This is a genomic window from Arachnia propionica (assembly GCF_037055325.1).
GTDB lineage: Bacteria > Actinomycetota > Actinomycetes > Propionibacteriales > Propionibacteriaceae > Arachnia.
In genome coordinates, this window is record NZ_CP146373.1 from 1,663,195 (window position 1) to 1,778,537 (window position 115,343).

Consider the following 115,343-nt stretch of genomic DNA (forward strand, 5'->3'; position numbering starts at 1 on the left):
CGATTCCTCGGACGAGATGCCGACGCTGTCGGCCTCCACGTCGAGACCCCGCTCGGCGGCCATTCCACGGGCCACCCGCTCCGCCATCGGGGAACGGCAGATGTTGCCCCAGCACACAAACACGACCTTTGCCATGGGCAGCAACCCTAAGGGCTCCGCGGACGAACACCGGAACAAACCCGGCCCCGGGTCGCATTTCGCAGACTGATGGACCCTCCCACGTGCACCGCGTTGTACCTCCCCGGGGTAGTTTGCCTGCCGCACCGGTGTTTTTCGTTGGGTTTCAGGTTTTTGATGGCAGGCTTGTGCCATGCAGATCCTGGTGGTGGACGACGACCAGGCCGTGCGTGACTCGCTGGCCCGGTCCCTGAAGTATTCCGGCGACGAGGTGACGACTGCCGCTGACGGCGTCGAGGCGCTGGCGCAATTGGCAGGGCACACCCCGGATGCGGTGATCATGGACGTGATGATGCCTCGTCTCGACGGTCTGGAAACCACCCGCATGCTGCGACAGTCAGGCAATGACGTTCCCATCCTGATCCTCACGGCTCGTGACGCCGTCGGTGACCGGGTGGACGGTCTCGATGCCGGCGCCGACGACTACATGGTCAAACCCTTCGCCCTCGACGAGCTGCTGGCACGGCTGCGGGCCCTGACACGGCGCTCGAAACCGATTCAGGAAACCGACTCGAAGGTCCTCGTGTTCGGCGATGTGACGCTGGATGCACAGCATCGGGAGGTGACCCGCGCGGGAAAACACATTTCCTTGACCCGCACCGAGTTCGCCCTTCTTCAGGCCTTCATGGAAAATCCCCGCCGCGTGATGGAGCGCAACACCCTTCTCAACGAGGTGTGGGGATTCGAATTCCCCGCCACCGCGAACTCTCTCGAGGTCTACATCGGCTACCTGCGTCGTAAGACCGAGGCGGGCGGCCTGCCCCGTCTGATACATACGGTCCGCGGCGTCGGCTACGTGCTGCGTGAAACCGCCCCGTGATCGGTTCGTTTTGGATCCGGTTCCGGCGGGGCATCGAAAGGCTCATCACGGGCCAGTCGCTCCGCTCTCGCCTGGCTTCATTGACCGGGATATCGGTGGCCGCGGCCGTGCTCCTGGTCGGTTCCACGGCCTATTTGTCCACGCGGATCTCACTGCGCGACCAGCTGGATCGCGAATTGTTGTCGGCTGCCCGCACCACCGCCGCGATCATCAACTCCGACATCAGGAATCTTGACAATCTCGGCCCCGGGCTCGGCACCTCCCAGGAATTGTTGGCTGTCACCACATCGACGGGAGAAACCGTCCAGGCTGGGAAGCAATCCTTGGCGCTGGCCCCCGAGGCCGGGGAGGTCGCCGTCGCCCGCATGCAACAAGGGCATCGTGCCCGTTCCGTGAAGCTGGGAGACGGTCAGCAGTATCGCCTCGTATCAGTGCCGGTACGAGCCCGGGATCGCGCCGGCCAGCCGCAAAGCTACGCCATTCTCTACGCACGGCCCCTGACATCGCTGGACACGACGCTGAACTCACTGTGGCTGGTGATCGCGCTGTCCGGGCTGGTGGGGATCCTGACCACGACCCTCACGGCTCTGTGGATGGCGCAGACCGCCCTGATGCCGGTTCGGCGCCTCTCCACCGCCGTGAAGAACGTCACCCAAACCGATCAACTGAACCCGATTCGCATCTATGGCCGCGACGACCTGGGTGAGTTGACGCGCAGTTTCAACCTGATGCTGAAAAGTCTCCAAACCTCACGGGAACAGCAAAGACAGCTGATCGCGGATGCGGGCCACGAACTCCGCACCCCTCTGACGTCGATGCGCACCAACATCGAGCTGCTGGTGGCCGACGACAAGTCCGGAATGTTGCCGGAAGGGGCTCGCTCCGAAATCCTCGACGACGTCTCCGCCCAGCTCGGTGAGTTCTCAGCCCTCGTCGGCGACCTGGTGGCCCTGACCCGCGACGACCATCTCCAGCGTCAGCCGGAGCGGCTCGACCTGTCGGAGGTGGTGGAGGCGGCGCTGGCCCGTGCAGCCCGTCGCGGACCGAACATCACCTTCCACACGACCCTGGAGCCGGTCCCGATCCTGGGAGATGCCCCCACGCTGGAACGCGCCATCACGAACCTGCTGGACAACGCCGTGAAGTTCTCCCCCAGCGACGGCGAGATCTGGGTGGAGTTGACCTCGGCCGGGGTGCTGACGATCGTCGATTCGGGTCCGGGAGTCGCCGACGAGGACCTGCCACACATCTTCGACCGGTTCTACCGCTCCGACCGGGCCCGCAACACCCCGGGTACCGGCCTCGGTCTGGCCATCGTCACCCACATCGTCGAGGCCCATGGTGGCTCGGTCCGGGCAGGGAACCAACCAGGCGCCGGGGCGAAGTTCACCATGCGGCTGCCGGTCCTGGCCGCCCCCGAATCGCCCCTGTCTCCTTGAGGAAACACCGCCTGAGCATGTCCGCTGCTTCCCGGGCCGGGTGTTCCGGGGGCGTCGGGTCTTTGCGGGCGGACCGCGACCACCTGATTCCACAGACTTTTCCACAACCTGGGTAGAACTACACGGCTGTAACTCGGTCGAGTGGTTCAGTTCCTCGAGTCCCTGAAAGACAGGCCAGAGAGACCCGTTTCCCACAGACTTTTCCACAGCTGGGCAAAACTACACGGGTGTAATTCGACCTTGGATGCGCGGTACCCGGTATCGTCAGCCCATGCTCACGCGTCTCTCATTGGCTCGTCTCACCCTGGAGGACCACGGATGGACCCTGGTCCCAGGGCTGCGAGAAAAGCTCCGACGCGGAGCGCCTGGTCTGCGGGAAAAACACCAGGTAGGCGATCCACGCCAACAACGCCACCACCATCAAGGTCACGATCACCCAGGCCCAGGGGCTGCGGCGTTTCGGGGCCTGCCGACCGACTGGCTGTGAGCTGTAGACCGGGACCGCGGATTGATAGGGGGCGCTTGACGGAGGCGGCAGACCGAGCTCGTAGTGCCCGTAGGACGGCGGTGGAACGTACGGCGGGACGGCGGAAGCGGCACCGTGGCCCGAATCAAAGGCCGGGGACGCCGGCACCGCTGGGTCCGGAGGTGGCGGCATGGCTGCGAGAGGATCATGTCCGTGGGGGGCCCAGGGGGTCTGCACGGGAGGAGCCGGCGGAGGCATGGCTGCCAAGGTGGCCGGGGACGGCTCGGGAACCGGAGGCGGCATATGGGGGACCGCGTGACCCGCCGATGACGACGGGATGGCCTGCGCCATCGGATCAGCTGGGGTGCTGGAAAGTGGCTGGTTCGCGGAATACGGGAGCACCGGCTGTGGTGGTTCGACCTTCTCCCCGACCGGAGCCGCATCCTCCCGAAAGATCGACAGGTCCTTGATGGCATCCAGGATCTGGGTGGGCGCCTCGGAATCATCGAAGTTGATCGGAGCGGAAATACGGGTGATCATTTCCGTCTCCTCCGGTTCCGGCACGTCCATTGTCTCCTCGGCCTGGACGGGTTCCTCCGGAGCAGCTTCGGCCTGAGCAGATTCAGCCTGGACAGCTTCCTCCGGAACAGCTTCGGCCTGAACAGGTTCAGCCTGAATAGGTTCAGTTGTGGCCGGTTCAGCCGGTTCCATCAGCGATGTCACCCATGAGGGATCAGCCGAGGGCAGCTCGTCCCAGGATGATGTGATCACGCTTGGTTCGTCCGGCGAGGGCGCAGAAGGCACCATGACGACAACAACCCGGTTCACCGATCCGTCATCATCCGTCTCGGTCGGTGAGAGCGCTGCTTCCGATCGTGATTCGACCTGGGACACCTCCGTTGACCTCTGCCCACGCCGCGAGAGCTCGGCGGTCGGTTTCTGCCCGACCGGCGCCAATGCCGTCGATGTCGACGCCTGTTCGACGGAGGACACCTCAACCGACCACTGCCTGATCGGGACCAGTTCACCCGGAACAGTTTCGGCGGACACCGCGGGCGGTGCGGATGGTACGACCGGAACCACGTGAGTTGCAGGTCCGTCCGCCTCGGGGAACCCCGGGGAGGCAGCCATCACCGGTTCTGGCGGCTCCTCATCCGTCTGAACCTGGGATTTCTTCCGATGGACATCATCCTCGTCAATACGGACGTCCTCCAGACGGGCGGTGCCCTCATCGACCCCGACCTCACCCAGCAGGGCGGTGTCCTCATCAGGGATGAGATCTTCCTCGGGGACGACATCTTCCTCCTCGCCCGGGAGCGAGGGAAAAGAATCGATCGGGGAGGACTGGCTCGTCTGGAACATTTCCCAGGGTCGGGGTCTCGGTTCGACCGGCTTCGAGGAAAGGGGCACAGGAACCTCGTGCCCCTCGTCAGTGAACCCCGGCTGCCCGACCGCTGGAACCAAATCTTTGATCAAGGCGTTCAGGTCCCTCTTGCTCACGGCGAGCACCAACGCTCTGATACGCGTCCGGTACTGCGCAGAATCCAGCTTGTCGGTCGCCAGCGCCTCATCCAGGACGCGGCGGTACCGAAGCAGGTCCTCCGAGGTAAGGGGAAGTGAACTCACCCCGCCAGTCTGTCAGAGACCATCGTCAAGAACCATGACTGTGTCCAACCAATGGCCAGAAGTCACCCCGATTTCGCGGCCACGCGTGTCGGCGGGCTAGGGTTTGGGGGACTCAACTCCAGGAGGCAGCATGCTCGGTTTCGCCGCGGTGGATCGACGTTCTGATGCGGTCGCGATCTGGCTCGTCAGCCGCACCAACACCGCCGAGGCATCCAGCACGAACGCCGTCGTGGTAGGCCTGACCGATGAACACGCCCTGAAGAAAGTGCACTCGCTGACCCGCGAGCGCGTCGTCATCACCACTCCCGGAAGCGACCTTGCCGGCCTGCCGATCAGCAATGGGCACCCGACGACGCTACTCGAGGAGTTCATCGATGCCACCCGCAGCCACCAGCGCGCCATCGTTGAGGCCGTGCGCTCCTACGCAGCCTCCCGCAAGGGCCAGAAGCTGGTGGAGCCCACCTTCCCCACGGAACCGCAGCTCCCAAAGACCTGGCCTGCGACCTGCCAGGATCGCGCCCTGGAGCTGGCCGGGGTGGTGTCGCGAGCCTGGACGAACTGGCTGGTCAGCGACGGCGAGAGACTCCGCCGCACCACCCAGCCACGCACCGGCAAGACCCCGTGGATCATGCCCGGGGAACTCAACCAGCCGGAGCTGCTGGCCCTGCCACCGGCCCTGACAGAGAAACTTCGCCCCGAACCCGTGGGACCCTTCCCCGGTTGAGCGGCCCCGTCCTCAGCTCTGCCCCGCCGGGACCAGCGGAACGTACCACTCGACGTCGGTGAGGAGGATGCGGGTCTCCACGTTTCCTTCCCAGCTGACACCTATGTCGTGTTCCTGGAGGATCGGGATGACCACGGTCTTCATCAGCTTGATGGTCGTGGCATCGTAGAGCTCCTCACGCTGGGAGCTGCTCAAAGCCTTGTACTCCTCCTCGCTGATGTGCGCAGGCCAGAAGATGCCGTAGCTGAGGTAGGTGCTGCCGTCCTCCGCGAGGCTCTCGGTGTCCTGCTGGTGGAAGAACACATACCCCAGGTCGCCCTGGTCGCCCTCGATCTCCGCATGCCCACAGGTGTTGCAGCAGGTGAAATCCTGCTCCGCGACGACATGGGCCCGGCGCAGCGCCTCGAAGGCACGGTCCAGCTTTCCGGCGGGTATATCCCCAAATCCCGCCTGCTGGGTGCGTCGCGCATCGATCAAGTACTGAGCGATGGCGCGGCACTGCGCCTCGGACAGCGTGCCACCCTCGCCCTTCTCATCCTCCACTGCGCAGGCGATCTCGTAGGCATGGTCGTCGATGTCGTCATTTCCCCTCACGAGTTGCGTCCAGATCATGTCGCGGAGGTATTCCTCGAGTTTGGGATCAATCACGCCCCTGAGCAGCTCGTCGGGGATTCTCAAACCGTCGGGCTGGGCGTTCAGTTCAGTCATGGGCGAGACCCTAACAACCGCCACCGACAGAGAAAGGGTTGGGCGGCGCCGCCCAACCCCTCACCGCGGCATCTCACCGCCAAGGGTTCTAACCCTGCTGACCCGGATACCGCTGCTGACCCGGCTGACCAGCCTGGCACGGGTATCCCTGTTACCCGGAGGGCTGCTGGAAATTACCCGGCCCCTGGAATCCACCCTGCGAACCGGGCTGTCCAGGACCGGGGCGAGCGGCCTTCGCCCTGCCGCATTGCACCAGAATGACGGCGACCACAGCGTCGCCCACCACCATGACCCCGAGCACAACCCACAGCCAGGTCAGGTCAGGGGCATTGCTGGCGGTCACTTTCAGGCCCTCGGAACTAGTCAAGTCGGCCGGGCCCTTCCACGTGACAGTGTTGCCGAAGATCTCCCCTGTGCCACTGGTGGTGAGAACTTTGCCCGGGAAGGTCACCTTGACCTCAGAGTCGGTGATCATGCTTGCGCTGATTCCCTGCGAATTACTGCCCGGCCTGTGGAAGCTCCATTGCTTGCTGGACTCGTCGAAGCTGAGATGGCTGATATCGGAGACCTTGCAGCCGATGTACTTGTCGTCCTGGTAGCCCTCCTGTTTGAAGTCGCCTGGAAGTTTCACCGAGCTCATCCCACGCTGGCAGACTGCATCGGAATCCTTGACGCCGCCCGACTGCGATTTCTCCTTCAACACTCCTTAGTCGGCTTTGACCTCGATCTTTTCCCGGCTATTCACGTTGATTTCCTGGCGCATCCGGATGCAGGAGCTGAGCACCAGCACGAGAGGTAGGACCACGGCAACGATGCCGATTCTGCGTAACTTCATCATGCACGGAACATACAACTTTCCCCTCTCCTGCTGCACGGGATCCCCCACTGTGCAGCACACTGATGGATTTCCTGCGAGAAACCCTTCCCGCCTGCAGCGGAACACGGCACCATTGACCCGTGAAACCAGATCGCAACGCCACCGTCGCCGAGATCTACGCACACCCGCTCGGCCGCGACATCATCGACAAGATGCTGCTGCAGACCGGGCGCAGCACCGCCTGGGTGCGCAATCCTCTGATCTCGCGGCTGCGACTGCGGCAGCTCGACACGATCCTGGGACGCGCATTCGGCCCCGGCTTCGTCGATACCCTGGTCGATCTACTGGCCGACTGCCCCGACTCACCTCCCCGCCTCGATGGCCCCATCGCTGCGACGTGGTGGAAACGGGCGGTGTTCTACCAGATCTACCCGCGTTCCTTCGCGGACAGCAACGGCGACGGCATCGGCGATCTGCCCGGCATCCTGGCGAAGGTCCCCTACCTGGACGACCTGGGCGTCGACTGCCTGTGGCTCTCGCCCATCTTCACCTCCCCCAACAAGGACATGGGCTACGACATCGCTGACTACCGGTGCGTCATGGACGAGATGGGCACCATCGACGACCTTCGGCGCCTGATCGCCGCCTGCCACGAACGCGGAATGCGCATCATCCTCGACCTGGTGGTCAACCACACCTCCGACGAGCACCCGTGGTTCAAGGACGCCCTGGCCAATCCGGAGGGCGCACATGGCGACTACTACTTCCTGCGTGACGGCGACCCCGAGACACCACCCAACAACTGGACGTCGTTCTTCTCCGGACCCGCCTGGCGTCGTATCGGCGAGAAGTGGGCGCTGCACCTGTTCACCCCCGAACAGCCAGACCTCAACTGGGACAATCCGGCGGTGCGTCGCGAGGTGGCCGACATTGTGCGTTTCTGGCTTGCCGAAGGCATCGACGGGTTCCGCCTGGATGTGATCAACTACATCTCCAAGCGCAGTGGCCTGCCCGACGGCAACGCCACCGTCGGCCAGGTGATGGGGTTCACGGGCGTGGAACACTACTTCCACGGCCCCCACCTGCACGACCACCTGACGGAGCTGCGCCGCGAGGCTTTCATCCGAAAGAACGTGGAACCGGGCCACGAGGAACCGGGAGCAGACGCCCGACCCATCATGATCGGCGAGACCCCGGGCGCGGGCGTCGAGGTGGCCCGCCTGCTCACCAGCTCCCAGCGAGACGAGCTAGACCTGATCTTCAGTTTCGACCACCTGGAGACCCCGGGGCATGTGCGCTGGGACGAGTACGCCTACGACCTGAATTTCCTGAAGCGCTACTACATCGACTATCAGTCACGGCTGGGCTCCGATGACTGGATGAGTCTGTTCTTCGAGAACCACGACAACCCACGCATGATCTCCAAGGTCAACCCCGACCCCCGGTTCCGCGACCAGCTGGGCAAGGCCCTCGCAACGATCCTGCTGACCATGCGCGGCACCCCGTTCATCTTCCAGGGCCAGGAGATCGGGGCCGTCAATCAGGACTTCCCCGACGAGTCTGCACTGCGCGACGTGGAATCCCTGAACCTCCTGGCTGCCGAAGGCCCCGGGGCCTGGGGAAAGATCATGGCCGGTTCCCGCGACCACGCCCGCGTCCCGATGCGTTGGGACCGCGACGAGCACTGGGGGTTCACGCGCGGAACCCCCTGGATCCGGGCTTTCGACGACTCTGTGGGCTACTCCGTCGCCGCCCAGGAACACAACCCCGACTCAGTGCTGCGCTACTACCGCCGCCTGATCTGGCTGCGCCGCTCTAACCCGACACTGAGCCTGGGTTCGATTCGCTTCATCGACATCGACGTCAGGGATTACTTCGCCTGGTTCCGGGAGCACAACGGCGAGCGCTGGTTCATCGAGGTGAACCTGTCAGGCCATCCCCTGCGGCGACGCCACCGTAACCGGAACCTCGACATCATCACCGGCACCACCACTGACCGCTCGGGCCCCATGGAACCCTACGAGGCCCTCGTCTGCCAGGTGCCCCCGACAACGGACAGGTAGTTTCCGGGCGACCTTTTCCACCACAGGAAAGGTCCCATTCACTCGAGTCGCCCATTCGTTGACGCGAGTGGGCGGCTCGAGCAACCTCGCCCCAATTTCCCTCCTCGACGAACAGAAATTGCACACAATCACGATTTGTGTTCAGTCGCGGAATATTCAGTCCCCCGCACGCACCACGACCTCCCTCCTCGCAGCCACATCACCTCGCCATCCCACGAAGCCGGGATCACCAAAAGTAGAGCATTCAATTAACCAAAGCAGATGGCCTCCCACTAGGGAGATAGCCCGAAACCCGCTTCCTGCAAGACTCCGCTTCCCAAAAGTTGACCCTCGTGGGTTATGCTTCACACAGCACCCCCTTGGGCGGGCAGCAAACCCCCTAACCGGGGGTTGTAAAATCCTAAAGAATTGAGGAAGTTTTATGAAAGCTGCTTCATCGCGCGCCAGGGCGCGGAAGCTCCTGGCATCAGCAGCCGCAACTCTTGCGGCGACCCTTACCCTTGGCACGCCCATGGCGCATGCCGAGGACCACTCGAACAGTTACCCGGAGGGATACCCGAAGGTCGGCACGCACGACGAGCGCGTATCCGGCTTCCAGTTGAACTTTACGAGGCAAGACGGCGCCTCCGGCCACGTCGAGACCAACCTGTTCACCGTGCACACCTCGGCGAGCAAGGAAGGCGCCATCAAGGCCTACTGCATCGAGCTCGACGTCGACATCAAGTACGAATCTGATCTCCGCGTCGGCGACTGGAAGGACTTCCCAGGCACCAACAAGTTCAAGGACAACGCCGAGATACAGTCCAAGGTCGCTTGGATCGCCCAGCGCAGCTACCCCCAGACCGACATGGCTGAGCTCACCAAGGCCAGCGGCATCGCCGGCCTGACCGAGCAGGAGGCCATCACCGCCACCCAGGCGGCCATCTGGCACTTCACCAATGATTACAAGTGGCTGGGCCTGGCGAACGCCGACCAGGCGACGACGACCCGCGTCGAGAAGCTGTTCACCTACCTGACCGGGCAGACCAACACCGGACTGAAGGAGAGCAAGCAGCCGACCGTCGAGGCCGAGACCGGCGGCATCACCTTCACCCGCAGCGAGAACGGCTCCGAGGGCAAGGTCGGTCCGATCCGGTTCAAGTCCAGCCAGGCCACTTTCAAGCTGACCAGCGAACTCAAGTACGAACTGATCAACGCACAGGGCGCCAAGGTTGATCTGAACGCCGTCCCTGCCGACACCGATCTGTACCTCAAGGTTCCAGCCGACATGACCTCGGGCGAGCAGGAGTTCAAGGGCTCTGTCACGGGTAGCGTCTACGCCGGCAAGTTGCTGATCACCAAGGATGCGGTCGCAGGCGGCCCCCACGGCCAGACCATCATCATCGGCTCCAACAAGGAGGTCACCACCGAGATTCAGGGCAAGATCAGCTGGTCCGTCACGCAGCAGACCCCGACCCCGGAGCCCACGCCGACGCCGACCCCACCCGCGACGGAGACAACTCCGCCGAAGGCTGAGACCCCCCCGCCCGGGAACCCCTGCCAGCCCACGCAGCCTGCGAACCCCTGCCAGCCCACGCAGCCTGCGAACCCCTGCCAGCCCACGGGCACGGACGCAAACCAGACCGGTAATGGCAATGCCAACAGCAACGGGAATGGCAACGGCAACGGCCACAACTGCGCCAACAACAGCACGGAAACCACCCAGACCGGTAACGGCCACAACTGCGCCAACAACGGCACGGACGCCAGCCAGACCGGCAACGACCGCGCCGCCAACGGCACGGAGGCCAACCAGACCGGCAACGGCAACAAGTGCGCCAACAACGGCACGGAAACCACCACCCAGACCGGTAACGGCCACAACTGCGCCAACAACGGCACGGACGCCAGCCAGACCGGCAACGACCGTGCTGCCAACGGCACGGAGGCCAACCAGACCGGCAACGGGAATGGAAACGGCAACGGCAACGATCCCGCAGCCAACCAGAACGGGAACGGCAACAACCGTTCCGGCAACGGCAACAACTGCACCCCCAACGGCACGGACGCCAGCCGTCCAACCGCGACCGCCACGACCACTGTGACGGCCCCGGCTCCCGCTAATCCCCCGGCCGCCCACAAGCCGGGCCTGCCGAAGACCGGTAGCAACTAACACCCCCAAATGTGAGAAGGGGCCGGGCTGACGCCCGGCCCCTTCTCACATCCACCACCTGCCCGCCTCACCCAACCCCGAGGGTCAGTTAGTTGAAAATTTTCTGTAGCACTTTCGGCCAAACCCCATAGCCAAGCCCTCGTCACCCCCGACCGCGACACGCCCGAACGTGTGCGATGGGATGCTTCAATTAACCGAGGTAAATGCTTCTGAAGCAGGAACGACGCCCTCCAGGGGGCCTACGTCTCCCCTCCTTCACTAAAGTTCACCAACATGGGTTATAGTTCGCCAAGCGACTCTGTGAGAAGACCGTCAACAACCTGTCCGCAGGCCACGACTTCCCGTTGAGCCGTGAACCCCTAACGAATTGAGGAAGTTAATGAAGGCTGCTTCATCGCGGACCAGGACGCGCAAGTTCCTGGCACTCGCCGCCACGACACTGGCGGCCACCCTCACCTTCGGCACCCCGATGTCAGCACACGCAGACGAGTCGGGCTTCACGTACCCTGAGGGCTACCCGAAGCTCGGAGCCGCCCAGGAGGGTTTCCACGGCTTCAACGTGAAGTCGCGCAACAACAGCAGTATCCCCACTCAGCTGTTCAGCGTCCACACCCGCGAGGACAAGGACGCCACCATCAAGGCCTACTGCGTCGAACTCGACGTCGGCGTCATGTTCAAATCGGACCTGACCGTCGGCAACTGGAAAGACTTCCCGGGCACCAACAACTTCAAGGGCAACGCCGAGGTTCAGGCCAAGGTCGCCTGGATCGCCCAGCGCAGCTACCCGCAGACCGACCTCAAGGTGGTCGCCGAGACCGCAGGTGTGGCCGGTCTGACCGACAAGGAAGCCGTCACCGCAACCCAGTCGGCCATCTGGCACTTCACCAACGATTTCCAGTACACCGGCACCGTCAGCGGCATCGACCAGGCCTCCGCTACCAGGGTCCAGAAGCTCTACGAGTACCTGATCAGCGAGAAGAACGTGGGCTTGAAGGAAACCGCTCGGCCCACCGTCGAGTTCAAGGGAGCGACCAGCACCTCCGTGACGACCGGCGACAAGGTCGGACCGCTTCGCTTCGAGTCCAACCAGACCACCGTCAAGGTGACGAACAAGCTCGACTACGAGCTGGTCGACGCCAATAGCAACAAAGTTGATCTCAACGCCGTTCCCAGCGGCACCGACCTGTATCTCAAGGTTCCTGCTGGCGTGACCTCGGGCGAGCAGAAGTTCGACGTCAGCGCCACCGGTAGCGTCTACGCCGGCAAACTGCTCATCACCAAAAACGCCACCACCGAGCGGCACGGTCAGACCATCATCATCGGTTCCAACACCGAAGTGGCGGTCAGCGGTACCGCTTCCTTCAAGTGGGCAACCACCCCGCCTGCGCCGGCAACCACCCAGCCCGCACCGGCAACCACCCAGCCCGCGCCGGCAACCACCCAGCCCGCGCCGGCAACCACCCAGCCCGCGCCGGCAACCACCCAGCCCGCACCGGCAACCACCCAGCCCGCACCGGCAACCACCCAGCCCGCAGATGATCCTGCGGAACCAATCACCCCGACTTCCACCGTCACTGTGACGGCTCCGGCCCCCCAGCCGAGCACCCCCGCCAAGAAGCCGGGCCTGCCGAAGACCGGCAGCAACTAATACCCCCTAATGGAAAGGGGCCGGGTCGATACCCGGCCCCTTTTCGCACCCCCGGGATACCTGAACATTCAGTCGTATTGACCACATTTCACACCAACGTGACACAGCCACCTTCTTGCGCTAACTTCCTAAAAGTTAAGTTTTCATTGCATCTTCAATCACTTTGAGATGCCGATTCCAACAAGGGGGAAGGGAACACATGGGAAAGCTCTCCACACGAAAGAGCACCTACAGGTTCCGGGCCATCGCTGCGACCCTGCTATCCGCGGTCCTGGCGGTTGGTGCGCCGGCTGCCAGCGCCGACGAACATCAGCCGGGATATCCGAAACTCGGGCAGGATTCCGAACTCGTCTACGGTCATGATCTGTACCGCGACGGGGCACTGGGAACCCAGTTGCTGACCGTTCACACCAATGACAAAGGCGGAAAGATTCTGGCCTATTGCATCGAACTCGACGTCCATTCCGAATGGGGCGGCGAAATGAAGCAGGCCAGCTGGTCAGCCTTCCCAGGTAGCAACGAGTTCGCGAAGAATACCCAGGTGCGGTCCAAGATTTCCTGGATCGCCCACCGCAGCTACCCGCAGGTGAGTATCAGTCAGGTGGCCACGGAGGCAGGCGTACCGGGCCTGACCGAACGGGAGGCCATCACGGCCACCCAGGCAGCCATCTGGCACCTGACCGACAACTTCACTTTCAACGGCCTGCACAGCTGGGAAGAGCCCCGCCACGACACCACATCCGACCGAGCACAACGCGTCACGAAGCTCTACAACTACCTGCTGGGTTCCGCGAACACCGGGTTGCCCGAAACTTCTGGTCCGAAAGTGGAGGTCGCGGTTCCCAGGACTCCCGGCGTCAGCGGCGAACTGGTCGGCCCAATTCGTTTGACCGCTACTCAGCAGACCGTCGCCGTGGCCGCACTCCCCCACCCACTGGTGGACGCCACGGGCAAAGAGGTGGATCTGGCTGCCGTTCCCACCGGAACTGATCTGTTCCTCAAGGTCCCCGCGGACGCACCCGCTGGAAAAGCGAACATCGTTGCCAATCTCACGGGTGACGCCCACACGGATCAGCTTCTGGTCGCACGAAACGGGCGTTGGCAGACCCTCATCATGGTGAAGACCCAGCAGGTCACCGCCACCGGTCAGGGCGAGGTCAGCTGGGCTCCCGTTCAGGCTCCGAGTCCTTCTCCCAGCCCATCGGAATCACCGACCCCCACACCGTCGGAAACCCCCAGCCCGACCCCCACACCGAGTCCTACGCCTTCGGACTCACCGAGCCCCAGCCCGACGCCGACGCCAACCCCCACGGCAAGCACCTCGACACCTTCCCCGGCTCCCTCCACGACTGCCCCCTCGGCCAAGCCGAGCCTTCCAGTCACCAAACCGGGGCTGCCGAGGACCGGCCGCTGAGAGAACCCGCGGCGGGGCCCTGAGCTACTTCTGCCTCCCACCCCCTGGTGGGAGGCAGAAGGCTGTTCATGAACCACACAGGAGGTTGTCCAGGGCCTCCTTGATCGGTTCAGAGGCGGATCTGATGCTCTCCTCGTCGGTCGGGTCCTTCGCGACTGCAGTGGGGACGGCGGTCACGGCAATGGTGACGGCGCCGCCGTCAGGACCCACCGCATTGAGCGTCTGGTGGCCGGGGATGGTGCCGCCGTGCCCCCAGGCGGTGCCACAGCTCAGGGAATACCCGATGAGCCCGAGACCGTAGTCGCTGTGGGTCTCGATGTGGATGGACTTCTGCATCTCCGCGACGCTGTCGGCTGTGATCAGGGTGCCGTCGAGCATCTTCTGCATGAAGATGTTGAGCTCACTGGGAGTGGAGATCATGGCCCCGGCTGCCCATGCCCGGGATGGGTCCTGCTCGGTGATGTTCTCCAGCTCACCGGAAGCAGGATTGCGTTCATACCCCTCCGGGTGTTTGCCATGGATGGTGCGATCCCCCGGCGCGGGCAGGTAGGTGTGCGACAGACCAAGGGGCTGAACGATCCGCTGATCAATCTGCTCACCCAACGTCCGCTTGGTCACTTTCTCGATCAGCAACCCGAGCACGAAGTAATTCGCATTCGTGTAGGCGAATTTCTCACCGGGCTGAAACGCAGCAGGCTTCGCCAAAGCGGTATCGAGAAAATCCCTGGGGGAATGGTACTCATCCCGAACCTCGAAGATGCTCGTGGTGATGGTGTCGGTGTATTCGGGCAGCCCCGAGGTGTGCTGGAGCAACTGCCGCACCGTGATCCCGGATCCATCGATGCCCTCACCTTTCACCAGGCCGGGCAGATAGGTCTCAACCGGCTCATCAAGCCTGACCTTCCCCTCCTCCACCAGCTGCATGATGATGACCGCGACCACGGTCTTGTTGTTCGACCCGATCCGCACCTCGCCATCGATCGGTGGCGCCTCGCCCGTGGACAGATCCCCCTTGCCGACCGCGGCCCCGATCACGTTCCCGGACGCGTCGGTGTGAGCAGCCAGGGCGGCCGGATAGCCCGCGTCCACCAAGGTCTGCATCCGCGATTTCACCACATCCTCCGGAGGCGATGCCACCGCCGGTGCAGCTCCCAGGGCCGCCGCCCCGATACCGAATACCAGCGTTGCCGCCACCACCCGAGTGGACCCGGGCCAGCGCCGATGTCGTGATGTCTTGTTGATCGTTGCACTCATGACATCCAGCCTCCCAAGCGCAGGTGAAGCAGACCATCCGGCCAACTGGCCAAACACACATGCAGAGAGCCCGACAGGGAAAACCCTGGCGAATCCATGACGGTCACGAAGCAGGCATTTCCACGCGGATCAGCAATGCGCACAAAGGGACCCGGTCGATCCCGGGCCCCTTTGCATTGAGTCCACTTCATCCAAGCGGAATCGCAGCCACCGCGACCGGTTGCCCACGAAGCGACTCCGGGACGGGCGCGACACCACCTGCAACCGGTGCCGCACCCACCCCCAACCAGGCCACCGACTCCGCCTGCGCCAGGTCCACGGGCAGTCGCAGTTCCCCAGAAGCGGGGGACAACAGGAATGCATGGACCACCCCGTCGACGACGGTGTAGCGGACTTCCCCATCGGCGGCACGTCTCCACGGCCGCGATCCGAAGATCGCCGGCCCATTGACCTCAAGCCAGGCCCCCAATCCGTCGAGGGCCCGCTGTTGGAGCTGCGGAATCGACCCGTCGGCCCGCGGACCGACGTTGATGAGGAGGTTGCCGTTCTTCGCGACGACATCGACGAAGTAGCGGATCAGCCCGGCGGCATCCAGACTGTGGGTGTCATCCTCCTCGGCGTTGTAGCCGAAGGACAGGCCGAGTCCGCGGGTGGCCTCCCAGACCTGCTCCTGGACTCCGTCGACGTCGCTGTACTCGCGGGTCAGGAACCCGTGCGCGGGCACCCCCCAGCGATCATTGACGACGCCGTCGGGAACCGTCTCCAGGTAGTGCCGCCACAGCGCCGCGACCCCGAATCCGTCGTCTCCCTTGCCGTCGTCGGGCCATTCGATGTCATTCCACAGCACCGACGGTCGGAAACGGTCGATCAGCTCGGTCAGTTGTGCCGCCGCGTAGCGCGCGAAACCCTCGTCGTTGCGGCGCAGCAGGAACAGGTCGCGGTCGGACTGGATGGGTGGCAGGTCCGAGACGTGCCAGTCGAGGGCCCCGGAGAAATACACCCCGAACCGCACCCCGGCGGCCCGGGTCGCGTCGGCGAACTGCCGGATCAGGTCGCGACCCGGACCCCGCCGGGCAGCGTTGAATCCGGTGGTGGTGGTGTCCCACAAGCAGAAACCATCGTGGTGCTTCGTCACGGGCACCACGTAGCGCCCCCCGGAACGCAGCACGGCCCGGATCATGGCATCGGCGTCGAAGCCCTCGGGACGCCACCGGTCGGCGAGGTCCTCGTAGCTGGTGCCCTCCCCGAACCGTGCGATGTGACGTTCACGGCAGGGCGAGGCGGGGATGCGCACGGTGTTGCCGTACCACTCGGCGTAGCGGTGCCGGGCGTAGGCGTCCTCGACGGGCACCCGCCCGTCGTGGGGTTCGGCCCAGGCGGGCAGCGAGAAGATGCCCCAGTGGATGAAGACACCCAGCTTGGCGTCGCGGTACCAGTCGGGGACGGTGACGTCCGGGTAGTCGACGCCGAGGGCGGGACCGGTGCGTTCGTCGAAGTTCAGCATCCGGCACCTCGGCGGGTGATCGACGGGGTCAGGTCCGGGTCGGGATTGGAGCGGTCGAAGGGCCAGGTCCCGGGAACGAGGTTGCGGTGCCCGAGCCGCAGCAGGTCCTGGTCGACGCCTCCCGGGGTGAGGGCCATGATCCACGCCTTCGCCAGGGTGAACAGCTCCGGTTCCAGGTAGCCGATCTTGACCAGTACGACGTCGGCGTCCTCGGGTTCCAGGCCGAGCCGGCGGAAGTCGTCGAGCAGGTGGAAGGGTTTGCGGCGTTCCGTGATGATCACGTGCACCGACCCGCACCTGACCACCGCCTGGCGGCCCGCGACGGGATCTCCCTCGGTCAGGGAGAACACCTCCCCGCGCACCTCGGCGGGTGGCGCGATCTTGTCGACATTCCCGCCGACCTGCACGTCTACAGTCCCTCCGACACCGGCATCGAAGCAGGCCGCGACGGCATCGGGGTCGAAGGTGGAGGCGTGGATCACGACGCGTCCCCCGTCGGACAGCGCCGGGTGGGCCAGCAGCTCACGCACCGTCCACGACACGTCCCCGGCGCCGCCCGCGGTGGGGTTGTCGCCGGAGTCGGAGATCACGAAGGGCCTGGGGGCGTTCTCGGCGAGTGCGGTCGCCAGAGCGCCGTCGAGGGTGTCGGTGGGACCCACGAAACAGAAGTCGTCACGGGCAGCCCACCACGCCTCGGCCAGCTCCGAGGCCCCGGCTGCGACGGCCTCCCGGTCATCGCCGGTGACGACGACAGCGGCCTGGCAGCGGGGTTCGTCGGCCCATGCGTAGCCGACCCACAGGGCCGCGTCGATCACTCCGTCGCGGGCCTCGACCTCCGGTATGCGGGCGTAGATCGACGCCGCGGGTTCCACGCGGGTGGAGGTCTTCTCCCCCGGCAGCAGCAACGGGACGGGCACGAAAGCCTTCCACGGCCGCCTGGCGGCGACGTCCGATCCGACCCCGGAGCGCAGCCGGGCGATCAGGTTCCAGGCCGCGCGTTCCCTGGTGTTCATCACGTCCTCGTGCGGGGCCATGCGGTAGCAGGTGATCAGGTCCACCTGGTCGACGAGGGTCGCGGAGACGTTGCCGTGCAGGTCGAGGGTGGCCGAGACCAGGCAGTCGGGGCCGATCACCTCCCGCAGCGCAGTGGCCAGGTCACCCTCCGCATCGCGCATCCCGACGACGCTCATCGCGCCGTGGATGTCGAGCAGCAGACCGTCGAACGGCCCCTTGGAGGCGGCCAGCTCCAGGATGCGGGCCTTGATGTCCTGGTAGGTCTCCGGGCGGACCGCGCCGCCCGGCAGGGACCGGCCGTGGTGCAGCGGCACCCAGTCGACGACCTCCCGGAGTTCCCTTCCCGCATCGAGGAACGGGTAGTAGGACAGCAGTTCGTCACCCTCACGGCGGGCGAAGGCCTCGTCGCCGCTCAGGTGCGGGGAGAAGATGCTGGACTCGATCGACATGCCGGCGATGGCAATCCTCGGCCGGGCAATCCCCCCGTCGGCGGCGGGCGGCAGGGGCGGGCACCAGATGTCGGCGGCTGTGGTCATGAAACGGTTTCCTTCAGGTCGAGGGCCAAGGCGGCGGCCCCGAGGGCGGGATTGGCGAGGGTGGCGCGATGAACACCGGGGATCGGCACGGTGACCGGCGGATCCGCGACCAGGGCCTCGGTGAGCAGTGATCCAAGCAGATCCCAGGCCGCCGTCACTCCTCCTCCGACCACGACATCGGTCAGGTCGAGCAGGGTGGTGGCCACGACGATGCCCTGCGCCAGGGCCTGCGCGGCGCGGGTGAACACCTCGACGGCGGCGGTGTCCCCTCTTCTGGCGGCGGTCGCTACATCGGCCCCGGTCAGTCCGGTCCGTCCCGTCAGGTCGGCATAGCGCAGAGCGAGGGAACGCCCCGAGGCGAGGGTTTCAAGATGCCCCACTCCACCGCAGGTGCAGCGGTGTCCGGGATAACCGGGGGTGTGCCCGATCTCCCCCGCGCCGCCGCGTGGCCCGTGGTGGGGGCGTCCTCCGATCAGCAGGGCTCCACCAACCCCAGTGCCGAGCATGATGGCCAGGCCGTCGCTGACGCCGCGCAGCGCACCCCAGCGGGCCTCTCCGCACAGGAACGCGTTGACGTCGTTGACCAGTTTCACGGGGCGTCCGGTGCGGTCGGCGATGGCCTCAGCGGGGCGGCGGCCCTGCCAATCGGGGAAGGTCCCGGAGGCGGCCAGCACCTCGCCCGAGTCGGGATCGATCACCCCCGCAGCACCGGCGCCGACAGCCGCGGCCCGCAGCCCGGAGCAGGTCTCGATGCGGGTCACCAAACCTGCGGCGGCATCGATCAACGCCTGACCACCGCACCCCGAGGCGGTGGTGTCGGAGGCCAGGACATTGCCGTCCACGTCCGCCAGCACCGCGGTGACTTTGGTGCCTCCGATGTCGACACCGGCCACCACGGGCCCGTGCAGCACATCATCCGGCGACGGGATCCTGAGCATCAGCGACCACCTAGCCCCGCCAGGGCGATGCCCTTCACGAGGTGCTTCTGCAGCGCAATCACGAGCGCGGTGGTGGGCACCATCGAGATCACAGCAGCGGCGATCTGCAAGTCCCACCGAGTGCCCTGCTGCGTGGAGAACGTCGCCAGCCCCACCGGCAGGGTACCGAGGGTGGAGTAATCGACGGTGACGATCAGCGGCCACAAGTAGGAGTTCCAGAAGCCCAGGAAGGTGAACACGGCCAGCACCGCGATCGCGGAACGCGACAGGGGCAGAATGATATTGAGGTAAATGCGCACCGCCCCCGCACCGTCGACCCGGGCGGCCTCGTCCAGCTCGAAGGGAATGCCCCGGTAAAACTGGCGCAGCAGGAAGGTGCCGAAGGCACTGAACGCGAACGGGATGATCAGGGCCTGATACGTGTTGATCCACCCGAACCAGTCCATCAGGGTGTACATCGGGATCATCACGACCTCCGCAGGCACCATGAGGGTGGCCAGGAACAGCAGGAACACGGCATCGCGTCCCTTCCAACGGAGCCTGGCAAAGGCGAAAGCCGACGTAGAGGAGACGATCAGCACCAGGATCGTCCCGACGACTGAGACGAACAACGAGTTCAGCATGTAGGTGACGAACGGACCGTAGGAGAACACCTCGATGAAGTTCGTCCACTTGATCTGCGACCCGATCAGTCGCGGCGGGGATGTGAACATCTCGTTGTTCGGTTTCATCGCGGAGAACAACGCGTAGATCAGGGGCGACGCGAAGAGCAGGGCGGCGATGTAGATGCTGATGTGGGCGAACACCGAGCGCAGGTCCCCGCCCTTCTTCCTGGTCTCAGTACTCATAGTGCACCCACTTCTTCTGCGCTCGGAACTGCAGAGCCGTCAGGACGATGATGACGGCGAACAGGATCCAGGCGGCTGCGGCTGCCAGACCGAGATCCTGGAACCGGAAGCCGTTGTTGTAGATGAACTGGACGATCGGCTGGGTCGAGTTGCCGGGGCCACCGCCGGTCAGCAACTGGGGTTGAGCGAAGACCTGCAGCGATCCGATCATCGTCATCACGGTGGCGAAGAACACGGCTGGGGAGATCATGGGCAGCGTCACACGGAAGAACAGGCGTGCACCTGTCGCACCGTCGATGCGGGCCGCCTCGATGACACTGTCGGGAAGCTGCTCCAACACCGCCGAGAAGATCAACATGTTGTAGCCGAGACCCTGCCACACCGACATGGTCACCACCATGACCATCGCCCAGAACGGGTCGGCCAGGAAGCTGGGCAGGGTGTGGTTGAACAGTCCCTCACTGATGCCGTTCAGCGCACCCTTGGGTTGCAGCAGCATCTTCCACACCAGGATGTTCGCAACCATCGGGGTGACCACGGGAATGAAGAACAACACCCGCAGCGCCCCACGCCCACGGATACGGGAGTTGAGAGCCACCGCCAAGCCGAGCGACAAGGCGATGTTGATGGGGACGTAGGTGATCGCGAACACAAAGGTATTGCGCATCGCCGGCCAGAAGTCCGGACTGACGGTGAACAACTTGATGTAGTTGCCGAGCCCATTGAAGGTGCGTGCACCGAAAGTGGGCCAGTTGAACAGGCTCATGACGATGGACAGCCCCACCGGAAAGAGCGTGAACAGGCCGAGGCCCAGCAGGGCCGGACTGACGAAGCCCAACGCCTGGCGAGCCTCGGCCCTGCGAAGGGCCCCTTTTCTAGGGGAGGACATTCAGGATCCTTTCCCCGTCACTGCTGGAACTGCTGTTGAGCGGAGTTCAGCACCTCGGGCATCGGTTTGGAGCCGCTGTAGACGCTCACCAGTTCGGGCTGGATGTAGGAGTTGACCTTGGACCAGTTCGGGGAAACGTGCTGCGCCTCGACATTGGCGAAGGCAGCGTCGAAGGCCTGCTTGACCACATCGCGGTACTGCTCATCGATGGACTCGAAGTACAGCGGCTGTGACTCGACGCGGGCCGGGTAGGACCGACCGGAGCTGGCGACGTAGTCCTGGGCCTCCTTGCTGAGCAGGGCTCCCAGCACCTTCAGGGCCGATTCTTTGTCCTTACAGCTCTTGGCGACGCCGTAGCCCGACCCAAGGATCAGTCCGGTCGCCTTGCCGCCAGCAGGTGCAGGCAGGTTCGTCATGCCGACCTTGAAGCCCGCGTCGTTCTTGATGTAGCTGCTGGCGTTCCAGGTTCCGTCGACGGCCATCGCGGCGTTGCCGTTGGAGAACTGATCCTCACCCCAGCCAGCATCGGAGGCCGATCCCACGGGCAGCGCAACCTTCTTGTCGGTGACCAACCCCGCGTACCAGGTGGAGGCCTCGACAAAGGCCGGGTTGGCGATGTCCAGCTTGCCATCGGCCGTCACCGGCTGGGTGCCGGACTTGGAGATCGGCAGGGCCTGCCACTGGAAGTCCCCCATGCCGATGCCGAAGCCCTGTTTGTCGTCCTTGGTAGCCGCAGTGGCGGTGGCCTCGAAGTCGTCGAAGGTCCAGCCGTTCTTGGGCTGAGGTGCGCCCGTGGCGTTGATCATGTCGACGTTGTGGTAGGTGAGCATGGTGGCCATGTCGAAGGGCAGGCCATACATGGTGCCGCCATCACTGAGGATGTCCGTGGCGCGCGGGGCGAAGTCGGTGGACTTAAGCCCTGCGGTGGTGAGGTCAGCCTCGGTGAGCTCCACGAAGCCGGCCTTGTAGTCGGACAGCTTCCCGGAGTTCATGCCCGTCACACAGGCCATGTTGTCGGTGCCCATGTTGGTGGTGAGCTTGGTGAAGAAGTCACCCCAAGGGGCGGTGCGCAGCTCGATCTGGATGTCCGGGAGAGCCTTCTGGGCGATCTCCACCTGCTTCTTGAGGGCTTCGGTGTCCTTCTCACCGCCAGCCCACATGTCGACGACGATCTTCGTCTTGCCATCCGTACCGGTGGTGTCGCTGCCGCCTCCCTTGCTGGAGCAGCCGGTGAACGCCAGCGCGGTGACTGCCGCCAGCGCGACGGCCTTGCGGAAATTGAACTTCATAATTTCTCCTAGATTCCGCACTTTTAATTCGCCTTCGAATTAAATTGAGTGCCTTCTCGGCGGAAGTGAGCATAAGGCAGACCGATCGGATGATGCAAGGAGCCACCCGATCCTGCTGAGCGATTGCACTCGCCCGACCAACCGACGCGGCTCTTCTCGAACTCCCTGCAGGACAGGAGAATCGGCGCCGGAAACCCAGACCGCAGACAGCGCATTCGCAGTCATCCAACAGGATTCGCAACCACCCCCACAGTCCGACCCCGACGCGCATCGAAGATCTTCTCCCTTAATTCGGCATCAGCTAAAGTTACTGCATGACGCACCCACATCCGCGCATCACGGAGTTGCTGGCCGATGGGTCCGCCTCGTCGCGTTCAGACATCGCGCGCCTGCTGGGGATCGCCCCGTCGACCGCCTCGGCCTGGGTCGGACAGCTCATCGACGCGGGGATCGTCGTCGAGGACGGGCTGGTCGCATCCGGAAGCGGACGCCCCCGCCGAAAACTCCGCCTCAACCGTCCTCCCGGTCACCTGCTGGTGGCGGAACTGGGTGGCAACCACGCGCGACTCGGGGTGGCCGACAGGGCGGGACGGTTGCTGCGCTCCACGACCTCGCCCCTGACGGTGGCCGATGGCCCGGATCAGGTACTCCGTTCCCTCACCACACTCCTGCGCAACCAGCGAGCCGAGGGGGAACCGGCGGGAGTGGGGTTGGCACTGCCCGGCCCAGTGCAGCCTGGGGGCACGGTGCGGCTGCCGTCGCGAATGCCGGGCTGGGCGGGATTTCCCGTACAGGAGACCCTCGCGGAGAGCTTCGGGGTGCCTGCCGTGGTGGAAAACGACGCGAACGCGATGGCGCTCGGGGAGCACCGCACCCAGTTCGGGTCCGAGGGCGACTCCATCACGGTGAAAGCGGGCACGGCGATCGGTTCAGGCATCGTGATCGCGGGGCAGCTCTACCGGGGGGCGACCTTCGCCGCCGGGGACGTCACCCACACCGTGGTCCATGCGGCTGGGAACAGACCCTGCACCTGCGGGAAGACCGGCTGCCTGGAGACGGTGGCCTCAGGAGCGGGAATCGTCGCGCGGCTTGTCGAGCAGGGGATCGAGGTCACCAAGACCGCCGATGCCCTGGCCCTGGCCCGCGACGGCAACCCCGAGGCCACGACTATGATCCGCACCGCCGGTTCCCTGCTCGGGGAGGTCCTCAGCTCGGTGGTGAGTTTCTTCAATCCGCAGGCGCTGTTCCTAACCGGCGGGTTGGCGTCGTCGCAGCACTTCGTGACGGCGGTCCGGGCCCGCATCTACGACGGTTGTCACCCTTTGATGACGGAGTCGCTGCGGATCGAGGCGGCGTCGCTGGGAGCCGACGCGGCCCTGGCTGGCACGGCCCTGCTGACCGCGGCTGCTGTCCGCGAAGGGCCCGCCTGAGGCCCCCGCCACCCAGAATGTCGTTATGTCATGTAGAAAGATTTTGTACCGTACACGCCACACAACTTTTCACGACGTCACCACAATCTTCTTCCCTGAGGCCGCCCCTAGGCTGGGACCATGTTGATCGGTGCTCATGTTGACGCGAACTCTGCAATTGCGCAGGCCGTTGCCCTGGGAGCGGACATCGCCCAGGTGACCCTCGGCGACCCGCAGTCATGGAAGAAACCCGCCATCCCCGGCGACGGGGCCGCCTCCTTGGGAGTGCAGGCCACCGACGCCGGGGTTGGTCTCTATGTACACGCCGCGTACGTCATCAACGTCGCATCCACCAACAATCGCATCCGCATCCCGTCGCGGAAACTGCTGCAGCAGACCATCGATGCAGCCGCCGGGATCGGGGCGCGTGGGGTGATCGTCCATGGCGGGCATGTCACTGCCGACGAGGAGCAGCAACAGGGCTACGACAACTGGCGCAAGTGCGTCGACGGCCTCGACGTGAAGGTGCCGGTCCTGATCGAGAACACAGCGGGCGGCAAAAAAGCGATGATGCGGTACCTCGACTCCATCCGCGGCCTGTGGACCACCCTCGAAGGTTCCGCCAATCTGGATGGCATCGGGCTCTGCCTGGACACCTGCCACGCGCATGCCGCCGGCCTGGACCTGACCACCGTGGTGGGGGACGTGCGAGCCATTACGGGGCGCATCGACCTGGTCCACTGCAACGATTCACGCGACGCTCCCGGTTCCGGGCGCGACCGCCACGCCCCGCTGAGAGACGGTCAGCTCAACCCGGAGGTCCTCATTGCCCTGCTGCGCGACGCCGACGCCCCGGTCATGCTGGAAACCCCGCCGGAGAACCACGCCGAGGAGATCGCCTGGCTGCGGGAGCAGCTGGGCTGAGAGCGGCACCGACGGATTTCCCCGATTGCGCAGCACTCAACTCGTTTTCCGGCCCGGAATGGTGCATTTCCGGGTTTGAGTGCTGCGGAACTGGGTTGGGCGTCCTTAGCCCTTTCCCGCGACCTTCTGCTCCCTCGGGTGGGAGAGGTTCTCGAAGGACAGCAGCCGATCCACCGTGGTCTCGTCCAGCAGCCCCCTCTCCAGGACGATGTCGCGCACCGACCTGCCCGACCTGGCGGCCTCCCGGCCCACCTCGTCACCGGCCCGGTGCCCGATGTAGTCGTTGAGGAGGGTCACCACCGAAATCGATTCGCGCACGTAGCGTTCGCAGACGTCCTTGTTGGCAGTGATGCCGTCGATGCAGCGGGTCCGCAACACGTCGCAGCCCGACCTCAGCAGCCGGATCGACTCGAACAGCGCCTGCGCGATCACCGGTTCCATGGCGTTGAGCTGCAACTGCCCAGCCTCAGCGCCGAGCCCGACGGTGAAGTCGTTGCCGCGTACCTTGTAGGTGATCTGGTTGACCACCTCGGGGATGACGGGATTGACTTTGGCGGGCATGATCGAGCTGCCCGCCTGCATCGCGGGCAGGTTGATCTCGTTGAAACCGGTGCGCGGCCCGGAGCTCAGCAACCGCAGGTCATTGCAGATCTTCGACAGCTTCGTCGCCAGGCGTTTGCAGGCCGCGTGGGCCATCACATAGGCACCGGTGTCAGAGGTGGCCTCGATCAGGTCAACCGCGGTGACGAACGGGCGTCCCGTGATCTCGCAGAGGTGTTTCACCGCCAGCTCCCGGTATCCGGGCGGGGCGTTCAGCCCGGTGCCGATCGCCGTCGCGCCCAGGTTGATCTCCAGCAGCAACGAGCGTGCGTACTCGAGGTGACGCAGCTCCTCCTCCAAGTTCACTGCGAAGGCCGTGAACTCCTGCCCCAGTGTCATCGGCACCGCATCCTGCAACTGGGTGCGTCCAAGCTTGAGGATGTTCTCGAACTCCTCACCCTTGTCATAGAAGGAGTCGGAGAGCTCCTCGACCGCATGCGACAGCTCCCCAAACACGTGGTCGAGGGCCACCCGGAAGCCCGTCGGGAAGGTGTCATTGGTGGATTGGCTGTGGTTGACGTGGTCGTTGGGGTCGACGATGTCGTAGCGTCCCTTCGAGAACCCGAGGTGCTCCAGAGCCAGGTTCGCGAGTACCTCGTTGGCGTTCATGTTCACCGACGTCCCCGCGCCACCTTGGAAGACATCGATCGGGAACTGGTCCATGCAGCGTTTTCTCACCAGCACCTCGTCACAGGCCTGGAGGATCGCCCGCGCCACCCAGCCGGGGAGGACGCCGAGTTCGCGATTCGCCAGCGCCGCCGCTTTCTTCACCTGGACCATTCCGCGAATCAACTCGGGAACAGAGTTCACGGTGACACCCGAGATGGGGAAGTTCTCGACGGCTCTCAACGTGTGAATTCCGTACCAGGCGTCATCAGGGACCTGACGATCGCCGAGTAGGTCGGTTTCGGTGCGCGACATTGCTTTCCTTTCGGAGCTATCCTCCCGACGAAACCCCGTGGATGGGGGCGGAAGCAACGCTACCGGAGTCGGTGCGGCTGCGCGCCCCGGACCGCATCTTCTCCGTTCTACGAGACAACCAGTCGGGTCGGCACCGCACGTCCTTTGACGAGTCGCTAGGCTTGGGTCGTGACCAGATGCGTTTACATTGCTTCATCGGAGTGGCAGGTCAGTAAGAGCGCCGTTGCTCTGGGCGTGCTGGAGTTGTTCGCGCGCCAAGTCCGCTCGGTCGGTTTCTTCCGTCCGCTGGTGCAGTCCCTGCAGGAGGACGGCATCACGACGGCGTTGCTGGCCACCGACACCCTGCGTCACCAAAGTCTCGAGGACAGCATTGGTGTCAGCTACGAGGACTGGGCCAATGATCCGGACGCCGCCATCGATACGATCGTCGCGAAGTACTCCGCGCTGGCGGAGCGCTTCGAGGCGATCGTGATCGTCGGTTCCGACTTCGACGACCTCACCTACGGTACCGAGCTGGACCACAACGCCCTCATCGCCGCCAACCTGAACGCGCCAGTGCTGTACGTGTGCCGCGCATCGGAGAGGTCCATCGACGAGGTCTGCCGGATGGCCGAGGAGTCGATCGAGGCCTTCGAGGCCCGCCACAACACCGTCGTCGGGATCATCGCCACCCGCGCGGAACCCGAGATCAGCGAGGAACTCTCCTCGGCGTTGCGTGAGGTGCGCGACGTTCCGGTCTCCGTTTTGTCCGCGAATCCGGTGCTCGACGCCCCGTCGGTCGGCCAGCACTTCGAGGCGGTCGATGCGACGCTGTGGCGCGGCAAACCGGAGAGCCTGAACCGCGAGGCGCTGACGACGATCATCGCGGGCATGAGCCTGCCGAACCTGCTGCCGCGGCTCCAGAAGGAGGCCACGGTCATCGTTCCCGCCGACCGGCTCGATCTGCTGCCCGCACTCATCATGGCGCACCGTTCCGCCACCTACGGTCCTCTGGCGTCGCTGCTGCTGACGGGCGGTTTCGAGATCCCGGAGACGGTTGCGACGCTGCTCAGCGACTCCGAGGTGGACCTGCCCATCGGCATGACGAACGACGACACCTTCCCCACCGCGGTCGCGCTGCGGGAGGTAAGCGGGGTGGCCACCAGCTCACCGCGGAAGGTCGAGCTGGTGCGTGCTCTGTTCGACCGGCACGTCGACGAGGAGGCGTTGCTGACCGCCATTGAGCTGCCGCGCGCCGAGATCCGCACCCCAAGCATGTTCGAGCACCAGCTGATGCAGATGGCCCGCAGGGACGTGAAACGGATTGTGCTGCCCGAATCCAACGACGACCGGGTGCTGACCGCCGCCGACGTGGTGCTGAAACGTCACATCGCCGAGATCACCCTCCTCGGTGATCCGGGTGCCGTCTCCCGCCGCGCCGCGGAGCTGGGTCTCAACCTGACGAACGCCACCGTCGTCGACCCCAAGGACCCGGAACTGCTGGAGAAGTTCGCCGCCGAGTACGCGAAGCTGCGCGCCCACAAGGGGGTCACTCTGGATGCGGCCCGCGAGAAGCTGGCGGACCTGTCCTACTTCGGCACGATGATGGTGCACCTCGGCATGGCCGATGGCATGGTCTCGGGCGCGGTGAACACCACCGCCAACACCATCCGCCCGTCTCTGGAGTTCGTGAAGACCAAGCCGGGCGTCTCCGTGGTCTCCGGTTCCTTCCTGATGGCCATGAGCAACCGCGTGGTGGTTTACGCCGACTGCGCCGTCAACCCCGACCCGACGCCCGCGCAGCTCGCGGATATTGCGATCTCCTCGGCGCAGACCGCCGTCAGCTTCGGCATTGAACCGCGCATCGCGATGCTGTCCTACTCGACGGGCACCTCAGGTTTCGGCGCCGACGTCGACAACGTGCGTGAGGCCACCGACCTCGTCCGCGAGAAGGCGCCCGACCTCAAGGTTGAGGGCCCTATCCAGTTCGACGCGGCCGTCGACGAGGTGGTGGCGGCCAAGAAGATGCCGGGCTCGGAGGTCGCGGGCCGCGCGACGGTGTTCATCTTCCCGGACCTCAACACCGGCAACAACACCTACAAGGCCGTGCAGCGCACCTCCGGTGCGGTGGCCATCGGTCCCGTTCTCCAGGGGCTCCGCAAACCCGTCAACGACCTGTCCCGTGGCGCGCTGGTGGATGACATCGTCTCGACGATCACCATCACCGCCATCCAGGCCCAGACGGACTGAACCCCGGCCCTGAAGTCCTGAACCCTGTCCGAAATCGATCCACCAAGGAAAGTATCCGTGTCCAATCACATCCTGCTGCTCAACTGCGGCTCCTCGTCCATGAAGTATCAGCTCTTCGACCCGGAGACGCAGAGCCCCTTGGCGGTCGGCATCATCGAGCGGATCGGGCAGGACATCGGAAAACTGAAACACGAGGTCGACGGGCAGGAGTTCGTCGAGGAACAGCCCTTCCCCGACCACACCGCCTCGTTCGCCGCCGTCGTCGCAGCCTTCGGGAAGCACGGGCCGTCCCTCGACGGGGTGCGGGCCGTCGGTCACCGCACCGTCCACGGCGGCTCCACTTTCCAGGAGTCAACCCTCATCACCGATGAGGTGATCGCGAAGTTGGTGGAACTGCAGGCCCTGGCGCCGCTGCACAACCCCCCGGGGATCGCGGGCATCGAGGCCGCGATGGCACTGCTGCCCGACGTGCCGCACGTCGCGATCTTCGACACCGCCTTCTTCGCGACGCTGCCCGCCGAGGCCTACACCTACGCCATCGACAAAGAGGTCGCGAAGAAGTACGAATTGCGCCGTTACGGCTTCCACGGCACATCCCACTCGTATGTGTCGAAGAAGGCCGCGGAGGTGCTGGGGCGTCCCGCCGAGGACCTGAAGGTCATCGTCTGCCATCTCGGCAACGGCGCCTCCATCTCGGCGGTCGACGGCGGTCGCGCGGTGGAGACGTCGATGGGTCTGACCCCGCTGCAGGGGCTCGTGATGGGCACCCGCTCCGGCGACATCGACCCGGGCATCTTCAAGTTCCTCTCCGACAAGGGCTACTCCATCGACGAAATCGACACGCTGCTGAACAAGCAGTCCGGCATGGGCGGCATGTGCGGCCACACCGACATGCGCGACGTCGAGGCCCGGATCGACGCAGGCGACGCCGACGCGCGCCTGGCGATGGATGTCTACATCCACCGCCTGATCAGCTACATCGGCGCCTACATCGCGGTGCTGGGCGGGGTGGACGCGGTGGTGTTCACCGCGGGCATCGGCGAAAACGCCTCCCTCGTGCGCGGCGAGGCTTCCAAGAGGCTGCGTCACCTCGGCCTGGTCATCGACGAGGAGAAGAACGAGGTGCGCTCCAAGGAACCGCGCGTGATCTCCACCCCCGACTCCCCCGTCACGATCCTCGTGGTCCCCACCAATGAGGAACTGGCCATGGCCCAGGACACCCTGCGCGTCATAGGGGAGTAAAACACCGACCCTCACGGTGGGCGCCGACCTCATAGGTCGGCGCCCACCGCTGTTCTGCCTGACGGGTGAACCGGGGCCACTATCGACCATCACGGAGGACGCTCACCGGTCACCGAGGTCCGAGGCTTCCCCACGATGCGGTCCTGCTGCCAGGCTCTACGACCACCGCTCCAGCCCTACCCGCGTGAACACCACAGGTGGAGGCCACCAACGACACTCCGGTCTTGTCCGGCGCGGTAACTTTGGAGGGTGTCAGCCTGTATTCTGGCCGACACTTCCCCAATCTTTCGTCAATGGAGGTCCAGGCATGACCTTGCTGACCATCGGCGTGGCGAGCAGCGCGCTGTTCGACCTGACCGAGTCGGAGCGCGTGTTCCGCGAACAAGGCGTTGCCGCCTATCGCGAACACCAGGAGAAGCGCCTCGACCGACCGTTGCCAGCTGGACCCGCGCTACCGTTCATCCGGCGGCTCCTCGGTCTCAACGACGTGCTGGCCGATGCGGTGGATGTGATCGTGCTGTCCCGCAACAGCGCCGAGTCCGGGCTGCGGGTGATGCGTTCCATCAGCTCGGTCGGGCTGCCCATCACCCGGGCCGTCTTCAGGGAGGGACGCCCGGCCTTTGAGTTCATTCCCGCGTTGGAGATGTCGCTGTTCCTGTCGGCCAACCACGACGACGTCTCCGAGGCCTTGGCGAGCGGACACCCGGCGGGCACGGTGCTGCGGGGCAGCACGATGCCCGAGGTGGGCAGGGAACTGCGAATCGCCTTCGATTTCGATGGGGTCCTGGCCGACGACTCCTCAGAACGCATGTTCCGCCAGGAAGGCCTGGGACGCTACGCCCAACACGAGGCCGAACTGGCCGACGTCCCCCTCTCCCCCGGCCCTCTGATGCCCTTCCTGGCCGGTTTGAACCGCCTCCAGGAGGAGGAGACGGCCCTGTCCTCACAAGATCCCAGCTACGAACCCCGGCTGCGCATCTCGCTGGTGACCGCGCGCTCCGCTCCCGCCCACGAACGCGCCGTCAACAGCCTCCACTCCTGGGGCCTCAAGGTCGACGATGCTTTCTTCCTCGGAGGCTTGCCGAAGGCCCCCATCCTGGAGGTTTTGAACCCTCACATGTTCTTCGACGACCAGCGGGACAACCTCGATCGAACCCTGCGTACCCCATCGGTCCATGTGCCCTTCGGCGTGGCCAACGAGGCCAGCACCGGTCCCGCACCACTCACCGAGAACCCGCACCGTGCCCGTCGCGCTGCACCGGAGAAGGTCCTCGACTTCACTGCCTGACCGGCGTCGCGGAACACCACCCCGAGCGAGGAAAACGACAAGACGAATGACCTTCAGTTGTGGGAATCCGACGAGGCTCGTACCGCACTTCTCGGCGTGCCCGTGGCGTATTTTCCACCGCTTGCCCGAGCGGGATAGCGTTGCCCCATGGCACGAGCACTGATCACGGGAGCGACCGCTGGCATAGGCAACGCTTTCGCCAAAGAACTTGCAGCCCGTGGAAACGATCTGGTGCTCGTCGCCCGGGACCGCGATCGTCTCCGCAAGGTCGCCGCGGACCTATCGGAGGTGCACGGGATCGATGTGGAAGTGCTTCCCGCTGACCTGTCCATCCGCGACGAGGTGATGAAGGTGGCGCAACGGCTCGAATCGGAGACCGATCCCGTCGACATGCTCATCAACAATGCCGGATTCGGACTTCACGCCTCGCTGATCGACGCTTCCCAGATCGAACTCCACGAACGCGCCATGGACGTGATGTGCCTGGCGATGCTGATCCTCGGCGGCGCCGCGGGCCGGGCCATGAAGGCGCGGGGACGGGGCCGGATCGTCAACGTCGCGTCCACCTCGGGGGCGATCTTCACCGGCAACTACTCCGCCATCAAGGCGTGGGCACGCACCTGGTCGACGGGCCTGGCCCTGGAGCTCAGCGGCACCGGCGTCACAGTCACGACCCTGCTGCCCGGCTGGGTACGCACCGAGTTCCATCAGCGCGCCGGAATAAGCGCCACAAACCTGCCGTCATTCGTGTGGATCGATGCCGAGGACCTGGTCAGGCAGTGCCTGCGGGACGTCGAGAAGGGACGCATCGAATCGGTACCGACGAAACGCTGGAAGGCGTCGTTGTTCATCGCGGATCACGGACCACGGAAGTTCATCCGTTGGTTCTCCCACAAGCTGTCCGCTAGCAGAAGGAAACGCTGAAGACATGGCGAAAGTCCCGAAACCGGGCAGGCACGCCTCCAAACTGAATGCATCCACCCGCCAGGCCGCGCAGATACTGCTGCTGAAACCGACGATGTGGCGGTTGCTGCGCGTCCACGTCCACGGCAAGGCGAACCTGGAGGGCCTGGAGGCACCCTGCGTGGTGTTCGCCAACCACTCCTCCCACCTGGACACCCCCCTGATCTACGGGGCATTGCCAAACCGGATCTCGAAGTACCTGGCGGCGGGCGCTGCGCGCGACTACTTCTACGACAAGTGGTGGAAAGCCGGGCCGATGTCGCTGTTCTTCAACGGCTACCCCATCGATCGGGGCAAGGACCGGGGCAAGGACAACGACTCGAAGAAACGCAACGTCAGGGGCCTGTCAGCCGCGCTCCTCGACGCCGGGGTGCCGCTGCTGATCTACCCGGAGGGATCGCGTTCCCGCACGGGCGCGATGGGCCCGTTCAAACCGGGCGTGGCAGCCCTGTGCATCTCCCGGCAGATCCCCGCCGTCCCGATAGCCCTGATCGGCGCACACGCCGCCTGGCCGAGTACCCAGAAGCACCTCCCCAAGGGGCGTCCCATCGTGCACGTCGTGATCGGACGGCCAATGATGCCTCTGCCCGGCGAGATCGCCCACGAATTCAACGAACGGATGCGCCGCCAGGTACTCGAACTCCACGACACCACGGCGCGCGCCTACGGCGCCAGGACCCTCGACGAGTACGCCCGCGTCGCCGCTCTCGGGAAGGCGAAGAAGACCGAGGTCACCGCCCTGGCGGAGGACGCCCGGGCTCGCGCCGACCAGTCGGACCACCAGGAAAACCAGGAGGACCAATGATCGAAGGCGTCAAGCAACACAAGTGGTGGGGCTGGGGTGAGGATGGCCGCTCATACCACCACGACGACAAACCGAAGTTCGCCCCCTTCGTGAAGAAACTGGTCGGCGTCGACATCAACACGCCCGTCGCCCCGCTGCCGAAGCTCTCGGACCTGAACGTCCCGCCGTCGCGGCTGGAACCGGGGCTGCGCGACGCGCTGACCGGGATCTCCGGCGCCGAATACGTGCAGTCCGACGACGAGACCCGCGTCGTCCACGGTCTCGGGAAAGGGGTCCGCGACCTGATGCGGGTGCGCGCCGGTGAGTTCGGTCGCCTACCCGACGTGGTGGTCTATCCCGCCAACGAGGACGAGGTGGCGCGGATCGTCGACGCGGTGGTGGCAGCCAATGCGGTCGTGATCCCGTTCGGTGGCGGCTCCAACATCGTCGCCGCTCTGGAGGCCGAACCCGGTGAGCAGCGGCAGGTCGTCTCGGTGAACCTGGGACGGATGAACCGGGTCCTCGCCATCGACGAACGGTCCGGGCTGGCGCACATTCAGGCGGGCGTGTTCGGCCCCGACATGGAAGAGCAGCTCCAGGCCCGCGGTTGGACGATGGGGCACCACCCCGACTCGTTCGTATGGTCGACGCTGGGCGGGTGGATAGCCACCCGCAGCTCCGGCATGCAGTCCGACAAGTACGGCGACATCGCCGACATCTGTCGCGGCCTGCGCATGGTGATGCCCGGCCAGATCCTGTCGCTGCGACCCCTGCCGTCGACGTCCTCCGGCCCGAGCGTGCGCGAGATGGTGCTGGGTTCGGAGGGACGCCTGGGGATCATCACCTCCGCCTGGGTGAACGTGCACCGCATTCCCGAAGTCCGGGAAATCCAGGCCTATTTCTTCCCCACCTACGAGGACGGCCTGCAGGCGTGCGAGCAGATCATCTCCTCCGACGCTTCCGTCATGATGGCCCGCGTATCGGATGCCATCGAGACGCAGTACATCATGGCCAACGGGAAACGCTCCTCGAAGCTGTCGTCGCTACTCAGCAAGGGCATCGAGAAGATCATGCGGGCCAAGGGCTGGGATCTGGAACAGATCGCCATGGCCTTCGTCGGTTTCGAAGGGTCCGCGAACCACGTCACCTACGAGAAGGGGCTCATCAGCAAGATCGTGCGTGCCAACGGCGGACTGGGAGTCGGCAAGGGACCGGGCACCCTCTACGACCAGAAGAAGTACGACACCCCCTACATTCGCGACTTCATGCTGGATCACGGCATGATCTGCGACGTCTCCGAGACCTCCACGCCGTGGCGCTACGCTGCCGAGATTCACACCAGAACCGTCGCCGCTGCCCTGAAGGCCATGGAGGAACGAGGCGTCAGGGGAACGGTGTTTTGCCACCTGTCACACTCCTACCACTCGGGTGCCTGCCAGTACTTCACCTTCGCCATCGCCGACGACTCCGACGACGCCATGGACACCTACGACGCCGTCAAACGGGCTATCCAGCAGTCGTTCATGGATTGCCACGGAACGGTCTCACACCACCACGGGGTCGGTGAGGAGCACTCGCCCTGGATGGACCAGGACATCTCCCCGGCGGGCGTGTTCATCCAGCGAACGCTGTTCGAGGGAGTGGACCCGGGTCGCAACCTGAACCCCGGCAAGATCGTCCACGAGGGCCGGCCCGGCATCTCGTCGAACTCCCGAGACGCCTGAGGTCGCAACCGGTTTCCCCGCTCCTGAGGTCGGTTGCGTCGGCAGGTAGACATCCTGCCATCACACCTGTCGAACCGGGCTACGAGGAGCGAGCTGGTCGTGTCGAAAACCCCGAGCACGGGCATCCGGACACATGCAAGAGTTTTCGCCACAGCCAGCCCGCTCACGCTCGTGGAGCAACTCGCCCTGCTGGGTGATGCTCGCATCTCGGCTCGTTTTGTCACAGCCAGCTCGCTCACGCTCGTGGAGCTCAGCTCAACCGGCTTCGATGGGTGCACCCTCTCACCTCATGTGATGACGTTCGCGAGTCGGTTCAATCGGCAGCCTTCTCGCTCACCCGGACGCGGCCCCGTAACCCTTCGAGCAGCTCCGCAACTCCTCTGGGCGGCGGTTTGACCCGTGGTGGCGGTCTCCCCCGGCATCTCGGGCAGGTGCCCACTCTCCCCTTCCAACCCCGCTGCCGAAGAGCCAACCCCACCTCGTTCGCCACTCGGCAGGGTTCGTTCAGCACGTCGAACCAGCCGTAGCGCAACGTCGTCCATCCGAGGTTGAGCACGGTCCGGTTGTCCCGGAGCCGGTCCTGCGCTGCGTCATGGAACTCCCGACCGTCGAGCTCCACCACCAACCCGTGATCGGGATAGGTGCCATCGAACCGAGTCCCTGCAAGCCGCCGGTCCTGACGAACCATGGCAGGTAACCGGTGCGCCCGTTCGACGTGCCAGAGGTAGCGCCACTCCAGGATGCTCTCGATCCCTTTCCCCGCCGTGGAAGCCAGAAGCAACACAGCGGCACGGTGCCTGACGCGCGCAGGTTCCACGAAGGCCTGGATCACCTCGTCGGATGACAGCAGTCCTCTGGAGATCCCGGTGGCCACGGCGTGAATCAGTTCGTCCTCGGTGGCGTCGCGGGCGTAGTCGACCAAGCTGGTGGCCGGCGGCAGCCGTGGGGGGTTCCCGACCGCAGGACGCTCCCCTACGCGGTACTCAATACTCCATCCCTCGAAGGCGAACCGGACGCGCCGGGATGTTCTCGGCAGCCAGATCACGATACGGCCAGGTTCACGGCGGGTGATGCCATGGAGATGAGTGGCGGCCTCGGCTCCAGCGACGGCGCCAGCACCGCCACGCAGCAACCCGGACCACAGCAGCGACTCCCACGTGGGCCTCCTGAAGCACAGAATGCCATGGGCGATGTGCACCCATCCCCTGCCGGTCAGCCCACGGATAACGGCACGGCTCACCCCAGCTGCGGTGAGCTGGGCGGTCGTGAGAACCCCGGCTTGGGTGCCCGCACGACGACAGAGTGGGTCGGGAAGGATGGTTCTGGAGGTCACATCGTCATCATGGGCGGCGAAATCTGCGATTCGCCAGGCCACATCTCAACTGTGGAAAACACCGGAATTTCTACTACTCGTCGCCATACGTCATTACTACAACTTGTAGTTCTTGACGAAAGTGAAGAACGTCCCGATGAAACTTTGTGCGACATCGCGAAAGATTTTGTACCGTATACGCTACAAAATCTTTCCAAATGACATAATTCGCACCCGATCAGGGGACGGAGGAAGACGAAGACAGCGACTCGACCAGGAGGCGCAGGGCCTCGTCGCGAACCTCGGCGGGCACGTCTCGAAGAAGGTCGGCCATCTCACGGGCCAGGACCACCGACTGCGGATCAGCTGGCTCATAACACCACGCGCGGCCTCGACGCTCGCGTCTGGCAAGGCCTTTCTTCGCGAGCCGGTCCAGCACCGTCATGACGGTGGTGTAGGCCAGGTCCCGGTCACGCGCCAAGAGCTCCTGAACCTCGGCAACGGTCAGCGGCTCACCGGCCCGCCACAGCAGCACCATCACCTGCTGCTCCAGCTCACCCCGGGATACCATGACGACATTCTACGGGCGACCGGTTCCCCTCTCCCACAACGCCGCCCGGAAGTGCCCTGGCCGAAAGTTCACAACAAAGCCACCGAGACATCCTGCCGAGTTCTTGAAACAAGATATTCCTGCGTAGTAGGTTCCGCTTCATGGACCCGGTCGCAATAGCGCGGTGGCAATTTGGGATCACCACCGTCTACCACTTTCTTTTCGTGCCGATCACGATCGCGATGTCGATGCTCGTGGCGGTTCTCCAGACGATCTGGGTGCGCACGGGAGCAGAACAGTACCTGCGACTGACGAAGTTCTTCGGGAAACTTTTCCTCATCAACTTCGCCCTCGGCGTGGTGACGGGCATCGTCCAGGAGTTCCAGTTCGGGATGAACTGGTCGGAGTACTCCCGCTTCGTCGGTGACGTCTTCGGCGCTCCCCTGGCACTGGAGGCCCTGATCGCCTTCTTCCTCGAATCAACCTTCCTGGGGCTGTGGATCTTCGGCTGGGACAAGCTGCCGAAGAAGATCCACCTGGCCTGCATCTACGCCGCGGCCATCGGTACGCTGCTGTCGTCAACCTTCATCCTGGCCGCAAACTCCTGGATGCAGAACCCGGTGGGTACCAGATTCAACGCCGAGCTGGGTCGCGCCGAGATCGCCGGGCTGGACGGGTTCATGGAGATCATGACCAACCCACTGCTGCGCTCCGCGGCCCCCCACATCATCTTCGCCTCCTACATGGTTGCCGGAGGTTTGATCGCGGGCATCTCGGCCTGGCACCTGGCTCGCGCCAACGGCGGCGCCGAGGTTCCCGAGGCGGATGTGAAGGCCTACCGGTGGGCAACGAAGTTCGGCGCGTGGGTCCTGATCGCCGGTTCCGCGCTCACCTTCCTCACGGGCGACGCCCAGGCCAAGGACATCACCAAACTCCAGCCGTCGAAGATCGCCGCGGCAGAAGGGGCCTTCGAGGACACCGGCGATTTCTCGCTGCTGACCATCCCCAACGCCGACCAGACCGGCACCATCATCGACATCAAGGTCCCCGGAGTGCTGTCGTTCATCGCCGGGGTTCCGCAGATCAAAGGAATCGACACCATCCGTGAGCAGTACAGCGACCACGGATACTCGAAGCAAGACGGTTCACAAACCGGGATCCAGACCGAGTACGCGCCTCACCTGGCTGAGAAGTACGCAGGAATCAACCCGATCCCCGACGTGAACGCCACCTACTGGTCGTTCCGATTCATGATGATTTTCGGTGGCGCAGGAATGCTGATCGGCCTGCTCCTGCTGTGGGTGACCCGGAAGGGACGTTCACCGAAACCGTCGAAACTGTGGACGACGCTGATGGCCGCGATGCCGCTGCTTCCGCTGTTCGGGATCTCCTTCGGCTGGATCTTCACCGAGATGGGACGCCAACCCTGGCTGGTGGCGGGCGTCATGCCCACTGAGGCGGGCATCTCCCCCACTGCGAGCGCGGGTGACGTGTTGTTCTCGCTGATCGTCTACACGCTGCTGTACGGCCTGCTGGCGGTGATCGAGGTCGGCCTGTTCCTCCACTACACGGCCAAGGGCCTGCCCGAGGTGACCGAACCGACGGTCTCCGAGGATCCCGACGCCCCCATGTCCTTCGCGTACTGAGCTGGAGAGTTGATCATGCCCCTGCTTGAAACCACTGTTCCGGCGCTCAACATCGTCTGGTTCATGCTGATCGCCGTTTTGTGGATCGGCTTCTTCTTCCTGGAGGGCTTCGATTTCGGAGTCGCCATGCTCCTGCCCGTGCTCAGTCGCGACGACAAGGAACGCCGCGTGATGGTCAACACCATCGGCCCCACCTGGGATGGCAACGAAGTGTGGCTGCTGACCGCGGCGGGCGGAATCTTCGCGGCCTTCCCCGGCTGGTACGCCACCTTGTTCTCCGGTCTCTACCTGCCAATGTTGCTGCTGCTCGTGGGACTGATCCTGCGAGGAGTGGCGTTCGAGTACCGCTCCAAGCATCCCGACGCCAGGTGGCGCGCAACGTTCGATGTGTTCGCCACCTACGGGTCGCTGGCTGTGTCCCTGGTGCTCGGCATCGGGTTCGCAAACTTCGTGATCGGCCTGGCCAACAACGGCAAGTTGTGGAACGGCAGCTTCTTCGGGTTGTTCGGTCCGTTCGCACTGCTGGGCGGGGTGCTGTTCGTCGCCCTGTTCCTGATCCATGGCGCAACCTTCCTGGTGTTGAAGTCGCGCGGCGAGATCCATGACCGGGCCCGCGCATTCGTAGGCACCTGGGGCTGGCCGGTCGTCGGAGCGCTGGCGGTCTTCGTGATCTGCCAGCACGTGTTCTGGCCCGCAGCCTCCGAATTCGGAAACCTCACCGCGATTGGCTGGGGCACAGCCGTGGTCGCCGTGGTCGCGCTAGCAGCCTCGGTGCTCATGACCGTCCGCCGGGAACGAGAGGGCTGGGGTTTCGTGCTGGGCGGGCTGTCCATCGTCGGTGTGGTCTCGGGAATGTTCGTCAAGATGTACGGCAACCTCGGCTTCGCGCAGGACGAGTCACAACCGGTGATGAACCGCCTCAACATCCTCACCGCCGCCAGCTCCGAGACGACCCTGACGATCCTGACCTGGGCGTCCGTGATCTTCGTGCCCATCGTGCTGGCCTACCAGGCATGGAGCTACTGGGTTTTCAGCAAGCGCATCAGCACCAAGAACATCCCCGACAAGATCGTCTACTGATCCTCCACCCACCCCTATCCTTGTCCGCATGCCCGGACCTGTGGAGCCCAGACTCCTGAAACGCGCCGAGGCGACCAAGTACTACCTGGTCGCCTCGGTTTTCGTCGGCATCCTGACCGCGGGGCTGGTGATCGCGCAGGCGTGGTTGCTGGCGCGCGCCGTCGCGATCGTCTTCACCTACCGAGCGCTGCCCGGCGACTGGCTGCCCACCCTGGTGCTGTTGCTCGCGATCTTCGCGGCGCGTGGCCTGCTGGCCTGGGTCAACTCGGTGCTGGCGCACCGCTCCGCGGCGGCTGTGAAATCACGGCTGCGACGCGATGTGCTCGCCGCCCACCTGATCCGCCCGGTGGCCTCCTCGGCGACGCTGACGAAGGTCACCACCACCGGTCTCGACGCGCTGGACGGCTACTTCTCCAAGTATCTGCCGCAGCTCGGTTTGGCGGCGAGCGTGCCCTTCCTGGTGGGCGGGGTGCTGCTGTTGTCCGACTGGCCGAGCGCCCTCATCGTCGCGTTCACGCTGCCGCTGGTGCCCATCTTCATGGCCCTGATCGGCTGGACCACGCAGGCCGCGACCCGCCGCGCCTTCACGCGCGCCGACGCACTGGCCAACCATTTCGCCGACCTCATCCAGGGCCTACCGACCCTCCAGGCCTTCGCGCGCGCCCGGGCCCAGCGCAAGGGCCTGGACATCACGGAGGAGCGGTTCCGTCGCCAAACCATCAAGGTTCTCTACACCGCTTTCTTGTCCTCGTTCGCGTTGGAGCTGCTGGCATCGCTGTCGGTGGCGCTCGTGGCGGTGACCGTGGGGTTCCGGCTCGCCGGCGGCGAGATGCCCTTCGAGACCGCTTTGTTCGTGCTGATCCTCGCCCCCGAGGCCTTCCTGCCGGTACGGCAGGTGGGGGTTCACTTCCACGAATCCGCCGACGGTGTGGCCGCCGCGAACGCCGCCCTCGACCTCATCGAGCTGGGGGACGAAACCGGAGGCGGTGCCCTTCCCTCGGGATCGCGGCTGACCCTGGAGGAGGTCACCTTCACCTGGCCGGGAGCCACCGGGCCCGCCGTCGCCGGATTGTCCCTCGACGTACCGGAGGGTCGCGTGGTGGCCCTGACCGGCGCCTCGGGGGGCGGGAAGTCCACGGCCCTGGGCCTGGTGATGGGCTTCCAGCGCCCCGACTCAGGTCGGGTCCTGGTCGATGGGACCGACCTGACCGACCTCGATCTCACACAGTGGCGGGCCCGCACCGCCTGGGTCGGGCAGATTCCCGGCATGGTGACCGGCACCGTCGGCGACAACGTCGCCCTGGGGCATCCCGGCGTCCCGGATGCGGAACTCACCGCCGCCCTGCGCGACGCCGGGGCCGATTTTCCCCTCGGGAAGACCGTCGGTGACGACGGCGAGGGCCTGTCCGCCGGGGAACGGCGACGAGTGGCACTGGCCCGGGCACTGATTCGGATCCGACGGGGCGGGGCACGACTGCTGATCCTCGACGAACCCACCGCGGGCCTCGATGCGGACGCCGAGGCAGCTGTGATCCGCGCCGTGCGCGACTCGGGGGCGGGTGCGCTGGTGGTCAGCCACCGCGACGCCGTGCTGGCAGCTGCCGACGAGGTGGTGAGGCTGTGAGGGGGCTGCTCACGGACCTGATCCGCGCCATCCCGCTGGGTCGGCTGCGCCTGGGGCTGGCGGTGCTGCTGGCCGTCGCGGCATCGGCGTCGTCGGTGGCGCTGATGGGTATCTCCGCGTGGCTGATCAGTTTCGCGGCCCTGCTGCCTCCCGTGCTGTACCTCCAGGCCCCGGCAGTGGGGGTGCGGACCTTCGCGATCTCACGTGGCGTGTTCCGCTACGTGGAACGTCTCGTCGGGCACGACGTCGCGTTGCGGATGCAGTCGGGGCTGCGGATGCGCACCTACGACTCGCTGGCCCGCACCACCCTGATCGGCGCCCACCGCGGCGACCTGCTGACCCGGGCCGTCTCCGACACCGAGGCCGTCACCGACGTCGTGGTGAGGGTGCTGATTCCCGTCGCTTCAGGGCTGCTGGTGATCACCGGCACCTCGATAGGGATCGCGTTCGTTTCGCCATGGGCGGGGGTGGCGCTGTTCGCCACCACCCTGCTGGCCGGGGTCGTGGTGCCGTTGCTCGCGCAGCGCGCCACCTTCTCCGCCGACCGCGATGCCGCCCCGACCCGCGGAGAACTCGCCGACACCGTCCGCGAGGTGGCCCGCACCGCCCCCGACCTGGTTGCCTACGGCGCCGAGCACGCCTGCCTGGCGAAGCTGCTGGAGGTCGACGACCGGCTGAGGCGCCAGGAGGCACGCAGCGCGTGGGTGCAGGGGGTGGCGGCCTCGGCGCAGGTCCTCGCCGCGGGAGGCGCCGTGGTCGCGGGACTGGCGATCGGCGGACCAGCCGTCGCCTCCGGCGCCATGCCCCCCACCTTCCTGGCCGTCCTGGCGCTGGTGCCACTGGCCCTCCATGAGGTGCTGGCAACATTCGTGGCAGCCGCCCAGACATGGACCCGAACCCGCTCCTCCCTGGCCCGTGTCCGGGAGATCCTCGAGGCCGAACCAGTCGGCACCGGCGACGTCGTCCCGGACGGGCACACCGACCCCGGGCTGGAACTCGACGGCGTGGCCATCGGCTGGCCCGGAGCCCCCGTGCTTCGAAGCAACCTCGACCTGGTGGTGCGGCCCGGAGACAGGGTGGCCTGCACCGGCGCCTCCGGTATCGGCAAAACCACCCTGGCGGTGACCGCGATGGGCCTGATCCCGCCTCGCGCGGGCACGGTACGGCGGGGCGGTCGGATCGGATATCTGGCCCAGGACGCCCACATCTTCGCGACCTCCATCGCCGAGAACGTGCGTATCGGCAACAAGGACGCCACCGACGAACAGATCCGAGACGCCCTGCACCGCGCCGGCCTGCCGCTGGATCCTGACCGGCTCGTCGGCGAGGACGGCGGCACCCTCTCCGGCGGGGAACGCCGCCGCCTGGCCCTGGCGAGGCTGCTGGTGGCCGACCGCGACCTGTGGATCCTCGACGAACCCACCGAACACCTCGACCAGGCCACCGCCGAGGCCCTGATGGACGACGTGTGGCGGGCCTGCGAGGGGCGGGCAGTGCTGGTCATCAGCCACGACCCGGCAGTGGTCGCGGCCTGCGATCGGGAACTGCACCTGGCATGACGGCGGTCCCGGACGCGGGACGTCCGGGACCGGGATCGGCTGGCTGAGGGGTCACAGATCCCCGCGGAACAGCCGCCAGGCGCCGATCGCGCCGGGCAGGACGATCCAGGCCAGCACCGAGGTGCCGAGCTGAGCCCACGCCTGGGCGGAGGAATGGAACAACGAGGCCACCGGCTCGATGTCGATCCAGGCGATGATCTTCTGCGCGACCTCCGAGGACCGTGCGACCAGCATCGAGACGGTGGGCCACACCAGCAGCACGACAATCGGCGCCACAGCGTTGCGGGTGAGCAGCCCGAGGGCCAGCCCCGCCAGGGCCGTGAAGACGAGCCCCCCGAACACCGCGGTGATGCGGCTCACCTCGAGGTCGGGGGAAAGCGTGACACCGGTGAGGGCGGGGGTCAGCAGGTATGCGCATCCGGCGACGATCAGCGCCCAGCAGGCGGCGGCGAGCGCCAACCCCACGGCCACGATGGCTTTCGCGGCCAGCACGCGACCACGGCGCGGGTCGAGGGTGAACGTGATGGCGGCCTCTCGCCGGGTGAACTCGCCACTGATGAGCAGAACCGAGGCCGCCATGACGATCCACGACCCCGGGATGCAGGCGATGGTGGCAATGCGACCGAAAGTGATGTCAGCGGCTGGGAAGAATGCACGACCGAAACCAAAAACCACCATCAGCACCGCGCCAAGGGGCAACACCACCTTGCCGGAGACCGTGTTGGCCACCTTACGGGCCTCGACGGCGACGGCGCGGGTCAGCGCCAGGGGGGACGGGGTGCGGGTCGCGACGGAGAGTTCGGGGGAACGGGTGAGTGTCATGGTGATGCCTTTCGGGCGAGTGTGGGACATGGTGGCGAAGGGACGGGGCAGGGAGGAGTTCAGGCGGCGCGGTCGGTACCGGAGGTCAGGGTGAAGTACTGCTCCTCGAGGTCGGTGCCGTCGCCGGTGGTGTGGTCGGCGAGCAGGCGTCCGCCGCCGATCATCACGACACGATGGGCCAGGCGCGAGACCTCATGGAGCTGGTGGCTGCTCAGCAGCACCGCGCAACCGCGAGCGGCGCGTTCCCGGAGCAGGTTGGAAAGCCACCGCTGGCCCTGCGGGTCGAGGCCGTTGGCTGGTTCATCCAGGATCAGCGCCTGCGGGTCGCCGAGCAGCGCCTGGGCCACCCCGAGTCGCTGCCGCATGCCCAGCGAGTAGGCACCGACGCGGCGCCGGGCCTCCGCGGTCGACAGTCCGACCTCGGCCAGCACCTCCCCCACCCGCTGCCGCGGCAGACCCAGGGTGAGTGCCGCCATCCGCAGGGTCTCCAGGCCGCTGCGTGACGGGTGGAAGCCCTCAGTGCTCAGCAGCGAACCGACGGTCGCAGCCGGATTGGGAAGGTCGGCGTAGCGCACACCACCCACGGTGGCGGCTCCCTCGTCCGGGGTCATCAGCCCGGTCAGGATGCCCAGGCACGTGGATTTGCCGGCCCCGTTCGGGCCGAGGAAACCGACGATCTGGCCGGCAGGGACGGTGAAAGTCACGTCGTCGAGGGCAAGGACGGATCCGAAGCGTTTGGTCACATGAGTCAGTTCGAGCATGGCATCAACTCCACCGGAACCACCCGGGATCCCACATCGGGCAACCGGCCGGTGATCCGGTTCCGTCCGGCCGGTGGTCGCACTGGCCCATCGGCTGAGAAACCTTGGCCCATCGGCTGGGGACGGCGAATGGCCGGGCGTGAAAGGCTGAACGCATGAGTGATTCCACCGACACGGCACGCCCCGGTATCGGCCCGGTGTCCTGGGTAGTGGCCGCGCTCGGTTTCCTGTACTACTGCCAGCTGTTGGCGCTCCCCCTGATCAACCCGTCGCGCCACCTGGATCCCGGACTGGTCGCGATGCTCCTGGGCCCGGGACTGGTCGCGATGCTGCTGCTGGTGTGGTTGCGTCGCGCCCCGATACCGGTCGCGGTTTCCCTGGCCGGGCTGTGGCTGCTGTCTCCCGCGGTGTTCGGCCCCGCGATGGCCGCGCAGGCCCACATCGCCCGGCACCGCAGGGGAATCGACGCGATCGCCGTGGCCTGCACTCTCATCGCGGCCAAGTCGGTCATCATGCTGCGCGACCCCTCGGGCAATTCCGCGACCCGCATCGAGGTGTTCATCTCCGCCACCGGGGTGATCATCGCGCTGCTCGTCGGACTGCTCGATCGCAGCACCACCGACGCCAAGCAGCAGCGAGCGGCGGCGCAGGCAGCCCGGCAGGATGCCTGGGAGGCGCAGCTCAACGAGACCAGGCTGGTCGAGCGCGAACGGATCGCCCGCGAGATGCACGACGTCGTCGCCCACCGGATCTCCCTCATCGCCCTGCACGCGGGCGCGCTGGCGCACCACATGCGCTCCGATGAGGGCGAGGCCGGCGACCTGGCCCGGGCGATCCAGACCAACGCGCAGTCCTCCCTCGACGAGTTGCGCACCATGCTGGCGCGCCTGCGCGGCAACGCGGCGCCACCCGAACCGCCCCAGCCGACTCTCTCGGGGCTCGATGCCCTGCTGGCGGATGCCCGCTCAGCCGGGCAGCAGGTGGCGGCGGAGCTGGACGGGGACCCGGCGGAGGTGCCCGACCGTGTGTCCCGTCACGCTTACCGGATCGTCCAGGAGGGCCTCACCAACGCCCGCAAACACGCCCCCGGCTCCCCGGTGGCCCTGTCGCTGGAAACCACCTCCGACCGTCTCCGGGTGGTCGTGAGGAATCGTCTGGCCGACCTCGCACAGCCCGACCGGTCGGGTTCGGGACTCGGGCTCGTCGGCATCGCCGAACGCATCGATTTGGTCGGCGGCGACCTCTCCCACGGCATCGAGGGGGAAGAATTCATACTGAAAGCAACACTTCCCTACACTCCCGAAGGAACAGCATGATCACCGTCGCCCTGGTCGATGACGACCCGATGGTCCGCACCGGATTGAACTTCATCCTCAAGGGGGAGGACGGCATCGACGTGGCCTGGCAGGCGAGCGACGGCGCCGAGGCGCTCACGACCCTGCGCGACCAGCCCGTCGACGTCGTGCTGCTGGATGTGCGGATGCCCGGTCTCGACGGGCTCGCGACCCTGGAGGAGTTGCGCGGCTGGCAGACGCGACCGCGAGTCATCGTGCTGACCACCTTCAACACCGACGACTACGTGGTGCGGGCCTTGAAGCTCGGCGCGGACGCCTTCCTGCTCAAGGACGCCGACCCGGCCCGGCTGGTCGAGGCCATCCAGCGGGTGGTGGCGGGCGAGAACGTCCTGGCCCCCGACGTGACCCGTACCCTCATCACCGTCGCCACCGACGCACCGATCGCGGGAGACCCGTCGGCCCGGGCCCTGGCCGCCGCCCTCACCGAACGCGAACGTGAGGTCGCGGTCCTGATGACCCAAGGACTGACGAACAACCAGATCGGCACCCGCCTGCACCTGAGCCTCGCCTCGGTCAAATCCCACCTGACCAGCATGTTTATCAAACTGGGCGTCGACAACCGGGTCTCCGCCGCCATGATCATCCGCGACGCGGGCCTGTGAAACCAGCGTGACCCGTGTGATGCGCCGCTGCCTGAAGGCGCCGCACACCCGATGCCACGCCACGCGTCGCTGGGCCACGACGAGGTAGGGTGACCCGGTACGTCAGGAACTGTGAGGTGATGACATGAGCCCCCAAAGCGTTGGTTTCTCTCTGCTGATCCTCAGCGTGGGTTTGCTGATCGGAAAGATGATTCGCGTCAAGGTCCGGTGGGTGCAGCGACTGTTCCTGCCGAGTTCCATCGTCGGTGGAGTCATTCTGCTGATGCTCGGCCCGCAAGTTCTGGGACGCATCCCCGGGCCCTGGGGAGAAACGGGTCTGCTCACGCAGGCCATGGTCACCACCTGGTCCGCGCTGCCCGGCCTGTTGATCAGTGTCGTGTTCGCGACGATGTTCCTCGGCCAGGACCTGCCCAGCCCGAAACGGGCAGCCAAGCTGGTAGGCCCTCAGCTGGCGTTGGGAACGGCGTTCGCGTCTTCACAGTACGTCGTCGGTCTGCTGCTGGCGGCTCTGATTCTCGTGCCGTTCTTCGGGTCGTCGCCCATGACCGGTGGGTTAATCGAGATCGGTTTCGAGGGTGGTCACGGCACCGCCGCCGGTATGCGTGACGTGATGGTCAAACTCGGCTTCACCGACGGTGCGGACCTGGCGGTTGGTATCGCCACGGTCGGCCTGGTCAGCGGCATCATCGTCGGTATTGCGCTCATCAACTGGGGGGTGCGCAACGGCAAAACCGAGATCCTCAAAAACGATGTGCAGCTCTCGATCGACGAACAGCGCGGGCTGTTCCGTAAGGACGAGTACTACTCCGCCGGGAAGCTGACCAGCCGACCCGCCTCTGTCGAGCCTTTGTCCCTGCACATCGCGATCATGGCGTTGGCGATCCTCATCGGCTGGCTGATCCTCGAAGGTCTCCGCTGGATCGAAAGCGTGACCTACGCCTCCGTCATGATCGGCGAGAACACTCCCCTGGAGATTTTCACTTACGTGCCCCTGTTCCCCATGGCACTGATCGGCGGCGCCATCCTCCAGCTGATCGCGAAAGCACTGGGCGTCTCTCACATCATCGATCCGCAGATGATGCTCCGCATCCAGGGCTGGGCGCTCGATTTCCTCGTCATCTCCGCCATCGCCACCGTCTCGATCAAGGCCGTTGGCGAAAACCTCGGGGCGTTCCTCGTTCTTTCGGTGGGAGGCATCGTCGTCAACCTGGTTCTATTCCTGTGGTTGACGCCGCGCGTCATCGGTCGTTTCTGGTTTGAACGCGGCATCGGTGACCTCGGCCAGTCCATGGGGGTCACCGCCACCGGCGTGATCCTCATGCGCATCACCGACCCCAACGCATCATCCCCCGCCTTCGAGGCCTTCGGCTACAAACAGCTCATCTTCGAGCCCTTCTTCGGCGGTGGCCTCGTCACCGCGATGGCCATTCCGATCATCTACCTCACCGGTGTGTGGCCGCTATTCTTCGTGATGCTGACGATCTTCGTGGTCGCGGTCCTGGCCGGGTTGTTCCACTTCGGTCCCAAGGAGCAACGCGACCGTGAGGCCTGGCTCGCCCAACAGATCTAGCAGGACCGGACCCCCTCACCCCGAAGCTCACGGCTCTGCGCCTCCACCGATAGACTTCGGACAGCCGCCACAACGGAGAAGGGGGCGCACGGATGGATTTCTCGATCAAGGAAGCCGCCCGCATGGTCGGCCTCACCCCACGCACCCTGCGCTACTACGAGAGCATCGGCCTCCTGCCCAAAGCGGAGCGAACCTCCGGGAACTACCGCCTGTTCACCGTCATGGACATCATCGATCTGATCCGGATCAAGCGGTTGACGGGACTCGGGTTCAGCCTTCAGCACGTGCGTGACATCATGGACGATCCAACGGGCCCTGACGCTACAGCGGCCTTGGAGGCGCAAAAACAGCTCCTCACCCAGCACATCGACGAACTCCAGGAAAAGCGCACCAAGATCGAGGAGATCCAGAACGCCCGGGCCCCACTCGACGTCGCCATCGAGTTCGCTGATCTGCTGCGCGCCCGCGCCGAGACACACCACGACCTCGAAACCGAAGACCGGTTGAAACTTGAACTCGAACTACTCGCGGCGTTCGCAGATGAGCGCGACCAACTCAAGTACACAACGCTCATCCACGCTTCCATCGAGAAACATGACGACCCGAACTTCCGAGAGCTCCGGGAGCTAGATGCGCGACTGGAAGCCCTGGAGCCCGACGCCTCCCCGGAAGAGATCACGGCACTGATCGACGACTACGTCAGAGTCCTTCGCCCGATCCTCGCGGGGTTTCCACCGATGAGCAAGAAGACAGTCAACCTCAACTCAGCCATGGAGGAATGCGTCTACAACGAGGCCCAGTTCGCTGTGATCACGACCGCCCGGGAGCGGTTGAAGTCGACGGAAGGCGGGACAACTCTCCCCCATGACGCTGACGACTGCTCTCCTGAGAACTCCCACGCGGCACGATGCCCAACGGATCATCCCGTCCGTTACCCACGGTGACGTCACGGGCAACGCGATGGCGGCGCTGAGCTTCCGCATCTCCTGCTGGGAGCGCGGCGATTGACGACCCAGTTCTGATTCCGAATCTTCGTCCGCGGAGCATTCTTGGCGCAGAAACCCGCGCCAGGTGCGGTTCGGCTAGAGTGTCGGGCGTGACCGAAGAGCCTGAGCACTCACCACGTCGCCTGAAGGTTGCGCAGTTCACCGACAACTACGGTCCCGGTAGCAACGGCCTGATGTTCGCCGTCCAGCAGCTGGAAGGCAACCTTCTCGACGCCGGCCACGAGGTCGTGGTCGTGGCACCGAAGGCCAAGGGACCCAACCCTCACCTGGGCCGGGAGGGCCGCATCGAGGTGCGGCTGCCATCGGTGCGGGTACCGAACATGCCCACGCGGGTCGCCAACGGCAGGCATTTTGAACGCACCATCGAGCAGGTCGGCCACCTCGATCCCGACGTGATCCACGTCCACGGTTTGGGAACCGTCGGGGTGCTCGGCACGTGGGCGGCCAAGAGACTGAACAAGCCGATGCTGATGACTTGGCACACCGACTTCGACGCCTATGCCGACCACTACGCCGCGGTCCTGCCGCTGCTGCACGGGGTGGTGCGGGCCTTCGCGAGGCTGACCCACGGGGAGATCCTCAACTCAGACGACCTACGCGATGCGGCGGTGAGGTTCGCCGACCGGGGCCGCTCCACCGCGACCCTGCTGGGGTTGTGCAAGAAGATGCTGGACTCGGCGGACCTGGTGACGTCGCCATCGCCGAAGACCGCCGCCCGGTGCCGTTCCCTGGCGCCGGACGCGAACCTGATCGTGGTGCCGAACGGCGTCGACCCGCTGCCATCCGGCCCGCCACCGGTTCCGCGCGGCCCGGGCCCGCTGGTGATCTACGTGGGTCGCATCGCCCCGGAGAAGGGGTTGCCGCTGCTGTGTGAGGCCTTCGAGCTCGTCGTGGCTCAGCGTCCGGATGCGCAACTCATGGTGGTCGGCGACTGGCAGCGGTACCCGAAGATCGCGAAGGTCCTCGACGCGGGCCGGCGCCGCGGCCACATCATCCTGCCGGGCGAGCAGAAACGCGAGTTGCTGGGGGCGTTCTACGAGATGGGCGACCTGTACGCCTTCCCCAGCCAGACCGACACCCAAGCCCTCGTCCTGCACGAGGCGGCACTGGCGGGTCTGCCCATCGTCTCGGTGGATCCGGAACTGCAACTGGTGCTGGAACCGGGAGTGAACGCCGAGCTCGCCAGCCCCACCCCGGCGTCCCTGGCAGCCGCCATCATGCGGATCATCGAGAAACTACCCGACCCGCAGTGGCGGACCCGCGCCTCCGAGACCTCGCGCCGCCTGGCAGGCCAGTGGACGGTCGAGTCGCAGGCCCAGGAGATGCTCCGCATCTACCAGCAGATCGCCCAGCGCCGCCCTCTCCCCCAGGCTGGTTGATCCGGCACACGAGCACGCCTTCCCCAGGCCGGTCGCGCCGATGCGGGGGAAGTTCACCGCAGATTCTGCTCACACGGTGTCCGAAAGCGTCTCGTCCGCCTCGTGGCTGTGTGCCTCGATTCCCGCGATGATCCAGTCGAGGCCGTGTTCCATGTCTTGCTCATCACCATCCTCCAGCAGGCCGGCCTCGAAAACGCGACGCGCCATCGGAAAGGAACCGTCGTCCAGCAGCGTGGAAAGCCAGGGAGGCATCACCTGCGGGGACGACGACGTCCGTGCGCGAAGCTCTCGTCGCAGGTAGGCGACGTGACGGACGTGACCGTCGACGAACAACGCCGCATCGAGCAGGTGTTGGATGTCCAATCCGGTCTCGCCGAGCGGTCGCAGGATGTGTTCGAGCCAGAGCAGCCGATTCGGGGTCATCGACATCGCCACCAGGGGGGCGTCAAGAAGCCATGCGTGCTGGCGATAGCGTTCCGCCATCCCGTCGGCCCACAACCTGACACTGGTACGCCAGTCTGCCGCCTCGATGATCCCCTCGGGTGGCTGGCCGAATGCCACATCGACCATGAGGTGAATCAGTTCCTCCTTGGAGCGCATGTGCCGATAGGCAGCCATCGTGCCCGCCCCAAGCTGTTCACCGAGCTTGCGCAGGGAAAGCCCCCCCAAACCGTGCTCATCCGCGATCTCGATTCCCGCCTGGACGATGCGACCGATGCTGAGCCCATCCGTGGCAGGGGATGATTCGCGAAGCTGCCAGGACAGGGCGACCCAGCGGGGCGGTGTCGTATCGGGCATGCGACCTCCTGGTTGACGACACAAATCCATATGCGTACAGTGTACCCACCCTCGCATGCGTACGCCGTACGCATCACGTGCCCAACCTTGGAGAAATGGAAATGACACACCGCCTCACGGCCACCATCACCTTGATGGTGGCGATGCTCATGGACCTGATGGACTCCACCATCACGAATGTCGCACTCCCCGCGATCAGCACCGACCTGGGGGCGACGCCCACTCAACTCGAGTGGACACTCGTCGGTTACGTGGTCGCTTTCGCGACGCTTCTCATCACAGGAGGTCGCCTGGGAGACATCTACGGACGACAACGCATCTTCCTCGTGGGCGTCATCGGCTTCACGTGTGCCTCCGTGTTCGCCTCCCTGTCTTGGGATGGGAACATCCTCATAGCAGCCCGGATCATTCAGGGGGCCTTCGCCGGCATCATGGTGCCGCAGGTGTTGTCCAGCGTTCAGGTCATGTACACGCCAGAAGAGCGGGGGCCGGTATTCGGTGTCATCGGATCCCTGAACGCCCTGGGCGTGATAGCCGGACTTCTCCTGGGCGGTTGGCTCGTCACAGCAAACCTGTTCGGCACGGGATGGCGCAGCATCTTCCTCATCAATGTCCCGGTGGGCATTGTCCTGACGGTCATGGCATTCCTGTACATCCCGGAAAGCCGCTCCGAGCACCCCCTACGACTGGACATCGTCGGCTCAGCCCTCGGCGCCACAGCCGTCATTCTCCTCGTTCTCCCGCTGACCGAGGGCCGGGCTGCCGGATGGGCATGGTGGATATGGACGCTGCTGATCATCGCCCCCATCGCGATCATCGCCTTCGTCTGGCAACAACATCGCAGGGCAGCCGGGTCCGGGACCCAGCTCCTACCGCTCCCGCTCTTCAGGATTCGTTCCTTCTCCAGCGGATTGCTCGTGCAGATACTCGCCTCGATCGGACACGGCGGCTTCGCGCTCATCCTTCTGTTTCACATGCAGGCCGCTTTTCATTTCACCTCCTTCGAAGCGGGACTCACCCTGATGCCGATCGCCATCGGATCGATCCTCGGCACCCCGGTGGCCATGTTTCTGCTGAAGAAGCTGGGCACGTGGTCGGTGTGCCTCGGCGGGATCATGCAGGCCGCGGCCTACCTCTGGGTCATGATCACCCTCGAACACACCGGAGATACCCTCAACGGCTGGAGCCTTCTGCCCGCTTTCGCTCTCGCCGGCGTGGGAATGATGGTGCTGATCATGCCGCAGACCTCGATCACCTTGGCGGAGATTCCCACGACCGAGGCCGGAGCAGCCTCCGGCACCCTCACGACCTTCGCCCAGGTCGGCATGGTGTTCGGCATCGCGCTGTCCGGCACCGCGTACTTCGGAGCAACCGGCGACAGTGGCCAGAACGTGAGCGCTGGCCTGTGGGTCGTCATCATCGCCTACACCGTCTCCGGTCTGGCCGCACTCGCAATGCCCACGCGCAGCAGCCAAACCCAGCTCTCGCCCTGACCGCAACGCCCGGGCACCCACCGTACGGTTTCGACAGCCCCGCCTCACCGGCCCTCACGAGAATCGACTCAACCGGCCCGAGAGCAGGAAGAACAGGTCCTCAGGAACCACCGGACCCCTGCACTGAGTGGTGCAGGGGTCCGGCAGGAATTGAGGAAGGGCTTCGACAGCCAAGTTTTGTTGTCAGAGGACCTCGTAGTTGACGGTGATCACCCCGGAGGAGGTGCCACCGATGGTCTCCATGGCGGCCTTGGAAAGGTCCAGGCAGCGCCCGGCGACGTAGGGGCCGCGGTCATTGATGCGAACCACGACGGTCTTGCCGTTGCTCGGATTGGTCACCTTGACCTTGCTTCCGAGGGGAAGGGTCTTGTGGGCGGCGGTGAGGTCGCTGGGGTTGAACCGCTCGCCGGAGGCCGTCGTCTGTTCCTGCCAGTAGTAGGAGGCCTGGCAGGAGCTGCCGCTGGCGGGGCTGAGATCGCCACCACCCGATCCGGAACCGGAGTCGGAGGACTTCGAGGACTCGGAGGAGTCATCGGAGGACTTGCTGGCCTTCTTCTTGGTGCCGACCTGGGTCACCTGAGCGACAGGCTCCTTGGTGACCTGCTCGTTCTGCAGCTCGGAGGCGAACAGCGTGCCGTTGTGGTAGACCTCGACGAAGTTCTGGGTCTTGACGCCGTTGACACCCTCGGTGGTGACCTTGGTCTTGCCCTCCTCCAGCTCGTTGGACTTCTCCTCCTTCTTCTCGAAGGGGACCTCCTCCTCCTTGCTGGTGGTGCGCTTCTCGACGTTGGTGTAGGCGATGGCCAGGCCATCGGTGAGGGAGGTGTCCGCTGCGGGGGTGACAACGTCGTCCTCGTCAGGGGTCACCTGGGCGGCGGTCAAGGCGTCGCCGACGGTCCCTGCGACCCGGAGCTCGACGGGGGTGCCCGCGGCGTCGATGGTCACGTTCTTGGGGGTGCTGATGTTGAAGGAGAGCCCCTCGCGACCGATGGCAGCCGACCGGGAAGCGGACAGCTTGGAGTCGGGATCGTTGAGGTCGAGCTGGGTCAGGGCGTCGTCGACGGTGCGGGCGGTGGTCCACACGGTGCGAGCCTCGCCGTCAACGGTCAGCTGAAGCTGACGCCCGTAGAGGACGCTGATCTCCATGCCGTTGGTGACCTTGGTCTCCAGCGAGGGGGCGACCACGTCGTGCTCACCGACGGTGATCCCGTCCTTCTCGAGAACCTGCTGCACGGTATCCTCGCGAACCGAAAGGTTGTGGCTTTCTCCGTCCACGGAAAGGGTCACATCGTTCTTGTGCAGTGCCATTGCGACGGCGACGCCGCCGGCGATCGTCAGGGCGACGCCACCTGCCACTGCTGCAATAACCACGTGTTTCTTGGCCATAGATCTCTTCCTGGTCTAAGACTTTCCGGACATTACCGGCGAGGCTAGCCTAGCCGAGCGGTGATTCAATTCCAAACGAAATCTGAGAATCTCTCAGGACTGCGCAAGTCGATTGTAAACCTCGGCATCCGCGCGAGGGAACCAGAGCACCCACCCCTCTTTGCATAAGCAATGAAACCTCTCGTGACAACCCATTTTGCACCGATACGTCAGCTTTCTGACACATGAGCCGGGGCAGCCGGGACGTGCGGCGAATCGTCTCAGCGGAAGCCACGCAGCCTGAGAGAGTTCAGCACCACAAACACGCTGGAACAGGCCATGGCCGCCCCTGCGATCATCGGGGTCAGCAGCCCAAGAGCCGCCACTGGAATAGCGGCCACGTTGTACAAGAAGGCCCACAACAGGTTGCCCCGGATGGTGCGTTCCGTGGCGCGGGAGAGCCGGATGGCGTCCACCACCCCGGTCAGGTCGTCGCGCATCAGGGTGAGGTCGCTGGCGGCCATGGCCGCATCGGTGCCCGCACCCATCGCGATGCCGAGATCACTGGTGGCCAGCGCCGCGGCGTCGTTCACTCCGTCGCCGACCATCGCCACCCGTACCCCGTCGGCCTGCAGCCCGGTGATCACCTCGGCCTTGCCCTGCGGCAGGACCTCGGCATACACGTCCTCGATGCCCACCTGGGTCGCGATCTCCTGGGCCACGGCCCACGAGTCGCCGGTCAGCAGGACCGGTCGCATTCCCAGGTTCCTCAACCCGGCCACGGCCTCCGCGGCCCCGGGTTTGAGCTGGTCGCCGACCACGATCCGCCCCAGCAACGCGCCGTCGCGAACGACGAACACCTCACTGCCGAGTCGACTGGCCTCGCCGGGAACCTCGATGCCCTGCTCAGCCAGCAGACGACGGGATCCCACCGCCACCGGAACCCCGTCGAGCAGGGCCCGCGCACCGATGCCGGGCAGGGCCTCGAAGCGCTCTGTCGCGGGCGCATCCCCGGCGCGCTCCACGACGGCACGGGCGATGGGATGCTCGGAGCCGGCCTCCACGGCTGCGGCGACGGCCAGCAGCTCGGTTTCGTCGATGCCGTCAGTGGGCGCGACCTCCAGCACCGACATTCTCCCGGTGGTGAGAGTGCCGGTCTTGTCCAGCACCACGGCCTGCACGGAGCGGGCCTTTTCCAGGGCCTGGGCGCCGCGGATGATCACCCCCAGCTCGGCGCCGCGACCGGTGCCCACCAGCAGCGCCGACGGGGTGGCGAGCCCGAGCGCGCACGGGCAGGCGATGATGAGCACCGCGATGCCCGCGGTGAGCGCGAAGGTGGTGCCTGCGCCGACGAGCAGCTGCACCGTGAAGGTGAGCATGGACAGCGCCAGCACGGTGGGCACGAAGAACTCCGTGATCCGGTCCGCCAGGCGCTGGGCCCGGGCCTTGCCGGTCTGAGCCTCCTCGACGAGCCGCGCGATCTGCGCCACCTGGGTGGCCGACCCGACCGCCGTCGCCTTGACCACCAGGCGTCCCGTGGTGTTGACCGAGCCGCCCACCACCGTCGAGCCCGGGCCGACCTCCACCGGCAGCGACTCGCCCGTGATGACGGCGGCATCGACGGCGGAGTCACCCTCGAGCACCACCCCGTCGGCGGCCACCTTCTCTCCGGGACGCACCACGATGAGGTCGTTGAGCGACAGCTCACCCGCGGGGATCGCGACCTCCGTGCCGTCGCGCAGGATCGTTGCGTCCTTTGCACCGACCTCCAGCAGCGCCCGCACCGCCGACCCTGCCTCCCGTTTGGAGCGGGCCTCAATCCAGCGACCCAACAACAGGAAGGCGACCACGCCCGCGGCGGCCTCGAAGTAGACGCTGCCCATCGGGTCCGCACGACCGAGGGTGAGGGTGAATTCATGGGTCATGCCGATGGCGCCGGCGTGCCCGACGACCATGGCCACCAGCGACCACAGCCATGCCACCGAGGTGCCGAGGCTGACGAGGGTGTCCATGGTGGTGGTGCCGTGTCGGACGTTAGCGAGGGCGGCCTTGTGGAAGCTGCGCCCGCACCAGAACACGACGATGGTGGTCAGCAGCAGCGCCAGCCACTGCCAGCCAGGGAACTGCAGGGCGGGCACCATCGAGACCGCGATCACGGGGGTCGCCAGCGTGAACGCCAGCTGCACCCGCGGCAGAAGCACATCGGCGCGTTCCTCCCGGGGTTCGACGGTAGTCTCGCGGGCCCCGTAGCCGGCAGCCTCCACCACGGCGATCAGGTCCTGAGCGGTGGTGCCCTTCGGGGCCTGCACCCTGGCCTTTTCGGTGGCGTAGTTGACGGTGGCCTGCACCCCGTCGACCTTGTTGAGCTTCTTCTCGATGCGATTGGCGCAGGAGGCGCAGGTCATGCCCGTCAGATCGAGGGAGATCGCCACCGAGTTCTTGGCGCCCCCGGCGGGGCCCCGCTCCACCACACCAGCACTGGTCATCTGCCACTCACCTCCTGAGTCGTTTCCTGTGTTGCTGGTTCTCGCGTCTCAGGCCTCCGTGACGGTGTAGTCGCCGGCCTCGGCGACGGCCTCGGCGACCGCGTCGAAGGGGATCTTCTCGTCGGATTCGATGACCATCCGGCCCGATTCCCAGTCGACGCTGACGCCCGTGACGCCCGCGATGGCCTGGATTTCCTCGGTGACGTGGGAGGCGCAGTGTCCGCAGGTCATCCCAGCGACGGCGTAGTCGGTTTTCATGGTTGTTTCCTTTCCGGTCCCCGGTGCGTCCCGGGGGTCTGACGTTTTCTTCGGCCCTTGCCGGCAGGCTGTCCGCGTTCAGCGAGCCAGCCGGGAGATGGCGGTCATGGCCTCGTCGAACTTCTCCTGGGCGGCATCCCCGCCCTCGCGCACGGCAGCCGCGACGCAGTGTTCGAGGTGATCCTTCAGCAGGGCCATGGACACCGCCCTGAGGGCGCTGGTAACGGCGGAGATCTGGGTCATGATGTCGATGCAGTACTCGTCCTGCTCCACCATGCGGGCGATCCCGCGCGCCTGCCCCTCGATCAGCCGGAGCCGCCGCAGATAGGCCTGCTTGTCGGCGGTGTACCCGTGCTGCGCATGGCAACCGTCATGCTCTTTCTCCACGCCGGGGACTATACCCCCCAGGGGTACCTGGTTCAAGCACTCACCCGCTTCCGGCTCTGTCGCATCAGGCGCCCCGCATCGCCCCCAACGGCACGGCGCAGACCCAGCGGTAGGCATTCCACAGAACCAACGCATCGTGCTCCGCAGGGATTTCATCCGGCACTTTGCGGAAGACGGCACCGATCGCGCACGCACCGCACACCCCACCGTCCGCCCGCTTTCCCGACGGGAACGCCCGCGTCACAACGTCACAGCACATGCACACGATGCCAGTGCAGACGCAGCGCGGAAGCCCCGCCCGCAGCGCGACTCACCCCTGGCGATAACGGTTTTATAACGATTCCGGGTGGTTTTCCCCCGGTTCCGGTCAGCGTTGCCGTCGCTTCCGCACCGGCCTTCCACAGCTTTCCACAGCTTTCCACAGAGTTTCCCACGCCGCAGACAGCGATTGTCGTGGGGCGGGGTTAGATTGATGAGCCCTGCCGCATGCGCGTCGGCGGGGTGCGGGAAGGGGATGCATGTCGCAGCAATACGCCGAGGAGCCGATGGGTCATGCTCCCCCCCAGGACCCGCAGGCTGAGAAGAGCGTCCTCGGGGCCATGATGATGAGCAAGGACGCCATCTCCGATGTGGTCGAGGTGCTTCGCGGCACTGATTTCTACCAGCCCAGACACGAAACCATTTTCGAGGCGGTCATCAGCCTCTACGGTCGCGGAGAACCCGCCGACCCCATCACCGTCGCCGCCGAACTCGGCCGCAGCGGCGACCTCCAGCGCGTCGGGGGGGCCGTCTACCTCCACGATCTCCTCGCCTCCATCTCCATCGCCGCCAACGCCTCCTATTACGCGGAGATCGTGCGCGAGAAGGCCGTCCTGCGACGCCTCGTCAACGCCTCGATCCGGATCGCGCAGCTCGGCTACCAGGGGCAGGGCGAGGTGGACAAGATCGTCGACGAGGCCCAGCAGACGTTGTTCGAGGTGACGGGTTCCAAGGCCAGCGAGGACTACAAGTCGCTCAACGAGCTCATGGAACCCACCTTCGACGAGATGGAGGCCATCGCGAACTCCGGTGACGCGCTGTCCGGGGTGCCCACCGGTTTCACCGAGCTCGACACCCTCACCAACGGCCTCCACCCCGGCCAGATGGTCATCGTCGCCGCCCGTCCCGGCGTGGGAAAGTCCACCTTCGCCCTCGACGTCTGCCGCGCCGCCGCAATCCACAACGACCTGGCCACGGTGTTCTTCTCCCTGGAGATGAGCCGCACCGAGATCGTGATGAAGATCCTGAGCGCGGAGTCGTCGGTGCCGCTGCAGAAGATCCGCGGCGGCCGCATGGACGAGAACGACTGGCAGCGCATCACCGACCGCTCCGTCACCCTCTCCGGGAAACCACTGTTCATCGACGACTCCCCCAACCTGACGATGATGGAGATCCGCGCCAAGGCCCGTCGCCTCAAGCAGCGCAACAACCTCCAGCTGATCTGCATCGACTACATCCAGCTGATGACCTCGGGCAAGAAGGTGGAGTCCCGACAGCTGGAGGTCTCGGAGTTCTCGCGGCAGATCAAGCTTCTCGCCAAGGAGCTGGAGGTGCCGGTGATCGCGCTGTCGCAGCTTAGCCGCAACGCCGAGCAGCGCAAGGACGGGGTGCCGCAGCTCGCCGACCTACGCGAATCCGGGTCACTCGAACAGGACGCCGACATCGTCATCATGCTGCACCGTCCCGAGCTCTACACCCAGAACCCCACCGACGAGGAGCGCGGCCAGGCGGCCTTCCACATCCTCAAGCACCGCAACGGCCAGCTCGACAAGATCGACGCCCTCTTCCAGGGCCACTACTCCCGCTTCACGAACCAGCCTGTCGCCACCTTCAACCCGACCTGACCCACCAGCTGTTCGCTAACCCCCACACGTTGGCGGCCTTTTAAACTTGCCTCATGACGCCACTCATCATCGACGATCCCCGCGTGCGGGCCATGGTCGACCACCTCGCGAAACAACGCGGCGTCACGGCCACGGAGGTGATCCGAGACGCGGTCGAGCAGCAGCTCACCAAGGACGACCAACGACGACTCGACCGGCTAGCCGCTATCGAGGAACTCCAGGCCGAAGCCGCACCGTACCGGCATCTTTTCCTGACAGACGACGACATCTACGACGAGAATGGACTACCGAAGTGATAGTCGACACATCTGTAGGTGTCGCAATCCTCAACGAGGAGCCCGAGGCGGAGACCTTCAAGAGAATTCTCGCCACAACAGGCAACATCAGGATGTCGGCTGCTTCTGTGTTGGAACTCGCGATCGTGCTCAGAGAGCGCCCGGGACTTGCTGAGAAGTTCATCACCAGAACTGGCATCGAGGTGCTCGACATCAATGCCGAGCACCTGTACGAGGCCATCCGCGCCCACGAGCGGTTCGGTCGCGGGTCAGGCTCGCCTGCGAAACTCAACTTCGGCGACTGCTTCAGCTACGCGACCGCCAAGGTGACGGGCGAGCCGCTGCTCTTCAAGGGCAACGACTTCACCCACACCGACATCCCGAGTGGCGTTTCCTGAGCGACCGGGCGTTCAGCTTGCTTTTCACGCAGTTCCGCGATGCCGGGGAACACCATGCGCAGCGCCGGATACAGGGCCCCGTGGGCCTTCTTGTCGAGCTTCTTCAGGTGGGATTGCAGGGCGTCGGCGACGATCTGGGTGACCAGTGGCGACGTCGTCCCGCCGCCCCGTCACCGCACGAAGGTGTCTAGGCTGGCCCGGTGATCGAGTTGACGGCACTGACGTGGGGTGTGGTGGTCACTGGGGCATTGCTCGTCGGAGTTGCGAAAACCGCACTTCCCGGGCTCGCGACCTTCGTCGCCGCGATGTTCGCCGCCGTACTGCCCGCCCGCGAGTCGACGGCGGTGCTGCTGGTGCTGTTGATGGTCGGCGACCTCGTTGCGATCTGGGTCTACCGCCGGGACGCCGATTTCAGGGCCCTGCTGCGCCTGGCACCCCCGGTGATCGTTGGCCTGGCGTTGGGGGCGGCTTTTCTGGCCTGGGCCGACAACACCACCATGCGACGCACCATCGGCGTCATCCTGCTGGCGTTGACGGCCCTGACCCTGTGGAACATGCGACGCGGCCTCGACGACGCCGCACAGGGTGCGCCGGCGCGGATCGGCTACGGCACCCTCGGAGGTTTCACGACGATGGCCGCGAACGCCGGCGGCCCCGTCATGACGCTGTACTTCCTGGCGGCCCGGTTCGACATGATCCGTTTCCTCGGCACCCAGGCGTGGTTCTTCTTCCTCATCAACGTGGCGAAGCTGCCGTTCTCGCTCGGTCTCGGACTGCTGGGTGGCGAGATGCTGGTGCCGCTGCTGGTCCTGGCGCCCGTCGTGCTGCTGGGCACCTGGCTGGGCCGCGTGGTGATCCGCCACATCAACGAGACGTGGTTCACGCGCGTGATCATCGCGCTGACCATCGTCTCGTCGCTGTACCTGCTGCACTGACCCGTGGCGACGTGTCGCCACGCGGACGAGTCGGCCCTCACGCCCCCCAGGTGGTACGGCCCGTCACCTCCGGCACGTCGTGCCAGCGACCGTCGGCGGCCGATGCGACGGCGGCCTCGTCGATCTCGGCGGCAGCCCAGCCGTCGGCCACGGATGGGGCGAGCTGCTCGCCGGTCAGCACCGACTCGATGAACTGCGCCGCCTCGACGGTTTTCATGTCGTCGAAACCCATGGAGGTGCCCGCCCCGGGCTGGAAGATGCTGAACGCCGGGAAATCGGGGCCGGCCATCACCCGCGTGTAGCCCTGGAACTCCTGATCGCGACCCGCGCAGACGAACAGGTCGTTGAGGTGCTCGAAGTTCCACCGAAGCGACCCGTTGGTCCCGTAGACCTCGACGACGTACTCGGCGCGCGGACCCACCGCCACTCGGCTGGCCTCCATGGTCGCGACAGCCCCGCCTTCAAGGCGCGCCAGCACCGCCACCCAGTCCTCGTTCTCGACGGGACCGAGCTCGTCGGAGACCTCCCAGCCGGAGTGTCCGATACCGACTTTGGTGGGGATGGGACGTTCGGGAATGAACTGCGCCGACGTCGCGGTCACGGACTCGATGCGCCCGGCGAGGTACTGCACCAGGTCGGCGCCGTGGCTGAGGAGGTCGCCGATGACCCCGGAGCCGCCCTTGTCGCGGCTGTGACGCCAGGTCAGCGGCCCCTCGGGCGAGCTGCCGTAGTCGGCGATCAGCCAGCACCGCACGTTGGTGACGCGCCCGATCCGGCCGTCGCGGATGAGCTGCCGGGCGCGTTCGATGGCGGGCGTGTGGCGGTAGTTGAAACCAACGGCGGTGATCAGCCCAGCCGCCTCGGCCGCCTCGGCGATCTGGCGCGACTGCGCCGCCGAGACCCCCATGGGTTTCTCGATCCAGAACGGTTTCCCGGCGGCGACGGCGGCCAGGGCGATCTCGTGGTGGAGGAAGTTCGGGGAGCAGATGCTCACCACGTCGACCTCGGGATCGGCCAGTAGCTCGTGGTAGTCGGCGTAGGCCCGCTCGAACCCGAGGACCGCGACGGCCTCGTCGCGGGCCGCCGCCACGGGGTCGCAGGCGGCGACGAGACGCACCTCGGCCCCCAGCCCCTGATAGCGCTCCGCCAGGGCGCGGTAGCTGCGCGCGTGCAGCCTGCCCATCCATCCGAGGCTGATGACCCCCACACCGATCCGCTTGCTCATGTTGTTCTCCCGACATCCGGGGGCCGGCCCCTACGGCGACCCACATGTCCGAACATATCAAGGGGGCTGCCTCGCCAAGGGGCTGCGCCCCTACTCGGGAGCAGCAGAACCGGATTGCGACGGCGTCAGTGGCGATACAATTTCATGGCATGGTGACACCACAGTACCGGAGCATGCACTCGCGAGCAGGACAGCAAATTCGGACCAGTCCCGACCGCTGTTCAAGAGCCAAGGTTTCCTGCAATTCTGACGGGAGCCGGTTATGAAACCCGAAGAAAACGCCCAACGCTCGTTCGCCTGGTTGATATTCGGTATCGCCCTCACCGGGACCATCACTGTGTTGTCCGTGCCCTACGCCATCGGACAACACGGCCTCACCGGACTGTGGATCCCTGCGATCCTTTTGCTTCCCCTGGCGCTCCAAATGGCGGCCGCAGTCACGCTGAAACGCCTGGCCAGCCATGCTCACGACAACAATCCCACCCGCTGAGCCAACCGGATTCACAAGCAGAGAAACCGCAGGGGTGGATCGTGCACATCGACGTGCAGGAAACCAGTTATTTCACAAGTGATCCCAGGAAGAGAGCGCAATGCCGGTTCGAAACACGAAACCCTGGCTTCTGGCCCTGGCGGTGTTCGCCATCGTGAGCAATGTCTTGTCCGCGCTGATGAGCACCATCGAGGGTCCCGCCGCCTACATCTTCATCACAATCGGCGGCATCGTCATCCTGCCGGTTCTGATTCTGGGCCTCCAGGAACGCGCGGTGGGGGCCTCCCTGGTCTTCGGCGGAGCTGTGATGCTCGCCGCAGGTGGCAGTTATCGTGCCACCGCGGGCTCGTTCATCCCTCAGAACATCGCTGGATGGATCGGCATCATCTCTGCGGGTCTTCTAGGCGTTCTCTGCGTCATGGCATGGGCCTCACGCAGCGAAGCAGAGCGACCGAGCCGGAATTTCTGATGGAGAAACCCCGTGCGTCAGACAAGAGCGGCGGCCCTGCTGTGGGCCTATGACATCGGATCCAGGTTCGGTATCGCATGGCGGCCACGGACCATTCTGCTGATGCTGGGAATGGTGGCGGTCCTGGGGCTGGTGCCCGCGCTGGCGCTGGCGCTGTGGGTGGGACGGCTGCTGAACACCATCGAGGTCTTCGTGCCCTGGGTGTCCCTTGCCACGGCTTGGACGGTGTGGACAACAGTGCGGGTGCTCGTCACCCAGGAGCGTGAGGAACTGACCGCCCCCAGCCTAGGACCGTTCATGCGGGCGGTCGACCTGAGTCTGGGCAGCTGGTTCACCGTCCGTTTCGCGACGCCGGTGCTGCTCGAGGCCCTGTACGGCTGTGTGGTTCTCGGCGGACTGCTGTGGGGGGGTTTCCGCGGCCCCTGAAACCACGGTGGCCGCGTTCGCGATGCTCCTGGGCGGGTACGTGGCCCGTCTAGGGCTCATGTCGCAGCTCGCCGTCCAGAACACCGGCTGGAGGCACCTGGCTCTGGGGCTGTTGTTGGGAGCCGCGTGCGTGACTGTTGCCGTTCTCCCGTGGCCACGTGTAGGGGTTCCGCTGACGCTTCTTCTTCTGGCGATTGGAGTAGCGGCGTGGCGCGGCCTTCACCGGCTCGCCCACGCCACGTCGCCGGCAGCAATGACGACGCGGCGCCGCCGGCGCCGGGGATGTCGTCTCCTCGCATTGCCGGCCTGGGCCATGACGGTCGTGGTACTGCGCCGTGGCACATGGGTGCCGCCGGTGCGTTCGATGACGATCCGCCTGGTGGTGTTGTGCCTGCTGCTCGCAGCACTGGCCGCCAGTATCCGTTTCACGATGCCGTGGCTCAACGTCTTGCTCGGCCACGTGACGCCGATACTCACCAACACAATGGCCGTCGCGGGGTTTCTCATGTCCCTGCCCCTGGGGGACATGGGCGTCTGCTGGTTCGGTGTCCGGAGCTGCCGCCGACAACTCCGGGCAGCTTGGGAATCAGGAGCATCGCTGAGGCACCTCGCACTCGGATCTGCCATGGCCCATCTGGTGGACGGCGCTGTCGTTACTGTCGGGATCCTGGCCCTGTGCGCCGGTCTGGGTTGCGCCCCGTCCCTCGAGGCTCTGCTCCTGCCCACGACGACGCAACTGGCGGGGGCTCTGGGGTATGCAATGTTCGCGGCCCCTGAGCTTCCCGACGGGCGGGCACGAACGTCACTTGCCGGCGCCCTGGCGGGGGTTCTACTGGCTGCCCCTGGGCTCGTGGCCGCCCTCAATCCTGGTTTCGCCCATCTCGCTGTTCTGCTTCCCATCGTCTTGTTCGGAGGTTTGGCATGGATGTCTATGAAGGTCGTGGAGAACGCATCTTTCTCGATCATGTGACGTTCGGGTACACACCGGAGGCGGCTGTTCTCGATGACGTCACCATGGCCTTCCCGCGGTCGGGTGTCGTTGCGCTCCGTGCCGCCAACGGGGCCGGAAAGTCCACCCTGGTCGAGCTCGTCAGCGGCTATCTGAGACCGCAGAAAGGGCGAGTGGAAATCTGTGGCCACCCCGCGGCCAGCGCGGCCGCCCGTAGCTTCAGACGAGTGGTGCGCACCAAACCCGCTCTCTATCCGACGATGAGCGTCTTCGATCATCTCGCCTTCACCGCCCAGTTGACCGGAGCCGCCATGGACGATGTCCTGGCGCGCGTGCGTACCTATCGGTTGGATGAGTGGCTGGATGTCCGTGCCTGCGAACTGTCCTCAGGCACGGAACGCAAGCTGTGGCTCATCGTCTGCACGCTCGGCCGGTTCGAGGTGGTCATGCTCGACGAACCGTTCCTCGGCCTGGACGACCACGCCCGGAGAGTCCTGTGGGATGAGATGGACCGGTGGCGCGCAAAGGACCGCCTCGTCGTGGTGGCCACCCACGAACATCCGCAGGGCTTCCATCCCGACGCCGAATACCAGCTGGCACCGGGAAAACGATGATGCCCCCAGAACTTGAGGCCCGACGTGGAGAGCCGCACCATCGGGCCACGGACGTATGCGCACGCCGACATCACCGGTAGGGTGGGTGGCGTGACCTCCATGATCGACGAGGCCGGTGTCGACGCCCTACTCACCGCTCTGCTCGACCACGGATTGGAACGGGTGGCGGCCGAACACCGGCCGGCCGTGGCCGTGGCGTTGCGTCGGATGCTGAACAGCGACCAGCCGGGCGTGGTGGCCCAGCACCTCACCCGCGGCAGCCGCCCCGAACGGTTCGGACAGCACTGGGACCACAAGCCGACCCTGCTGCGCGCCTTCGCCCGCGGGGGCCGGGTGGCCGACGAACACGCCCGCGACCGCCTGCGCCATCTGGGATCCGCCACCAGCCTGACCCGCACTCAGGTCGCCCGCCGGCTTCGAGACATGATGGAGGTCCTCGACCTGGATGCAACGGCCCTGGCCGAGGAGGCAGAGCGACTGCGCGTGGCGGATCATGATGACCTGTTCGACCAGCTGAGTGCGCACGATCGGATCACACCCGCCAGTGTGAACCGGGTGCTGGAGGGCGCGGCGCCCCTGCGGCCGGGACAGCTGGCCTTCATTCTCAGGGCCGCGCACATGGACGTGGGCCGGGTGCAAGGTGGTGGGGATGCCTGAGGTCCTGGAGTGTTGGCTGCACGGCACTCACGTCGGACGCTTCGAAAGGCAGACCGGTCGTGCTGCCCGGCTGGTCTACGACGCCGACGCCACCCGGGTCGTCTCGCTGTCATTGCCGATCGATGCTCCGGCCCCGGACGGCGCGGCCGAACACTACCTGCGTGGCCTGCTGCCCGAGGACCCGGTGGCGCTGCGCGACATGATGAGGGCCTCGGGTGCCACCAGCACCGACACCTTCGAGTTGTTGCGCCAAGTCGGCGGTGACGTCGCCGGGGCCGTGCAGCTCACCGCGCCGGGCAGCGAGCCCAGAAGCGATCCGGACCACGAACCGTTGATCGCCTCCACGTCCGATATCGGAGCACGGATCGCCGGAATCAAGGCCAGGCCCACGACCTCGGCCTTCGCCGGCGACTGGCCCCTGCGGTTCTCGCTGGCCGGCGCCCAGGCCAAGTTCGCCCTGGCCCGCATCGGCGGCAGCTGGTACCGGCCCGACGCGCAAACCCCGTCCACCCACATCGTCAAACCCGGTGCCGCCCGGAACAAACATATCGAGGCATTCGAGGCCCGGGCAATGGACCTGGTCCGACGGGCCGGGTTCGCAGTCCCGCAAGCCCGCGTGGCGCACTTCGATGACCAGAGCGCCTATGTGGTCGAGCGTTTCGACCGCGAGCTCATGCCCTCAGGGTTCAGCCGCCGCCTCCACGTCGAGGACCTGCAACAGGCCCTGGGCCGTGACCCCGAGGGCAAGTACCTCACGAGCCCCGCCGACACCATCGCCCTGCTGCGCCGCCACGATTCGGAGCTGGCCTACTGTTTCGTCGAGCAACTGGCCATCAACACCGCCATCGGCAACGCTGATGCCCACGCCAAGAACTACAGCATCATGCTTGAAAACGAACCCCGCTTGTCGCCTTTGTACGACCTGGTTCCCCTGGGGGCCTACCCCCAGTACAGCCAACGGCTCACCATGCCGATCGGGTCGCGGCGACACACCGGCAACATCACCTTGAAGGACTGGACCGCTCTGGCCGTCGACTGCGACCTGGAGCCGGACCACGTGGTGAGCATCGTCAGCGATGTCAACCAACGCCTGTCCTCCCAGCTCGAACCGACCTTCGGAGAGTTTGCCGCCCGGTACTCGAACCTGGGCAAGGCCGTGAGGCAGATGCAGCACTATATGACAAGGAACACCGACCAGGCGTGCCTTGACACGGTCCGGCCCGAAACACCCCTGACCGGATGTCACGACCATCAGTTCGAGGACGGAAGCGACGCGGATCCTGAGATGGAGAAGTGATCCCGGATTGGGGCGAACCCACGAGCTTGTTCACAACCAGCAGGCCGAGCGCGAATTCCCTAGTTGAAGCGGCTCCCCTCCAGGAGCGACTACTCGGACGCAGCCTTCAGCGCCAGCCGGTACTGGCTTCCGTCAGGTGAGCGCAGCAGCCGTCCCTCATCAATGAGGGCGCGCCGCAAGGTCACGGGGTCCTCCGTGATCGTGGCCAGTTCCTGGGTGATCTCACGCTCCGTCCACGTAGACCCTTCGTGCATGCAGTCGATGGCGATGTCGAAGAGCATGTCGCGCAGCGCCTGTTTTCGTGGCCAGCGCTCGACCCGACCGCCGGAGAGGCAGCTTCGCAGCCTCGGGATCTCCTTGACTCGCTCCTCGAACAAGGCAGTGTCCATGGACCGCATCCTAGCTGGCGCGGCCTCCGGGCAGACCGGATGTGCGGTCCCGCCCATGGGACTCGAGCCACCGCACCCGCGACCCCGCCACACCGCGTCGAGAATCACTTTCATCACACACATCAGTGCTCTCGGGTAATTGACAGGACATATGCTCGAATCTAGGCTGATTTGTGCCCAACGACGCGCCAGAAAGGACCTTCATGGCCGACAAGTCCCGCAACCCCGAGCCCCGGTACAACAAGCTGACCATCGGTGTCTGTCCCGACCAGTGGGGCGTCTGGTTCCCCGAGGATCCGGTGCAGATTCCGTGGGAGAAAGCCCTCGACGAGATGGCCGAGGCCGGTTTCTCCGTGATGGAGACCGGCCCCTTCGGCTACTTCCCCACCGACCCCGAGCGCCTGGCCGAGGAGATGGGCAAGCGGGGTTTCCGCGTCGTCGCCGGCACCGGTTGGGGCGTCCTCCACAAGGCCGAGGCCTGGGCCGACACGGAGCGCACCTTCCGCGCCATCGGTGAAACCCACGCCGCCGTCGGCGCCGAGTACGTGGTGCACCTGCCACCGATGTTCCGCGACGAGCACACCGGCGAGTTCACCGACGTGCGTCACCTCGACGGCGAGGCCTGGGATCTGTACATCAACAACGCCAACCGGCTCGGTCGCATGATGAAGGAGGACTACGGCCTCACGATGGTCCTCCATCCGCACGGCGACTCCCATATCGAGACCCGCGAGGATATCGACCGCATCTTCCAGGCCACCGACCCCGACTACGTCGGTTTCTGCCTGGACACCGGCCACATCGTCTACGGCATGGCCGACAACACCGCCCTGATCCGCGACTACCCGGAGCGCATCTCCTACGTCCACATCAAGGCCATGGACCCGAAGCTCGTCAAACAGGCCCACGACGAGGACTGGCCGTTCGTGAAGGCCGTCAAGGCGGGCTGCTCCGTGCCGCCGCCGGAGGGCGAACCTGACATGCCGAGCCTCGTCGAGGCCCTCGCCGATCTCGACAAGGAGCTCTACGTCATCTGCGAGCAGGACATGTACGGCTGCGACCCGTCCTACCCGCTGCCCAACGCCATCAAAGTCCGCGAATACCTGGCCTCCATCGGCCTCGGAGTGAAGTGAGCGACACCATGACCCTGCGAATCGGAATGATCGGCCCCGGCGGGATGGGGCAGGCGCACATCGAACGCATCCACAGCGTCATCGCGGGCGGTCGGGTGGTGGCCGTCGCCGACCTCAACGCCGAAAACGCCCGGAAGGTCGCCGACCGGATCGGCGCGACGACCTTCCCGAGTTCCGCGGAGCTCATCGCCTCGAACGATGTCGACGCCGTCATGATCTGCAGCTTCGGGCCCGCCCACGAACCCGACGTGATCGCAGCCGTCGAGGCCGGCACGTACGTCTTCTGCGAGAAACCCCTCGCCCCCACCGCCGACGCCTGTGCGCGCATCATGGAGGCCGAGCAGAAGGCGGGCAAGAAGCTCGTCACCGTCGGTTTCATGCGTCGCTTCGATGCCTCCTACCGGGAGATGAAGGCCATCCTCGATGCCGGCGAGATCGGCGAGGCCCTCATGGTCCACAATGCGCACCGCAACCCGACGGTGCCGGAAAGCTACACCTGGGACATGGCGATCAACGACACCGCCATCCACGAAATCGACACCATGCGCTGGCTGCTCGGCGAGGAGTTCGTCTCGGCCCGCGTCGACAAGCCGAATAAGACCACGAACCGTTTCCCGCACCTGCAGGACCCGCTGGTGCTGATCCTCACCACCACCTCCGGGGTGCGCGTCGACGACGAGATCTTCGTCAACTGTCAGTACGGCTACGACATCCAGTGCGAGCTGGTCGGCGAGAACGGGGCGGTGCGGCTCAGCGACCAGGAGCTGGTGCAGCGCGCCGACCTGCAGGGTCGCCGTAACCGGCTGACCATGGACCACAACCAGCGCTTCGGCCAGGCCTTTGTGCGTGAAGTGCAGGAGTGGATCACCGCCGTCTCGCAGGACCGTCACACCGGCTCCACCGCGTGGGACGGCTACGCGGCCGCCTGTGTCTGCGACGCCGGCGTCAAGGCTCTTGAGGCCGATGGCGAGGTGGCGGTCGAGATGATGCCCAAACCCGCGTTCTACGCCTGAGGAGGAACCCCCATGGTGAAAATCCTGCTGGACCCGTCGATGTACCACCCTCACCTCAGCGTCGCCGAGGAGTGCTTCAAGGCCGCCGATCTCGGCTACGAGTACATCGAGCTGTCGCCGCGTGCCGACTTCCACGAGTGGCACCACTATCCCAAGGTCGATGACGCGGAGGTCGCGAAGGTCAAGAAGGCCATGTCCGCCTCCGGCGTGAAGATCTGGACCTTCAACCCGGTGTTCAACTGGTCCTCGCCCGACGAGCAGGAACGCCAGGCGCAGGTGCGCAACTTCCGTCGTCTCCTGGAGATCGCGGAGGAGTTGGAGGTGCCGCTGATCGCCACCGAATTCTCGGGCGACCCGAACGAGCCCCTCAAGTCTGAGCACCAGTTCTACACGTCCATCGAGGAGTTGATCCCGGACTTCGAGAAACGCGGCATCGAGTGCACCATCGAGGCCCACCCCTACGACTTCGTCGAGACCAACGAGCGTGCCGTGCAGATCGTGCGCGGGGTGAACAAGCCGTGGCTGAACTACGAGTTCTGCCTGCCGCACATGTTCCACCTGTCCGAGGGTCGGGGGGATCCGCGGGCGATGATGGAATACGCCGGCCCGAGGCTGCGACACGTGCACATCGCGGACGTGTGGAACCATCTCGCCAACGTGGGGAACCGCTACATCATCAACCCGCCCGGGGTGGATGCCCGCATCCACCAGCACAACGAGATCGGCAACGGCGAGGTGCCGTGGGACGAGGTCTTCGGGTATCTCCGGGAGATCAACTACGACGGCCCGCTGTCGGTGTGCGTCTTCGGGTGGGAGGAGGACGCCGACGCCATCCACGTGCGGATGCGTGAACGCCTGGAGAAGGAGTTCGCGAAATAGTCGCCTGATTCCCCTGACGCTGGTTGAGCCGGAGCACGAGCGCCCTCCCTGACGCTGGCTGCCCCGGAACGCGAGGAACGAGCGCCCGAGTCGAAACCGTCCGGGCCGCTCACCTCGGTTCCGGCGCACCCCACCCACTGACACACATGAAACCCGACCCAACCAGCTTTCCGGTTTGGCGGCATGGGGGATAATTCAACCGGCCCGGTTTCAATCGCTGGGCGGGTTCATCGAGGGATTCCAGGGAAAGGTGGCGCATGGAGGGTCTCATCATCGTGGTCGGAGTCGGGATTGCGGTGGTGGCGGGCAATGCCCTGGCCCCCAAGTTGCGTCTTCCGGTGCCGCTGACGCTGGTCTTCCTCGGGTTCGCGCTGGCCTTCGTTCCCAGTCTGGAAAATCTTCACATGCCCTCCGAGGTGGTGCTGCTGCTGTTCCTCCCGGGCCTGCTGTTCTGGGAGAGTCTCACCACCTCCAGGAACGCCATCCGACGCGACCTGCGCGGCATCCTGATCACCTCGACGGTGTTCGTGGTGGCCACCGCCTTCGCTGTGGCGTGGATCGCGTCGTCGCTGGGGATCCCGTGGGAGGCGGCCCTGATCCTGGGTGCCGCCGTCGCCCCGCCCGACGCCACCGCCGCGGCCGCCCTGGCCAAGGGCCTGCCCCGCCGCCAGTTCATGCTGTTGAAGGCCGAGAGCCTCACCAACGACGGCACCGCCCTGGTGGTCTACACCATCGCCGTCGGCCTGGCGCTCGGCGGGCAGTACACCCCCTGGGACATCACGCGCATGGCCGTGGTCTCGTTCTTCGGCGGGATCCTCATCGGGATCGCCGTCGCCGCGGTCGCCTACCCGGCTTTTCGTCGCCTCCACGAACCCATCACCATCAACATGGCCCTCCTGGTCACCCCGTACGCCGCCTACCTGACCGCGGAGCTGGTGCACGCCTCTGGTGTGCTGGCGGCGGTGGTGGCGGGCCTGATCATCTCGACGCTGTCGAACCGGGTCAGCACCCCCGAGTCGCGCACCCAGGCGGAACATTTCTGGCCATTGGCCACCAGCCTGCTCAACGGCGCCCTGTTCCTGCTGATCGGTATCGAGACACGCCTGCTGATCGTCAACTTCAGTTTCTCTGAGTTCCTGACGCTGGCGGGCATCGCGATCGGTGTAGCCGTGACCCTGGTGGTCTCCCGTTTCGTGTTCCTGCAGATCACGGCGATGATCATCCGCGCCCTCGACCGCCGGCCCGAGCAACGACAGCGTCGCCTGAGCTACCGGGCCCGGGTCGTCAGCGCGGTCTCGGCCTTTCGCGGCGGGGTTTCCCTGGCGATCGCGCTGTCGATTCCCCTGGTCATGAACGACGGGTCGCCATTTCCCTACCGCGACGACGTGGTTCTCGTCGCCGCCCTCGCGATCGTGATCGGGATGGCGGTGCAGGGCCCGCTGCTGCCCAAGGTGATCGCGTGGGCCGCCAAGGGCGGTCACACCGGCGATGACGAGGAGGCCGAGCTGACCGAGGAACAGCTCGCCACCGAGGGGCGGCTGGCAATCCTGGAGGCCGTTCGCCCCGAACTGCCCGCTCTCGCCGAACAGGCGGGGGTTCCCCCGCGCATCGCCGAGGCCATGGAGGAACGCCTCGACGACATCGCGGCCCACATCGGGGCTGACGACGAGGAGGATGACGTGGCGGAGATCGTCGCCCTCGAACGCCTCCACGGTGCCGTGCTCAAGCGGAAACGGGAGCTGCTGAGCCAGTTCGTCCGGGAACGCAGGATCAGCGACGAAACCGCCCGGATCCTGCGGGCCCGCATGGACCTGGAGGAGATCCACCGCAACGGCTATCTGCCCTACGAGTGACCCCTGAATTGGTTGAATCGTCTCACACTTCGGCACCCTGTCATTTGTATTGACATTTCATGCCCTTTGCGACAGGATCAACTCGTCGCAGGGAGGCGACTTCCAGGTCCTGTTCGGGACACCGACACGAGGAAGTGAGAAGTGATGAAGCGAGTACCGAAATTCGCCGTTCTCACGCTCAGCGCGATGCTTGCGCTGAGCGGGTGCGGCATGACCAGCGACCCGTTGCCGGGCACCATTGGTGAGGACGGCCAGCCGGCGGCCGTCACAACGCAAGACTACGCCCCCGCCGAGGTCATCAAACCAAAAGACGGCAAGAAGGTGAAGATCGGCGCTTCCTTCCCGCTGCTGGACCAGTTCCTCCAGAATGTGGCCAACTCCATCAAGGAGCGGGCCGAGGCCGCCGGCGCCGAGGTGAGCATCACCTCCGCCGAGGAGAAGATCGAGATCCAGCTCAACCAGATCGAAAACTTCATCGCTTCCGGCGTCGACGCCCTCATTGTCCTGCCACAGGACACCGCCACCACCGCCCAGATCACCCAGAAGGCGAAGGCGGCGAACATCCCGCTGGTTTACGTGAACCGCCGTCCCTCCGAACTGCCCAAGGGCGTGCCCTACGTCGGCTCCGACTCCCTGGTAGCGGGTCAGCTCGAGATGGAACAGCTGGCCAAGCTGTCGAACCAGCAGGGCAACGTCGCCATCCTGCAGGGCGACCCCACCCAGGAGGCCGCCCAGCAGCGCACCCAGGGCTGCGAGGAAGTCGCCGCGAAGTACAACATGAAGGTCGTGTTCAACCAGACCGGTCTCTGGGCGCGCGACAAGGGGCTCGCATTGGCCGAGAACCTGATCCAGTCCGGGCAGCAGGTCGACGTCATCTGCGCCAACAACGATGAGATGGCCCTCGGCGCCATCAACGCCTTCGAGAACGCCGGCATGCTCGACAAGGTGGTCGTGGGTGGCGTGGATGCCACCGGCGACGCGCTGAACGCCATGGCCGCGGGCAAGCTGGAGGTCACCGTCTTCCAGGATGCCAAGGGCCAGGGACAGGCGGGAGTCGACACCGCAATCAAGATGGTCAACGGCGACGAGGTACCGGACATCATCAACGTCCCCTACCAGCTGGTCACACCCGAGAACATGAGCCAGTTCCAGCAGTGACGACGCAGGGGTCGGGAATTCCCATCCCCTTGAGCAGGGAGAACCAATGCAAGAGGTAATTCTGCGGATGCAGGGCATCCGCAAGACCTTCCCGGGCGTCGTGGCGTTGGACAACGTCAACCTTGACGTCCGCAGCGGCACCGTGCACTCGCTGATGGGCGAGAACGGGGCCGGCAAATCCACCCTCATGAAGTGCCTGATCGGCATGTACACCCCCGATGAGGGAACCGTCGAACTGGCGGGCGACATCGTGAGGTTCAAGGACACCAAGGACGGCCTGGAGCACGGCATCTCGATGATCCACCAGGAGCTGTCCCCCGTACCCGAGATGATGGTGGCGGAGAACATCTGGCTGGGCCGCGAGCCTCGTGGCCGGCTCGGGCTGCTCAGCCCCGCCGCCATGTTCCGCAAGACCCGCGAACTCTTCGACGAATGGAAGATCAACATCGACCCGAAGGCCCGGATGAAGGACCTGACGGTGTCGAAGCAGCAGATGGTCGAGATCGCCAAGGCCATCAGCTACGACGCGAAGATCATCATCATGGACGAACCCACCTCGGCCATTCCGGAACGCGAGGTGGCACACCTGCACGGGATGATCAAACGCCTCACCGATTTCGGCGTCGCCATCATCTACATCACCCACAAGATGGACGAGGTCTTTCGGATCTCCGATGACATCACCGTCTTCCGCGATGGCAAGCACGTGGGCTCCTACCCGGCGAAGGAACTCGACCGCGACAAGCTCATCAAACTGATGGTGGGCCGCGAGCTAACGGACCTGTTCCCGAAGGAGGAGGCCGAGATCGGCGATGTGGTGCTCTCGGTGCAGGGCCTCACCCGGGGCTCTGTGGTCAAGGACGTCAGCTTCGAACTGCACCGGGGCGAGATCCTTGGGCTCGCGGGGCTGATGGGCGCGGGCCGCACCGAGGTGCTGGAAACCATCTTCGGCATCGAGAAAGCCGATTCCGGGGAGGTTGTCCTCAACGGCAAAACGCTGAGGATCAAACAGCCTTCGGACGCCATCCGGGCTGGCATGGCGCTGCTGACGGAGGACCGCAAACTGAACGGCATCATGGGGGTGCTGTCGGTGCGCGACAACATCACGGCCGCGGCCCTGCCGCGTTACAGCCCCCGCGGTGTTCTTCGCGTCGGCGAGATGCGGAAAGACTCCGAGGACCAGCGTGAGAAGCTGCGCATCAAGACCCCGTCGTTGAGCCAGCTGATCAAGAACCTCTCGGGCGGTAACCAGCAGAAGGCGCTGATTTCTCGTTGGTTGCTGACCGTCCCGGACGTCTTGATGATCGACGAACCCACCCGCGGCATCGACGTGGGCGCGAAATCCGAGATCCACCGTCTCATGTCCATGCTGGCCCAGGAGGGCAAGGCAATCATCATGGTCTCCTCCGAGCTGCCAGAAGTGCTCGGCATGAGTGACCGCATCCTCGTGATGCACGAGGGACGCATCTCCGGTGAACTCTCCCGCGAGGAGGCCAACCAGGAGTCCGTCATGCACCTGGCAACCGGCGGCGACGAGGTCGCCGCGAGCGAAGGAAACCCCAATGACTGAAACCGCACCCGCCACTCGTTCGAGCCTCAATTTCGAAGAGTTCCTGAAGAAATACTCGATCGTCTTCATCCTGATCGGATTCGTGATCCTGCTCGGCATCATCACCGAGGGCCGGTTCCTGCAGCTGCAGAACCTCCTCAACGTCATCGTGCAGGTGGCTCCCATCGGCATCATCGGCCTCGGCATGATGGCGGCGATCATCACCAAGGGCATCGACCTGTCGGTCGGTGCCACCGCGGCCCTCGCCGCCGTCGTCGCCGCGTCCCTGGCTCAGCCTCCGGGCCCCAACACCTTCTTCCCCGGCCTGCCCGCCCTGCCGATCTTCGTGTCCGTGCTGGCGGCGCTGGTGGTGGGCACACTGGTCGGCACCATCGTCGGCAGCCTGGTGGCGGCCTTCCGGATCCCGCCGTTCGTCGCCACCCTCGGCATGATGACCGCCGCCCGTGGAGCCGCGAACCTGTATACCGACGGTCGTCCGATCTCCGGAACCGCATGGAACTTCAACCTCATCGGACAGGGGATCACCCCCATCATCATCCTGGCGCTCGCCGCCGGCGTGATGTGGTTCGTGCTGAACCGGACCCGTTTCGGACGTCACGTCTACGCCATCGGCGGCAACGAGATGGCCGCGAAGGTTTCCGGGATCTCGGTGCCGAAGACGCACCTCAAGATCTACGCCCTGATCGGTCTGTTGGCCGGGCTGGCGGGCGTGATCCTGACCGCCCGTACCGGCTCCGGCTCCCCGGCTTACGGCACCATGATGGAGCTCGATGTCATCACCGCCACCGTCATCGGCGGCACCTCTTTCAACGGCGGTATCGGCACCGTCTGGGGTGTCATGGTCGGTACCCTCATCATCGGCGTCATCAACAACGGCCTCAGCCTGTTGAACGTCTCCCCGTACTGGCAGATGGTGGTCAAGGGCGGAATCATCGTCATCGCCATCATCATCGACGAACGCAAGAACAGGTAGCGCTGAGGGCCTCAGCGTCCGTCGTCGCAACCGCATCCGTGAGGGGGTGTGTCGCATACACGCGACACACCCCCTCACCGCACCGCTAGAAACCTTTCCGCGCGGCCTTTTTCAGCCGCTTGGCCTCCTTCTCCACCAGAACGCGGGTCTCCCTGTTGAGGGGGCATGCCTGTTCCAGATCCTTGGGCTTGACCGCTTGCATCTGCTCCACCCTGTGGCCCTGGGCTTCCACGGCCTTCACGACGACCTCCAGGGCCTTCTCGGCGAAGAGGTTCTTGTTGGCGCTCTCGTAGCGTTGTTCGACGGAGATGACGACGTCGGTGAGAGCCGGTTCGAGGGGACGGGCGGCCAGGATGGCGTACTGTTCCCCCATGTGTTCCCGGATGCCGGGGATCAGGCTGAAATCTTCCGGAAACAGATCGGTCAAGTTCGGTTTCCAACCCGACTTCTCCCCCCGGCTCATGACGTGCACCACCCACGGGGAGTCGCCACGCAGAGCGGGTTGCCACTGGATCTTCGCGTCCCGGTACCTGGTTCCCCACTTCAGGCCACCCAGGCTCGCTCGGGCGAGCTCCACGAGGGGAACCGGGTCGATTCCCCGAACGACCATCCTCGCGGTGGGGTTGGCGTCGAGCATCCCCCATAGTCTGAACCGATCAGCCATTTTCTTGAGTCCGTTGGAAACAGTCCGGACCACCAGCCCGGTGCAGGGACCAGCTCATCCCGGAGGACGGTTTGTCTCGGAAATTCTTCACGCCCGGAAGGTGGTCGTTGACCTGGCGGTCCAGCACCTGTCGTGCGAGTTCCAGGTTGTGGTAGTCGACGTGCATGGGCGGCTCCGGTCTCATGGGCGGCTTAGGGCGCAATGTTGGCGCCGACGACGATGCATCATTCTATCGGCGTGACCGGCTGGTGGGGGTGAGTTACACCATTTACGAAAGACCCTCCGTCATCCTGCGCTCGTGATCGAATGCCGGAGGTTCGGGACCTCGTCGATGGGCCCATAAAGCCTTGGTGTGCAGGGCTCACCGCTTCAGCACGACCCGTCTAGCACCTATGATGTATGCGACCTCAAATTTCATCCCTGCAGGAGCATCAGATGTCGCATCCCACGTATGGGGGAACTGGCAGCACCCCCTCTGCCGAAGAATCGAACAGCACCGCCTCTGCGCCCCAGACGGCCCAGCCAGTCGGCAACGGCGCCGCCGCCCCGCCCGCAGGGGCTTATTCCGCCACCTCGGCCCCAGCCGGTGAAGCGGGAAGCGATGGATACGGCGCGGGTGGCGACGGATACAGCTACGACAAGAATCAGACGGATCAGACCGAGAAGACGATGCGAGACGAAGCGAGTCCCGCCAACTACGATCTCGCCAAGCAGTTCGAACACATGCACGACGCCCAGACGGAGAAAAAGTGGGGCGTCGAGGACGCTGCCGTCGCCTACAGAAAGAGCTACCAGCAGAACCTGCTCGTCATGCGAGACGAGTTCAAGACATTGGGGGAGCGCATCGACAAGTTCGTCGAGGCCCTCCAGGACACCGTCAAGGCCATGGAGAACGACGAGCAGGACGCCGAAGCCATCCAGGCGAACCTGCAGACAAAGCTCCAGGCGGCAGCGATGCCTTCCACCACCACGACCGGCCCAGGCCCCTACACCTACAACGCGCCCACGGCTTCCCTCCCCCCGATCAACACCTCCACGTCCCAGGAAGGCTGACACCATGTCAGGAAACGTCTGCACGGCCTCAGACAGCCCCTACTACGACAGGCTGCGAAACGTCTCGGAGCTGATCAGCTTCGTTGATGGCATATTCGACACCATGAACCAATTCCAGGTGGATGCCGCCCTCGAGAGGGCGCGCAAATTGGTGACGGATGTCAAGAAGAATCCCGGCCTCACCGGAAAGGTCGGGGAGATGATCGACAAGCAGCTCGGCAGCTACCTGAGCGCCTACGATCTGCACGAGAAGAACATCAAGCACCTCGAGGAAAGCCACGAGGCCGCCCGCAAGGCCATATCCGATGCCGGGGAGACCTTCCGCAATCTCTCCCCGGAGCTGCTCTCCCCCCTGGAATCGGGCATCAAGAACATCACCGAGAAGGTGGAGTGGGCGGGTGTTCTCATGCCCGTGGAAAAGTACCTCGAGGGAGTCTCCCAGCAGAACAACCTGAAACGCGAGGAGCTCTCCAAGAAGGCCTTGGACGTCATGGCCAAGAGCTTGAAAGGCAACCGCCCTGAGGTCAAGCCCTATCAGGAAGACGCTCCCGATACACAGAAGAACTGGCAGAGGGGTGGCGACGAGTCCGGTGGAGGCAGCATTCCCGGCGGTGGCGGCGCTGGTGGAGGCAGCATTCCCGGCGGTGGCGGCGCTGGTGGAGGCAGCATTCCCGGCGGTGGCGGCGCTGGTGGGGGCAGCATTCCCGGCGGTGGCGGCGCTGGTGGGGGCAGCATTCCCGGCGGTGGCGGAGCGGGTGTGATTTCCGGAATCGGAGTGGGAGGAGCCGGTGCTGCCGCCGCGGCGAAGTACGCCTCCGGCCTGCATTCGGGAGCCGACGGCATCATGCGCACCACCTCTCCGGTCGCATCCGGCGGGGTGGGATCCTTCAAGGACGCCCAATGGCCCCAGGACGCACTCAAGTACCCCATCAACTCCCGCATGACCGCCGACGGCCCGGTGGGCGGATACCTGCCCGCAGATGTGGGCAACGCCAATGACCCCCGGTGGCGTTCTGACTACTCGCATCCCGCCATCGGGTCGGTGGGTGAACCCAAGGCCGGTATCGCGGGTGGAATGCTCACGCCGGGCATCGGCGCCATCGCGGGCGGTGGTGCCGGAGCCCTGGCGGCCCGCGGCATGGGTGCCCTCGGCGCCGGCGGAATCGGTGGCATCGGCGGTGCCGGGAGTATCGCTGGCATCGGTGGTGTCGGTGGCATTGGTGGCATCGGTGGTGTCGGCGGCACGGGGGTTGGCGGCACGGGGGTTGGCGGCACAACCGGTGGCCTGACGGGAACGACCGCTGCGAACGCGGCCCGCGCGGGAGCCGCGAGTGGAGCAGCATCCGGTGCCGCGGCCCGCGGTGGCGCCGGAATGGGCGCCTTCGGCGCCGGCGGTGGCGCGGGGAGCGGCAAGGACAACAAGAAGTCCCGCAACCTGGTGGGCTACCAGGTGGTGCGCATCGACGACGACGAGGACGCCGCTGCCGTGGATCCCTCCCTCTTCGGCGCCGGTGATGCCTCTTCCTTGCAGCCCTTGGACACCAAGGAACAGGACAAGTGGTGACCTTCCGCAGGAAAATCCTGCGCCGGGCAGGAGCGTTGGCGACCTTTGCGTCGCTGGCGCTCCCCCTGGTGGGTGTTCCCGCCGCGGTGGCCGACGATGCAATCACCCATCAGGACTACGCCGACATGCTGGGGCTCAAGGACCTCCACGCTAAGGGTTACACCGGCAAGGGTGTGACCATCGCCTATATTGAGAACGCCCCTGACATGAGTGTCCCCGAATTGCAGGGGGCGAATATCGAGCAGCGCAAGACGCCGTGCGATTTCGAGCCGAACCCGACCCTGACGTCTCACTCGACGATTGTCGCCTCGATTCTGGGGAACAAAGACTGGGGTTGGGCGCCCGAGGCCAAGATCGTCAACTACACGGCTCACCTCATGAAAAACCGGGACCTTCCCGGACAGAAGTGCTCGGATGACCCGAACACGGACAACAACGTCAACGCGCAGATCAACCGGGCCCTCAACGATGGGGTGGACATCATCAGCCTGTCCGTGGCCGGCCCCGATCAGGGAGAAGCCTCAGTAATGGCCAGAGCCGCACAACTGGGGGTACCCATCATCGCCGGCGCCGACAACACCGGTACTGAGCAAAACATAAGCTATGGAACCCTCAATACCGTGGTTGCGGTTGGCGCCACTGATCTGACTGGAAAACGCTCAGATTTCTCCTCCTACGGGGACCACCTGACCATCATGGCCCCGGGAGAAGGAATCACTGATCGCGAACCCGATGCGAATGGAAATCTGACAAAAATCATCCCAAATGCAAAAGGTACATCTCTCTCCACTCCCATGGTGACAGGCCTACTGGCCCTGGGAAAGCAGAAGTGGCCGAATGCCACCGGAAATCAGCTGATCCGTTCCCTCATCAACACCGCCAACAACAACGGGCAGGGATGGACCAAGGAGTACGGGTGGGGGCTGATCGATCCGGTGAAGTTCCTCACCGAGGATCCGACCTCCTTGGAGGATAGCAACCCCCTGTGGGAGAAAATTCCCGGCGCCCTGCCCAATCAGCAGACGCTGGCTGACTACCAAGATGGCCTGATAGATCCAGTCAATCTCCCGGCGGACAGCTCCTACGTGTATCGCGGAGTGGATGACGCCATTGTCGCCAACTACCCCGACATCTCCGAATACGCCACCTCTCCCCGCTACCACAAGAAGTAGCGTGTTCTGCGAGTAATTGATGGGTGCGACCCGGTGGTCGCACCCATCTTTTATTTCGTCCAGGACAGGTCGATCAGTAAGCGTATGAACGGAGAAACCCCGGAGCGATAGTCGGTGACCTCCGTCCCGGGCGGGACCACCGTCGGTCGAATCACCCCACCACGATGAGCGTGCGCGTCACCGGGGCTCCATTGTCCTTTTCCGCGTTCGCCAAGGTCAGCACGTAGGCCTTCCCCGTGCTGAAAGGAGACTCGCCCGTGGCCACGGTCCAGGCCGACCAGTGGGTACAGTCCTGCGAAGTGCACAGGTCAAGGGTGCCGTCCTTGAATCGCCAGTTCGTCGCCTTCGACATGTAGAGCAGGGTCTCGGACGGCCCGGTGACGGTACCGTCGGAGTTCAGCCGGAAGGGTTTGTCCTTCAGTTCCTCGTACCGATCCTGCAATACCAGGTCCTTGTCGAGGAACTCCTTAACGAGGCCATCGACTTCTCCCGCCGCCCCGTTGCCCGCTCCCCCTTGCGACGCGGGTGCCGATGGTCCGCCCGAGGAGCAGGCCGACAGGGACAGGCTCAGCACAACCACTGAAGCTGCCGTAGCCAGGCCACGTACGATCCTGCCCAGGTTCATCACTGCCTCCAACACTGCGTACTCGTTGGGGACCGCCACGGCAACGCGCACGCGCGGCCTTTCTGGTGTGGAGTCTAGCCACCGAACAGGTCCTCGGAGCCGACATTCGGCAACTTCGCGAAGAACCACCAGATTTCCAGACCCCGTCCCGGCAGCCCCGACGGGGCTTCACCGCACGCTGCCGCGCCCCATCCCGCGCGCCTGAAGAAATTCTGTGGACCTGCCCCACCCGCCTCTGCGGACCACTTACAATTATCCGTGGAGCTTGTCTCGAGCAGTGTGCTCTCGGATGGGTGTTTTGTTGATTGTTGTATGTTTTTGGGAGGGTGTGTGGTGGATGGGCTTCAGGTTTCTCCTGAGGGTTTACGTTCCCATGCCGGCCACTTGGGGCAGGTCAGTGACGCGGTAGGACAAGCCCTTGACGCGGCCGGACAAGCAAGTATCTCCGATGGCTGCCTGGGGATGATGATCGGCCCTTTAATCACACCACCATTACTCCTAGTCGAAGAACTAGCTAGATTAGCGATCTCGTCTTCCGGAGACGCGGTAGAAAGACTGGCCACCCAAGTCCAGGAAGTCGCAGCAGATTTCGAAGCCTCCGAAACCGGCACCATGCACGATTTCCGCAACACCGACATCCCCACCCACACCACCCACGGCTCCCCCACCACCGCCACACCATCTACTACAGGCGGTGCGGGTCGCGGCTACAGCGCACACTTGGCAGCCCGGATGGGCGGGTGATCAAGCATGCCGGAAACAAATCCCCTGGTCGCCGAACGCAAAGACACCACCACGCCTCTGGCAGGAACCTTTCTCCTCGAAGACGGCGAAGCCCTCGTCCAAGCCATCAACGACAAAGACTGGGTAGCAGGCGGCCTCGCCGTGGTCGGCGGAGCGTTCGACGCCGCCGCAGCCGCATCCGACCCCATCGGCACCCTCATCGCCATGGGCCTGGGCTGGGTCCTCGACCACGTCCAACCCTTCAACACCTGGCTTGAACAACTCACCGGCGACGCCGACCAAGTCAAAGCCCACGCCGCCACCTGGAAGAACGTCCAAAAACACCTCCAGGCCACCGCCGAGACCATGGCCTCCCACGTCACCACCGACCTGGCCGACATGAACGGCCGCACCATCACCGCCTACCAAGGCGCAGCCGGCGACATAACACGCGTCATCAACGCAGCCGGCACCTGGGCCGGCGCCATCGGCACCGCCCTCGAGGTCACCGCTTTCATCGTCCAATTCGTCCACGACTTCGTCCGCGACGCCATCAGCGAAGTCGTCGGCTCCATCCTCTCCTACGCCGCAGAACTCATCGCCACCTTCGGCCTAGCCTGGCCCATCGTCGCCGAACAAATCGCCACCCGCATCGCATCCCTCATCGGCCAAGTCGGCCGCAACGTCAAAAACCTCGTCACCAGCGCCCGCAACCTCGTCAAGAAACTCACCGACCTCAAAACCCTCTTCCACACCCTCAAAAACAAAATCGACGACCTCTTCCGCAAAGGAGACAACCCCGGTAACACCGGCCAAAACACCAGCAAAACCGCTGACAACGCGAACTCCACAACCGGCAGCGGGGGTGCAGACCATCCCGGTGAAAGCACGGGTTCTGGCGGTGGCGCAGGCCCCACCGGTGGAAACAGCGGAACAGGCAACACCGGCTCCTCAGGTAACAGTACCCATCCGGGCGGGGCCAGCGGCGGACCTACCACCCCCACGGGCAGCGGTGCCGATTACTCCAAAGGAACCCCCCACCCCTCAGACGGAAAAACCAACAACACCGCCCCCACGGATGGGGCGCCGGCTCCCTCGGCTGGTTCCCACCCCGGCAGTTCACATGCTTCCATGACCGCCGACAGCGCACCCTCAACCAACAACAGCACAACCCTCACAGGCAGCGGTGCCGATTACTCCAAAGGAACCCCCCACCCCTCAGACGGAAAAACCAACAACACCGCCTCCGCTGGTGTGGCATCAAACTCTTCTGTGGGAGCCACTTCTCCCGGAGAACCTTCCATCCGCTCCAATGAAAACCTCGGCAGCCCGGACCTGGCGTACACCAGCCAGGCTCACCCCTCGAGCCGCAACATTGACAACGCAGTTCCTGTCGGCGCGACCGCACACTCCTCTGTAGGAGCCACTTCCCCCGGAGGACCTTCCTCTCATTCCAGCGAAAACCTCGGCAGCTCAAGTCTTGGGGGCGGCAACAGCACCCACCACCCTACCGGAGGCGCCAACACACACCTCACCGACAACAACGTCACATCCCCACACAACAGCTCCCCTCACACGCATGACGGCACCGGACACACCAGCGGAAGCAGCGGAGCAGGCAGCACCGGCTCTCCAGGAAGCAGCACCCATCCAAGCGGAACCAGCAGCGGATCCACCACCCCCACCACAGGCCCAGCCCACACAGGCGGAAACACCAACCCAACCAGCGGACCAAACACCCCCACCCACACTGACGGCTCACACGCCACAATGACAGCCGACAACGCACCCTCGACCAACAACAGCACCACCCACACAGGCAACACCACAACCCCAGACGGACCCCCCGGACACACCACCGGAGAACCCACCACCCCCAAACGCGCCCTCGACGACGACCCCACCACACGCCCAACCGACCCCGTCACAGCAGAACCCCGCCACGCCGACGAACCCCCCGAAACCAGCAGCGGCGGCGGCGGAGACGACGGAAACAACCACGGCGGCGGCGGAGACGACGGAAACAACCACGGCGGCGGCGGAGACGACGGAAACAACCACGGAGACGACGGAGACAACCACAACAACCACGGCGACGACGGAAACAACCACGGCGACGGCGGAGACGACCACAACAACCATCACGGCTCCGGCGATGACATAGATCCTGAAGTCGAGAGGCTCCGGAGCCAAACCCCGGAAACCATCGATGATGCTCTGAAGCTAATTCGGGAGCCCAAACCTTACAACGGGACTGACGCAGATATCGGAAAGGCCATGGATGACAGCACCAGGCTGGTTGACAACCCCAAGGAGATTTTCGGAACCACGGACGGAAAACCCAATTCGTACAACGACTGGGCCAAGGAGTACCTTGACGAAAAAGGGAAATCCAAGTGGCCAGATCCGGAGCATCTTCCTGTCGAAAATGGATTGGACAAAACGAAAGGCATCGAAAGATACAACAGCATTGATGACTATATATCAAATCACGGCAACAGAGTTGATCGCGTAGGAGGGCCTTTTGGATCCTTCCTCGGCGGAATTGATGATGGCCGAGTTGCCACCTTCGGGGAACGCGCGATTTCTCCAGAATCGGTGAAACAACCATACTATCAGTATGAGCTCACGGGAAACTTGCCCGAAGGATACAGAATAGACAGAGGGGTCGTTTATCCTTGGCACGGAGCTCCCGGAGGAGCATCACAGGTCCAGATTTTTAACCGCTCTGGAATAGCTTTGAGCGTCAGCGAGCTACTAGACAAGGGAATTCTGAGGGGGGCAACCGATTTTGTTGGACTGTCTTGAACGACTCATCACCACCCTCACAGACACAGACATAGGGGTTTACAAAAAAGAAGATTTTCTGTCCTTCAGCCGGGAACAAAACGTTCGCGGCGTCTTGTTCTGGGACACCGACGGCCTGTACCACATCGGATACCAGACGAGACGAGACGACACCCCCACCGCCACTCTAAGCACCCCACACCAAGACGTGGCCCTACGCTGGCTAATTTGCCGCATCACCAACAGATACCGCGAGAAACAGAAATGGCCCTACCTCCTACCCTTGCGAAACATCCCCGGATTCGCGAACGGCTGGACAGCCGAACAAACCTCCGAACAAACCGTGCTCTACAGCATCAAAGCCACCGGACGCCTCATCCGACCCAACGGCACCCCGGTCGCGATGGACATGACCACCACCTTCCCCCACGCACCAGAACTCGCGGCCCTCTCCCACCTCATGCACCTAACCCCCGACCAAGTCCTGGACGCCTACCTCACCCCCAACGGCGAACCCCTAAACCACCTCCTCGAACACGGAAACCCCGTCGCCACCATGGGGCAGGATTTCCAACACCTGACCCAAGCCCGGGGTGGCCACACCACACCCTGCGAGGACGGTTTCATCTTCCCAAACACATACTCTGACTGGGTTCCACATTTCTGGATCGAGGACGGCTGCTGGCGCTTCGGCCACACCGAACGCGGCGAGAAAAGACCAGCAGAAATACTGAGCACCGACCGCGACATAGTACTGCGCTGGATAGCCCTCGAACTACTAAATATCGTACGCTTCAACAAAGGATGGCCAAGCATCCTCACCTACAAAACCAACCCAACCCTCCTACCCGGATGGCAGGTCCAAAAACTATACGACGACTACGGGCGCCTCATCAGCCCAGACAACATCCACCTACCAATGGTCATGCGCACAGTCTTCCCCCGTCACGAAAACCTCAACACACTCTCACACCTCATGCCCCTCACCCTCACACAAGAAATCAACAGTCTCCTGACAAAAGACGGCGGACACCTGCACTCCATGCTCGAACCAAATCCCTGAGGGGTTGTACAGCGCGCACACCGCGCGACCCTCCAGAATGACGTGACGATCACCACGATACGAATGAACTGAGACACGGGGCACCGTCGGATTTCCTGTATGATTCCAAAACTTCATCATAAGACGACCGCATCAGGTAGGAATACTCCACGAGGTGCCGGCACTGTGGAAAGATAGTCCTCACCTCTGCAGGAATTCGTTCGCCTTCCAAAATCAGACATCCCGTCAGCAAGGTCAGCTGACCAACTTGCCATTCGGGCCCCAAAGTCTCAATAGTATTAGGCAGATTAATAGCTGGGAGTTCCAGCGCAGCCCGGGCGTCGATCGCGATCCGGCTTGCTGCCCATTTGTACGTGAGCTGATCGTACGGACTCCACATGGTCGGGACACGTTCCCGACCTCGCTCGCTGTACCCATAGAACCATTCATCATCCGTGCGCCACAAATGATGCGCATAAAGCCCGCCGTTCCAACTCATGGAATGCCCGTCGGGAGCGTCTGTCACCTCTGCACCGGCTTCTGATGCGTAAGATACCAGCTCATCCATGATTGACATCAGGAATCTCCTTCCAGAATGTGCAGGTCAATACACTCTTCAGCTGTCAACAGGATCTCGCCGACTTGAAAGAGCACTTGACGCGCGCCGCCCGGTTGGCCGAACCACGGAGCAATGATGCCACTGACCAAGGTCACATACGGCGGTAGATCCAGCAGACGGTACCGATAGTAGGGTTCTTTCACCGCGCTCGGAGGAAGTGACCGTTGCTCGAAGGAATAGGGTTTAGGACCAGGCACTGCGCAGAAATAGCTGCCACGGGGGTCGCCCACTCGGTCGAGACGATCTCCATACTGAGCAACATAGTCCAACACGCTCTGGTTACTGCGTTTCGGCCCAGAATCGACGACCTCGCGCAGCAGGCCGCCATCTTCGGCCAAGAAAGAATCAACCACCTGCTCCAAGTCCAGGTTCATCAGATGCGACAACACATCCAAGGCATTGACCCAGTAAGCGTGCAGGATAACCTCGGTCGCATCGCCTCCGGGCCCTATCAAAATTCCGTGTCGATCGCCCAGCTGCTGCTGACTCCAGCCGGGCGCCATCACCGGCTTCCAGTATCCCGCCATAATCTGCGGCCAGCCGCGGCTGCGACGCACACCGTTCAACCATTCATAGGCAATCCAACGGAGTACCAGATCGCGGTCGACGCTGACGAGATCCATGGTACGTTCCTCACCGCGTTCGGTGTGACCAAAACACCAGCAGCCATCTTCTATCCAGACGTGCAACACCATGCCCGGCACCGACCAGTGAAAACCATCCTCGTCCGCAACCACCCGGAAATCAACGGCTGCTACCATCCGTCGAAAACCTTCTCCCATAACCGCCACCGGGTTCTCTGACTCCACCAAGAACTCCAGGGCGCCGCCCTCCGGGGTGAGATAGGAATCCAGCACTTGGTCGGGACTCAAGTCCATGAGATGCGACAGGGCCGCCAATTCGACAGCTGACGGGAATGCGGTAAGCATCTGCCCCTCCACCGACACCCCGTCAGGCCGGATCAGCTGACCCATCGCCCGGATGCCACGTTTCTCACTATCCTCCGAAACGCGGCTCGCACTCCAACCTCTCGCGAACCCCGGCACCGCTCGCAGCGGCAACAACCATGGCCACCCCATCCGGTACCGGTACTGATTCGCAACGCAACAAATCAACCACCGCAACGCCATGTCACGATCAGCGGTGGAAAAAGTTGCGACGGGCTTTTGATCCACCCAGTCCATATGATCTACACGCCACTTCCCGACGCTCTCCCAGAAAACGACGGTACGCGCGTTACTCTCACGTCCGATAAGCCGGAAGCCTCCGGCATCAAACACGGACACGCCTGCATTGTTGAGTACCGACACCAGCCGCTCGAAACAATCAGACACGTTCCCGCACCTCCTCCAGAAGACCCAACCCTGTCAGTTCCTCGACGCTGACCAGCTGATTGCTGGAGTCACGAAACAGCACCTGCTGGCCTCCTCCCCGGGCTCCATGGGCGCAAACCACCTGGCCCGTCTCGATCCGCCAGCCGGATGACATCTCCCGTCCCGCCACACGATACCTGTGGTAAGGAAGCCTCGCAGCGTTCGGGCTAATGGAGCGTTCCGCGAAAGCCGCAGGGCGCAGACCGCTGACGACGAAGAGATATGCTCCACGCGGATCGCCGACTCGATCCAGTCGGACTCCATATCTCTCCAAGTAGTCATCGACCCGCCAGAACGTCTCGACCGTACTAGAGTCCATGCCATCCCGCACGTTGCCGTCGCCCTCATAGGGCCAGATTTCATCACCATTGGCGTTGCGACAGTCGGCGGTCCACTGGTTGTAGGAGCGGGGCTTACCATCTGCCCCGGCGCCGAAATGCCACCGCGGCTCGTCGATTAAACTGGCACTATCTTTCACCATCCCGTGCTACCTTTCTGCACCCGTGCTCATAAAAGTAGATTTGGTTGTACCAACTCTACGACCTCCACGCCCAGCAGAGCGACCAGACCCTCACACTGAAACTTATTCGCAAGGTTGGGCTGTGATCCAGGTAAATCCCTGCGATCCGCTTGCCTTCCGGTGATTTGCCGATCTTCTTGACAGGAAAACTTACCTTGGCGAGCGCTAGCGATTGGCGTCAAGGGCGGAAGCAAGGAGCAAGCGATCGTGTACTCCACATGGGCTTGGGTCATTCCAGGGCCGTTCTGGAAGGACCACGCCCAAGCTCTTCAGCGATGGCACCTGCGGCAGGGCTGGTGCACGGTGAGCCAGGCACGTCCTCTGGATCGCGATACTCGAAAGCCAGCCGCCCACTTATGCTCTCTACAAGCGCCACAGACAGGCGCAAAAGCTGCCTCGCACTGTACCGAACTCCAGACTAAGGTGACACAACAGGCTCATCTCTGCACCCTTGGCACCGCGGCCACGGAAGCCCGGCACCACATCAGTACGTGGTATCGACAGTAAGGACTTTGGACCGCGCTGGGTTTGATGGAGGTTTTCCCTGTTTGATTCCGACCGGCAGGTTGTGGTCGTGTTGTACAGCATAGAACGTGTTCTCGAACTCGACGGGCGGGACGTCGTCGAGATAGCCGTGGAGGCGCTGCGTGTTGTGCCAGTGCACCCATCCAAGCGTCGCGAGTTCGAGGTCCTCGACCCTCTTCCATGGTCCGGATCGGGCGGGTCCGCGGACGAGTTCGGCCTTGTAGTACCCGTTCACCGTCTCGGCCAGAGCGTTGTCATACGAATCGCCGACCGACCCGATCGAGGGTGCCGCACCGATCTCTGCCAGACGTTCGCCGTAGCGAATCGAGGTGAACTTAAGATCCCGCGTCGCTATGACACCTCAGATCATCATGGCGGCGCGGGACCTGCGGGCCATCTCAATCGTGTCGAGGGCCATCTCGGTGCGCATATGCGACGCGACCCGCCAGCCCACGATCATCCGGGAGAACGCGTCGACGATGAAACACACGTAGGCGACACCCACCCAGGTGGGTACGAACGTCCACTCGGTCACCCAGAGCCGGTTCGGAGCGGTCGCGGTGAACTCCCGCCGCACACCAGATCAGGGTGCCGCGCCGACGCTGGCTGCGACCTTGTGGTCTTCACTCGCTTCGAACGCCGTGCGCCCTCGATACCGGCGGCACGCATCAATCGTGCCGTCTGATCGCGACCGATGACGACCCCCGCTCGGCGCGCTGTCTTCCAGAGCTTACAGACCCCTGTAGACGCGGTAGCTGGCCTCCCAGAGTTCGATCAACTGCAGGATCAGCGCCTCGTCCCGCCGGGCACGAATAGACAGCTCGCGGGCCTTGGCGGCGTAGTAACTGCTCGGAGCCACCTGCAACACTCTGCAGATGAACTCGACTCCGAGCCTGCGGCCTTCAACCAGGTCGTCCTTGTTCGCGTCGATGAACGTGACTACTTCCGGTAGTGGCGGCCTGGCTCCACCCCGAAGAAAGACGCCGCCCGTTTCAACACCTCGTTGGCCCGCCGCAACTCTCAGACCTCTTGCTCAAGCTCCTTCACACGCTGCGCCTGCGCCGACCTCACACCCGCAGTGACACCATCATCGATATCGGCCTGCTTCACCCACGCCCGCACGGACTCAACCCCGTAACCCAGCTGCGTCGCGACGCGCTTCACCATCCCCCGTGTGACACCAAGCTCCGCTCGCAGCGTCCTGACCATCCGCACCACGGCGGCCTTCTCCTCCTCACAGTAGCGACGCATCGTCGGCTTCCCAATTCACCATTTCCTTCGGCATAACTCCATCCTCATTCCCAAAACCAAGAGCCTCCAAGAAACCCAGGACGGTTCACTGCACACGGTGATTCGCTTGGAGGTGAGAGCGCTGAAATGTATGACATACGTGGAGCACAGCCAGAACCTGGAGTAACCAACCCACGGCCCAAAGAAGATGGGCATGTTGATCCTGAGGAATTCACCAACGCAGCTTACGATACCTTGGGGGAAAGATTGCGCCAGGAACCCCCAGGTACAGTAGCGATCGTAGGAGTTGACTGGGACGTTCCCAAAGTTTCTCGCGACGAGGCAGGAGGGCACTGGTTTAATGCTTACGTAGATGATAGCGGAAACCTTCGCTGGGCCGATGAACAGTTCGGGATAACCGCCGACTGGCCTCCTAGATATGATGATGATATCTGGAATTTAGATGCGATGATTCGAAATTCACAAGAATCCGAGTGGAGAGGATTGGACCTTGGAAAACAAGACAGATAAAGAAATATTTGACTTTTTTGCCGACTGGTATTCAAGAAACGTAAATGCCTCAACCCGACTCCATCCAAATGACTGGGAAGTCATTCCATACAAGGACGCTCACATTGTGAAGCCGAGCGGGAATAAGAGAACGAGTTATATGCATCTCGTCAGAGACGGCGATTGCATCGGATTCTCCGTGACCTTCCTCTCTTTGGCGAAGGCGTATCAGAAACTTCTCGAACGCAAGAACTCACAAGAATAGGAATTCAAAGGACGCCACCCCGTCACTACAAACCTCCAGCAAAGAGGGTCCGAACTTTACTTCGCGCGAAGAGACGCGAAAAGAAGAAACATTTCACGCGATGAGGCTTATTCACAGAACGGCCAGCTGCCATTAGAGACGCATCCTGAATAAATAGATTGGGCGGCTCGTTTCAGATAGAATAGGTGTTGAATAAAACATTAACGAAACGAGCCGCTGAATGTATAATAGCACAGGCCTAGTTGACGATCAGTTCAACGCCCTCTACGAGTGCCTCAAGGCGGCAATACGCAACAGCCTTAAACAAGACAAAAACCCGGTGCGGATTCCGACAGTTCTAGGTATCATAGGAGCACTCGAGGTGACGTTGAAGTATCTGAGACGAAACCGCGTCCAGGCTGAGCTTGCTGAAAGTCACAGCGTGTCTCAATCCACCATCAGCCGGGCCATCACCGCTGTAACAGGACTGTTGGCTGACTGTCTAGCAGAAGAGCGTCCGAGCCTGGGGCAGGTACCCAAGGACACCGCCCTCCTGATCGACGGTACGCTCCTGCCCTGCTGGAGATGGAAAGCCGAGAAGACTATCTTCTCAGGCAAGCGCCGCCACAGTGGTGTCAACGTTCAAGTCATCACTGACACCCACGGACGCCTCCAGTGGATCTCACCCATCCTCGATGGGAGTATCCATGACGTTAAAGCATTCGATACCCACGAAATCCTGAGGCACCTAAAAGCTAGAAACATCATCGCTGACAAAGGCTACATCGGCCGCGGACTCCACACCCCGGCCAGGGCCCAACCCGGACGAAAACTAACCGGGCTGGAAAAAGACTATAACCAACGAATCAACCACATCAGATGGCCCATCGAACGAGCTATCGCGCACCTCAAAACCTGGCGCATCCTCCACACCATCTATCGCCGCCCATACTCAACATTCCAAACCAAAGTCAACGCCATCACAGGGATCATCTTTGGGATTCTGTGAATAAGCCTCGATGGCTTGCATTGTAATTTTGAAGGCTTTACGGAGGCGGCGATATTCGACGCAGAAAACAACCAGGCGACCCTTCACAGACGACACATCGACCAGCAGATCCCTAGTCAAATCACACTCGAGGATAGCCGCGCAAGTTATTTAAAGAGGCGCGCATCGACAAGGGGATGGCAGCCTGTTCTTGTCGCGCGTCAGACTATGCGGCAGGGCTGTTATGCAGAAAGAAAGTCACTGAGTAGTCGATCAGATGGCGAATAGCCGAGTTCATGGAGGCCGGCAGGACCACTCTGGTGGCTGGCTGGTTCGGTCCGTCGTCTCGGGAAGAGTAGCTAGAGGCCAAGGGCGCCAAGTTGCCCCAGACACTAGGCCAGGCAGACCTTGGAGGTCAGAGCGTGGAACAAGTCGACTGGAGGCCGACTGGGCATTTCGAAGACCTCAAGGTGATCCGCATGAAAGCGGACATATTGACCGTGAGGCTCTGCCAGCTCTTCGACATGCCCGAGCAGACCTGGCGCCGCTCGCAGGCCAAGGGCCCGCACCGAGGGCTCCCTAGCCGCCACAATGGCGGAGACAACCACAACAAGACGTTACAGACCCCGAACTGGTGAGGCTCCGAGACCGACCCTCGGAAACCATCGATGACGTCAGGCAGGTCAACGAAGAACTGCCATCGCACTACACTGGAGAACATGCCGAGGTAGGGAAAGCGCTGGACGACGGCTACGGATTGATTGAGGATCCGACTCACCACTTCGGAACCAATCCAGAAACGGACCTACCCAACTCTTATAACGACCAGGCGGAGAAATACCGACGCAACGAAACGGATTGCTATTGGCCAGAAAGCGACCCCGACGGTCCGGTAACCAATGGGATGAATTCTGGTTCGATCGAAAATGAATACAAGATCGACAATTACATCGAGAAATATGGTGACCGCATAGATCGCGTAGGAGATCCAGGAGGAAAATATTTTGGGGCCATCGATGGAGACCACGTATCTAGCTTTTCGGAAAGATCTATCGATCCCAGATCTGCCTGCAAGCCTTATTACCAGTATAAGCTCACAGGATACTGGCCAGAGGGCTACAGGATCGAAACGGGAATCGTCGCTCCATGGCACGACTCACCAGGCGGCGCACGGCAAGTACAAATCTACAATGATTCAAACCGCGCCGTGAGTGCAGAAGAAGCATTAAAAGAAGGAATTTTAAGAGGAGATACCAACTATGACGGATTGCATTAGCAGATTGATCACATCCTTGCGTGAGGTTGAGGTTCGCGCTCATGATGACAAGGGGTTTCTGAGTATTCACCGCGGACGAAACATAAATAACGTCCGCTTCTGGGGCACAGAGGAGGCATGGAATTTTGGCTATCTACGCTGGCCCATGGAACCAACAGCAGCTCTCGCCACTCCCGATCGCGATGTCGCGCTTCGCTGGCTCATCTGCTGCACCGGCAACCTGTATCGCAAGAAGCAGGAATGGCCCTTCCTCCTTCCCCTCCGAACCATTTCCGAATTCGCGAGCGGCTGGACAGCCGAACAAACCTCTGAACAAACCGTGGTCTACAGTGTCAAAGCCACCGGTCGTCTCATCCGACCCAACGGCACCCCGGTCGACATGGACATGACCACCACCTTCCCCCACGCCCCGGAACTCGCGGCCCTCTCCCACCTCATGCACCTAACCCCCGACCAGGTCCTGGACGCCTACCTCACCCCCGACGGCGGCCCCCTGAACCATCTCCTCGAACACGGAGACCCCGTCACCAACCAAGGTGCAGACTTCAAGCGAATGGTCGACGCCCACACCGAACCTGCATCGGTACACACAGAAGGCTTCACCATAGACTGGAACAAACACTTCTGGCTCGAGGACGGCTGCTGGCACTACGGAACCACAGAACGCAGCGAAAGCAGAAGCGAAGACATCTCCAGCCCCCATCAAGACTTGGTGCTTCGCTGGGCCGCATTTGAAACCCTGAACATCTTCCGCAGAAGGAAAAAATGGCCACTACTCTTCACTAGCCCTCTCCCGAAAATCGCCATGGGCTGGACTGTGAAAGAAACACACAACAGGACCCGCGGCACCTTGGTCTCCCCGGAAGGAACCGTCTTGGAGATGGTCCTGAAAGCACTCATGTCAAGCCCTTGGAAGTTGAACGTATATTCTCATCTCGCACCAGCACTCCTGAGCAGATCATCGACAATTTCCTGCTGGAGGATGGCGGCTCCTTCCGAAATTACCTCGCCACACCGCCATCCTCCTAGACAGGAACCCACAAGTGACACATTGACTCCGCCCCACGGCATCAAATACCACACTAAGGCTTATACACAAGCCATCTTCGAGTCATTAAAACACCTAGCCAAGTCGCGCCTAGCGGCAACCGTGAGTGAGCCTACATAAAAGAAACGGATCCAGCCGAAAAACTTCGGGAGACCATTGGTTCAATACCTACGTGGAGGAGAACGGCAGGATCCGCTGAGAAGACAAAAATGGGAATGATTGGAGACTAGCCTCCAAAATATGGCTATAATATCCGGACCGTAGATGTCATGATTCAACATTCGATAGACTCCAAGGGGAAGGAGTGGACCTTGGAACTGAGCAAAGAGACCAAAGAAAAAGTATTCAAGGCTTTCAGTGCTTGGCGGGCGAGAAAAAATCCCGCCGCTCGTGTAACCTCCCTGAACGACTGGAGCATTGGTCGATATAAAGAAGTTTTCATCATAGCTCGCAGCGGGGGGCGAAGGGGAAACTGCCTGTATTTCGTGAAAGATGATAAATGCGTTGAGTTTTCCCCCGCCTTCGCGGATATCGATTCGATATATCAGGTATTCCTCCAAGACGAGGAACCCGAGAAAAGCTAGAGCGTCAAGAAACCCAGCCCTTGGCGCCGAGGCCACAGAAGCCCTGCCCATCGACACCACATATTGCGAACGCTTCACCACGCCGATAACCTAGAAGAAAGGCAATCGATCGAAGTATCATCCCGAACACACCTCGAGGGACACGAGAAGTTGATGAATGCATTCACACGTGACGATTTCGTGACATGGATGGAAAGGCTTGCCCATGTGCCGTGGCCGATGACCCTCGACGCTTTCACCAATCTTGCTCCAGAACTGGACTGGACTTTCACTGGCTATCAGTACAGCTTCACAGCAGACTTCGCTATAGGCACACGAAAAGTGGTGGTCATCGACAATAAAGCAGGCGACGTCCACACGATCTCCTTTGTTCTAGCCAAACCCGCTCTGGAAGGGGTGGAACTACTCTCCAAGCTGAACGATCTTTTTAGCGGCTATGTCGCAGCCGCTTCGGAAACTTGGGGACCACCCATACGGACAGTACAGGGAAGAAACCCCGTAGCAGCTTGGACTCTCCCGCAAGCCTGCATCGCGGAGATCACCAGAAGCGAAGAGAAGATCCATGCGAAATTTCTCACACCTCAAGGAGCAAGGTTCTACTAGACGCCCATTCCCTTTCATCGCCCGCGAGCAGTATTCAGTGAGGTCTCATGATTTGGCAAGAGTTTGAAGTAAATCTTTTCTCCACAATAACAAATTTCACCGCTCGGACGATCTTGATCATTGGCGCATCGGACAGACACGGGAAAACCGGAGTTCCCTTCGCGCAGTTCGCCGGAATCAATGCCCTGAGGCTTATTCATAGGGGTGTTTTGGCTTTCTCCAACTAACGCTTTATCCGAGGGGGATGTGGGGGCGGCTTGCCCGATCTGAGACAATTCAAAGTGTTCTACTACAAAGACTCTCAGATGAAAGACAAGCCGCTGCCGTGAATACTACCACGATCCTTGAGCGTGATCAGATCCTTGACCTGTGTGAACTGATCCACACATCCCATTCCGGAAACCTATCCGGCAGCAGGATCCCGTGCCCTAGGCTTGTTCCGCTGTATCCAAATCACTGTGTTAACACTCAGACACAACCTCACCCAAGAGTTACTGGCCGACATCCACACAGTTTCCCAAGCCACCATCTCGAGGGTGATTACGGTTTACACTCCCTTGATCGCCGAGGCCCTCCAAGCCTGGGTGCCCGGCACGGGGGACCTCGACCCTGACCGTCAGTACATCATCGACGGTACTCTGGCGCCCTGCTGGTCGTGGCACGACCGTCCCGAACTGTACTCAGGCAAACACCACACCACAGGAGTGAACCTGCAAGTGGCCTGCACCCTGACCGGACAGCTCGCCTGGATCTCCCCACCCCTGCCAGGTAGTGTGCATGATGCAAAGGCCATCACAGAATCCGGATTCCTCACAACCCTCAATGGTCAAAGTCATATCGGGGACAAGGGCTACATCGGATTGGGAATGATCACCCCCGCGAAGAAACCCGCCCATGGTGAACTCACCAACACCGATAAAAGAAACAACACGACCATCAACCGCATCCGCTACCTCATCGAACGCGTCATCACGAACCTCAAAACCTGGCGTGTCCTCCACACCGATTACCGCCGCCCCTACAACACCTTCGAAACCACAATACAAGCCGTCACCGGACTCATCTTCGCCTACACCCCATGAATAAGCCTCCCTGTATGGAGGGAATACGGACCTCGTGGCCGCGATTTGTGGCGAGAATGTCCCGGGGGACATGGCAACCTTCACACCCCAGCAACGTGATGATCTGGAGCAGCTCGGGTTCACTCCGTCCGACGATGGGGTGACATGGCAGCGAAGGCTTCCGTGGCCAGCAATGAGTCGTGTCATTTGGGACACTGTCCAGGCAAGCACCCTGCGTCTACGAGATATTGGCGGCATCGAATCACCCGATCAGCTAACTTACAAGGCATGGCGCTACCCCAGCGACAGCACCAAAAATGCAAACGACATCGGCGACAAGAAACTCCACATTCCTGAACTTAGAATCCCGCGAGAGCAGCAATAATTGCAGCATCGCACGCGCCGCAGCCACACCTTGCTCGCCTCAACCCAGATGGCTGCAAAGAATACGGTTTCCTTAATGGCCTTCGCATCATGAGGAAGCAGGAAGAGCCGGGCAATGTTTCGAACCAAGGCACAAGCCACCTGCAGGCTCACTCCCGTCTTCTGATGCTTACCTGAGTACGGCTCAGGGATACTCGCGCCACGACCAGCAAGGCACCAAAGTACTGTCAATGAGGCTTATTCATGGGGTGTAGACGAAGATGAGTCCGGTGACGGCTTGTATTGTGGTTTCGTGTAGACCGCCACCACTCTCGAGATGGTGGCTTGGGAGACCATGTGGATGTCGGCCAGCAACTCCTGGGTGAGATTGTGTCTAAGCATTAACAAAATGGATCTGGATACAGCGAAACAACCCCAAGGTGCGAGATCTTGCTGCCGGATAGGTTTCCGGAACGGGATGTATGGATCAGTTCGCACAGGTTGAGGATCTGGTTGCGGTCAAGGCTTGTGGTAACATTCATGGCAGCGGCTTGTCTTTTATCTGAGGGTTTTTTCTACACCTTGAATTGTCTCAGATTAGGCAAGCCGCCCTCACATCCCCCTTAGGACAAAGCGCTAGCTGAAGAAAACCAAAACACCCCTATGAATAAGCCTCATGGTTTGCATATAGAGGATTATTCACAGCTATCCTCACGATGTGTCTGACTAGAGTTTTCGCTGGTTGACGCGCCGTCTGTGAATAACCCTCATAGCCCTCTTTACCCAAGGGGCACAACAGCTAGGATACCCCACAGGGTTATCAGCTAACCTCTCAGGAGCCATGCATGACAAACCAGACCCCGCCCTCCCACACTCATGAGCCCACACCCGAGGAACGTCTGGCCAACGCCATCGAAGGCATACGTCACCTACCTCCTGTTGGTGGCGTCACTTTCCGCGGCATCACTACCCCTCGCGCAACAGCCCCAAGCGTTCTGGTCACTCAGAACATCACAGCCACCAGCCGCGACCTGACCGTGGCCACCATCGGCCTGACCAGCCCTGGCATCGCAGCCGTCATCCTCCATACCGGAAGGGACGTAACCCCGCTCTCAGCAGTACCTCAAGCCCAAGAAGTAGCGCTGCTTCCCGGCACCGTCCTCTTCACCGGACGTTTCGTAGAAATCGCCGGGCATACCCTTGAAATCGTCGAACAACTCCTTCCCACCGACGACGGCCAATGGACCTCATCCACCACCACGGAAGGCCTTACTCGACTCACCCAAGCCGTCGCCACCGCGATCAACAATGCCACAGGACAGCCCTGCCCCATCAACACCGCATATTGCGAACGCTTCACCACACCAATAGCCTACAAGAAAGACAAGCGATCGAAGTATCATCCCGAACACACCTCGAGGGACACGAGAAGTTGATGAATGCATTCACACGTGACGATTTCGTGACATGGATGGAAAGGCTTGCCCATGTGCCGTGGCCGATGACCCTCGACGCTTTCACCGATCTTGCTCCAGAACTGGGCTGGACTTTCACTGGCTATCAGTACAGCTTCACAGCCGGAAAACGGGACGTGGTGGTCCTAAAGAACAGAGCGGGAGACGTCCGATCAATCTCCTTTATTCTGGTCAAACCCGCCTTGGAAGGCATCGCCCTACGGGCCGCCCTGAACGATTCCTTTATTGACTACGTCACCTCTGCTTCACAGGCTTGGGGGAAACCGATCCGAGCCATCCCAGAGAAGAACCCCATGATAGCTTGGTCTCTCCCTTTGAGTGGAATAGCAGAAGTCACCAGGAACACCAACAAAGTTTACACAACATTCATCACACCGCAGGGAACAGCCCCCTGCTAGCAGGGTCAGCATGTACCCGACACGCCACAACCATCGAGAGCTTCCATGATCTGGTCAGATTTTGAAACACGCCTCTTCGTAACGATAACGGATCTCGCGTCGCGGACGGTCTTGATCATCGGCGCACGGGATGATCAAGGAAAAACAGGATTCCCTTTCGTACAATTCGCCGGTCTTAACGCCCTGTACGGAGGAAATGACGACATCATAGCTGAGCTCTGTGGGGAAAATGTTCCTGAAGACATGGCAATCTTCACAGCCCAGCAACGCGATGACTTGGAACGCCTCGGTTTCGCTCCAGCCGAAGACGGGTCAACAACGTGGCGCCAGAACCTCCCTTGGCCCACCCCGAGCCGCATCATCATGAACACCGTTCAAGCAAGCACCCTACGCCTTCGAGACATCGGTGGAATCCCATCACCCGACGACCTCACCTACCAGGCTTGGCGCTACCCCAGCAGAACACCAGATTTGGAACACGATCCCGGGGATATGAACCTCCACATTCCCGAACTTGGAATCCCGCGAGAACAATAAGGATGTCCAGCGCTCAAAGCCCACTCTCCTCTCCTGCTGCCACCGCATTCTGAGCAACGCCGCCGGTGACATGCCGTACGGCGATCCGCCACGTTCACACGCCATCGCGTCTGAAGGTGGGATGTCGCGCATTCCTCCCGAGGAGAGAAGATGCCAATCAAACATCTCTCGACGCACCTGAGCGGCTGCCATCCCAGTACACTACGAACAAGGCCCGATTGACGTCGAGGACACCGGGTCACCTTCCTCACACAACACAATCGTCCGACACACAAGCACACAAGCCGATGACACGCGACCCGACTGATCCATCCCGAAAGGAGAACCATCACGATGGACCCATTCGACCAACGCCTGGCACAACTGGACGTGGACATCGAGGCCGCACATCAACGAGCCGCCGCAGCCACGGCTTTCCGGCAAGGCACGGAGAAGGTGCGCGGCAGAAGCAGCGTGGACGGCATCGAGGTAACCGTCGACTCAGCCGGCACCCTCATCGACCTCGACCTCGGGCAAGACCTGGCATGGGCCCGGAAAGCGATCCTGGAGGCCTACCAGAAGGCCCGGCAAGAAGCGGGACGCGCAGTCGTCACACTGGCCCAGGAAAACCTCGGCGAGGACGACCCCTCCATCTCCCGACTCCAGGAGGTCTACGGCATCACCGACGAACCCGAACGGCCCGAGGACGGCGGCACCCCCCGGGTGGGTGTGTGGCGTCCCGGTGGGTCACTCTGACCAACGTCCTGGCGCGTCCCGCCCAGGGCGGACGGGACGTCGTCCCGGCTCAGGTGTTCGGCTCCGACCACACCAGCTGGGCCAAGAAATTACCCGCGTCACGTGAGATCACCTGGGCGCGACCCGCATCCAGCTTCATGGGCTTGATCCTGCCGATGATCGCACCCTCATCCGGACTGCCTGACATGAGAATGCCGGTCGTCCCCAAATCCCTCATCGCCTGAAGCACCGGTTCGAAGGCCGCCCGGGAAGCACCACCCATACGACGAACCACCATGACGTGCAGGCCGACATCCTGGGCCTGCGCCATCAACGGCTGCAGTACCGCCACCGGGTTGCGTCCCTGCAACGCCACCAGGTCGTAGTCGTCGACCAGGACCCAGGCCTCAGCGCCCGTCCACCAGGAACGGTCACGCAGCTGCTTCGATGTGACCTTGTCGTTCGGCATGCGCGTCTTCAGGTATTCGGCCAGGCCGCCGAGGTTCTCCTCGGCCTCGTCCTTGTTCGTCATGTACGCGGCAAGGTATTCCTCCGGCACCTGATCCAACAACGAACGCCGATAGTCCACCACGAAGATCTGCGCGTCCTTTGGGCTGTGCGTGCGCACCACTTCCTGGGCGATCGAACGCAGGAATGTCGTCTTGCCCGCCTTCGCGTCGCCGAACAAGAACAGGTGGCTCTCCTGACGAGGATGGAACATGAACGGGCCGAGGCGGGACTCCTCCACCCCCAGCACGAGCCCCTGCGCAGCAGCCGGCTGATCCAGCAGTTCCTTGACCGTGATCCGTCCAGGTAGCAGCCGCAGCTTCGGTCCCGGCTTCGTGGCCTTCGCGATGGCTTCGAGGGTCGTCGCCACGCCCTTACCGAGGGTCGAGGGGTCGTGATCGCCGTCAGCACGAGGCAGCGCCACCAGGACGTGGTGAGTGCCCACCTCCTGGCCGCGACCGGGACGCTCCAGGGGAACCCCTGCCGCCACCTTCCGGTTGAACTTCGTGTCACTGGCGTCGCCGAGCCTCAGCTCCAGCCGCGACCCGAGAGCATCCGCCACCTGCTGACGGAAATCCGCCCACCGGTTGGAAGACACCATCACGTGCACCCCGAACGACAGGGCACGCGCCATCAGCGCCATCACGCGCATGTCCAGGCCCTCGATGTCGGTTTTCATGGCGGCCCATCCGTCGATCACGAGGAACACATCCCCGTAGCCGTCGTCGAACCGTCCCTGCCGGTAGGTGTCCATCGAGTCGATGCGATTCGCGCGGAAATACTTCTCGCGATCATTCATGATGCCCTCGATCTCGGCCATCATCCGGTTGATCACGTCCGGGCGGTCACGGGTCGCCACACCCGCTATGTGGGCCGCACCCTCGAAGGGTGTGAAGGTGCCACCGCCCAGATCCAGGACGTAGAACTGCACCTCTTTCGGGGTGTGCACCAGGCTCAGCGCCATCACCACCGACCGCAGAGTGGTCGACTTGCCCGTCAACGGCCCGCCGACCACAGCGAAATGGCCATTGGCGCCGGAGAAGTCGAACTCCAGAATGTCGCGGCGCTGCTCCAAGGGAAGGTCCACGATCCCGACAGGGATGCACAACGGCCCGCGGGCCCGCCAGGACGGAGAAATCAACCCCAGCTCCGGGACCACCGTGAGGTCCTTCATCATCGAGTCCATCGTGTCCGACACGTCCAGCGGCGGCAGCCACACCTGATGGGCCGGCATGCCCTTGCCCTTCATCCGGGCGACGGCTATATCCATCTGGGTCATGTCGTCCCACTTTTCGTCGCCGGGTTTCACAACCGGACCGCTGGGGACGACGGGCTCCTCCACGGGCTCCTCCTCCTTGACGACCAGCTCGGTCGTGAAGGGCAGGATCGTGACCGGACCCGTGCTCCCCCCTTCCCGAGCCACGGTCTCCGCCTTCCGGGTGGGGGGTGGGGCGGCCACGTAGGAGGCTCGGAAACGGATCATCTGGTCCGTGCCCGGTTTCAGGTAGCCGACGCCGGGGTAGGACGGTAGCTCGTAGGCGTCGGGCACACCCAGGACGTCACGCGACTCGCTCGCGGAGAAGGTGCGCAAACCGATCCGGTAGGACAGGTGCGAGTCCAGGCCCTTCAGGCGTCCCGCCTCCAGGCGCTGCGAGGACAGCAGCAGGTGGATCGACATCGAACGTCCCAGCCGCCCGATCGCGACGAACAGATCCACGAACTCGGGTTTCGCACTCAGCAGCTCCGAGAACTCGTCGAGGATCAGGAACAGTGCGGGCATGGGCGGGAAGTCGTGCTTTCCCGCGATCCGGTCCGCCTCGTAGTCGGTGACGTTGGCGTAGTTGCCTGCGTCACGCAGCACCTCCTGCCGACGCACCATCTCACCACGCAGGGCGTCCTGCATGCGGTCCACCAGAGACAGCTCCGATTCCAGGTTCGAGATCATGGCCGACACGTGGGGCAGATCCGACATGCCCGCGAAGGTCGCGCCGCCCTTGAAGTCAACCAGGACGAAGTTCAACTGCTCCGGCGAATGCGTCAACGCCATCGCCAACACCAGCGTTCGCAGCACCTCGGACTTGCCGGAACCAGTAGCACCGACCAGCAGGCCGTGCGGGCCCATGCCCTGTTGCGCCGATTCCTTGATGTCGAGGGCCACCGGGACACCCTCAGGGGTCACCCCGAAGGGCACCTTCAGCCGATCGCGACCCTCACGCCGCTTCCACTGCCTGTCCGGGTCGAAGTCGCGGATGTCGCCGCAGCCCAGCAGCTCCGTCAAGTCCTGGGAACGTTTCGGATCGGACTTGCCAACCGGGGACTCCGATTCGGGACGTTCCTCGGTGACCCACGGGGCCATGCGCCGCGCGACCGCCTCGGCCTGCGCCTCCCCCATGACGTCCGGGGTGGCGATGATGGGTTCCTGGTCGAGGAGCAGCAGCTCCATCTGCCCGCGGTCCCCGTCCTCCTGCCCGGGATGCAGGATCATGCGCAGAGTCGACCGGGAAGTCATCGGTCCCCAGGACGTCATGGTCCGCACGACCGTCACGCCCTCGGTCCCCCCGAAACCGCCGAGGGTGCTGTTGACCGGAAGGTCCATGCCGTCGAGGATCAGGAAAAGATGCGGCCACGCCGTCGCCTCCGAACGTGCCCGGAACGTGCCGCGATCCGTGTACTCCTCACCGAGCATTTCCTCCAGCTCGCCGGGACCGGTGACCACCATGCGGGCCGGCCCCAGGGCATCGCTGACCTGCGTGGAGCGGGCGTGGGGCAGCCACTTGACCCATTCCCAGTGTTTCCGGTTCGCCTCGGAGCACACGACCGCGACACGCAGGGCCTGCGGGGAGGCGAAGGTCGTCATGTGCATGAGCATGGCCCGCACCTGCGAGCGCGTCGCACCGGCCGGACCGGCGACGTCGACGTGACTGAAGTCGCCGAGCATGACGCCGAAGGGCATCTCGTCAACCATCGAGTGTGAGTCGATGAACCGCCGCATCGCGGAATGACACACCACGTCAGGCTTGGCGAGGGGGGCGATTTCCGGCTCAACGAGCTCCATCGCTAGCGACTGCGAGGAGGTACCCAGCCGCACCTGCATGGCCATCATGTCGCCCGCCTCCCGTTCCCACAGGCGGGTGCCTTCCTGGGCGATCAGCACCAACGCATCCGGTGAGGGCAGATGCCAACCGATGTAGGCGCGCTGCTTGCGGGTGACGATGCGCACGGTCGTGCGGGTCTCGCTCAGATAGGTCAGGTATTCGCGACGCAGGGTGTCGATCTTCTGCCGGTGCCCGGAGACCTGGCGATAGATGTTGAACCCCACCATCGACAGCATGGCGACGATCATGCCACCCCCCATGAGCAGCATCCTGGTGTTCTGTCCCTGGGACATCGCCATGAACACCATGACGCCCATCGAACCCATCATCGGGATAACGGTCATCAAAACGCTTCCCATGCCCGCAGCCTCGGGCTGATCGGGGGGCGCCTGGATGTCGATCTGCCCGGTGGGAAGATCAGGGGCCTTAGCCTCACCCTGCTTGGTCTGGGCCATTCCCAAAGTACTCCCCGTCTCGTGTGGTCTGATCACGTCGTATGGTCTAGGTACCGTCGAAGCCGGCACCCATACTATCGTCATACGATGGGTCACACTTCGGCCCGAGCCGCCCAGATCACCGATCCAGCACCATGGAGGAACGCATGTCCACGCCTCTCGCGTCGACCACGGTCCTGCACGGCATGTCCAAGCGTGACGTCGCTGTCCCGGTCGGAACGACGGTGGCCTCCCTGATGCGCATGTTGGAGATCGATCCGACGTCCATGACCCTCGCCCACCCGGACGGCACCCCGGTAGGGCTGGAGCAGGTCATCGGCCCCGATCTGCCGTCCGGCGCCGTGCTGACTCTGAGCGGCAGCGTCGAAAGCGCCACCATCGCCAAACAGGTCGCAACCCGTGCCGCCTCGCCCTGGCTGCGACCCACCCTGGTTCTCGTCGTGTTCCTCACTCTGATGACGAGCATCGAGACGGCCTGCCTGATCGGCCCCGCCCTCGGGTGGTGGTTCGTTCCAGTGGCCCTGAGGGTGACGGCAGCCGTGATCTGCGCAGTGACGGTGGCTGTTTCGCTGCGGTGGTGGCGACTCCGCAACACCGCCCCAGGTCTCCTGGCCACCACGACGCTGATCGGTATCTGCGGGACAGCCGCCCTGCCGCCCTCCACGATTTTTCTCTCACAACTGGCGGTCGCGGTGACCACCTGGACAGCGCTGATGGCAGCACTGTGCATCTGGTTGATCGACAAATCGGCTCTCAGCGCCACCCTCGCAGCCGTGTGGGGAGCGGTCAGTCTTCTGGCGTCGTTCGTCATCATGTGGGACATTCCCATCACCATGGTCGCCCCCCTGGTCATGGCAGTGGCCACGATCGCGGTCTCGACCATTCCAAGTTTCGCGTTCCGTATCCCGGAGACCCAGTTGCTGGACCTACCCACCGTCACCACGTCCGCACCGACCGTGCGGGCTCCGCAGGTCGCACCACCCTCCCCCATCACCGCCGGCAAGATCCGCCGCACAATCAGCGAGGCCACGGCCCGTGATCAGTTGCTGCTCATCGTGTGCTGCAGCGCCGTCGGCATAACCGCCTTCCCGGCCTCACGCACGATGGGCGCCGATCAGTGGACCGGAGTCGTCGGCACCGTCATGATGGTCACCGCATTCCTGAGCATGGCGCTGGTGCCCCGTGCCCGACGCGACAGGCTGGGACGGATCCTGCCCCGGATCAGTGCCCTGCTGATCCTCATCGCGACGCTGACCACGCCCAGCACATCCCAGGCCCTGGGGTCGCAGATCACCACCTTGATCCTGACCATCATGGCAGCGACACTCAGCATCGCCGCCACGGCGCTCGCCAAGGCACGTCCCTCAGCGCTGATCGGGCGCATGGCCGACATCACACAGACGTTCTCCGTGTTCCTTCTCCTACCAGCAGCGGTCTACGCCGCCGGGCTGTTCGATCTCGTCCGACAGATGACATCATGACCCAGACCTACCCAGCCCAGTACCTTCCCCAGACCGGGTTCCCCTCGCCCGGGCCCGACCTCCTGCCGACCACGACATCCACGGCCCCCACCGGGGTTCTCGCTCCCGCCAGCGGGGCGAAACTCGCGTGTGCCTACCTGACGGATGCGGTCTGTGTCGCAGCCGTTGCCGGCCTGGTCTGGCTGCTGTTCCCCTCTCTGGTCATAACCGGCATTGTCGTGCTCCAGATGGCGGTGGTGTTCAGCCTGCTCCGCGCCCGCACGGGTCGCACGCCCGGCGCCCTGCTCACCCGCACTGCGGCTGTCACCGAGGGCACGTCCCGAGCTCCCGGCCTGAAACGTCAGCTGGTCCGCTCGATGCTGATGACCTTGCTCCACATCACTGCATTGGGTCCCCTGATCAGCATCCTCTTGGGTCGCGACGGCCAGGACTGGATGGATCGCATCTGCGGTACTGCCTCGGCAGATCTGCGTAAACCCGCCATCACGGCGGAACAGACACACACCCAGAGCGCTTTCTCCCCGTACGGAGATTTCGCCGCTGCACAGGCCTTCACCCCCGGCCACGACGCCGCCGTCCCGAACCCGTCCTTCACCAATCCGGCATCCCCGTTCCCGCAGAGCGCACCCATCGCGAACCCCGTGACACCACCGACTACGCCACAGTGGCCCTGGGCGGGAGCCCCTCAGGCGCAGGGACCCTGGGATCTTCCGAGCGCTCCTCAGCCAATTCCCCCCGTCGATAATGGCTACAACGCTGCAGCACCACTGACTTCTTGGGAACAGCCATCCCCACAGGCACCCGTCGCTGCGCCACCGGCGCCCTGGGGACAGCCGGCGCCACAGGCCTTCCAGAGCCAACCCAGTGCTCCTCAGCCGCCTGTCTGGCGGAGCACTGCGGCACCTCAGGCAGCTCCGTCTCAGGAACCGGTCGGTGGTGGATCCGCCGGCACGGGAGGCACATCCGCCACCGGCACCCCGCCGCCTTCGACACCCGGAAGGGCTGCCGTCAACCACGACGAAGCCTTGGAAGCGCGTCACAACGCTACCCAGAATCGTCCGGCACCGGCCACGTCCGAGCCCGCTGCCCCCTCCACGGTTGAGGAGGCAGCGCCACTACCCAAGGCACATCAGCTGTCGGGTCCGCGCCGCGCCGCCGCCCAGGCCCCCGACATCACCCAAACCCACTCCGTCCGGACTCCTCAGCATTCCGCGGCCTCTCCGGCAAGCGCCGCCAACGATGAACCCGTGGCATGGCTGGTGGTCGACTCGGGGCAGCGGGAGAAGATCGACGCCGTCCTGGTAATCGGTCGCGAACCCAGCAATGCTGCTGCGGGAGAGCGACTGGTTGCCCTTCCTGATCCCACCCGCTCGCTTTCACGCACCCACATGCGCGTCGGGGTCACCGACACCGGCCCCTGGGTGGAGGATGCCTTCTCCACCAATGGGGTCACGATCCGCACGGCAGAGAACATAGTGACCCGTCTGGAGAGCAGCAAACGCACCCCGGTTCCGTTCGGCACAACCCTCATCCTGGGGGAACGAACGATGAAAATCGTGGACGCGTGAGAAACACCAAAAGCTCGAGACCCCTCTCCCAGCTCCCCTTTCACAACGGTCGTGGTGACCTTGTGCCCGGAGAAAAGAAAAACCGCCCGCCTGATGGGCGGACGGGACAATAATCCCTGACAAGAATGCGTCCACGACCAGCGGGACGAAACCATCCCTCGCGGAGCTACCTACCCTCATGAGATGTCGCGCGAGACAGCACAAAGATGGGGCAGGAGCTCTCGCTCCCGCCCCATCTTTCAGCGGTCAGGCCTCGAAACGGCTCGCGTTCCTGGATTCGGTGTTCTGGTACTGAACACCAGCCTCCCCGACTTTCCCGTGCAGGTCCTGAAGGATGCTGTGCATATCGGCCATCTTCTGATCCCACTTGGCCTTGGAAGCCTGGTAGGCCTGCTGGGCCTGGCCGTCCCAGCTGCCGTACAGCTTCTTGACCTCACCATCCAGGGTATCCAAGGAGGTCTGAATCTTGTTCGACTCGTTCTGGACGTCGGTTGCAAGCTGCTGAATGGCGGAAAAAGATACCTTGATGTCTTCGCTCATTGATGTGTCTCCTTTGCTCCGAAAAATCAGCCCATGCGGGACGAGATGCTCTGGAAGGTCGACTGGTGCTCGTCTTCAGCCGCATTGTAATCGGTCTGCGTGGAGCGCAGGTTGGCCTCGAAGTTGTTCAACTCATTGTTGACTCCCTCGGCAGATTCCCGCCAGCGAGCAACTGTCTCAAGCATCGCCCTGGAGGCGGGGCTTTCCCAGCCACCGCGCACGGCCTGCGCGGACGAATCGACTGCGCTGATGCTCGACTGCACTTCGTTGCGAGCCGTCGCGCTGGCGTCGGCACCAGCAAGAATTGCGCCTGCACCTGCGCTATACGAGTTACTTGACATGTACATCCTCCAGTGAGATGGGTGCGGTGCGACCGACAGTTTCTGCCGCGCCGTTGATGACACTGAAGACTTTACTGCACGATCGGGTCAGGCTCCCAGACAGTCCGGTGGGATACAGACGTCACCCCCGGAGGAAGTAACCTTGAGCGCGGACCTCGTTACAGTACCCACACGACGAACCCCAGCTTCAACAGACAAAGGAACCCGATGCCTTCAACCGGAAGCTCCAGCGCCGGCGCCCTCATGCCAGTTTCACTGGCCATGAGTGGCAGCACCGTCGACATGTCGGTCCCACCCAATGTCGCCCTGGCCGAGCTGGTCCCCGCCATGGTCAAGGCTCTGGGACCGCTGGATTCTGGAACTGCCACGAAGGGTTTCACGGTCCGCACATCCGATGGCCACGCTCTCAACCAGTCACGGACGCTGCCCGATCAAGAGGTGCGTCCCGGCGCGGTTCTCACTATCGAACCGATGGGCAGCAACGCCCAGGACCAGCGATATGACGACCTCATCGAGGCCGTCGGAACAGCGGTTGCCGACAACTCGACGCCGTGGAAGAAAACCAATTCCGTCCAGCTCTCGGCGCACGCCTCAGCCGCTCTGGTGCTGCTCGCGGCCCTGCTCCTGGTCACCGGCACCCACGAGCCGATCCTGACGGCGGTGATCGGCGTCAGCGGAGCGCTCCTGACCACCCTGGCAACCGCGATCGTGGCGCGGATGCCGGATCGTCCCGGGGCACTCTCCCTGGGGCACACCACACCCATCCTGATCGCCTGCGCCGCCTTCGCGATCGCCCCGGGGGATTGGTCCGCGCTTCCCCTGGCGATGGCCGGGGCCGGCCTGTTGACCGGCGCCACGGCCCTTCTCGTGCTTCCCCCGGAGCTGAGCATCTCCATGACAGCACCCATGTCAGCGGGTGTTTCCTTCTGTCTCGTCGGTCTCATGGTGTACCTCATGAACCTGCGTCCTGACCGCGCGGCCAGCCTGGTCATGGCTCTGCTGGTCGTGATCACGCTCAGCGCCCCATGGGTGGCCCTGGCGCGGATGCCCGTCACCATCAACACGGACGGGGAGGACGAGAAGATCGACCCGACACAGGTGTACTCCCACGTCGGTGGCGCACGTGTGCTGGTCATCTCGTTGAAGGCCGGATGTTCCGCGGCCATGGTGGTCTTGTCCCCGCTGCTCACCACCTCGCCCACCACCGTCACCCTGCTGGCCTGCATCGGTGTGGCACTGATGCTCTCCACCCGGTCGCTACGGTCTCCGGTGGAGGTGCTCATCGGCGTGCTCACGGGCATGTTCCTGACCATTTTCGCCGCCATCTCAACCACAAAGGTGATCCCCTCGGCCCTGCCGTGGACCCTCGGCACGATCATCCTGGCAGCGGTCCTGCTGCTGGCGACCAATGTGGTGTCACAGAAGTTGCGTCCCTGGCTGACCCGGCTGGCGGATGCGGCAGGGATCCTGGCTCTGTTGGCAATCCTGCCGCTGACCGCTTTGGTCTGGGGAGTTCTCTGATGCCGTCGAACAAGGAGATCCTGGAGGCCCAACGTTACAACCGCCGCCGCCTGATCACGGCGTTCACGTCGGGGATACCAGGCGGGCGTGAGCTAGAGTCCAAATCGCCCTTCATCCCCCTGATTGTGGGCAGTGTCGTCGTCGCCATCATGCTGGGGGTCGGGGTCGTCATGAGCCGCTTCGCTCCCACCCTTCCCCAGGACTGGCAGGATTCCACCCTCATCGTTGTCAAGGGCACCGGGGCGAGGTACTACACAATCCAGGGCGTTCTGCGTCCGGTCACCAACATCACCTCCGCCCGTCTGTTGTCGGAAGCCGGCAAGTACAAGACCAGCGAGGTGCCCGCTTCTACCATCGACGGCATCAGGCGCGGCTCCCAGATCGGCATCACCGGCATCCCGGACGACGTTCCCAAGGCCGATCAGCTTCACTCGGACCAGTGGTTTTCCTGCGACATCTCCGGGAAGCCACACACGTGGGTGGCTCAGCTTCCAGCGGCGCGAACCGTCCGGGGCAGCGCCCTGGTCAAGTCTCAGGACGGTGATGTATTTCTGATCTCCAACGGCCTCAGACACAAGATCCCCAGCGGACTGACCCCCAACCCGCTGTACGCCCTGGGCCTGGATTCCGTCGCCCCGACCACGGTCAATTCGCAGTGGCTCTCCCTCTTCGAGCCAGGCTCGGACCTGAACTTCCTCAACCTCGAGGGCAACGGTCGGCCTGTCAACGGGATGCCCCCGTCGCTAAGTGCGGCAACCATCGGAAGCGTCATCGAGGTCAAGAGCGGCGACTCCACCAGACGGTACGTCGTCATCGGCGACAAGAAGGCCACGCAGCTGACGAACCTCACCGACAAGCTCTACAAGACGGGAACTCCGCTCAACGCCACACTCGATGACATCTCGAAGATCGACATCGTCAGCATCGACGCAGCCAACATTTCCCCAGCCGACTGGCCGAAGAGCATCGACGACACCATGCCAGCAGGCTCCCTGCCGTGCGCCCAGCTCGCGAAAAAACCCGACAACTCCTCCACTTCCGTGCTCTACTCGATGACCAGCCAGGACCTCACCGAGGCCCTCCCGAAACAGCAGGAAAGCAAAGGCGGGAACTCCAACAACTCGTTGAATCCGCCAACGGCCACCTCGGTCCGGGGCGGGTCGGGTGCGCTGATCCGCACCACGTCCGGCGGTAGCCTCGGCGTGGTCTCCTTGGTATCCGATCTGGGAACCCTCCACGGCATCGGTTCCCCAGCTGACGACACCCTGAAGCGCCTGGACTACGACGCGAGCAATGCGTACGAAGTCCCTGCCCCGTGGGCAGCGCTGATTCCCGAGGGAGAGGCATTGAATCCCGGGAAAGTCTGGGACACGGTGAAGGAACAATGACGAACCGGTACTCGCGTTCCCGTCAATGGCGGGACACAACCGTCCGGACCCTAGCCAGCGGGGTCTGCGGTCTGGTGATGGCAGCGATGTCTGCGGTCCCCGCACGGGCAGACCACGCTCTGGTGCCTGCGAAGGTCGTCGAGGAGAACAGCACCACACCCACGCCCAGCCAATGCACGCTCGACAAACCAACCCTGATGCCCCAGCGCCCACCAGCACTCGATCAGCTCGGCATCGAGGATGCGTGGAAGATTTCACGCGGCAACAAGGTGATCGTGGCGGTGGTCGACGCCGGTGTGGATGGCAACAACGTCCACTTCAAGAACAAAAACGTGCTCCTGCCAGGTTACGACATGATGGAGGGCGGGGACGGAAGCAGTGCCGTGGACCCACATGGCACCGCGATTGCGGGACAGATCAGCGCCCGGGAGGTCGAGGGTTCCGGACTGATTGGTGTGGCACCGGAATCCCAGATCCTGCCGGTTCGGGTACACGTGAAGGCGAATGACAAGGCGGAGGTCGAGAAGACCCGCGGACCGGAGCCCACCCACACCGCCACGGGAATCCAGTGGGCCGCCGACAACGGTGCGAAGGTGATCGTCGTGGCCCTGTCCTCCTCCGTCGACAATCCGTCGCTGAAGAGTGCCACGGAGTACGCCACCAGCCGAGGCGCCCTCGTGGTTGCGTCGGCTGGCAACCTGGATCCCCAGACCCCTGCGAAGCAACACAACGTGCCGCAATACCCGGCGGCCTACTCCGATGCGTTGGCGGTGACAGGAGTCGACACCACCGGAGCCCCGTCGGACGCCGTAATACACGGCCCACATATCGACGTGGCAGCACCGGGCATGAACGTGCTCACGACCTTCATGGGTGCTGGAGACTGCGTGCTCTCCGGGGACAAGCCGTCCACCTCATACGCCGCCGGGTATGTGGGTGGGGTCGCCGCACTGGTGGCTGCTGCCCATCCGGACGAGACCCCGGCGGACTGGAAGTATCGGATCCTGGCCACTGCCCTGCGACCTACACGCTCCATGCGTGACAACACAATCGGCTGGGGTCTGATTGCGCCGTACGACGCCCTCACCTTCACCAACGATGGAGCCATGCCCGGTCCTCCGAACCCGCGTTTCTCAACCTCAGCGACGCAGGAGGCGCCCACCATGACACCTCCCTCCCCGCAGAAGGATCAAAGACCGATGCGCACGATGGTTCTGGGAATCATCGCTGGAATCGGCTGTCTGGGGACTCTCGCTGCCCTGGCTGCTTCCCGTCTGCGTTCGCAGGATGCACCGCGCAGGAAACCACGCCGATAGCCCCCTTTCGTGGTCCTTCTGGAGATATTGCGTCAGGAACCTCCACGAACAACAGCAAGAATAGGAATCGACCGAGACGCTCCCAGACTTTCTCGAAAGGTGGACCCCTCAACCCGCATCCATCCACATGACTGGAAAATCGCTCCATATAAAGATGCGTACGTCGTGACGCCAAGCGGACCCGGGAGAACGAGTTATATGCAATATCATCAGGGATGGCGATTGCATCGGATTTTCCTCGCCCCTCCTCTCCTTAGAGTCGGCGCATCAGAAGCTTCTCGAACACAGGAAATCACGAGAAAGAAATTTCGGAGGATACCACCCTTATCACGATGGACACCTCAAGTTTTAACTCTAAAGGAAACGCTTTGAGCGTCAGCAAACTATTGAACGAAGGAATTCTGAGGGGAGCCACCGATTTTGTTGGACTGCCTTGAACGACTCATCACCACCCTCACAGACACAGACATAGGGGTTTACAAAAAAGAAGATTTTCTGTCCTTCAGCCGGGAACAAAACGTTCGCGGCGTCTTGTTCTGGGACACCGACGGCCTGTACCACATCGGATACCAGACGAGACAAGACGACACCCCCACCGCCACTCTAAGCACCCCACACCAAGACGTGGCCCTACGCTGGCTAATTTGCCGCATCACCAACAGATACCGCGAGAAACAGAAATGGCCCTACCTCCTTCCCCTGCGAAACATCCCCGGATTCGCGAACGGCTGGACAGCCGAACAAACCTCCGAACAAACCGTGCTCTACAGCATCAAAGCCACCGGACGCCTCATCCGACCCAACGGCACCCCGGTCGCGATGGACATGACCACCACCTTCCCCCACGCACCAGAACTCGCGGCCCTCTCCCACCTCATGCACCTAACCCCCGACCAAGTCCTGGACGCCTACCTCACCCCCAACGGCGAACCCCTAAACCACCTCCTCGAACACGGAAACCCCGTCGCCACCATGGGGCAGGATTTCCAACACCTGACCCAAGCCCGGGGTGGCCACACCACACCCTGCGAGGACGGTTTCATCTTCCCAAACACATACTCTGACTGGGTTCCACATTTCTGGATCGAGGACGGCTGCTGGCGCTTCGGCCACACCGAACGCGGCGAGAAAAGACCAGCAGAAATACTGAGCACCGACCGCGACATAGTACTGCGCTGGATAGCCCTCGAACTACTAAATATCGTACGCTTCAACAAAGGATGGCCAAGCATCCTCACCTACAAAACCAACCCAACCCTCCTACCCGGATGGCAGGTCCAAAAACTATACGGCCACTACCAACACAGTAACCACGGACGCCTCATCAGCCCAGACAACATCCACCTACCAATGGTCATGAGCACCGTCTTCCCCCGTCACGAAAACCTCAACACACTCTCACACCTCATGCCCCTCACCCTCACACAAGAAATCAACAGTCTCCTGACAAAAGACGGCGGACACCTGCACGGCCACCTCGATCGAAAAGAAAGTTCCTGAAACGTTGTGAGCCCGGCATCACCATGCCAGGAATGATCCGAGTCGCGGACTTCCGTCGGGCGCACGATAGGAAGCCAGTACTTCGTCGTAGGGCAGGCGAATCAGATGTGAGAACTCGACGAGACTCCGGCACCGAGGGAAAGTTGTTCTCAGCGACATGGGGATCTGTTCGCCCTCCAAACTCAGGCTTCCCGTCAGTGGGGTCTGTTGAACAAGTCCCCACCCGACCCCCAGGGTTTCGATCGCTGCGGGCAGAATGATCTGAGGCAGCTCCCGCGCTTCTCGGGCGTCGAGTGCGATCCGACTGACCGCCCACTTGTAGACGATCTGATCATGCGTGCTCCACATGGTCGGAATGCGCTCGTCGCCTCGCTCGCTATACCCGTAGAGCCATTCATCATCCGCGCGCCACAGGTGGTGTGAATAGAATCCGCCATTCCATGTCATGGAATACCCACCGGGGGTTTCTGCCACCTGAGCTCCAGATTCCGACGCGTAGGCAACCAATTCGTCCATGATGGACATCAGGCATCTCCTTCCAGAATGCGCAGGTCAATGCATTCCTCGGCTGTCAAGAGAATTTCACCGATGCGGAAGAACACCTGACGGGCACCGCCCGGTTGACCGAACCAGGGGGGAATGATGCTGGTCACCACGTTCACCTCGGGAGGCAGATCCAGCAGCCGGTACCGGTAGTAGGGCTCCTTCACCACGCTAGGCGGAAGGGAACGTTGTTCGAAGGCGTAAGGTTCCGGACCGGGCACCGCACAGAAGTAGCTGCCACGCGGGTCGCCCACTTGGTCGAGACGGTCGCCGTACTGCGCGACGTATTCCAGAGCGACCGGGTTGCGACGCCGGATTCCTGGGTCGACGACCTCGCACAGCAATCCACCGTCCTCGGACAGGAAGGAATCGACCACCTGATCCAGTTTCAGATTCATCAGGTGCGACAACACGTCCAGAGCGTGAGGTCGGTTCCCGCGCAGGATCATTTCGGTTCCGGACCCCGTGATCCCTGTCAGGATCCTGCGATTTCCCAGCTGTTGCTGACTCCAGCCGGGCGCCGTCTCCGCCTCCCAGTATCCGGTCATGATCCGCGGCCATCCCCTGCTAGATCGCACATCGTTCAGCCATCCGAAGGCCATCCAGCGCAACACCATGCCCAATTCAGGACTGGCGATTTCTGCACTACGTTGCTCGCCACGTTCGGTGTGGCCAAAGCACCAACATCCGTCCTCGATCCAGAGGTGGGAGACCCATCCGGTCTCCGCGGCGTGAAAACCGTCTTCGTCAGGAACCATCCGGAGTTCACGGGCGGCTGCCATGCGTTGAAAAGCCTCTCCTGTGTCCACCAGCGAATCACTCGTCTCCACCATGCGCTCCAGGACACCGCCGTTCGAGTCGAGGTAGGCGTCCAGGACCTGGTCGGGACTCAGGTCCATCAGGTGGGACAGGACCGCCACCTCGAGGGCGGTCGGAAGAGTGGTGAGCATTCGCACATCAACTGGTCCTTTTCCCAGACGAACCGGTCGTGCCCACACCCGAATGTCTGCGGTCTCAGAGGTTGAGGCCTCCGGAACCGGCTCAACACCCCACCCCCATGCGATTTCCGGTGCTGCCCGCAACGAAAGCAGCCACGGCCATCCCTGTGCACGGCGGTACTGGTTGGCGACGCGACAGATCAGCCACCGCAGTGCCGCGTCACGATCCGCAGCGGTCAGAACGGCGACGCGCTCCTGGTCCACTCGATCCAGATGACCGACGTGCCACGTTCCTTCGTCCTCCCAGAACATGACGGTACGGGCGTTTCGTTCGCCCCCTATGAGCAGACCATCCTCACGGTCATGTACCGGCACACCCACATCGTTCAGGGCACACTTCAGCCGCTCCACGCAATCAGGCACGTTCCCGCACTTCCTCCAGGAGACCTGTTTCCAGCAGTTCTTCGACGCTGAGAAGACCTTTTCCGGCGTCGCGGAACAGCACCTGACGTCCCCCGCCACGGCCTCCGACGGCGGGAACCACCCGCCCGGTCTCGATGCGCCACGCTGGCGGCAGTTCCTGACCGGTCACTCGATACCGATGGTAGGGCAGCTTGGCTGCGGCCGGTTCGAGGGAACGTTCTGCGAAAACGACGGGGTGCGGAGTGTCGACCCCGAAGAGGTATGCCCCGTGCGGTCCTCCGACGCGGTCCATTCTGGGCCCGTATTTCTCCAGGTATTCCCCGGTCCCCCAGAACGTCTCAACGCTTGCGGGATCCATGCCGTCTTGCACCGCGCCATCGCCCTCGTAGGCCCAGATGCTGTCACCGTTGGCGTCGCAGCAGTCTGCGACCCATTGGTTGTAGGAGCGAGGCTGGCCTTCCGCTCCGGCGCCGAAGTGCCACCGTGGATCGTCGATCAAACGAGAGCTGTCCTTCATGGTTCTCCAGGGTGTGTCTTTCCGGAACGAGGTGACCGCACAACAGTAGCGCCGCCGCGTGGAGTGGCATCCGCGGATCACGCCACTCCACGGGCCCCGCAATCAGGGCAAGGCCGACTGGATGCGCACACGTCGAGGGCCCCGGCGACTTGTCCGGTCGCCGGGGCCCTGCGCTGCTGTTCAGGCCGGAGTGGTCACTCCTCGCGCTGGAAGCTCATCGTCGCGGCGTACGCACCGGACTCCGAGGGCCACCGGGTGGTGATGGCCTTGGCGCGGGTGTAGAAGTGCACGCCCTCGGGGCCGTGGATGTGGGTGTCGCCCAGCAGCGATTCCTTCCATCCACCGAACGAGTAGTACGCCACCGGGGTGGGGATGGGCACGTTGACGCCCACCATGCCGGCCTCGACGTCCAGCTGGAAACGTCGGGCGTAGCCGCCGTCGTTGGTGAAGATCGCCGCGCCG

106 protein-coding genes and 1 pseudogene (2 of these 107 only partly in view) are annotated in these 115,343 nt (G+C 63.7%); 68 read left to right on the top strand and 39 right to left on the bottom strand.

Annotated elements, in window-relative coordinates; genetic code table 11:
* On the bottom strand, positions 1-135 hold the beginning of the coding sequence (locus tag V7R84_RS07730; protein ID WP_338567680.1) for a low molecular weight protein-tyrosine-phosphatase. The gene continues 315 nt to the left of window position 1, outside the view; the window shows 135 of its 450 coding nt (coding positions 1-135); its start codon is at positions 133-135; the stop codon falls past the left edge of the window.
* Between the two features lie 175 nt (positions 136-310).
* On the opposite strand from V7R84_RS07730, the gene V7R84_RS07735 reads away from it, so the two are divergent.
* Both V7R84_RS07735 and V7R84_RS07740 read left to right on the top strand, forming a co-directional pair.
* Positions 311-997, top strand: coding sequence for a response regulator transcription factor (locus V7R84_RS07735; protein WP_338567683.1), 687 nt, complete (start codon positions 311-313; stop codon positions 995-997).
* A complete protein-coding gene (locus tag V7R84_RS07740; protein ID WP_338567686.1) occupies positions 994-2,436 on the top strand; it encodes a HAMP domain-containing sensor histidine kinase in 1,443 nt (480 codons plus the stop codon). The genes V7R84_RS07735 and V7R84_RS07740 overlap by 4 nt, the downstream gene beginning before the upstream one ends.
* Before the next feature lie 286 nt (positions 2,437-2,722).
* Here the strand turns inward: V7R84_RS07740 and V7R84_RS07745 are convergent, their stop codons facing one another.
* Entirely contained in the window at positions 2,723-4,528 is a 1,806-nt protein-coding gene (locus tag V7R84_RS07745; protein WP_338567689.1) for a hypothetical protein, read from the bottom strand.
* Positions 4,529-4,658: 130 nt separating this feature from the next.
* On the opposite strand from V7R84_RS07745, the gene V7R84_RS07750 reads away from it, so the two are divergent.
* Positions 4,659-5,252 (top strand): hypothetical protein, encoded by a 594-nt coding sequence (locus V7R84_RS07750; RefSeq protein WP_338567692.1) that lies wholly within the window; start codon positions 4,659-4,661, stop codon positions 5,250-5,252.
* A 12-nt stretch (positions 5,253-5,264) separates the two neighbouring features.
* Here V7R84_RS07750 and V7R84_RS07755 read toward each other — a convergent pair whose 3' ends face one another.
* From V7R84_RS07755 to V7R84_RS07765, 3 genes are all read right to left on the bottom strand, one after another.
* Positions 5,265-5,960, bottom strand: coding sequence for a DUF6891 domain-containing protein (locus tag V7R84_RS07755; protein ID WP_338567695.1), 696 nt, complete (start codon positions 5,958-5,960; stop codon positions 5,265-5,267).
* Between the two features lie 151 nt (positions 5,961-6,111).
* Complete coding sequence (locus tag V7R84_RS07760; protein ID WP_338567697.1) at positions 6,112-6,660, bottom strand: LppM family (lipo)protein; 549 nt, start codon at positions 6,658-6,660, stop codon at positions 6,112-6,114.
* Between the two features lie 6 nt (positions 6,661-6,666).
* Entirely contained in the window at positions 6,667-6,798 is a 132-nt protein-coding gene (locus V7R84_RS07765) for a hypothetical protein (protein ID WP_338567700.1), read from the bottom strand.
* Between the two features lie 119 nt (positions 6,799-6,917).
* Here V7R84_RS07765 and V7R84_RS07770 point away from each other — a divergent pair, with 119 nt between their 5' ends.
* The 4 genes from V7R84_RS07770 to V7R84_RS07785 all read left to right on the top strand — a co-directional run bounded on the left by V7R84_RS07770 (position 6,918) and on the right by V7R84_RS07785 (position 14,054).
* Positions 6,918-8,840, top strand: a complete 1,923-nt coding sequence (locus tag V7R84_RS07770) for an alpha-glucosidase (protein WP_338567703.1) — start codon at positions 6,918-6,920, stop codon at positions 8,838-8,840.
* 511 nt (positions 8,841-9,351) lie between these two features.
* Positions 9,352-10,992 (top strand): thioester domain-containing protein, encoded by a 1,641-nt coding sequence (locus V7R84_RS07775; protein ID WP_338567705.1) that lies wholly within the window; start codon positions 9,352-9,354, stop codon positions 10,990-10,992.
* A 379-nt stretch (positions 10,993-11,371) separates the two neighbouring features.
* Positions 11,372-12,640: a thioester domain-containing protein gene (locus V7R84_RS07780; protein ID WP_338567708.1), complete on the top strand. Its 1,269-nt coding sequence runs from the start codon at positions 11,372-11,374 to the stop codon at positions 12,638-12,640.
* 199 nt (positions 12,641-12,839) lie between these two features.
* Entirely contained in the window at positions 12,840-14,054 is a 1,215-nt protein-coding gene (locus V7R84_RS07785; RefSeq protein ID WP_338567710.1) for a thioester domain-containing protein, read from the top strand.
* A 66-nt stretch (positions 14,055-14,120) separates the two neighbouring features.
* Here V7R84_RS07785 and V7R84_RS07790 read toward each other — a convergent pair whose 3' ends face one another.
* The 7 genes from V7R84_RS07790 to V7R84_RS07820 all read right to left on the bottom strand — a co-directional run bounded on the left by V7R84_RS07790 (position 14,121) and on the right by V7R84_RS07820 (position 22,326).
* Positions 14,121-15,308 (bottom strand): serine hydrolase domain-containing protein, encoded by a 1,188-nt coding sequence (locus tag V7R84_RS07790; protein ID WP_338567713.1) that lies wholly within the window; start codon positions 15,306-15,308, stop codon positions 14,121-14,123.
* 187 nt (positions 15,309-15,495) lie between these two features.
* A complete protein-coding gene (locus V7R84_RS07795) occupies positions 15,496-16,812 on the bottom strand; it encodes an alpha-L-fucosidase (protein WP_338567716.1) in 1,317 nt (438 codons plus the stop codon).
* The gene (locus V7R84_RS07800) at positions 16,806-18,362 is read right to left on the bottom strand and encodes a M81 family metallopeptidase (RefSeq protein ID WP_338567719.1); all 1,557 of its coding nucleotides are present in this window, start codon (positions 18,360-18,362) and stop codon (positions 16,806-16,808) included. The genes V7R84_RS07795 and V7R84_RS07800 overlap by 7 nt, the downstream gene beginning before the upstream one ends.
* Positions 18,359-19,300, bottom strand: coding sequence for an ROK family protein (locus tag V7R84_RS07805; RefSeq protein WP_338567722.1), 942 nt, complete (start codon positions 19,298-19,300; stop codon positions 18,359-18,361). Before V7R84_RS07805 ends, V7R84_RS07800 begins: the two co-directional genes overlap by 4 nt.
* On the bottom strand, positions 19,300-20,148 hold the full coding sequence (locus V7R84_RS07810; RefSeq protein WP_338567725.1) for a carbohydrate ABC transporter permease: 849 nt from the start codon (positions 20,146-20,148) through the stop codon (positions 19,300-19,302). Before V7R84_RS07810 ends, V7R84_RS07805 begins: the two co-directional genes overlap by 1 nt.
* Complete coding sequence (locus V7R84_RS07815; protein WP_338567728.1) at positions 20,138-21,037, bottom strand: sugar ABC transporter permease; 900 nt, start codon at positions 21,035-21,037, stop codon at positions 20,138-20,140. Before V7R84_RS07815 ends, V7R84_RS07810 begins: the two co-directional genes overlap by 11 nt.
* A 17-nt stretch (positions 21,038-21,054) precedes the next feature.
* Positions 21,055-22,326, bottom strand: coding sequence for a sugar ABC transporter substrate-binding protein (locus tag V7R84_RS07820; protein ID WP_338567730.1), 1,272 nt, complete (start codon positions 22,324-22,326; stop codon positions 21,055-21,057).
* A 314-nt stretch (positions 22,327-22,640) separates the two neighbouring features.
* Between V7R84_RS07820 and V7R84_RS07825 the strand changes: the two genes are divergently transcribed.
* The gene (locus V7R84_RS07825; RefSeq protein WP_338567733.1) at positions 22,641-23,756 is read left to right on the top strand and encodes an ROK family transcriptional regulator; all 1,116 of its coding nucleotides are present in this window, start codon (positions 22,641-22,643) and stop codon (positions 23,754-23,756) included.
* A 120-nt stretch (positions 23,757-23,876) separates the two neighbouring features.
* A complete protein-coding gene (locus tag V7R84_RS07830; RefSeq protein WP_338567735.1) occupies positions 23,877-24,659 on the top strand; it encodes a deoxyribonuclease IV in 783 nt (260 codons plus the stop codon).
* 105 nt (positions 24,660-24,764) lie between these two features.
* On the opposite strand, the gene aspA is transcribed toward V7R84_RS07830, so the two are convergent.
* Entirely contained in the window at positions 24,765-26,180 is a 1,416-nt protein-coding gene (gene aspA / locus V7R84_RS07835) for an aspartate ammonia-lyase (RefSeq protein ID WP_338567738.1), read from the bottom strand.
* Between the two features lie 168 nt (positions 26,181-26,348).
* Here aspA and pta point away from each other — a divergent pair, with 168 nt between their 5' ends.
* From pta to V7R84_RS07865, 6 genes are all read left to right on the top strand, one after another.
* Positions 26,349-28,409 carry a phosphate acetyltransferase gene (pta, locus tag V7R84_RS07840; protein ID WP_338567740.1) on the top strand — a complete coding sequence of 687 codons (2,061 nt, stop codon included), beginning with the start codon at positions 26,349-26,351 and terminating at the stop codon, positions 28,407-28,409.
* Positions 28,410-28,466: 57 nt separating this feature from the next.
* A complete protein-coding gene (locus V7R84_RS07845; protein ID WP_338567743.1) occupies positions 28,467-29,651 on the top strand; it encodes an acetate kinase in 1,185 nt (394 codons plus the stop codon).
* Positions 29,652-29,958: 307 nt separating this feature from the next.
* The gene (locus tag V7R84_RS07850; RefSeq protein WP_338567746.1) at positions 29,959-30,939 is read left to right on the top strand and encodes a 5'-nucleotidase; all 981 of its coding nucleotides are present in this window, start codon (positions 29,959-29,961) and stop codon (positions 30,937-30,939) included.
* A gap of 147 nt (positions 30,940-31,086) precedes the next feature.
* Positions 31,087-31,863 carry an SDR family NAD(P)-dependent oxidoreductase gene (locus V7R84_RS07855; RefSeq protein ID WP_338567748.1) on the top strand — a complete coding sequence of 259 codons (777 nt, stop codon included), beginning with the start codon at positions 31,087-31,089 and terminating at the stop codon, positions 31,861-31,863.
* Positions 31,864-31,867: 4 nt separating this feature from the next.
* Positions 31,868-32,707 (top strand): lysophospholipid acyltransferase family protein, encoded by an 840-nt coding sequence (locus V7R84_RS07860; protein WP_338567750.1) that lies wholly within the window; start codon positions 31,868-31,870, stop codon positions 32,705-32,707.
* Positions 32,704-34,410, top strand: coding sequence for an FAD-binding oxidoreductase (locus V7R84_RS07865; RefSeq protein WP_338567753.1), 1,707 nt, complete (start codon positions 32,704-32,706; stop codon positions 34,408-34,410). Before V7R84_RS07860 ends, V7R84_RS07865 begins: the two co-directional genes overlap by 4 nt.
* A gap of 313 nt (positions 34,411-34,723) precedes the next feature.
* On the opposite strand, the gene V7R84_RS07870 is transcribed toward V7R84_RS07865, so the two are convergent.
* Together V7R84_RS07870 and V7R84_RS07875 are read right to left on the bottom strand one after the other, a co-directional pair.
* The gene (locus V7R84_RS07870; RefSeq protein WP_338567756.1) at positions 34,724-35,785 is read right to left on the bottom strand and encodes a hypothetical protein; all 1,062 of its coding nucleotides are present in this window, start codon (positions 35,783-35,785) and stop codon (positions 34,724-34,726) included.
* A 175-nt stretch (positions 35,786-35,960) separates the two neighbouring features.
* Positions 35,961-36,293, bottom strand: a complete 333-nt coding sequence (locus tag V7R84_RS07875; RefSeq protein ID WP_338567759.1) for a BlaI/MecI/CopY family transcriptional regulator — start codon at positions 36,291-36,293, stop codon at positions 35,961-35,963.
* Positions 36,294-36,433: 140 nt separating this feature from the next.
* Here V7R84_RS07875 and V7R84_RS07880 point away from each other — a divergent pair, with 140 nt between their 5' ends.
* The 4 genes from V7R84_RS07880 to cydC are packed head-to-tail and all read left to right on the top strand — an operon-like array spanning position 36,434 to position 42,181.
* On the top strand, positions 36,434-37,918 hold the full coding sequence (locus tag V7R84_RS07880; protein WP_338567762.1) for a cytochrome ubiquinol oxidase subunit I: 1,485 nt from the start codon (positions 36,434-36,436) through the stop codon (positions 37,916-37,918).
* Positions 37,919-37,930: 12 nt separating this feature from the next.
* The gene (cydB, locus tag V7R84_RS07885) at positions 37,931-38,998 is read left to right on the top strand and encodes a cytochrome d ubiquinol oxidase subunit II (protein WP_338573860.1); all 1,068 of its coding nucleotides are present in this window, start codon (positions 37,931-37,933) and stop codon (positions 38,996-38,998) included.
* Positions 38,999-39,026: 28 nt separating this feature from the next.
* The gene (cydD, locus tag V7R84_RS07890; protein ID WP_338567765.1) at positions 39,027-40,622 is read left to right on the top strand and encodes a thiol reductant ABC exporter subunit CydD; all 1,596 of its coding nucleotides are present in this window, start codon (positions 39,027-39,029) and stop codon (positions 40,620-40,622) included.
* Positions 40,619-42,181 (top strand): thiol reductant ABC exporter subunit CydC, encoded by a 1,563-nt coding sequence (cydC, locus tag V7R84_RS07895; RefSeq protein WP_338567768.1) that lies wholly within the window; start codon positions 40,619-40,621, stop codon positions 42,179-42,181. The genes cydD and cydC overlap by 4 nt, the downstream gene beginning before the upstream one ends.
* A gap of 51 nt (positions 42,182-42,232) precedes the next feature.
* Here cydC and V7R84_RS07900 read toward each other — a convergent pair whose 3' ends face one another.
* Positions 42,233-43,003 carry a hypothetical protein gene (locus V7R84_RS07900; protein ID WP_338567770.1) on the bottom strand — a complete coding sequence of 257 codons (771 nt, stop codon included), beginning with the start codon at positions 43,001-43,003 and terminating at the stop codon, positions 42,233-42,235.
* Positions 43,004-43,062: 59 nt separating this feature from the next.
* The gene (locus V7R84_RS07905; RefSeq protein ID WP_338567772.1) at positions 43,063-43,764 is read right to left on the bottom strand and encodes an ABC transporter ATP-binding protein; all 702 of its coding nucleotides are present in this window, start codon (positions 43,762-43,764) and stop codon (positions 43,063-43,065) included.
* A 155-nt stretch (positions 43,765-43,919) separates the two neighbouring features.
* On the opposite strand from V7R84_RS07905, the gene V7R84_RS07910 reads away from it, so the two are divergent.
* The 5 genes from V7R84_RS07910 to V7R84_RS07930 all read left to right on the top strand — a co-directional run bounded on the left by V7R84_RS07910 (position 43,920) and on the right by V7R84_RS07930 (position 49,677).
* Positions 43,920-45,080 (top strand): sensor histidine kinase, encoded by a 1,161-nt coding sequence (locus V7R84_RS07910; RefSeq protein ID WP_338567774.1) that lies wholly within the window; start codon positions 43,920-43,922, stop codon positions 45,078-45,080.
* Positions 45,077-45,721 carry a response regulator transcription factor gene (locus tag V7R84_RS07915; protein WP_338567775.1) on the top strand — a complete coding sequence of 215 codons (645 nt, stop codon included), beginning with the start codon at positions 45,077-45,079 and terminating at the stop codon, positions 45,719-45,721. The genes V7R84_RS07910 and V7R84_RS07915 overlap by 4 nt, the downstream gene beginning before the upstream one ends.
* A 124-nt stretch (positions 45,722-45,845) precedes the next feature.
* Positions 45,846-47,291 carry a sodium/glutamate symporter gene (locus tag V7R84_RS07920; protein ID WP_338567776.1) on the top strand — a complete coding sequence of 482 codons (1,446 nt, stop codon included), beginning with the start codon at positions 45,846-45,848 and terminating at the stop codon, positions 47,289-47,291.
* Positions 47,292-47,383: 92 nt separating this feature from the next.
* On the top strand, positions 47,384-48,235 hold the full coding sequence (locus V7R84_RS07925) for a MerR family transcriptional regulator (RefSeq protein WP_338567777.1): 852 nt from the start codon (positions 47,384-47,386) through the stop codon (positions 48,233-48,235).
* A 152-nt stretch (positions 48,236-48,387) separates the two neighbouring features.
* Positions 48,388-49,677, top strand: a complete 1,290-nt coding sequence (locus V7R84_RS07930) for a glycosyltransferase (RefSeq protein ID WP_338567779.1) — start codon at positions 48,388-48,390, stop codon at positions 49,675-49,677.
* Between the two features lie 69 nt (positions 49,678-49,746).
* Here the strand turns inward: V7R84_RS07930 and V7R84_RS07935 are convergent, their stop codons facing one another.
* Positions 49,747-50,475 (bottom strand): helix-turn-helix domain-containing protein, encoded by a 729-nt coding sequence (locus tag V7R84_RS07935; RefSeq protein ID WP_338567781.1) that lies wholly within the window; start codon positions 50,473-50,475, stop codon positions 49,747-49,749.
* Between the two features lie 95 nt (positions 50,476-50,570).
* On the opposite strand from V7R84_RS07935, the gene V7R84_RS07940 reads away from it, so the two are divergent.
* Entirely contained in the window at positions 50,571-51,968 is a 1,398-nt protein-coding gene (locus V7R84_RS07940; RefSeq protein ID WP_338567783.1) for a DHA2 family efflux MFS transporter permease subunit, read from the top strand.
* Positions 51,969-52,151: 183 nt separating this feature from the next.
* Here V7R84_RS07940 and V7R84_RS07945 read toward each other — a convergent pair whose 3' ends face one another.
* The 4 genes from V7R84_RS07945 to V7R84_RS07960 form a co-directional block, all read right to left on the bottom strand.
* Positions 52,152-53,354 (bottom strand): septal ring lytic transglycosylase RlpA family protein, encoded by a 1,203-nt coding sequence (locus V7R84_RS07945; protein WP_338567785.1) that lies wholly within the window; start codon positions 53,352-53,354, stop codon positions 52,152-52,154.
* 260 nt (positions 53,355-53,614) lie between these two features.
* Positions 53,615-55,819, bottom strand: coding sequence for a heavy metal translocating P-type ATPase (locus V7R84_RS07950; protein WP_338567787.1), 2,205 nt, complete (start codon positions 55,817-55,819; stop codon positions 53,615-53,617).
* Positions 55,820-55,867: 48 nt separating this feature from the next.
* Complete coding sequence (locus V7R84_RS07955; protein WP_338567788.1) at positions 55,868-56,077, bottom strand: heavy metal-associated domain-containing protein; 210 nt, start codon at positions 56,075-56,077, stop codon at positions 55,868-55,870.
* A gap of 78 nt (positions 56,078-56,155) precedes the next feature.
* The gene (locus V7R84_RS07960; protein WP_338567789.1) at positions 56,156-56,464 is read right to left on the bottom strand and encodes a metal-sensitive transcriptional regulator; all 309 of its coding nucleotides are present in this window, start codon (positions 56,462-56,464) and stop codon (positions 56,156-56,158) included.
* A 518-nt stretch (positions 56,465-56,982) separates the two neighbouring features.
* On the opposite strand from V7R84_RS07960, the gene dnaB reads away from it, so the two are divergent.
* The 5 genes from dnaB to V7R84_RS07985 are packed head-to-tail and all read left to right on the top strand — an operon-like array spanning position 56,983 to position 59,955.
* Positions 56,983-58,347, top strand: coding sequence for a replicative DNA helicase (gene dnaB, locus V7R84_RS07965; RefSeq protein WP_338567791.1), 1,365 nt, complete (start codon positions 56,983-56,985; stop codon positions 58,345-58,347).
* A gap of 53 nt (positions 58,348-58,400) precedes the next feature.
* Positions 58,401-58,643: a type II toxin-antitoxin system VapB family antitoxin gene (locus V7R84_RS07970; protein WP_338567792.1), complete on the top strand. Its 243-nt coding sequence runs from the start codon at positions 58,401-58,403 to the stop codon at positions 58,641-58,643.
* A complete protein-coding gene (locus V7R84_RS07975) occupies positions 58,640-59,020 on the top strand; it encodes a type II toxin-antitoxin system VapC family toxin (protein WP_338567793.1) in 381 nt (126 codons plus the stop codon). Before V7R84_RS07970 ends, V7R84_RS07975 begins: the two co-directional genes overlap by 4 nt.
* A 17-nt stretch (positions 59,021-59,037) precedes the next feature.
* Positions 59,038-59,211 carry a hypothetical protein gene (locus V7R84_RS07980; protein WP_338567795.1) on the top strand — a complete coding sequence of 58 codons (174 nt, stop codon included), beginning with the start codon at positions 59,038-59,040 and terminating at the stop codon, positions 59,209-59,211.
* 9 nt (positions 59,212-59,220) lie between these two features.
* Positions 59,221-59,955, top strand: a complete 735-nt coding sequence (locus V7R84_RS07985; RefSeq protein ID WP_338567797.1) for a sulfite exporter TauE/SafE family protein — start codon at positions 59,221-59,223, stop codon at positions 59,953-59,955.
* A gap of 37 nt (positions 59,956-59,992) precedes the next feature.
* Here V7R84_RS07985 and V7R84_RS07990 read toward each other — a convergent pair whose 3' ends face one another.
* Positions 59,993-61,180, bottom strand: coding sequence for a Gfo/Idh/MocA family oxidoreductase (locus V7R84_RS07990; RefSeq protein WP_338567799.1), 1,188 nt, complete (start codon positions 61,178-61,180; stop codon positions 59,993-59,995).
* A gap of 262 nt (positions 61,181-61,442) precedes the next feature.
* Here V7R84_RS07990 and V7R84_RS07995 point away from each other — a divergent pair, with 262 nt between their 5' ends.
* From V7R84_RS07995 to V7R84_RS08025, 7 genes are all read left to right on the top strand, one after another.
* The gene (locus tag V7R84_RS07995; RefSeq protein ID WP_338567800.1) at positions 61,443-61,670 is read left to right on the top strand and encodes a hypothetical protein; all 228 of its coding nucleotides are present in this window, start codon (positions 61,443-61,445) and stop codon (positions 61,668-61,670) included.
* Positions 61,671-61,770: 100 nt separating this feature from the next.
* Entirely contained in the window at positions 61,771-62,139 is a 369-nt protein-coding gene (locus tag V7R84_RS08000) for a hypothetical protein (protein ID WP_338567802.1), read from the top strand.
* A 12-nt stretch (positions 62,140-62,151) separates the two neighbouring features.
* Entirely contained in the window at positions 62,152-62,565 is a 414-nt protein-coding gene (locus V7R84_RS08005) for a hypothetical protein (protein ID WP_338567804.1), read from the top strand.
* A 7-nt stretch (positions 62,566-62,572) separates the two neighbouring features.
* Positions 62,573-63,535 (top strand): hypothetical protein, encoded by a 963-nt coding sequence (locus V7R84_RS08010; RefSeq protein WP_338567806.1) that lies wholly within the window; start codon positions 62,573-62,575, stop codon positions 63,533-63,535.
* On the top strand, positions 63,487-64,128 hold the full coding sequence (locus tag V7R84_RS08015) for an ATP-binding cassette domain-containing protein (protein WP_338567808.1): 642 nt from the start codon (positions 63,487-63,489) through the stop codon (positions 64,126-64,128). Before V7R84_RS08010 ends, V7R84_RS08015 begins: the two co-directional genes overlap by 49 nt.
* Before the next feature lie 90 nt (positions 64,129-64,218).
* A complete protein-coding gene (locus V7R84_RS08020; protein WP_338567810.1) occupies positions 64,219-64,785 on the top strand; it encodes a hypothetical protein in 567 nt (188 codons plus the stop codon).
* Positions 64,778-66,082: a HipA domain-containing protein gene (locus V7R84_RS08025; RefSeq protein ID WP_338567812.1), complete on the top strand. Its 1,305-nt coding sequence runs from the start codon at positions 64,778-64,780 to the stop codon at positions 66,080-66,082. The genes V7R84_RS08020 and V7R84_RS08025 overlap by 8 nt, the downstream gene beginning before the upstream one ends.
* Before the next feature lie 89 nt (positions 66,083-66,171).
* On the opposite strand, the gene V7R84_RS08030 is transcribed toward V7R84_RS08025, so the two are convergent.
* Positions 66,172-66,471 carry a DUF2087 domain-containing protein gene (locus tag V7R84_RS08030; RefSeq protein WP_338567814.1) on the bottom strand — a complete coding sequence of 100 codons (300 nt, stop codon included), beginning with the start codon at positions 66,469-66,471 and terminating at the stop codon, positions 66,172-66,174.
* A gap of 203 nt (positions 66,472-66,674) precedes the next feature.
* Here V7R84_RS08030 and V7R84_RS08035 point away from each other — a divergent pair, with 203 nt between their 5' ends.
* The 7 genes from V7R84_RS08035 (at position 66,675) to V7R84_RS08065 (ending at position 75,050) form a co-directional block, all read left to right on the top strand.
* Positions 66,675-67,604, top strand: a complete 930-nt coding sequence (locus V7R84_RS08035; protein ID WP_338567816.1) for a TIM barrel protein — start codon at positions 66,675-66,677, stop codon at positions 67,602-67,604.
* A gap of 8 nt (positions 67,605-67,612) precedes the next feature.
* Entirely contained in the window at positions 67,613-68,617 is a 1,005-nt protein-coding gene (locus V7R84_RS08040; RefSeq protein WP_338567818.1) for a Gfo/Idh/MocA family oxidoreductase, read from the top strand.
* Between the two features lie 12 nt (positions 68,618-68,629).
* Positions 68,630-69,496 (top strand): sugar phosphate isomerase/epimerase family protein, encoded by an 867-nt coding sequence (locus V7R84_RS08045; protein WP_338567820.1) that lies wholly within the window; start codon positions 68,630-68,632, stop codon positions 69,494-69,496.
* Positions 69,497-69,753: 257 nt separating this feature from the next.
* Positions 69,754-71,349 (top strand): Na+/H+ antiporter, encoded by a 1,596-nt coding sequence (locus V7R84_RS08050; protein ID WP_338567821.1) that lies wholly within the window; start codon positions 69,754-69,756, stop codon positions 71,347-71,349.
* A 144-nt stretch (positions 71,350-71,493) separates the two neighbouring features.
* Positions 71,494-72,507, top strand: coding sequence for a sugar ABC transporter substrate-binding protein (locus V7R84_RS08055; protein WP_338573862.1), 1,014 nt, complete (start codon positions 71,494-71,496; stop codon positions 72,505-72,507).
* A gap of 46 nt (positions 72,508-72,553) precedes the next feature.
* Positions 72,554-74,077, top strand: coding sequence for a sugar ABC transporter ATP-binding protein (locus V7R84_RS08060; RefSeq protein ID WP_338567822.1), 1,524 nt, complete (start codon positions 72,554-72,556; stop codon positions 74,075-74,077).
* A complete protein-coding gene (locus V7R84_RS08065; protein ID WP_338567823.1) occupies positions 74,070-75,050 on the top strand; it encodes an ABC transporter permease in 981 nt (326 codons plus the stop codon). Before V7R84_RS08060 ends, V7R84_RS08065 begins: the two co-directional genes overlap by 8 nt.
* A gap of 85 nt (positions 75,051-75,135) precedes the next feature.
* On the opposite strand, the gene V7R84_RS08070 is transcribed toward V7R84_RS08065, so the two are convergent.
* Complete coding sequence (locus tag V7R84_RS08070; protein ID WP_338567824.1) at positions 75,136-75,687, bottom strand: hypothetical protein; 552 nt, start codon at positions 75,685-75,687, stop codon at positions 75,136-75,138.
* A gap of 19 nt (positions 75,688-75,706) precedes the next feature.
* Complete coding sequence (locus V7R84_RS08075) at positions 75,707-75,880, bottom strand: hypothetical protein (protein WP_338567826.1); 174 nt, start codon at positions 75,878-75,880, stop codon at positions 75,707-75,709.
* Between the two features lie 269 nt (positions 75,881-76,149).
* Here V7R84_RS08075 and V7R84_RS08080 point away from each other — a divergent pair, with 269 nt between their 5' ends.
* Genes V7R84_RS08080 through V7R84_RS08090 form a run of 3 tightly spaced genes read left to right on the top strand, consistent with a single transcriptional unit; the run spans position 76,150 to position 79,503 of the window.
* Positions 76,150-76,767 carry a hypothetical protein gene (locus tag V7R84_RS08080; RefSeq protein WP_338567828.1) on the top strand — a complete coding sequence of 206 codons (618 nt, stop codon included), beginning with the start codon at positions 76,150-76,152 and terminating at the stop codon, positions 76,765-76,767.
* A 4-nt stretch (positions 76,768-76,771) separates the two neighbouring features.
* Entirely contained in the window at positions 76,772-78,331 is a 1,560-nt protein-coding gene (locus tag V7R84_RS08085) for a hypothetical protein (protein ID WP_338567830.1), read from the top strand.
* Complete coding sequence (locus tag V7R84_RS08090; protein ID WP_338567832.1) at positions 78,325-79,503, top strand: S8 family peptidase; 1,179 nt, start codon at positions 78,325-78,327, stop codon at positions 79,501-79,503. The genes V7R84_RS08085 and V7R84_RS08090 overlap by 7 nt, the downstream gene beginning before the upstream one ends.
* A gap of 151 nt (positions 79,504-79,654) precedes the next feature.
* Here the strand turns inward: V7R84_RS08090 and V7R84_RS08095 are convergent, their stop codons facing one another.
* The gene (locus V7R84_RS08095; protein WP_338567833.1) at positions 79,655-80,179 is read right to left on the bottom strand and encodes a hypothetical protein; all 525 of its coding nucleotides are present in this window, start codon (positions 80,177-80,179) and stop codon (positions 79,655-79,657) included.
* A 282-nt stretch (positions 80,180-80,461) separates the two neighbouring features.
* On the opposite strand from V7R84_RS08095, the gene V7R84_RS08100 reads away from it, so the two are divergent.
* The 3 genes from V7R84_RS08100 to V7R84_RS08110 all read left to right on the top strand — a co-directional run bounded on the left by V7R84_RS08100 (position 80,462) and on the right by V7R84_RS08110 (position 84,701).
* The gene (locus tag V7R84_RS08100; protein WP_338567835.1) at positions 80,462-80,872 is read left to right on the top strand and encodes a hypothetical protein; all 411 of its coding nucleotides are present in this window, start codon (positions 80,462-80,464) and stop codon (positions 80,870-80,872) included.
* 6 nt (positions 80,873-80,878) lie between these two features.
* Positions 80,879-83,659 (top strand): glycohydrolase toxin TNT-related protein, encoded by a 2,781-nt coding sequence (locus V7R84_RS08105; RefSeq protein WP_338567837.1) that lies wholly within the window; start codon positions 80,879-80,881, stop codon positions 83,657-83,659.
* A 94-nt stretch (positions 83,660-83,753) separates the two neighbouring features.
* Entirely contained in the window at positions 83,754-84,701 is a 948-nt protein-coding gene (locus V7R84_RS08110; RefSeq protein ID WP_338567839.1) for a hypothetical protein, read from the top strand.
* A 49-nt stretch (positions 84,702-84,750) separates the two neighbouring features.
* On the opposite strand, the gene V7R84_RS08115 is transcribed toward V7R84_RS08110, so the two are convergent.
* From V7R84_RS08115 to V7R84_RS08130, 4 genes and pseudogenes are all read right to left on the bottom strand, one after another.
* The gene (locus V7R84_RS08115) at positions 84,751-85,257 is read right to left on the bottom strand and encodes a hypothetical protein (protein ID WP_338567840.1); all 507 of its coding nucleotides are present in this window, start codon (positions 85,255-85,257) and stop codon (positions 84,751-84,753) included.
* A complete protein-coding gene (locus V7R84_RS08120; protein ID WP_338567841.1) occupies positions 85,257-86,633 on the bottom strand; it encodes a glycohydrolase toxin TNT-related protein in 1,377 nt (458 codons plus the stop codon). Before V7R84_RS08120 ends, V7R84_RS08115 begins: the two co-directional genes overlap by 1 nt.
* Positions 86,626-87,153, bottom strand: a complete 528-nt coding sequence (locus V7R84_RS08125; RefSeq protein WP_338567843.1) for a TNT domain-containing protein — start codon at positions 87,151-87,153, stop codon at positions 86,626-86,628. Before V7R84_RS08125 ends, V7R84_RS08120 begins: the two co-directional genes overlap by 8 nt.
* Before the next feature lie 586 nt (positions 87,154-87,739).
* Positions 87,740-89,002, bottom strand: a pseudogene (locus V7R84_RS08130) (IS3 family transposase); the annotation flags it as partial.
* Between the two features lie 92 nt (positions 89,003-89,094).
* Here V7R84_RS08130 and V7R84_RS15475 point away from each other — a divergent pair.
* The 5 genes from V7R84_RS15475 to V7R84_RS08150 all read left to right on the top strand — a co-directional run bounded on the left by V7R84_RS15475 (position 89,095) and on the right by V7R84_RS08150 (position 93,133).
* The gene (locus V7R84_RS15475) at positions 89,095-89,478 is read left to right on the top strand and encodes a toxin glutamine deamidase domain-containing protein (RefSeq protein WP_412728049.1); all 384 of its coding nucleotides are present in this window, start codon (positions 89,095-89,097) and stop codon (positions 89,476-89,478) included.
* A 464-nt stretch (positions 89,479-89,942) separates the two neighbouring features.
* A complete protein-coding gene (locus tag V7R84_RS08135; protein ID WP_338567845.1) occupies positions 89,943-90,710 on the top strand; it encodes a transposase family protein in 768 nt (255 codons plus the stop codon).
* A gap of 458 nt (positions 90,711-91,168) precedes the next feature.
* A complete protein-coding gene (locus V7R84_RS08140; RefSeq protein WP_338567846.1) occupies positions 91,169-91,327 on the top strand; it encodes a hypothetical protein in 159 nt (52 codons plus the stop codon).
* Positions 91,324-91,965, top strand: coding sequence for a TNT domain-containing protein (locus V7R84_RS08145; RefSeq protein WP_338567848.1), 642 nt, complete (start codon positions 91,324-91,326; stop codon positions 91,963-91,965). Before V7R84_RS08140 ends, V7R84_RS08145 begins: the two co-directional genes overlap by 4 nt.
* A 16-nt stretch (positions 91,966-91,981) precedes the next feature.
* Positions 91,982-93,133 carry a hypothetical protein gene (locus tag V7R84_RS08150; protein ID WP_338567849.1) on the top strand — a complete coding sequence of 384 codons (1,152 nt, stop codon included), beginning with the start codon at positions 91,982-91,984 and terminating at the stop codon, positions 93,131-93,133.
* 41 nt (positions 93,134-93,174) lie between these two features.
* Here the strand turns inward: V7R84_RS08150 and V7R84_RS08155 are convergent, their stop codons facing one another.
* A complete protein-coding gene (locus V7R84_RS08155) occupies positions 93,175-93,678 on the bottom strand; it encodes a hypothetical protein (RefSeq protein WP_338567850.1) in 504 nt (167 codons plus the stop codon).
* 72 nt (positions 93,679-93,750) lie between these two features.
* Here V7R84_RS08155 and V7R84_RS08160 point away from each other — a divergent pair, with 72 nt between their 5' ends.
* The 7 genes from V7R84_RS08160 to V7R84_RS08190 all read left to right on the top strand — a co-directional run bounded on the left by V7R84_RS08160 (position 93,751) and on the right by V7R84_RS08190 (position 98,769).
* Positions 93,751-94,200, top strand: coding sequence for a DUF6301 family protein (locus V7R84_RS08160; RefSeq protein WP_338567852.1), 450 nt, complete (start codon positions 93,751-93,753; stop codon positions 94,198-94,200).
* Positions 94,201-94,658: 458 nt separating this feature from the next.
* A complete protein-coding gene (locus V7R84_RS08165) occupies positions 94,659-95,282 on the top strand; it encodes a transposase family protein (RefSeq protein ID WP_338567853.1) in 624 nt (207 codons plus the stop codon).
* 10 nt (positions 95,283-95,292) lie between these two features.
* Entirely contained in the window at positions 95,293-95,646 is a 354-nt protein-coding gene (locus V7R84_RS08170; RefSeq protein ID WP_412728116.1) for a TY-Chap domain-containing protein, read from the top strand.
* Between the two features lie 823 nt (positions 95,647-96,469).
* Positions 96,470-97,060: a hypothetical protein gene (locus tag V7R84_RS08175; protein ID WP_338567857.1), complete on the top strand. Its 591-nt coding sequence runs from the start codon at positions 96,470-96,472 to the stop codon at positions 97,058-97,060.
* Positions 97,060-97,497: a DUF6301 family protein gene (locus V7R84_RS08180; protein ID WP_338567859.1), complete on the top strand. Its 438-nt coding sequence runs from the start codon at positions 97,060-97,062 to the stop codon at positions 97,495-97,497. The genes V7R84_RS08175 and V7R84_RS08180 overlap by 1 nt, the downstream gene beginning before the upstream one ends.
* 45 nt (positions 97,498-97,542) lie before the next feature.
* On the top strand, positions 97,543-98,034 hold the full coding sequence (locus V7R84_RS08185) for a TY-Chap domain-containing protein (protein WP_338567861.1): 492 nt from the start codon (positions 97,543-97,545) through the stop codon (positions 98,032-98,034).
* 333 nt (positions 98,035-98,367) lie between these two features.
* Positions 98,368-98,769 carry a hypothetical protein gene (locus V7R84_RS08190; protein WP_338567862.1) on the top strand — a complete coding sequence of 134 codons (402 nt, stop codon included), beginning with the start codon at positions 98,368-98,370 and terminating at the stop codon, positions 98,767-98,769.
* A 49-nt stretch (positions 98,770-98,818) separates the two neighbouring features.
* On the opposite strand, the gene eccCa is transcribed toward V7R84_RS08190, so the two are convergent.
* On the bottom strand, positions 98,819-102,841 hold the full coding sequence (gene eccCa / locus V7R84_RS08195) for a type VII secretion protein EccCa (protein ID WP_338567863.1): 4,023 nt from the start codon (positions 102,839-102,841) through the stop codon (positions 98,819-98,821).
* 110 nt (positions 102,842-102,951) lie between these two features.
* Here eccCa and V7R84_RS08200 point away from each other — a divergent pair, with 110 nt between their 5' ends.
* Positions 102,952-104,286 (top strand): hypothetical protein, encoded by a 1,335-nt coding sequence (locus V7R84_RS08200; RefSeq protein ID WP_338567864.1) that lies wholly within the window; start codon positions 102,952-102,954, stop codon positions 104,284-104,286.
* Complete coding sequence (locus V7R84_RS08205; protein WP_338567866.1) at positions 104,283-105,854, top strand: hypothetical protein; 1,572 nt, start codon at positions 104,283-104,285, stop codon at positions 105,852-105,854. Before V7R84_RS08200 ends, V7R84_RS08205 begins: the two co-directional genes overlap by 4 nt.
* A gap of 246 nt (positions 105,855-106,100) precedes the next feature.
* Here V7R84_RS08205 and V7R84_RS08210 read toward each other — a convergent pair whose 3' ends face one another.
* Positions 106,101-106,394: a WXG100 family type VII secretion target gene (locus tag V7R84_RS08210; RefSeq protein WP_338567868.1), complete on the bottom strand. Its 294-nt coding sequence runs from the start codon at positions 106,392-106,394 to the stop codon at positions 106,101-106,103.
* A 26-nt stretch (positions 106,395-106,420) separates the two neighbouring features.
* A complete protein-coding gene (locus tag V7R84_RS08215) occupies positions 106,421-106,735 on the bottom strand; it encodes a WXG100 family type VII secretion target (RefSeq protein ID WP_338567870.1) in 315 nt (104 codons plus the stop codon).
* A gap of 207 nt (positions 106,736-106,942) precedes the next feature.
* Here V7R84_RS08215 and eccD point away from each other — a divergent pair, with 207 nt between their 5' ends.
* From eccD to V7R84_RS08235, 4 genes are all read left to right on the top strand, one after another.
* Positions 106,943-108,256 carry a type VII secretion integral membrane protein EccD gene (gene eccD, locus V7R84_RS08220; protein WP_338567872.1) on the top strand — a complete coding sequence of 438 codons (1,314 nt, stop codon included), beginning with the start codon at positions 106,943-106,945 and terminating at the stop codon, positions 108,254-108,256.
* A complete protein-coding gene (gene eccB / locus V7R84_RS08225) occupies positions 108,256-109,644 on the top strand; it encodes a type VII secretion protein EccB (protein WP_338567874.1) in 1,389 nt (462 codons plus the stop codon). Before eccD ends, eccB begins: the two co-directional genes overlap by 1 nt.
* Entirely contained in the window at positions 109,641-110,960 is a 1,320-nt protein-coding gene (locus V7R84_RS08230) for a S8 family serine peptidase (RefSeq protein ID WP_338567876.1), read from the top strand. The genes eccB and V7R84_RS08230 overlap by 4 nt, the downstream gene beginning before the upstream one ends.
* A 531-nt stretch (positions 110,961-111,491) precedes the next feature.
* Positions 111,492-112,460 (top strand): hypothetical protein, encoded by a 969-nt coding sequence (locus V7R84_RS08235; protein WP_338567877.1) that lies wholly within the window; start codon positions 111,492-111,494, stop codon positions 112,458-112,460.
* A gap of 18 nt (positions 112,461-112,478) precedes the next feature.
* Here the strand turns inward: V7R84_RS08235 and V7R84_RS08240 are convergent, their stop codons facing one another.
* The 4 genes from V7R84_RS08240 to V7R84_RS08255 form a co-directional block, all read right to left on the bottom strand.
* A complete protein-coding gene (locus tag V7R84_RS08240; protein WP_338567878.1) occupies positions 112,479-112,985 on the bottom strand; it encodes an Imm61 family immunity protein in 507 nt (168 codons plus the stop codon).
* Entirely contained in the window at positions 112,985-114,364 is a 1,380-nt protein-coding gene (locus V7R84_RS08245; RefSeq protein WP_338567879.1) for an Imm61 family immunity protein, read from the bottom strand. The genes V7R84_RS08240 and V7R84_RS08245 overlap by 1 nt, the downstream gene beginning before the upstream one ends.
* Positions 114,357-114,881 carry a glycohydrolase toxin TNT-related protein gene (locus tag V7R84_RS08250; RefSeq protein ID WP_338567881.1) on the bottom strand — a complete coding sequence of 175 codons (525 nt, stop codon included), beginning with the start codon at positions 114,879-114,881 and terminating at the stop codon, positions 114,357-114,359. The genes V7R84_RS08245 and V7R84_RS08250 overlap by 8 nt, the downstream gene beginning before the upstream one ends.
* A 194-nt stretch (positions 114,882-115,075) precedes the next feature.
* Positions 115,076-115,343: the end of a CoA-acylating methylmalonate-semialdehyde dehydrogenase gene (locus tag V7R84_RS08255; RefSeq protein ID WP_338567883.1), read on the bottom strand. Its footprint extends 1,229 nt past the window's final position; 268 of the gene's 1,497 nt are visible here — the last part of the coding sequence; the start codon falls outside the window, past its right edge; its stop codon occupies positions 115,076-115,078.

Bases quoted from the DNA above. Each gene is read 5' to 3' on its own strand.
- V7R84_RS07900 (WP_338567770.1), bottom strand. From the start codon at position 43,003: ATGACACTCACCCGTTCCCCCGAACTCTCCGTCGCGACCCGCACCCCG.
- V7R84_RS08185 (WP_338567861.1), top strand. From the start codon at position 97,543: ATGATCTGGTCAGATTTTGAAACACGCCTCTTCGTAACGATAACGGAT.
- V7R84_RS07935 (WP_338567781.1), bottom strand. From the start codon at position 50,475: ATGCCCGATACGACACCGCCCCGCTGGGTCGCCCTGTCCTGGCAGCTT.
- V7R84_RS07940 (WP_338567783.1), top strand. From the start codon at position 50,571: ATGGAAATGACACACCGCCTCACGGCCACCATCACCTTGATGGTGGCG.
- V7R84_RS07825 (WP_338567733.1), top strand. From the start codon at position 22,641: ATGACGCACCCACATCCGCGCATCACGGAGTTGCTGGCCGATGGGTCC.
- V7R84_RS08215 (WP_338567870.1), bottom strand. From the start codon at position 106,735: ATGTCAAGTAACTCGTATAGCGCAGGTGCAGGCGCAATTCTTGCTGGT.
- V7R84_RS08180 (WP_338567859.1), top strand. From the start codon at position 97,060: ATGAATGCATTCACACGTGACGATTTCGTGACATGGATGGAAAGGCTT.
- V7R84_RS07925 (WP_338567777.1), top strand. From the start codon at position 47,384: ATGGATTTCTCGATCAAGGAAGCCGCCCGCATGGTCGGCCTCACCCCA.
- V7R84_RS07950 (WP_338567787.1), bottom strand. From the start codon at position 55,819: ATGACCAGTGCTGGTGTGGTGGAGCGGGGCCCCGCCGGGGGCGCCAAG.
- V7R84_RS07915 (WP_338567775.1), top strand. From the start codon at position 45,077: ATGATCACCGTCGCCCTGGTCGATGACGACCCGATGGTCCGCACCGGA.
- V7R84_RS07990 (WP_338567799.1), bottom strand. From the start codon at position 61,180: ATGAGCAAGCGGATCGGTGTGGGGGTCATCAGCCTCGGATGGATGGGC.
- V7R84_RS07970 (WP_338567792.1), top strand. From the start codon at position 58,401: ATGACGCCACTCATCATCGACGATCCCCGCGTGCGGGCCATGGTCGAC.
- V7R84_RS07910 (WP_338567774.1), top strand. From the start codon at position 43,920: ATGAGTGATTCCACCGACACGGCACGCCCCGGTATCGGCCCGGTGTCC.
- V7R84_RS08115 (WP_338567840.1), bottom strand. From the start codon at position 85,257: ATGTCAATCATGGATGAGCTGGTATCTTACGCATCAGAAGCCGGTGCA.
- V7R84_RS07880 (WP_338567762.1), top strand. From the start codon at position 36,434: ATGGACCCGGTCGCAATAGCGCGGTGGCAATTTGGGATCACCACCGTC.
- V7R84_RS08080 (WP_338567828.1), top strand. From the start codon at position 76,150: ATGTCGCATCCCACGTATGGGGGAACTGGCAGCACCCCCTCTGCCGAA.
- V7R84_RS07955 (WP_338567788.1), bottom strand. From the start codon at position 56,077: ATGAAAACCGACTACGCCGTCGCTGGGATGACCTGCGGACACTGCGCC.
- V7R84_RS08085 (WP_338567830.1), top strand. From the start codon at position 76,772: ATGTCAGGAAACGTCTGCACGGCCTCAGACAGCCCCTACTACGACAGG.
- V7R84_RS08040 (WP_338567818.1), top strand. From the start codon at position 67,613: ATGACCCTGCGAATCGGAATGATCGGCCCCGGCGGGATGGGGCAGGCG.
- V7R84_RS15475 (WP_412728049.1), top strand. From the start codon at position 89,095: ATGTATGACATACGTGGAGCACAGCCAGAACCTGGAGTAACCAACCCA.
- V7R84_RS07850 (WP_338567746.1), top strand. From the start codon at position 29,959: ATGACCTTGCTGACCATCGGCGTGGCGAGCAGCGCGCTGTTCGACCTG.
- V7R84_RS08210 (WP_338567868.1), bottom strand. From the start codon at position 106,394: ATGAGCGAAGACATCAAGGTATCTTTTTCCGCCATTCAGCAGCTTGCA.
- V7R84_RS07775 (WP_338567705.1), top strand. From the start codon at position 9,352: ATGGCGCATGCCGAGGACCACTCGAACAGTTACCCGGAGGGATACCCG.
- V7R84_RS07820 (WP_338567730.1), bottom strand. From the start codon at position 22,326: ATGAAGTTCAATTTCCGCAAGGCCGTCGCGCTGGCGGCAGTCACCGCG.
- V7R84_RS07815 (WP_338567728.1), bottom strand. From the start codon at position 21,037: ATGTCCTCCCCTAGAAAAGGGGCCCTTCGCAGGGCCGAGGCTCGCCAG.
- V7R84_RS07805 (WP_338567722.1), bottom strand. From the start codon at position 19,300: ATGCTCAGGATCCCGTCGCCGGATGATGTGCTGCACGGGCCCGTGGTG.
- V7R84_RS07765 (WP_338567700.1), bottom strand. From the start codon at position 6,798: ATGATGAAGTTACGCAGAATCGGCATCGTTGCCGTGGTCCTACCTCTC.
- V7R84_RS08125 (WP_338567843.1), bottom strand. From the start codon at position 87,153: ATGGTGAAAGATAGTGCCAGTTTAATCGACGAGCCGCGGTGGCATTTC.
- V7R84_RS08065 (WP_338567823.1), top strand. From the start codon at position 74,070: ATGACTGAAACCGCACCCGCCACTCGTTCGAGCCTCAATTTCGAAGAG.
- V7R84_RS08200 (WP_338567864.1), top strand. From the start codon at position 102,952: ATGTCCACGCCTCTCGCGTCGACCACGGTCCTGCACGGCATGTCCAAG.
- cydD (WP_338567765.1), top strand. From the start codon at position 39,027: ATGCCCGGACCTGTGGAGCCCAGACTCCTGAAACGCGCCGAGGCGACC.
- V7R84_RS07780 (WP_338567708.1), top strand. From the start codon at position 11,372: ATGAAGGCTGCTTCATCGCGGACCAGGACGCGCAAGTTCCTGGCACTC.
- V7R84_RS08140 (WP_338567846.1), top strand. From the start codon at position 91,169: ATGAAAGCGGACATATTGACCGTGAGGCTCTGCCAGCTCTTCGACATG.
- eccD (WP_338567872.1), top strand. From the start codon at position 106,943: ATGCCTTCAACCGGAAGCTCCAGCGCCGGCGCCCTCATGCCAGTTTCA.
- V7R84_RS08160 (WP_338567852.1), top strand. From the start codon at position 93,751: ATGAATGCATTCACACGTGACGATTTCGTGACATGGATGGAAAGGCTT.
- dnaB (WP_338567791.1), top strand. From the start codon at position 56,983: ATGTCGCAGCAATACGCCGAGGAGCCGATGGGTCATGCTCCCCCCCAG.
- V7R84_RS08045 (WP_338567820.1), top strand. From the start codon at position 68,630: ATGGTGAAAATCCTGCTGGACCCGTCGATGTACCACCCTCACCTCAGC.
- V7R84_RS07810 (WP_338567725.1), bottom strand. From the start codon at position 20,148: ATGAGTACTGAGACCAGGAAGAAGGGCGGGGACCTGCGCTCGGTGTTC.
- V7R84_RS08050 (WP_338567821.1), top strand. From the start codon at position 69,754: ATGGAGGGTCTCATCATCGTGGTCGGAGTCGGGATTGCGGTGGTGGCG.
- V7R84_RS08135 (WP_338567845.1), top strand. From the start codon at position 89,943: ATGTATAATAGCACAGGCCTAGTTGACGATCAGTTCAACGCCCTCTAC.
- aspA (WP_338567738.1), bottom strand. From the start codon at position 26,180: ATGTCGCGCACCGAAACCGACCTACTCGGCGATCGTCAGGTCCCTGAT.
- V7R84_RS07860 (WP_338567750.1), top strand. From the start codon at position 31,868: ATGGCGAAAGTCCCGAAACCGGGCAGGCACGCCTCCAAACTGAATGCA.
- V7R84_RS08070 (WP_338567824.1), bottom strand. From the start codon at position 75,687: ATGCTCGACGCCAACCCCACCGCGAGGATGGTCGTTCGGGGAATCGAC.
- V7R84_RS07790 (WP_338567713.1), bottom strand. From the start codon at position 15,308: ATGAGTGCAACGATCAACAAGACATCACGACATCGGCGCTGGCCCGGG.
- V7R84_RS08030 (WP_338567814.1), bottom strand. From the start codon at position 66,471: ATGGACACTGCCTTGTTCGAGGAGCGAGTCAAGGAGATCCCGAGGCTG.
- V7R84_RS07800 (WP_338567719.1), bottom strand. From the start codon at position 18,362: ATGACCACAGCCGCCGACATCTGGTGCCCGCCCCTGCCGCCCGCCGCC.
- V7R84_RS07735 (WP_338567683.1), top strand. From the start codon at position 311: ATGCAGATCCTGGTGGTGGACGACGACCAGGCCGTGCGTGACTCGCTG.
- eccB (WP_338567874.1), top strand. From the start codon at position 108,256: ATGCCGTCGAACAAGGAGATCCTGGAGGCCCAACGTTACAACCGCCGC.
- V7R84_RS08025 (WP_338567812.1), top strand. From the start codon at position 64,778: ATGCCTGAGGTCCTGGAGTGTTGGCTGCACGGCACTCACGTCGGACGC.
- V7R84_RS08060 (WP_338567822.1), top strand. From the start codon at position 72,554: ATGCAAGAGGTAATTCTGCGGATGCAGGGCATCCGCAAGACCTTCCCG.
- V7R84_RS07750 (WP_338567692.1), top strand. From the start codon at position 4,659: ATGCTCGGTTTCGCCGCGGTGGATCGACGTTCTGATGCGGTCGCGATC.
- V7R84_RS08075 (WP_338567826.1), bottom strand. From the start codon at position 75,880: ATGCACGTCGACTACCACAACCTGGAACTCGCACGACAGGTGCTGGAC.
- V7R84_RS07785 (WP_338567710.1), top strand. From the start codon at position 12,840: ATGGGAAAGCTCTCCACACGAAAGAGCACCTACAGGTTCCGGGCCATC.
- V7R84_RS07905 (WP_338567772.1), bottom strand. From the start codon at position 43,764: ATGCTCGAACTGACTCATGTGACCAAACGCTTCGGATCCGTCCTTGCC.
- V7R84_RS08240 (WP_338567878.1), bottom strand. From the start codon at position 112,985: ATGTCCATCATGGACGAATTGGTTGCCTACGCGTCGGAATCTGGAGCT.
- V7R84_RS07795 (WP_338567716.1), bottom strand. From the start codon at position 16,812: ATGCTGAACTTCGACGAACGCACCGGTCCCGCCCTCGGCGTCGACTAC.
- V7R84_RS08105 (WP_338567837.1), top strand. From the start codon at position 80,879: ATGCCGGAAACAAATCCCCTGGTCGCCGAACGCAAAGACACCACCACG.
- V7R84_RS08055 (WP_338573862.1), top strand. From the start codon at position 71,494: ATGAAGCGAGTACCGAAATTCGCCGTTCTCACGCTCAGCGCGATGCTT.
- V7R84_RS07945 (WP_338567785.1), bottom strand. From the start codon at position 53,354: ATGGCCAAGAAACACGTGGTTATTGCAGCAGTGGCAGGTGGCGTCGCC.
- V7R84_RS07755 (WP_338567695.1), bottom strand. From the start codon at position 5,960: ATGACTGAACTGAACGCCCAGCCCGACGGTTTGAGAATCCCCGACGAG.
- V7R84_RS08015 (WP_338567808.1), top strand. From the start codon at position 63,487: ATGGATGTCTATGAAGGTCGTGGAGAACGCATCTTTCTCGATCATGTG.
- V7R84_RS07855 (WP_338567748.1), top strand. From the start codon at position 31,087: ATGGCACGAGCACTGATCACGGGAGCGACCGCTGGCATAGGCAACGCT.
- V7R84_RS08230 (WP_338567876.1), top strand. From the start codon at position 109,641: ATGACGAACCGGTACTCGCGTTCCCGTCAATGGCGGGACACAACCGTC.
- V7R84_RS08000 (WP_338567802.1), top strand. From the start codon at position 61,771: ATGCCGGTTCGAAACACGAAACCCTGGCTTCTGGCCCTGGCGGTGTTC.
- V7R84_RS07865 (WP_338567753.1), top strand. From the start codon at position 32,704: ATGATCGAAGGCGTCAAGCAACACAAGTGGTGGGGCTGGGGTGAGGAT.
- V7R84_RS07995 (WP_338567800.1), top strand. From the start codon at position 61,443: ATGAAACCCGAAGAAAACGCCCAACGCTCGTTCGCCTGGTTGATATTC.
- V7R84_RS08205 (WP_338567866.1), top strand. From the start codon at position 104,283: ATGACCCAGACCTACCCAGCCCAGTACCTTCCCCAGACCGGGTTCCCC.
- V7R84_RS08175 (WP_338567857.1), top strand. From the start codon at position 96,470: ATGACAAACCAGACCCCGCCCTCCCACACTCATGAGCCCACACCCGAG.
- V7R84_RS08250 (WP_338567881.1), bottom strand. From the start codon at position 114,881: ATGAAGGACAGCTCTCGTTTGATCGACGATCCACGGTGGCACTTCGGC.
- V7R84_RS08190 (WP_338567862.1), top strand. From the start codon at position 98,368: ATGGACCCATTCGACCAACGCCTGGCACAACTGGACGTGGACATCGAG.
- V7R84_RS07830 (WP_338567735.1), top strand. From the start codon at position 23,877: ATGTTGATCGGTGCTCATGTTGACGCGAACTCTGCAATTGCGCAGGCC.
- V7R84_RS07875 (WP_338567759.1), bottom strand. From the start codon at position 36,293: ATGGTATCCCGGGGTGAGCTGGAGCAGCAGGTGATGGTGCTGCTGTGG.
- V7R84_RS08035 (WP_338567816.1), top strand. From the start codon at position 66,675: ATGGCCGACAAGTCCCGCAACCCCGAGCCCCGGTACAACAAGCTGACC.
- V7R84_RS07920 (WP_338567776.1), top strand. From the start codon at position 45,846: ATGAGCCCCCAAAGCGTTGGTTTCTCTCTGCTGATCCTCAGCGTGGGT.